This is a genomic window from Pedobacter ginsengisoli (assembly GCF_030244015.1).
GTDB classification, from domain to species: Bacteria; Bacteroidota; Bacteroidia; order Sphingobacteriales; family Sphingobacteriaceae; genus Pedobacter; species Pedobacter ginsengisoli.
In genome coordinates, this window is sequence record NZ_JASSYX010000003.1 from 230,686 (window position 1) to 346,028 (window position 115,343).

Here is a 115,343-nt window from a genome sequence, read left to right on the forward strand (position 1 = left end):
AGAAAGGTCAAACCTGGACAAGCTGTTGTTCAGACTTTTGGTCACTGCCGTCTCCAGATTCTCGTTTTCCAGGTTGTCATTGACAAACTCACGACCGATTAATGTACTGAATCGGTTTACTGTTTTCTGAATCGAATAACCAGCGACAAAATTCAGACGGTGAGCCTCACCGAATTCTTTGGTCGCTGTCAGGTAGTTTTCATTGAGCAGTTCTGTATAGGTACTGTTGTTTATGGAACCATAACCCTTGTTTTCAAAACCACGGAAGGTTACATCACGGGGATCGTACTGGTCCTGTATGGAATTGCCGTATTTGGAGCTAAGCTGTGTACGGAACTGCAGCCATGAAGTCAGCTGGGCATTGACAAATACAGTTCCCAATATGTCCATGGTCTTATTTTTGTTGAGTACCCTGTCGGCGATAGAAAGCGGGTTGCCGTAGTCTGTACTGCTGGTCCTGAAATAATTACCGTTTTCATCATAGGCTGGGAAGATTCTTGATCTGCCCACACCCAGACCACCACCCGTATTGTTGGTATAAGCCAGGACTACATTTGTTCCTGCGGTCACAAACCGGGAAAGTTTCTGGTCGACGTTGAGTCTGCCGGTATATTTATCGTAATCGTTTTTGATGGCGATTCCCTGCTCCTTATAATAGTTGCCCGAAAGCGCATATTTTGTACTTTCATTGCCGCCGTCGGCGCTCAGTGTATAGCTCTGGGAGACCGGATTTCTATAAACCAGATCCACCCAGTCGGTATTGTAGGGCCATGGCCCCTTGTTTGGGTCCAGACCTCTTAGTTCGGCGATCGAAGGATAATAAATGGTCTTATCACCCTCACCGAACGGGCGGGTAATGCCGATGTAAGGTATATCAGTGGCGATAGCCCCGCCGTTGGCAGCCGCCTCATTGGCATAAATCGCTTCATCTACCGGATCTCTCCACAGGTCAGGCTTGTTGGCTCTCGTAGAAAGGGTATTCAGTGAACTGAAACTGATTCTCGGCTGACCTGATTTTCCTTTCTTAGTGGTTATAATGATCACGCCGTTGGCACCTCTTGAACCGTAAATCGCTGCTGATGAAGCATCCTTTAATACTTCTATAGATTCTATATCCTCCGGATTGATCTGTTTTAAGTTACCGGCATCACCCCAGGGAAAGCCGTCAACTACCATCAGCGGATCTTTAGATCCGTTGAGTGAACTGGCCCCCCGGATCCTGATCGTGGCACCCGAACCTGGCTGTCCGCCAGAGGTAATTACCTGCACACCCGGCAGTTTACCCTGCAAAAGCTGGTCTACCGAGGAAGCGGGGGTACGGTTCAGATCGCTGCCTTTAAGTGTAGCTACAGCGCCTGTCAGATCGCTCTTTTTTACGGTACCATAGCCGACTACAACTACCTCATCCAGGCTTTTCTGATCGCCAAGCAGGCTTACATTTACCGAAGTCTGATCCTGCGCTACGGTGATTTCCCTGGTTTGCATACCGATATAGGTGAATACCAGCGTTTTTTGTCCTGCAGATAAAGACAATGAAAAGTTTCCTTTAGGATCTGTGGTAGTTCCGGTCTGCTCGCCCTTTACTGAAACACCAACTCCCGGAATGGGCTGGCCTGCTTCGTCTGTAACTGCTCCTTTTAATATCCGTTGCTGGGCATACAAATTACCCGCAGCAAATAGACCAAGGAACATCAATAAACATGCCTTATAGAATGTTCGTTTCATAAGATTGGTTAAATAATTATTTGGTTAGAATTCAAAATTGATTCAACCAAAGATAGAGGGGCGTTCAATTCATTATTAATACTATCTTAACAATTGCTGATATTTAACCGAATTCCAGTTAACAAATGGTAACAATTATGGCTCAAAATAAATCTGTGATATTTTAACTGATTTCTTTTACTCGCTAAGAACAACTGACAAAAAGCAATAAAAAAAACCAAACTACATCAAATTATTGTATAAACAGGTCATTATATGAGACTCTCCGGAAGGAAAGAATTTGTACTATTCTAACATAACCTAATATTATTTTTTCAAAAACAACACAAAATTGGCCCATTTGTTAATCAATATTATTTTAACTAATTTGGCAGAATAAAATCCAGCAACCCGGGAAATGCATAAAAATATCATCAGAGAGATCACCCCTTTAACAGTACATGACTGCTTCACTATTTTCTCCAGGGAGAAGAGTGAATTTGATTTTCCCCTGCACAATCATGAGGAAATGGAGTTGAACCTGATCATCAATGCACCAGGTGCAAAACGCATTGTAGGTGACCATATAGAAGAAATAAATGACCTGGAGCTTGTTTTTGTAGGCTCGAATCTGGAGCATGGCTGGTTTACCCACAATTGCAAAAGCAAGGAAATAAAGGAATTTACCATTCAATTCCACAAAGACCTGATCGATGACAAGTTCCTGAGAAGAAATCAGCTCAGCCAGATCAGAAAAATGTTCGAGCAGTCCAAAAAAGGTGTACTATTTAGTCGTGAAACTACGGAGGAGATCATGCCGCGTGTTATGGGCCTGGTCAGCAAGCGGGGTTTCGCTTCTATACTGGAACTACTTTCTATTCTTCATGATCTCTCCACTTGCAAAAACTACAAGACTTTGTCTGACGCAAGTTTTACCAATGAGAATTTCAACTACAACAGCCGCAGGATAGAGAAGGTCTTCGAATACATGAACGCCAGTTTCAGCAATCCGGTTACGCTCGCTGAAGTTGCAAAAATCGCAAATATGCCGGAAGCCTCTTTCAGCCGCTTCATTAAAAAAAGGACAGGCTACACCTTCATCGACAGCCTGAACGAGATCAGGCTGGGCCATGTATCGAGAATGCTGATCGACACGACCCACTCGGTCGCTGAAATCGCCTACAAGTGCGGTTTCAACAATATGGCCAATTTCAACCGCACTTTTAAAAGTAAAAAGGGCTGTACCCCTAAAGAATTCAGGGAAAACTACCTGGGCAAACGGGTGTTTATTTAAACGCAAACAATAACCCCGATTCATTGTTCTATAGCAAACACCACACGATCATGCAGGAAAAAGACCTCAATCCATATGAATTTACACTTGAAATAGACGGTGAGCCCCAGGCTATAAGGGTAGAATTGCCAAGATCCGGCGACTATATTATTTATATCAACGGAGAACGCACCGGTCATATATACCCGATCCGCAGTAAATCAACAGTGGAATGGAAATCCAATGATGATATTGACCAGCAGCTGATCGCTGAGATCGGCAAGAATATTGAAGCACTGGAAGGAAATCCTCCCGGCTGATTGCCCTCTATATTAAAACAAACGCTGCATAAAATCGCGGAGCTGCTCACGCCAAAAACGCCATTCATGTCCGCCCTCTGTTTCATGACTTTCAAACCGGATCTGTTTTTCTTTTAAGGCGTAAACCATTGCCAGGTGGCCTGAATACCTCGGATCATCTTTGCCGCAAGCGACCCAAAGTAACTTCAACTGGTTATTGACTTTTTCCGGCTTATCAAAGATCCCAGGTACCCGCGCATTGATATCAAACTTGGCATCGCTAAGTAAGCCAGAACTAAACTCGCCTATGTAATTGAACTTATCCAGGTTTTTAAGCCCGATTATATAGGCTTGCCCACCTCCCATTGACAGGCCTGCAATGGCACGTCCAGCCTTCTCCGTCTTCACCCGATAATACCTTTCCACATATGGAATTATATCTTTCAGCAATTCCTGCTCCAGCGACTCTACTCCTTCTTTTGAGCTTCCTCCTGCCCATGTTCCGTCTATCAGCCCATTGGTCATTACAATAATCATAGGTCTCGCTTTTCCTGCTGCGATAAGGTTCTCCAAAATCACATCTGCCCTGCCGGCAGCTTGGGTCCAGCTCGTCTCATTGTCCCCGCCGCCATGCCGCAGGTACAAGACCGGATATTTTTGTGCAGTCTGCCGACTGTATTCGGCAGGCAGGAACACCACCATTCCTCTCAGCCGCTTTAGGGCAGAAGAGTGGTATTTTATATGATGAAGTACGCCCTGAGGCACATTCTGAACCTCATCAAAGCGAGGTCCATCTATTCCGGGAACTTCAACTATGCTGCCGTACACCTCTGTTCCGCTTTTCACGACCGGATTAGCCGGGTCTATCACATTTACACCATCTACAGCAAACTGGTAAGAATAGATGCCGGGTGCAGCCGGCGCGATTCGTATTTCCCAGGTCCCGGCAGTGTCTTTTTTCATCAGCAGGGGTTTGATGTCCCATTCCCCGAATACCAGTTTTACTTCTTTGGCGTTTTTCGCTTTGAACCGGAACGTGATACTCCTATCCTGATTAACTATAGGGGAAAACGGATCGGCCGATGCTCCCCACCAGCCTTGAACGGTGTAGTTGTTCTGAGGCTTTTGCGCCGTAGCCGCTAAACCTGACAGCAGCAGGAGAGAAAAGATAAATGTGTTGTGGTTCATATCTGAAGAGGTTGTTATATGCCAAAGGATTTATTCTTATCTACCAAGGTACAAATCTTATCTACAGATGCAGAAGAGTTGAAACCATCCTCTGGTGTGTTGATCACATAATCAAGCAAGCGATCGACAGAGGAAACTGCCACATGCATACGTGTGTCTGAAGAGGCGTAGTAAATAAACACTGTTCCGTCCTCATCCGCTATCCAGCCGTTGCAGAATACTACGTTTGATACATCGCCTATGCGCTCTTCACCCTCGGGGGCAAGGAAATAGCCTGATGGTTTATGCAACACTTTTGTAAGGTCCTGCAGGTCGGTAAGAAACATATAAAGCGTATAGCGAAGGCCGGCAGCGGTATTTCGAACACCGTGGGCCATATGCAGCCATCCTTTTTCCGTTTTTATAGGCGCCGGCCCCAAGCCGTTTTTTGCCTCATAAATGGTATGATATACCCTTCTGTCTAGTACTGCTTCGATAGCTACTTCAGCATTTTCTATACTTTCTGATAGTCCAAACGCAATTCCTCCACCCTTTCCTGCTTCAATAAAGCCGTCTTGCGGGCGCGTGTAAAATGCATATTTTCCATTTACAAATTCTGGATGCAATACTACATTGCGCTGTTGCGGCGAATTGGTTTTGAAGTCGCCCAATCGTTCCCATTCCAGCATGTCTTTACTGCGAATGATACCGCATTGGGCAATGGCCGACGATTGATCGGCTTCAGGCATGGAGAAATCCCGGCTTTCGGTACAGAAAACACCATAAATCCAGCCATCTTCGTGCTGCACTAACCGCATATCGTACAAGTTGGTCTCGTTGCCGCGATGTGGGACGATGGAGGGCTTATCCCAGAACCGAAACCGGTCTACTCCATTCGGACTTTCGGCAATTGCGAAAAAAGACTTTCGGTCACTGCCTTCTATCCTTGCCATCATCAGGTACTTGCCATTAAATTTTATCGCACCAGCGTTGAACGCCGCATTGATGCCTATTCTTTCTAGAAGAAGCGGATTGGATGCGGGATCCAGATCGTATTTCCAAAAGTATGGAACATGCTCATTGGTAAGGACAGGGTATTTATAGCGTTCAAATATACCATTCCCGAACTCTTCGGGCCTGTTAGCCTGGCTAATTAAACGTTCGTATCGCTCTTTGATTGTTGTTTTTCGAGTATTGAAATCCATTGTATTGTTGGTTCAGTTCTTTTTAATTTTCTAATTTATTCCACCAGGTACGTTTGAGGATAAAGGCTATGGTAGCAATGACGCCGAGGGTAATTACCAGCGGAAGTTTCATCCAGAGGATCAGGAACATCGGCAATACCGTAAGGCAGGACTGTGCGATGATGCCTAGTACCACATTGAACATATCCAACTTAAACCGCTTGTTTTCGACGAAGCCAGTATCCTCAAGTTTTACTAAACGGTCGATCGGCTTCCAAAAACCCCATGGCCTAACGGTACGGTAAAAGTTCTTCAGCACTTCTGTTTCTGTAGGCGGTGCTGTGAATGTACCTATGATACAGCCTGTTGCAGAGATAAGGAACAGCAGCGGGAAATAGTAGAGGAACTGGATTCCGCTAAAGAAATGCGAGAATACCAATGCTCCGGCAATGCCGGTAACCATTCCCCAAAAGAAACCATTGGCATTGAAGCGCCACCAATACCACTTCAGCATATTGGCCGCGATATAGCCACCATATAATCCTGAAACGATCCACTGCAGGATACTATTGACGTCTTTAGCAAAGAAACCAAGGATGACTCCTACCGCTACTACCACCATACCACTCAGGTAGTTCATGGAAATAATCTGGCGTGTAGAGGCTTTTGGATTGACGTACTTCAAGTAAATATCGTTTACAATGTAGGCCTGTGCAGCGTTTAACGTACCGGAAAAGGTACCCATAAATGCCCCCATCAGACCCGTAAGCACGACACCCAATATGCCAACGGGCAAAAACGCGTTTACCGCACCAGGCAGGATCTTTTCAAAATCAGTTCCACTGGCAGAGCTGAGATCGAGCTGATGATAATAGAGGAGGGCTAAGACGGCGAGTCCGATAACCATCGTATAGCGGATCGGCAGGAGGATGATTGACACAAAACCGGTCATTTTGGAGGCTTCTTTTGGCGATCGGGTAGACAGCACCTTTTGCATATCGTAGTTGGGTGCCGGGCCCGCGAGACTGGCAAATACGCCTTTAAACAACATCATCATAAAAAATATTCCAAACAGCCCATAGCCATCATCAGCAATCTTCTTGCTGGCATCCGGTATGAGCTTCGACCAGTCGAGTTCGAGGTTCCATCCGAAAAACGGATTTGCCCAACCCTCAGGCACCTGCAATGTTTGCGTTCGTAAATGTGTGAACGCGATAACACCTATGGCTATACAGCCTATAGTCATGATGGCGTACTTAATGGCATCGCCAAGCACAATGCTGTGCATACCTCCCAAAACGGAGTAGAAGGTGGCAAACAAGGTGAACACGATGCCGTAGAAATGCGGCACGTACTGCGGGGCCACCTCAAAAGGCACATAGTCCTTCACCATATGCCATGGCACGAAGATCTCCACAAACTTGCCAAGTCCCACAAATCCATAGGCCAGGAAACCAAGGCAACCAATAAGGGCAAATACGACTGTAATGTTGTGCGAAGCTTTCACACTTCTACCCACCAGGCCAAAGCGTGTTGCCAGCCACTCAGCACCGGTATCGGCATTTGATCTTCTGAGCCATTTGGCAAGGAACATCATATTGAACACCTGGTTAAAAACCGGCCATAGCCATGGGATCCAAATGCTTTTCAATCCGTAGACAAAGCATAGCGCTACCATCCACATGGTACCACTTATGTCAAACATATCCGAAGCGTCGCTAAGACCAAGCATGTACCAGGGTAGTTTCTTACCACCCATTAGATAGCTCTCCTTATTTTCTTTGGCTTTATTGCGGTAGTACCATCCAATGAATACCATCATTACGAGGTAGAACACCAGAATCATCACATCTATCAGTTGCAGTTTCATGTAGGTTATATATTTGGTTTATCTGTAATAAGCGGTTTTAAAAAATAAAGACCTTATCTGAATTAGGCGAAAGCTCCATGTTCTTGATTTGTAGTCCGTTGGATGACGATGTAAGCTTTACATCAGTGTATTTGCCTGATTCGCAATCATATACTTTGATCGCTTTTACGGTGTTTGTTCCATCCACATTAATTACGGGATTCACAGCAGTATTGGCCGGATTATAAACATAAACGAATGTTTTAGCGCCACACTTTACCGCATACACCTCCACCCGGGGCGTTTCACTGGAAGCACTCAGTGTTTTAAACGAGCCATTGCCGGCTGCGAGCATTTGGTCCTGAATGGCACGTACGCGTTTGATGTAGGTATCGGTTCTTCGGTCTTCGAAAAATTCCCACCACCATGACAAAGGTAATATTGGTGTAGGTGAAAAAAGTCCGTACCATAAACCTCTTTTAAAATCACTGTCCATTTCATCGCCAAAGAGGTTGAAGTTCTTCGACCAATCATATTCATAGCCATATTCGCCTATCACATATGGCTTCTTAAACTCTTCTGAGTACTTGACGATCGTAGTCGGTAGCGCTCTGTTGTTTTTATAGATATGTTTCTGATTAAAGTCGATGTTCTTCAAGGAATTCAATCCTTCCAGATCCCTGTGGGATATACTGGTAGTTACGAGGTGCTGGTAAGGATCTATTTGCTTTAGGTAGGTACTCATTTCGTCGTGCCACTGCACTATATGCTGTGCAGGAATCGGGTTGCCGGCATTCCTGAACTGTACATTGTCGATCTCGTTAAAAAACTCCCAGGCACCGATCGCCGGACTATATCCCCATCTGGCAACAATGAAACGCAGACGATTCTTGTATTGCGCTTTTGCTTGTTCATTAACAAAAAATTCCGGGGTAGAAACAGCGTAACGTCCATGTTTGGCATCGTGCGTACCTTGTCCGAGCGTTAGCATCATAAATAGGCCGAGTGAATCTGACAAATTCACCAACCGATCCATTTTCCTGACCGCACTTGGGTTGAAATATTCTTCTGAATTCTGGTATCTATGGTTATTTATGCCATTCTTCCAGTCGAGGGGCAAGTTCCAGGAACAAATCCAGGTACGGAAATAGTTACCTCCGTTCTTTACTAACCTGGGCAGCAGGTACTCGTAATTGTATTTTTCCTTTTCATGGAGCTCTTTGAAGAATTTGGAGTCGTCTTCTGCGCGCGACTCCCAACAAATATTCTCGCCTATACCGCGGAAAGGCGCCCCGTTATCAAACTTAAATGTCCAGTTGTCACGTAAATGCAGGATGCCTTTGCCGTTGGATTTAAGTGCCACGAATGTAGCCTGCCTGGACTCAATCTCTTTTCCATCTTTACGCAGTTGGAAATAGTAGTTGTACTTTCCCTTTTCCTGAGGGAGGAAACGGGATTTCCACATAGCCCCCTGAACCCGCCCGCTGCTTTCAAAATAACACGGCAAGACCAGCTTTTTGCCCGAAGGTGAAGTAAGCATCATGTCAACCGCGATGTCCTCTTGCAGGAAAGGATTGCTAAAAGAGGCTTCCACTTCTATATTCCACTCTGCCTTTTCAAACTGCTTTACAGTCTTACTGGTCATGCGGAAGCTTTTGATATTGGTTTGGGCCAATGCAGGGCTAGCCGAAAGCAGAAGCAGGCCAAGCACTAGATTTTTGGTAATAGTTTTCATGTGGTTCGTTCGTAAGCTAAGGTGGTAATCAACCCAAGGTTAAAAATATTTGATCATATGCGAAGATACAGGAAGCCAATACTACCTATTAGTAGGATTTTAACATTTACTTATATAATACCAATGGTTTTAATAAAAGACCACGAGACGGCTACCGCTCAAAACTGACGGTATTTAGTTTTATAAGCCTGTCGTCGGGCAGTTTGCTTCTGGTAATTACAAAATACAGATGATGTTTTCCATTGATCTTTTTTAACAGTTTTGCCTCCAGATCCTTAAACTTGTCGAATGATCCCGTTGGAGTAAACGTCACACGGCCGATGATTGGGCCTACCTGCGAATCCATGCGAACGAGGATCTCGCCGTCCCTGCTTTCCGAAGAATAATTAAATACAAATCTGTTGATGTTACTTAGATCAATGTCTTTGAACAAAAGAAAAGCTTTGTTACCAGCCTCAGAAAGGCTGTTGCGAAAACGCGGGAAGCCTGGGTGGGCATCTGCGAATACCGCCTGCTGGGTTGCACTGCGCAAAATGATTTTATCTGTACTGCTCAATGGCCCCATATTTTTGTAACCTTTATCTGTGTAGGTTGCTTTAAACTCATACATCCCCTGTGGTTCGTCCTCATAAGATTCGAGTTGCAGTGAACCTGTCTTTCCAAGCTTGATTGGAGTGGTAGGTTTCTTCTTATCTGTCAGCGAAAAGATGTACTTGACAATTTCTTTTGCATCCGTATCTGAAATCTGCGGGTGGGCGCTCATCACATGCATCTTATCCCAATTACCGCCTCCTCCCTTTATAATCTTTTCGGCAAGCTTATCTAAAGAGCCTTGCTGCTGCTTATACCGGTTGGCGATGGCGGTAAAACTAGGACCTACGGCAGGAGCCTTTACCTGGTGACAGGCCTTACAATCGCTTGCAGCCATCAATGCCTTGCCGGAATAAGCCTGCTGCGCAGCCTGACCATTTACAACCGATGAAACCATTAGCGGTTCACTCCGGTAAATATAAGTTGCAGCCATCCGCTTCGGATCCAGGACCTTATCTTCTGCATCTGCCACTTCTATATTGAAATGGAATGGCTCATTCTTCCAGAAAAAGCAAGTGTTTACCTTGCTCAGAATTTTGACCTTTGGCGGGGTGTTCCCAGCTTTTACAGTAAGGGTATCATATGCTGATGCACCCTGATTATCGCTGATCTTCAGTACCACTTTGTAAGTACCCGGTTTTGTGAATACATATCGGGTCTCAGATTTATTAACCCCCTTACTGACGCCGTTTATCAACCATTCGTAAGTCAGCCGGTCATCATCATCCGGATCAAGACTGCCCTGACTACTGAATTTTAAAGTTAGCGGTACCTGTCCGGCAGCTGCCTTATGTACCTCAAACTCCTTTTTCTCGGAAGTGAGAAATACCCTTTTATCTATTGCAGCCATCTCCGCTGTATCCACCACACTTGCTTTGGCTATTGGAGCTCGGTTGCCCCTGTTGTACTCTATCTTTACGAGCCTTGCGTCAGAATTGTCTACTCCATATACCGAACCGTATTCTAGCATATACAGGACGCCATCCTTACCAAATTCCATATCTATTGGCCGTCTGAAGTCGCCATTTAAACTCATAAACGCTTCGCTTCTCCGGTAGTTTTCCTGCTGATCAAACCGCAAGGCAAATACCCAGTTGCGCATCCAATCTGCAATAAACAATGTCCCATCGTAATACTCTGGAAATCTGACAGGTGACTTAGATGCAGAATCATAGCTGTAAAAGGCACCGCCAATGGCGCACCTTCCACCGGTCCCCAACTCAGGGAATTCCTTTGAGGCAGCATAAGGGTACCAAATCATTGCTGGCTGTGCTGGTGGCAATTCTTTTAGTCCGGTATTATTAGGAGAAGTGTTTAGAGGCTTAAGGGGATCAAATAGCCTTCTCGGTTTTTTGTTCTCAAAGTCCCAATGAGTATACGCAAAATTATTACCAATGAAATATGGCCAACCATAATTGCCCGCTTTCTTTGCCTGATTGATCTCATCATAGCCCCTTGGTCCGCGTACACCGTCTACTCCGGCATCTGGGCCGATATCACCCCAATACAAGGCAGAAGTTTTGGGGTTTACTGCAATGCGGTATGGATTACGAGCGCCCATTACATAGATCTCTGGTCTAGTCTTTTCCGTCCCTGCAGGAAAAAGGTTGCCTTTAGGGATTGTGTATGTACCGTTTGCTTCAGGATGGATCCGCAATATCTTGCCTTTTAAATCATTGGTATTACCGGCACCACGCTGTGCGTCCTGACTGTAATATTGCGGATCGGAACGTTCATCAAGTGGTGAATAACCCTCAGATGGGAAGGGCGTAGTGCTGTCGCCGGTAGATAAATAAAGATTGCCGTTCTTATCAAACGCTATTGATCCTCCATGATGCGAGCCACTGTTCTTTTGAACGGGTACTTTCAACAATATTTTCTCTGTAGCCAGTTCCAGTTGGCTTGCCTTATTTAGCACAAAGCGGCTCAACTGAAAGTCTATCGGCTCTTCTGTCTGCCCGGCAGGTGCGTAATACAAATAAATAAACTGATTGGTATCAAAATCCGGATCGAGTGCCAGGCCTATCAGTCCAGTGCCGCCCAGATTGCTCACAGGTAGTTTGCCCGCAAGCGTAAGTTTATTAGTCTTGCTGTTGTAAACATGCAGATTCCCTAAAAGCTCGGTATACATAATACGTCCATCTCCGGCTACTGCAAGCTCCATTGGTGATGCAAGGCGTGCTGTTAATGTGGTTTTTATGAAGCGGTTCTGCTCGGGCATTACTTTTGAATAAGCTTTAGCATAGTTTAGCGGCTTTGCATCTCCAATAGCATACTTGATGCCGCCGATTAATTGCTTTAGGAAAGTGGGGTCAGAACAACTCTCATCAGTATGCCCAGCACCGGTATAAAAAGCCCTTCCACCGTCATACTCATGAGACCACGTAATCGGATGTTTTGAGCCATGAGTACCTCCGTCGTAGGAGTTTTCGTCCAGGTTTGCAAGCACTTTTATCCCAGGATAAAATGAAGTATAGTTGTACCACTCGTCTGCCCGCTCCCATCTGTCGGGCAGGTTCTCGGTAGCCGGATGTTGCTTGTCGACAATGTCAATAACTCCCCTGCGTACATTCGGATTGTTGGGGTGGTGAGCGAAGAAAGCACCCATCAACTGTCCGTACCATGGCCAGTCATATTCAGTAATTGCCGCACCATGGATGCCCACAAAACCACCGCCTGCCTGGATGTATCTTTCAAAAGCCGTCTGCTGGATGTTGTTTAGTACATTGCCGGAAGTGCTGTTGAATATGACGGCGTTGTATTTTTTTAGCTGTTCGTCTGTAAACATAGCTGCATTGGTAGTAGTATCCACATCAAATCCATTTTCAGCCCCAATCTTCTGAATTGCCGCAATAGCATAAGGAATGCAGCTATGCCTCCAGCCAAGCGTTTTTGAGAACACCAGGACACGGGATTTCTGTATTTTTTGACGCATCGTACCTGCAAGCAGCAGTATGCCTGTTATAAAAAGCAGTAAATACTTCATCACTTAAGGTTTTTCAGTTCATCCAGGCTCAGCACGTTTGGTGCTTTAATGAGATTGCTGATCTCCTCATTGGTATTGTATTTAAATACCAATTCCGACCAGCCCATGAAGAAGGTCCATTTATTTTGCCGGGCCAGCAATTCTGCCGTCGGGTACTTCTGGCATTCGCCAATGGCTATGGGTTTACCTTTTGCCGCGGCGACCATAATATTATACTTCTCACGGCTAAAGCCACTTTTATCATCATATATATCGAGGGCGAGGACATCCCAGTATTCTTCACCGGGATTGTAAACCACAGCATCGTTTTCAAGTGTCCCAAAATCCTGTATGTCCCATACCCAGATGAGGTTGGTCAGTCCTTTGGTTTTGGTAAAGTAGTCATGTGTCAGTTTGTATAATTTCCTTGTCCCGTTCTCTCCGGGCCGTCCTCCCCACCAGAATACGCCCTGGTTCATCTCATGTAAAGGCCTGAACATCACCTCTACACCTTTATCTTCCAGCTGCTGCAGGTAACCCGCGACTTCGTCCATCATCTTTTTCCATTTTGCATTGACCCTGGTTCCATCTGTCAGTAATTCCTTCCACTGTTCATCTGTCATTTTACTCAATACGCCTTTCTTATCCCAGCCACAGGGCTCCTCAAGTGCAGGGCTGCAGGCATGCCACATCATATTGATCAGCGCTCCTTTTTTCCATTGGGCCATTGCTTCGTTGATCATGATCTGCCTGTTGTTGATATTGTCTGCCTGGAAAAGAAAATCTCCGCTCCACAGTGCAGGATACTTGCCAGTCACTTTAAACACTTCGTCAGTCCAGGCTGCAGGTTTCTGATTGGGCTCCCGGTTATGGATCCCTGAAATGGTCTGTTTACCTGAAATTTTATACAGCAGGTCCAGTGTTTTGAATTTAGTATGCTTCACCTCAGCAGGTCTTTTCTTCAAGTTAAACTGGGCGCTGGCAGCAAAGGTTAATCCTAAAAATAACAGCAACAGGTTTAGTGTTTTCATTTGGTCGGTAATTTGGTCAGTAGTCTTATCAAAGCTACAAGACTTAATCTTATGATATTAATGATTTTTTAACAAAAACCAGTAGTTAAAAGATTTTTGAACAGATACCGTTGCGATGGGAAAACAAGTTTATAATGGAAGATAGCAATAAAGCGCTGCCCCCCCGGTCATTTCAGGAATCTAAACGCAGGGCGGTAAAACACACTTTTCCCATTATAACTCCTGATGCTGTTGACCACAATAAATATAATGTTAACCAGGTAGAAAACCGGAAACATTAATATTAGTAATTCCATACCACCCAAATTCATTATTGAAATGTCAGGAAGTGGGATTCTTATGTGTAAAATCATGCTAAAAAAGAAAATCGCATAACTTAAAAATAGGATCAGGCACCAGGAAATTTGAAAGTTCAGCAGACGCCTTCCTATTTCATTTGTATTGGTAATCTTATCTTTCTTTAAAATCCAGATCGCAAGCGGGACAATAACCCCCAACAGCGGAAATGCAATAAAACTCAGTGCTGAAAGGTTTAGAAAGACTAAAAGTCCCTTATCTTCCTGTTCCGTCCAGTCTATCAGTTCATCAGGAGTAACATTTAGGGCATTCGCTATCCGCTTCAATGTATCACCCCTTGGCTCAGTTTCACCGCCCTCAATTCTCTGAATTGTTCTCAGGTTAATTTGAGCAGTCTCAGCCAGTTTTTCCTGGCTCAATCCCTTACGGGTACGCAGCTCCTTAATTTTTTGCGCTAATTCTGTATTTTTCATCTTTCTATATTTTGTTGCCGTAAAGGTATGTCAGGGTGCTATTTTTTCCTTACGGCTTGTTTGCGGCATATTTACGACATATCTGTCCAGATCACCTATACTTAAAATTCCTCAGCCGTTGACCTTGTGTTCAAGTCCAGGAAAGTCAAAATAATAAGTCCAGCCCCATGATCAATCACAAAGTCGATCTTATCATTCTTTTCGTAATCCCTATCACTGTAAGTACAGGCGTAGTGCCAGGCCAAATGGTATTTAAACCCAATCTTTCCTGTCTTTTTTTCCGGATCATATTTTACCCAATCCAGCTTTACCCTGGTTACAGTGACCGCACCGCCATCATCAGAATGATAGGATAACAACAGATTAACAAGCTCATTTTCCGGGTTAAGTACCTCTTTTTCTCCTAAAGGCAGCACCTTATTCAAAAAGTCAGGAATTTCGTTTTCAAATGATGGATAATCCTCCTTAGAATATTCAATTTTTAACTGGGCCATACCCAAAAATAATACATTATATTTGAATAGGACAGTCATTCAAAACACAAACTATGGCTTATGATCAACAACTGGCTGATCGCGTACGGGAATTGCTCTCAGTCCGTGAAGATGTAACTGAAAAGGAAATGTTCAGCGGAATATGTTTTATGGTGGATGATAAAATGTGTATCTGCGTTTCAGGGACAGAGCTGTTGTGTCGCATCGGCGCTGAGAAAGTAGAGACAGCACTGGAAAAAGGAAATTGCAGGAACATGATGAACAACGGCCGTCTGATGAAAGACTATGTTTATGTAGAAGATGTAGCCTTTGATTACCAAAATAAACTAAAGCATTGGGTAGACCTGTGCCTGGAGTTTAATCCTAAAGCCAAATCGTCAAAGAAAAAAAGCTAATAAGCTATAAATGTCCGCAAGAGGTTAAAATCTATAAATACGGCGTAATGGTAACAGGGCCTGTCAAACCCGAAGACATTATTGACCATTTCGAAGCATCGAAAGCCTTATAATTGATATCAACAAAATTGATTTCATGATAATTTTTCCAAATGATTTTGTTTTTGTCCATATACCGGATTCTGTTGGCCATCAGATTTACAACTTCAACCTTAATGGTATTGTTCCCCGTTTTCAGGTATTGGCCTATACGGGCCCGGAAGGGAATACTCCATAAAATCCCAATCTCTTTTCCGTTTATCCAAACCCGCGCACTTTCATCTACACGGTTTAAGCTGAGTACATACTCCTTTGCAATTTTAGTATCGAGCGTAAAATTGCTGGTGTACACGCCGGTTCCCGAAAAGTTCCGGAGTTTAGGATCTCCTAAACTTGTCCAGGAGATAAGTTTATTCAATTTTCGCATGGCCGGCAACTCAGGGCCGCCCGCCGTAAAGTTCAGCGACCAGGCATTATCCAACTCCATTTGTTTAGCCGGTTTATTTAAGTAAATCCAGGATGAAGCACCAGTATTTGGTTCGTCTGTGATCTTTAAAATCATAGCTTCACCGGACTGCATTTGCAGTCTTACCCTCATCTGCCCGTTTTCTACATGAGTTGCAGCAAGTCCGGATGCTCCGCTTTGCGGGTCCATCATCAGTGTGCTTCCATTGACATTAACCGGTAATTCTGCATCAATGTTTGCAGCGGTATGGTTAACGATATAATAATATTTACCACCGGCAAAACTGCGGCGAATAAATTGCAGGCCGGCATCAGTCATTGCCTCGCGTTTTACAGCCCGTTTTTCCAATGCTTTTTTAACATCAGATGCGAGTAATATTATACCTTTTCCAATTTTAAATTGCTTGATACCGTTCCCCTGATCAGCAAATTTTAATTTTGCCAGTCCTGTTTTTAGCTTTTCCCTGCGCTCTTCCAGTTTGTGCAGACCCGGAACATCTTTTGGCAATTGCTGAAAGATGACCGTTGCGCCATCGTTCGCCAGTTGGATTGCCTTATTTAGTGTTTCCAGACTAATTACTGCACATTCGGGAATGATCAAAACTTTATAAGGGGAAGCACTCGCAGAAGTACTGATCAGGCCATTTTGAGCAGCAGATTGCATTAACAACCGATCTGAGGCAAAATCAAAAGCGTAACCGGATTTAGCCAGTTCTTTTGACAACTTATAAAAAGTTGTTGGGTGCAGCCACTCATCGATATTATGAACCTTAATGGCCATATCCATTCCTTTTGCATGATTCCAGACATCGTATACCGGCCAATAGATGAGCAGTTCGTTGTCTGACTGACCTGCCTGAAGTATAGACTGGCATCTGGTCAGATAATCATTCATTCCGTTAATCTGAGGCCACAAACTGTTATTCGGATTAAACTCCGCGGAAGCATAGAACAACCAGCCCGGCCATCCCGCATCTTCCGGCGAGTTAGTTGTGCCGTGAAAAAAGATGTGGTTTACTCCGGCAATAAATAGTTGTTCTGCTTCCGGCTTACATTGCGAATACGAAGTTTTAAAATGTTCGGTCAGCCAGGTAAAAGTTTCTGAAGAGACCAGGCGTTTACCGCTCGTATGTGCTGCCGATGAAGCAAATTTCGACATCATTGGATCCGGATCTACATTGCGGACATCAGTACTGTCTCTGCGAAGGCCCGGAATGGAGAATCGACTGGAACCAAAGGTTTCCGTTTCCGGAATATCGACAGCTCCATAAAGATCCAGCAGATTTCCCGGTGAGCCATGCGACTGGTTTCTGGTGACAGACCCATATTGACGTGTCCATGCAGTCCAGTTGCTGGTAAAATTATCCAGCAACAGGTCACTCATTGTTTCTCTGTAATCTGATTTTAGCCGGGCTACATGTTCGCTCAGAGTATCTCCCCCAGCGAGTTCCTGCAGGTGTTTCTTTAAGTCATAGCCTCTGCGTTTCGAAAATTCTTTAAAAAAAGTGGGCGTCCAGTTCGCACCATAGACCTCATAGCTATCGTTAAAAAAGGCCCTTACTCCCTGCGGTTTGTGGCTAAAAGCATTATCAAACCGGCCCAGATAATCCGTTACTGCACTTTTATCCAGATGATCCAGTGTAAAACCTTGCCCGCCAGGGGCCGCCCGTTTTACCGTTTGGCGGGTCTTGCCGGCAAAAGCAGCGTAGATCTGCCAGTTTCCATGATCCGCTGTCCAGTTTAATATTCCTTTCGCATCAATTTTATTCAATAAATCCAATATCTTGCCATTATTGCTATAGGCTGTAACCGCCTGTAGTGTCGCAGCGTCCTGCTTGGATTCTTTCACTTTAATGGCTTCACCTGGCTTTTGGTCATATTTAACTTCATACCGCTGTACAATCAGCTTCGTTGCAGCATGTTCGGGCTTTACCAATGGGCCGCCAAAAGGCCAGCCTGTGCCAGTATTCATGTCTACTCCCATTCCAAGTGCATTGGATTTTTGAACGGTATAACGCAACATGTCCATCCATTTGGGTGACAGGAACTCAATATATCTTTTCTCGAAACCCACCGCTCCATATATTGGAGTAATTTCAACACCTCCAATACCGGCTTGTTGATATTGAGTGAGTACTTTACTGATATTAGCTTCATCTACCGCGTTACCCATCCACCACCAACGGGTCCAGGGTTTCATCTGTTTCTCCACTACGGGCCATGGCCCGGCTGGTTCAGTTTTATCTTGTGCAATTGCGGAGTTTAGTAAAAATGCAAAGACGCCAAGTGCAATTAAAGCTGATCTAATCTTCATTATTTAAAATACAATTTAGTCATATCTAATTTAATTGTCGTTCTCGTTCAAAACTTTTGCCGGAACTCTATTTCTTTGGCGGCCATTCTACTGAGTTCTTCACTGAGACCGGATATACCCATCCTACCTTGAAACAACTGGCGGATGCCCAGGGAACTTCAATGGCTGGCATATTAGTAAACTAACTCAATATAGGGGCAAGTATGCGACAAGTATAAGACAAAGTCAGAATAAAATCGGTCATAGCTCATATAAAATTCAGGTAAATAACAAGATTAGAATACCCTTGAATTACCCTTGACTTACTGTTGCATTACCCTATATGGTATATCAATGGTAACTCAAGGGTAGGCAAAGGGTAATTTAACAGTAATTTAATTCAGGTATTTATATGAACTTTATTAATAAATATATTGTTGTTATTAACAACTGTATCTATACTGATATTTGATGATTTAAGCTAACGATTACTGGATTCTGCTTGTTTACTTGTCCGATGCTGAATGGATGGAGCTATTTCCTCATAGGAAACAGCGGCTGTCCTTGATGCTATATTTTCTTGGATGCCCCGGACATAAATACTTATTTGTTGAAAAAAATAGCATTATAATAGCCTGGCACAGTCCAAAACCGTATATAATTCATTTATTTTGATGATATCCGTAAAATTTACGGATTTAATTATCTTCATTGCTATTATAAACTGAAATATTGATTTTTACCTTATTAAATTCCATCAATTGGTTATAGAAAATGAAAAATAAATTCTTGTGTACTCTCGTTCTTTCGGGATTGTGCCTGGCTGTGAATGCCCAACAGGTAAAGTTTACCGAATATGACCTGGACAATGGCTTGCATGTAATTCTTCACCAGGACAAAACAGCTCCGGTGGTGGCCGTCTCGGTAATGTACCATGTCGGCTCTAAGGATGAAGATCCTGAAAGAACAGGCTTTGCCCACTTTTTTGAACATCTTTTATTTGAAGGCAGTGAAAACATGAAGCGCGGAGATTTTATGAAGATCGTAAGCAGCAACGGTGGGCAGAACAATGCCAACACTTCACAGGACAGGACTTTTTACTATGAGGTTTTCCCTTCAAATCAGCTCGAGCTTGGGCTATGGCTGGAAAGCGAACGTATGCTTCACCCGAAAATTGACAATGCCGGTGTTAAAACTCAAAATGAGGTGGTTAAAGAAGAAAAACGCATGCGTATCGACAACAAACCCTATGGTAAGTTTGCAGAAAACATCTTCGCTCATTTATTTGATGGGCACCCGTACAGCTGGCAGCCGATAGGCTCAATGGCCCATCTCGATGCTGCGAAACTGGATGAATTTATTGCTTTTTTTAAAAAATATTATGCGCCTAACAACGCTGTACTGACAATTGCCGGGGATCTGGATATAGAAAAAACAAAGGCTCTGGTCGCTAAATATTTTAACGAAGTGCCAAAAGGTATCCCGGTGGTTAAGGGAACTTTCGGGTTAAAACCGGTTACCAGACAAATTGTGGACACGGTATATGATGCAAATATCCAAATTCCGGCAATATTTGCAGCCTATCGTGTTCCGGGAATGAAAAGCCGTGAAAATAAAGTACTGGAAATGGTCAGCACCATTTTGTCCGGCGGTGGAAGTTCAAGACTGAGCACAAAAATGGTCGATGAGAAAAAGACCGCTTTACAGGTTGCTGCTTTCAATTATACCCTGGAAGACTACGGTGCATACATTACACTGGCACTTCCCAACAACAACACCCCTTTAAATGATCTATTGACTGATATCGATGCCGAAGTTGTGCGCCTGCAGACTGATCTGATCAGCGAATCTGAATTTAAAAAGCTGCAGAACCAGTTTGAGAACGGGTATGTAAGTGCCAATACGAAAATGATCGGCGTAGCCGAAAATCTTTCCAATGGCTATACATTTCATAACAAGAATACGAATGATCTCAACGAACAGCTCGCACAAATTAAATCGATCACCCGCGAAGAGATCAGAGATGTAGCCAAAAAATACCTCAACAAAGATCAGCGCGTAGTACTTTATTACCTGCCAAAGAAATAAACATGAAGAAGATATTTACATTTGCTATAGCTGCCCTGTTTGTTCAGGCAGTATCAGCACAGAAATTAGACAGGAGCCAGAAACCAAAACCAGGACCTGCACCGACCATCACATTTGCCGATCCTGTGATCTATAAATTACCCAACGGCATTACTGTTCTGGTTGTAGAAAACCATAAATTACCGAAGATTTCCGCAAGTTACAGTATTGATGCAGGCCCGATCACTGAGGGTTCAAAAGCCGGTGTTACCGGATTACTGAGCGGCATGCTCAATGAGGGTACGACTACAAAAACCAAGGCCCAGTTCGATGAGGCTGTCGATCAAATCGGTGCAGAAGTAGGTGTATCGGCAGGCGGAGGACAGGCTTCTGCCCTGACCCGCTATTTTAGCGACGCTTTTTTATTAATGGCTGAAGCCTTGAGAAATCCTTCTTTTCCGCAGGAATCATTTGACAAGTTAAAATCACAAAGCCTTACCAATTTAAAATCCAGCGAGCGCAGTGCAACCGCCATTTCCGGACGCGTGGTCAATGCCCTTTCATTTGGACTGAACCATCCTTATGGAGAGTTTGAAACCGAGCAAAGCATCAATTCCATTGCCCTGGACGATGTGAAAGCCGCTTATAAAAAATATGTGACACCTTCAAGAGGCTATCTAACCTTTGTCGGTGATATTAAACCGGAAGTGGCAAAGGCGCTGGCGATCAAAGCATTTGGTGACTGGAAGGGCACTGTTCTTACTTTCCCTGTTTTGGCCAAAGTGAGTAACCCGGCCAAAACCGAGGTGGATGTTGTGGATTTACCGAGTGCAGTTCAGTCGGAGATAACAGTGACCAATCTTATAGAATTGCCATTGAGCAGCCCCGATTATCATGCGGTACTGCTTGCAAATCAAATTCTGGGAGGCGGGGCGGATGCAAAACTTTTTAGAAACCTGCGCGAAAAACATGGCTTTACTTATGGTGCTTATTCCAATACGGGCTCAGGAAGACTGCAATCGACTTTCAGCGCTTCCGCTTCCGTGCGGAATGAAAAAGTGGATAGTGCCGTGGTTGAATTTCTAAAAGAAATCAATGTGATGCGTACGGAAAAAGTTAGCCCCGAGGTGCTTCAGGATGCAAAAAACTTATACAATGGTTCTTTCGCGCTGGGTCTGGAAAACCCAGCCCGCGGTGCGGGGTTTGCGAGCAGCATACTTATCAATAACCTTCCAAAGGATTTTTACCGTACATATTTGCAAAAACTAAATGCGGTTACTGCAGATGATATTCTTCGCGTCAGCAAAAAGTACTTTTTGCATGACAACGCCAGGGTAGTTATTGTAGGAAGAACTGATCAGTTTTTGCCGGGACTTAAAAAATCAGGATTTGATATCAAACAATTTGACAACTATGCCACACCATTAGCGGCAGGCAAAGAATAAAAAGAAAATTCCCGGATCTTTTTATCGTAATTTAGGTTATCACAGCAGAACAGCCAGGATTGGGGTTCTGCTGTTTGGCAGAATACCATCATTATTGGTGAAAATAGAGTCATATTGGATAAGTAACTAGTTGTAAATTGCATATCCAACCAGTTTTATATAAGTTTGTCATAATAAACAACCCCAATTAATGAAACATACAATTAATGAATTAGAAGATATCGCTGCTCAGGTAAGAAGGGATATTGTTAGAATGGTACATGCCTGCCAGTCAGGCCATCCGGGAGGATCCCTGGGCTGTGCTGACTTCTTTACCGCGCTTTATTTTGAAGTGATGAACCACAACACTGACTTCAAAATGGACGGAAAAGGCGAGGATCTTTTCTTCCTTTCAAACGGACATATTTCGCCTGTTTTTTATAGTGTATTAGCCAGATCAGGCTATTTTGATGTAAGCGAACTCGCTACTTTCAGGAAATTAAATTCAAGATTGCAAGGCCATCCAACCACTCATGAAGGACTTCCTGGCATCAGGATCGCTTCGGGTTCTCTGGGACAGGGCATGTCTGTGGCAATTGGCGCTGCACAAGCAAAGAAATTAAATAATGATCATTCTATTGTGTACTCTTTACATGGTGATGGTGAACTGCAGGAAGGACAAAACTGGGAAGCCATTATGTACGCGCCTTTCAATAAAGTGGATAACCTAATCTCTACTGTCGATTATAACGGACAGCAAATTGACGGACCAACGGAAAAGGTCCTTTCACTCGAAAATCTGCAGGCTAAATTTGAAGCTTTCGGATGGCAGGTAATCAACTCTGACGGTAATGATATGGATAGTACCGTGAAAGCACTTCACTACGCAAAATCATTGACGGGTAAAGGCAAGCCAATCCTTAATTTAATGAGCACCCAGATGGGTTATGGTGTTGATTTCATGATGGGATCGCACAAATGGCACGGCGTTGCACCAAATAACGAGCAACTTGCAACAGCTTTAGCTCAATTAACCTCTACCCACAAAGATTATTAAGATAGAAGAAACTAATGAAAAAGTATACATACACTGAAAAAAAAGATACCCGCTCTGGTTTCGGAGCCGGACTATTGGAAGCCGGGCAGAAAAATCCTGAGGTAGTGGCGCTTTGTGCTGACCTGGTGGGCTCTTTGAAAATGGATGCGTTCATCAAGGAATTTCCTGAGCGATTTTTCCAGATCGGTATCGCCGAGGCAAATATGATCGGTATTGCAGCCGGGCTGACCATTGGCGGGAAAATCCCTTTCACTGGGACATTTGCCAACTTCTCTACAGGAAGGGTTTATGACCAGATCCGCCAATCCGTTGCTTATTCTGATAAAAATGTGAAGATCTGTGCTTCTCATGCTGGATTGACTTTAGGAGAAGATGGCGCTACCCACCAGATTCTTGAAGATATAGGTTTGATGAAAATGCTTCCGGGTATGACCGTGATCAATACTTGTGATTACAACCAGACCAAGGCAGCGACTATTGCCATTGCTGAGCATCATGGCCCCGTTTACCTGCGCTTTGGCCGTCCGGTGATCCCTGTGTTTACAGATCCTGATCAGAAATTTGAGATCGGTAAAGCCTGGATGGTCAATGAAGGTACAGATGTAACCATCATTGCTACCGGACACATGGTTTGGAAAGCAATTGAAGCAGGTGAAAAACTTGCTGAATTGGGTATCGATGCCGAGATCATCAACATCCACACCATAAAACCTCTGGATGAAGAGGCCATTTTAAAATCAGTAAAGAAAACCGGCTGTGTAGTGACTTGCGAAGAGCACAACAAATATGGCGGACTGGGTGAAAGCGTAGCTAGATTGCTTTCAACTGAGCTGCCTGCTCCACAGGAATTTGTTGCCGTAAATGACAGCTTTGGCGAAAGCGGAACTCCTGATCAGCTAATGACCAAATACGGACTGGATAGCGTAAATATTGTGGAAGCCGCACAAAAAGTAATAAAAAGGGCTAAAAAATAGTATTAAAACGCCCCGATTACATCGCTTATGAAGCAGGTTGAAGATTCAGAGATTTTAGAGAAATTCTCAAATATAAAAACTCGGGATGAAGCCTTCAACCTGCTTTTAAACAAATACCAGCAAAAGATCTACTGGCACATACGCCGGCTGGTCATTGATCACGACGATACAGATGATCTGGTTCAGGATGTATTCATTAAGGTTTGGAAGAACCTCGAAAACTTCCGCAGCGACTCCCAGCTTTATACCTGGATCTATCGCATTGCGACAAATGAATCCATCACTTTTCTGAATAAACAGAAACAGCGAAACAATACACCACTCGACGAGGTCTCCGGAGAACTGGAAGAAACACTTGTCGCCTCCTCCTATTTTGACGGCGACAAGATCCAGATGAAATTGCAAAAGGCTCTTCTGAAGCTCCCTGAAAAACAACGCCTTATTTTCAACATGAAATACTTTGATGACCTTAAATATGAGGAAATTGCAGCCATCACAGGCACTAGTGTGGGTGCGCTGAAAGCCTCTTTCCACATTGCGGTGAAGAAAATTGAAACTTTTATGCTAAATGAGGACATCACTTTTTAAACCTTTTGCCAATTAATATATCAATATATTTGAAATGGAAGAAAATTTAGAAAATAGTGAATGGATGAAGGGGATTAAAGAGGCTGGATTTACTACTCCTTCCAATTATTTTGAGGAATTGAACGATAGTATCCGGGCGAGAATGATTACTGAAAGGCTCAGAGCGTCAGTGCCTGTGGACGGCCATACGGTACCTCCAAATTACTTTGAGCAATTGCAGTTGAATATTCTTGCTAAAACAGCTAAACAGATTACAGCGTCAAGGCAAACAAAGATCGTTCGTTTATGGCGTTCAAATGTACTGAAATATGCGTCGGCAGCATGTTTCGTAATCATTGCGGGTATGGGTGTTTATTTCAACATCAATGAGCAGAAGGCAACTCAAAATAACAATTATACGGAGACGGCTACCGAGCAAATGCTATTTGATATTGATGAAGAAGTGATCATTGAACACATTGAGGCCAATTATAAGGATCAACAAAAACCCACAGCTAAAGAGACGGCACTGGAAAACTATATCCTCAACAACTACTCTCAAAACGATCTGACCGGGAATTTATAATTTAATCGAAAATGAAGAATCTAATTATTGTAACGCTACTTTTTTTACCTTTTTTTGTTTCGGCGCAAGGTCATAGTGACAGACATAATGAGATTGAAACTTATAAAATTGCTTACCTTACAGAAAAACTTGGTCTTTCTTCGGAGGAAGCAAAAATATTCTGGCCGATTTACAACGACTGGGAGAAAGAGCAGGGTGCGCTGCGTAAGGAACGTTTTCAGAAAATGATCAGCTTCAAAAAGATCACTGAGATCGAAACGTTGTCAGACAGTCAGATCCAGACGCTCATTGCCAATGATTTTAACATGAAACAAAAGGAGCTGAACCTTGAAAGGAAATATTACAATAAACTGAAGGCCAGTCTGCCCATTAAAATTGTAGGGAAATACTACCGCGCGCAGGAAGCTTTTAAACGTGAGATCTTATCGAGATACAGAAACGGAAGGCCGGGAAGGAATTAATTTGTAATTTTGCGTTCATGCTTACACAACGCCAGTTATTTCTTCAGCATAACGCGCAGACTACTTTAGAGCCACTCCTTTTAGAATTCGTTAAAGCCAGCGGGATGTATCTTTATGATCCCGACGGCAGAAAATACATGGACCTCATCGCGGGAATTGGTGTCAGCAATGTAGGTCATTGTCACCCTGCAGTAGTGAAGGCCGTGAAGGATCAGGCGGAAAGCTATATGCACATCATGGTGTACGGAGAATTTGTACAGAGTCCCCAGGTGAACTTTGCAAAGGCCCTGGCAGATGTGTTGCCTGCAGGACTGGACTGCACTTACTTTGTAAACTCAGGTACTGAAGCAGTTGAAGGGGCGATGAAGCTGGCCAAAAGGCATACTCACCGGACCGAGATCATATCCTGTCACAACTCCTATCACGGGAGTACACAAGGTGCTTTGAGCCTGATGGGCAGTGAAGAATTCAAGCAGGCCTACCGGCCGTTGCTGCCAGATATCAAATTCATTAATTATAATGCGGTTGGTGATCTTGATCTTATCACCGCAAAAACTGCAGCAGTATTCATTGAGACTATACAGGGCGAAGCAGGGATCAGGGTTGCGGATAAAGCATACTTTAAGGCTTTAAGACACCGGTGTTCGGAAACAGGTACTTTACTGGTGCTTGATGAGATCCAGTGTGGATTCGGGCGTACGGGCAGATTGTTCGGTTTTGAAGATCTTGACATTATTCCGGATATACTTTTATTGGCTAAGGGAATTGGTGGTGGAATGCCGATAGGTGCATTTATAAGCTCCATGGAGATTATGTCTGCTTTTACAACAAATCCTATTTTGGGGCACATCACCACCTTTGGTGGCCACCCCGTAAGCTGTGCCGCCGGACTGGCTACACTGCAAACCATTCAGTCAGAAAACATAATAGCAGAAGTGGCAGCCAAAGGCCAGCTTTTCAAAATGCTATTGAAACATCCTGCAATCAAAGAAGTTAGGGGAAAAGGACTGATGATTGCTGTAGAGTTTGACACCTTTGAGACCAATAAAAAGGTCATTGATGCTTGCATAAAGGATGGGCTGATCAGCGACTGGTTCCTGCACTGCAGCAATTCCATGCGGATTGCCCCGCCATTGATCATTAGCAAAGAAGAGATCGGGTGGGCTTGTGGGGTTATCCTGAAAAATGTGAGTGAAGTTACTAACTCATTTTCTGCCTCTTGATCAGGTACCCCTGCAGCACGGAGTAAAAACCTGCGGCAATATCTGCATCGATCATATCTACCTTATACTGAATACATTTCAGTCTTATGGCTTCCCTGTAGCCGCTCATTCTGGAAAGATATTCCTGTTTTACTTTTGAAGTATGCGCCTTTAATGTTACTCCGGTTTCCATATCCACAAACTCATATGGACGGCTGTCAAAATCGAAATTTACTTCTCTTGATTTATCTGTAACATTGAAGATCACCACCTCGTGCTTGTTAAATTTTAGATGCTGAAGTGCGGAAAACAATGCCTCTGTATGGCTCTCATTGTCGAAGGTGCTTAACATATCACTAAAGATAACCACCAGCGAACGTTTGTGGATCAGCTCTGCGATCTGGTGTAAAGCCTGCTCTAAATTGGTCTTAACATCCATTTTCTTTGAGTTCAGTACCTGCTCCAGATGACTGAACAAGAGTTTCTGATGGGTGGCCGTAGATTTTGCAGGAGTATTCAATACCAGATGATCAGTAAAAAGGCTCAAACCAAATGCATCCCGCTGCCTTTTCAAAAGATAGATCAGCGCCGCTACCGCCTGGACGGAAAAGTTGAGTTTGCTGTACTCACCCACAGGAAAATACATAGAAGATGAGACATCAATGATAAACTGGCAGCGCAGATTAGTTTCCTCTTCGTACCTTTTACTGAACAGTTTATCTGTTCTCGCAAACAATTTCCAGTCCACATTTTTTACACTATCGCCTTTATTATAGAGCCTGTGCTCTGCAAACTCTACAGAAAAACCATGGAAAGGGCTTTTATGAAGGCCCGTAATGAAGCCCTCTACTACCTGTCTGGCCAGAAGTTCCAGATTACTACTAAAGTGTAAAGCTTGTTCATCAATGGGCGACTGCATCCTGTAAATATAAAAAAAGCGTTCATAACTTATGAACGCTTTTTTACCTGTATATATCGGGTTATTATAACTGCTTATCTAATTTACCTGCCAATACTGATTTTGGTACAGCACCAACCTGTTTGTCAACTACCTGACCATCTTTAAAATACAATAAAGCGGGGATGTTGCGGATTCCGAACTGAGTAGAGATCTGTGGGTTATTGTCTACATTCACTTTACCTACAATTGCTTTTCCTTCATATTCTCTTGATATCTCGTCTACTGACGGGCCTACCATTCGACAAGGACCACACCACTCTGCCCAAAAATCAACCAAAACGGGTTTATCTGATTTTAACACAACTTCCTCGAAGTTTGCATCTGTAATTTCCAATGCCATAATTTCTATTTTTTATTTACAAATATATAATCAATTGTAATGCCATCAAGCGGAGCCGTGCCAAAATGACATTAGTTCAACTTAGGATTAACGTTCAGTGCGATCAACTGTTCGAGGAAGTGGTTATTAGGGTTGATTTTCACAGACTTAGAGGGCATTTTTATATTGACATTCTGTTCCCTGTCATAAATATCAAAGAGCAGCTGGCAGTTTTGCTGATCTGTAGTTGCCTTATTGTCTTCTAATATGGCATGGATCTGGCGCATAAAATCATCGTTGATCCTTTCTATAGGAACCTGGATAGTTACACATTTGGCCAGCTTATCCCTGAGCTCAGAAAGCAGGTTTATAGAAGTGATCTTAAACTCCCAGTCACCCTCTTTTCTAAACCTTTCCGCTACCCTGCCCCTGATCTGCAGAAAATATCCGTCGGTCAGGAACTGTTTGAATTTGATAAAGTCATCACCAAACAAAGCCAGTTCACAAGTATCGTCATAATCCTCAAAAACTATGGTTCCAAAAGGTTTTCCAGTCTTGGTCATACGCTGTGCAGCTACGACCACCAATCCGCCTACAACCAGCTCCCGGTTCTTTATGCTTTCAAATTCAGCGAGCACCTCTTCATTGGTGTCTCCCGTCCTTATTTTATTGACAATAGTCAAATGCCTCACCTTCTGCTGACAGAACTCTCTCAGCTCCAGCCGATAATTGTCCAGCGGATGCCCGCTCAAAAAGATTCCTATGGCATCTTTCTCATATTTCAGGCGATCTATAAGACTCCATTCAGGAGCCACCGGAAGCGCCGGTTCGAGTATGAGGTCTGCTACCGATCCGCCAAACAGTGAAGACTGCGATGATGATTCATTGTTCTGAAAATCGTTCGCATATTTGATCAGTTTCTCGGTACCATTCATTTTATCATTAGGCCCAACGAAGAAATACTGCGCCCTGTGATGCCCAAAACCATCAAATGCACCACTGTAAACAAAGCTTTCATAAGCCTTTTTATTTACAGTACGTGTGTTAGACCGTCGGGCAAAATCGTATACATCCTTATACAATCCATTCGTCACCCTGTCCTCGATGATACTTTCTACCGCCTTTTCTCCCACACCTTTGATACCGGACAATCCAAAACGAACCTCACCCTGTGCATTTACAGAAAACTTGATGTCCGATTCATTGACATCCGGGCCGAGGACCTGTACACCCATCTGCTTACATTCTTCCATAAAGAAGGCCACCTGTTTGATGTCGCTCATGTTATTGGACAGGACCGCAGCCATATATTCAGCAGGGTAATGGGCCTTTAAATAGGCAGTCTGGTAAGCAATCCAGGCGTAGCAGGTAGAGTGTGATTTATTGAACGCATAAGAAGCAAAAGCTTCCCAGTCTTTCCAGATTTTTTCCAGGGTCACCGGATCATGACCCTTTTCCGCAGCCTGGGCGACAAATTTAGGTTTCATTTTATCCAGCACATCCTTTTGTTTTTTACCCATGGCCTTACGCAGTACATCAGCCTCGCCCTTTGTAAATCCAGCCAGTTTCTGCGATAAAAGCATCACCTGCTCCTGATATACAGTGATCCCATAGGTCTCCTTAAGGTATTCCTCGCAGGCATCCAGGTCATACTTGATCTCTTCCTCACCGTTCTTTCTGCGGACAAAGCTCGGAATATACTCCAGCGGACCCGGTCTGTACAATGCATTCATGGCAATCAGGTCACCAAATACAGTCGGTTTCAGTTCCTTCATGTATTTCTGCATCCCGTTACTCTCATACTGAAATATCCCGATTGTTTCACCGCGCTGGAACAACTCATAGGTTTTCACATCATCAATAGGAAAATTATCAGGATCAAGATCTATATGATGGCCCAGTTTCACCAGTTTTACGGTATCCTTAATCAGGGTCAGGGTCTTTAGCCCCAAAAAGTCCATCTTTAACAATCCGGCACTCTCTACCACAGAGTTGTCAAACTGGGTGACGTACAGATCAGAATCCTTAGCGGTAGCCACAGGAACAAAGTTGGTGATATCGCTTGGGGTAATGATCACCCCACAGGCATGGATCCCAGTGTTCCGCAGGGACCCTTCCAGGATCTGCGCCTGCAATATGGTTTCGGCACTCAGGTTTTTAATACCTGCCATAGCCTTCAATTCCACGACCTTTTCGTATTCATCCGCACGCAGGGCCTCTTTCAAAACCTTTTCCTCCAGGTTGAAGATCTTGGCCAGTTTCATATTGGGGATCAGCTTGGCAATCTTATCAGCCTCAAATAAGGGAAGATCCAATACCCGGGCAGTATCGCGGATAGATGATTTGGCTGCCATGGTACCATAAGTAATAATCTGCGCAACCTGGTTTGAGCCATACTTGCTGATCACATAATCCATTACACGCCCGCGGCCCTCATCATCAAAGTCAATGTCAATATCGGGCATCGATACCCTGTCCGGATTCAGGAAACGCTCAAAAAGCAGGTCGTATCTGATAGGATCAATATTAGTGATCCATAAGCAATAAGCCACTACGGAGCCCGCCGCCGAACCACGGCCCGGGCCAACGGAAACATCAAGCTGCCTGGCCATTGCTATAAAATCCTGAACAATCAGGAAATACCCCGGGTAACCGGTCTTTTCAATGGTCTGCAGTTCAAAATCCAGCCGTTCAATAATTTCAGGGGTCAGTTCCCCGTATCTCTTCTTAGCTCCCTCATAAGTCAGATGGCGAAGATATTTGTTCTCTCCTCTTTTGCCCCCATCTTTGTCATCCTCCGGGACGATGAATTCCTCCGGAATATCAAATTTAGGCAGCAATACCTCGCGGGCCAGTTTATAGCTCTCCGTTTTGTCAATGATCTCCCGGATATTCACAATCGCCTCCGGAAGATCAGCAAACAGCGCCTTCATCTCCTCAGCCGATTTATAATAATATTCCTGATTGGGAAGACCGTACCTGTATCCGCGTCCACGGCCAATCTGGGTAGCCTGCTTCTCACCATCCTTTACACACAATAAAATATCATGCGCATTGGCATCCTTCTTATTGATATAATACGTATTATTGGTAGCGACCAGTTTCACCTCATGCCTGCGGGCAAGAGAGATCAGGGAAGCATTAACAATATTTTCATCATCCTGGTTGTGACGCATGATCTCTATGTAGAAATCTGCCCCAAACTTGTCTTTCCACCACAACAATGCCTCTTCAGCCTGACGCTCGCCAATGTTCAGCAATTTGCTGGACACCTCGCCGTACAGGTTCCCGGACAGCACAATAATGTCATCCTTGTACTGCTCAACAACATCTTTATCAATACGGGGCACATAATAAAAGCCCTTGGTATAAGCAATCGACGACAGCTTTGCCAGGTTATGGTAGCCGTTCTTATTTTTGGCCAAAAATACCATCTGATACCCGTCATCCTTTCTCTTTTTATCCGTATGATTTTCACAAACAAAGAACTCACAACCTACAATGGGCTTAATGACCGTCTCCGTTGGTTCTTCACCTCTTTCAATCGCAGCAGCGTTTTTGGCCTCTGCCCCTTTGTTGTGATTGAGTACCTGTGTCACGAAATGAAAAGCCCCCATCATATTTGCGTGATCCGTCATGGCTACAGCGGGCATTTTCATTGCCGCTGTGGCTTTGATCAGGTCAGGAATATTGATGGTAGACTGCAGTACTGAAAATTGTGTATGGTTATGCAAATGCGCAAAGACCGCATTTTTAAGTTCTTCCTTGTTGCCCTGAAGTGTTTGTTTGGAAATTCCATCACCCTTGTTCAGACGTTTTCTGATGTCATCAGATGCCGCTTTCAGGTTGATATGTGTCAAACCAGCCCGGCCAATTATACCGGGGTTCTTTTCCCTGAAAAGCTTCAGGTAGTTTTGATCGGCAAGCAACTGCTCAGGCCTGAAAACATCAGTTTTTAAAAGCTGTAAAAAGCAACGTGTAGTAGCCTCCACATCTGCAGTAGCATTGTGTGCCTCAGCAAAGGGCTCTCCAAAAAGATATTGATGCAATTCAGTAAGATTGGGCAATTTAAACCTTCCCCCTCTTCCTCCCGGAAGCTTCAACAGTTCCGCCGTAACCTCAGTGCAGGTATCCAGCACAGGCATTTGCGACATCGGGCTTTCGATGCCCATCCTGTGAAACTCACAACCCATAATGTTTACATCAAAGCCTATGTTCTGGCCCACAATAAACTTCGCCCTGGACAAGACCGTATTGAATTTTTCAAGAACCTCGGCAAGCCCTATTCCCTGCTCATCCGCCAGCTCAGTACAAATACCGTGGATCCGTTCGGCATCATAAGGGATATTGAAACCATCAGGCTTTACCAGATAATCCTGGTTCTCTATCAGATTTCCGAATTCATCATGAAGCTGCCAGGCAATCTGTATGCACCTTGGCCAATTGTCTGTATCGGTAACGGGAGCATTATAGTTGCGGGGCAAGCCTGTCGTCTCGGTATCAAAAATCAAATACATGCTCAAAAATACGTATTTTTAAAGCGATCACGGGAGAGGTTGAAAACTAATTTTTATGATGACCCTGAGAAACCAGGCGCTCTGTATCATAACCTTTTTTTGCACAGCGTGCTATGATCTTTTCCAGCAGGTCCTTGTCCAGTTCCGGCTTTCGTGCCATGATACAAAGGTGCTTTTGTTTAGGATGTCCAATCACAACGTAGGAGTAATCATCGGCCAGTTCGATGACCCAGTAGTCGACCCTAAACGGCCATATATACTGTGCCTTAAACTCTGCATTTCCAGTACCGCGAATTACAAACAGTTTTGACCTGACGAACTTTTGCTGATCCTGGCCCTGTATTTTATAATTAGTAAAAACAGCATAAAAACCATCGGGATGGATTACATAGGTCTCTGTAGTCTGACGCCAGTGTTTATCCATGAAAGTCGGTATAGAATATAATGAATACCATTTACCAGCGTAAGACATAATATCAACTTTTTTTACCGGTTTGTTATCCATGACAGTCTTCAGCTTTTTGCGTTAAGCAAATGTAAATTCTTTATTATAAAAACCCCCAACATACAATAAAGTTTTCAAAAGCATTTTTTAAAACGCAAAAATCTCTAACTTAGGCAGGCAGAGATTCAATTTAATTACCTAGCCAAAAATAGCCCGTTCGATAAAAAATCGCCAGGTTTATTGCAGATTTTAGTAACCCTTAAAAGAATTAACACTATGAAGATTACGGTTGTAGGTGCAGGTGCTGTTGGCGCTACATGTGCAGATAATATCGCCAGAAAAGAGCTGGCACAAGAGCTAATTTTGCTGGACATCAAAGAAGGTTTTGCTGAAGGCAAATCTATAGACATGATGCAAACCGCAGCCTTACTGGGCTTTGATACTAAAATAAAAGGAGTAACCAACGACTACGCCAGTACAGCAGGATCCGAAGTAGTGGTCATCACTTCAGGCCTTCCGCGCAAGCCGGGCATGACCCGCGAAGAACTCATCGGCACAAATGCCAATATCGTAAAAGGAGTTACAGAAAATATCCTGAAGTACTCACCAGATACAATCATTATAGTGGTTTCAAACCCTATGGACACCATGAACTACCTGACCCTGAAAACATCAGGTCTTCCAAAAAACCGCATCATCGGTATGGGCGGTGCGCTGGATTCAGCAAGGTTCAAATATTACCTGAGTCAGGAACTGGACTGCTCACCCGGCGATCTGAATGCAGTTGTTATCGGCGGACACGGCGACACTACTATGATCCCACTGATCAACCACGCCACCTGGAACAGTATTCCCGTTACCCAGTTTCTCAGCAAAGAGCAGCAGGATAAAATCGTGAAAGCTACTATGGTAGGCGGAGCCACATTGACCGGACTGATCGGCACTTCAGCATGGTACGCTCCCGGAGCCGGCACCGCTGCGATGGTCGAAAGCATTGTTCGTGACGAAAAGAAACTGATCTCCTCAGGAGTATACCTGGACGGTGAATACGGACAAAGCGACATCTCCCTGGTTGTGCCAATTATCATTGGCAAGAACGGAGTAGAAAAGATCCTTGACTTCAAACTAAGTGATGAAGAACAGACCACATTCAATAAAAGTGCAGACGCAGTGCGCAGTATGAATAACGTACTTACAGAAATGAAGCTAATTTAATGTGGCCGATCACAGTTCCAATAATCTTAGTGAACTTACAAGACGACGGTTTCCACCTGCTGGTGGAAATCGTTGCTTTTGGACAAAAGTCATTTGCCGTGGTTGACACAGGCGCATCAAGGTCCGTATTTGATGAAACCTGGCTCAGAGATCGCCTGCCTGAACTCATTCCTAGTGACGAGGTTCTTGCCACCACATTGTTTACTACCTCCAGCAGCCTGCAGGCAGTTATCCCGAAACTAGAAATCGGGCGGCTGGTCCTTAACGATTATGAAACAGTCTCCCTTGACCTGGAAGGCGTAAACGAGGCTTATGAAAGTTTCGGCCACCCGCCTGTCATCGGCATCATCGGCAGCGACCTGCTGCTAAAATACAACGCAGTCATCAATTATAAAAAACTTAAACTCTACTTGTACAGAAGGTAAAACATTTCGAAAAGTTAATGGTTGTGCTAATATGGAAGCAATAATCTCATCTCTGCTTGAATTGCTTGACGAACTTTATATTGGTTCAGCAGGCAAGCATGCCTGGGTGATCGACATGAAACCAGGACATGGTTTTACCAAAACGATCGAACAGATCGATGCCCTTCAGGCCTCCGCGCCAACCGTTGAAGGCGGATCAACAATCGCGGCACACACCGAACACCTTAGATGGAGTATACGTGTGGCGCTGGAATTCTTCGATGGAAAAATGCCTTCGCCCGACTGGTCCGAAAGCTGGAAAATCCATAAAGTAAACGATGACGAGTGGCGGAAATTGCAACAAGACCTGCTTAGCGCCTATAAAGACCTCAGAGCAGCAATTGCCGAAAGAAAAGACTGGTCAAATGAACAGTTCAGACAAGGTACCCTGGCGTTAATCCCACATGCGGCATACCATTTAGGCGCTATTAAACAATTGATCATAGCAACGCGTTAAACCATTATTCATTATCCCCCCTCTTTAAGCCTCCGCTCCACCATTTCACTAAATTGCCGGGCCAGGCCGGGATCAAACATCGCCAGCTCTTTCCAGGAACTGCTCCCGTACACTCCCGCCTTAGTATAATCAAAGGGTTCAAAGCCAACACTCCTTATTGCCTTTTTGTTCCTGATCGTAAAGTCGGCGGCAGGGAGATCGGCAAACATAGGGTCTGCCACCAATGAATTTTTCTCCTTATCCATCTTCATATCCGGATTCCGGCTGTCCCAATAAATATTGCTATCTAAAACTGCATTTACCTTAGCCCAGTTATTCTCCCCGAGTTTTCCACTGTTGAAATAAACAATGTTATTCATAAATGAAAAAGAGCGGTGCTCCTCCACCCGTGTAGCCTGCAGCTGCGCTTTGATCTGCGTGGCGAAAATATTATTGCGAATCATATTGTCCTTGCCATAATGCTGATGAAAACCGGAACTTTTGCAGTTATAGACCAGATTGTTTTCTTCCAGTATGCCCGTAGAGCCCTCATCAGTATACAGGCCCCAGCCCCCATATCCGTAAGAATAAATATCATGGATCGTATTGTTGCTCACTACCGTACCCTCGGAGGGTCCCAATGTATACACTCCGCCCATATCACTCAGCTCGCCCCAGCCCAAATGATGGATATGGTTGAAAATAATCTTATTGCGTTTAGCCGGACTATTACCATATCCCCATACCCAGCCTACCGAGATACCCGTATACCGGAAATCTGCAATTTCATTATGAGAAACGGTATTGTCGCCCGACTGAAAGATAAGCACCCCTACCCCCGTAGGGATCACATGCCCGCCCGAGCGGATGATGTTGTTGTCAATCGTGATGCCACCAGTGGCACTTTTTTCGTCGGCCGGGGCCTTCATCTCCCCGATCTTGATGCCACCTATACCCAAGTCATAAATATAGCACCTTTCCATCTTAATATCCCTGCATCCCGCCCTGAACCACACTGCGTTATTAGACACATGAGCAATCCGGCAATCTTTGAATGAAATGCTGGCGGCATAGTCCAGCATCAAAGCCGCTTCTGTAGATGCAGCAGCCTGGCTGGGCTCTTCTCCTGATGCCGGCATAATATGATTGGTATACACAAAAGAAAGATCCTGGAACCGGATATGTTCCACTTTCTTCTGGTCGGTACCACTAATGACTAAAATCTGCTGAATGACCGGCACCAGGGCAATACTGTTCTCTATATTCTCACCGTCTCTTGGTACATAAAACAGAATCCCCTCCCGGTCTTTAAAAAATTCACCACCCTCATCCAAAAAATCCCTTTCTCCTTCAAAAAAGAACTGTGCGCTGTTGTCCAGCTTATTCCATGGCTGCATCGGCCTGCCGCCAATGTAAACAGCAGATTCGAAAAAAGAGACCCTGCGAACATGCTTTTTAGTCCTGTCCCATGCATGGTTTACAGAAATGACCAGATCCTCCAAAGGCTTGTTTACCGGCAATACACTCAACTGTTCGGCGGTCAGTGTTATCTTTTGAACCGCAGACCTCTTACTGGCATCCACATCAATTTCAGAAACGCTTTTTACCTTAAAATTAGTACCTTCATTGGGCGTCCTGGCCCTTACCGCTCTTTTACCATTCACGAAAAGCTGCTGAATATCACCACCATACTTACTTATATCACCCAATTCAACTTTCCATAAATGATCTGATACTTTTTGGAATATGGGAAGGCGGACAGCACCGGTAAAAACACATTTCGAGCCCTTTTTGCCACGGACGATTAATGGTGCAGCAGCCGTACCGGAATCCTCGGCGGTAAATTCAAGAGGGGCTGTCAGGTAATAAATTCCGGGTGCAACAATGATTTCGGCAGGTTCGGCAAGCGGCTGCTTTTTACGCAGCTGGCTGATATAGGCCTTCGCAGCATTTAAACTGGCAAAAGGAGCTTTTGAGGTCCCTGGGTTATTGTCCTTGCCGTCAGGCGAGACATACACAGTAAGTGAAAAAGCACTGACGCTATGCATCAATGAGATCAGCACAATTAGCGTCGACCTCATCGAGCTCAGACAGAGAGACCTATATTTGTTCATTACCTGCGTTTTAGAACTTTAGTTAAATTTATAAATCTTATACCCAAGTCTAAGTAACAACACTATTACCAAACACAGTATTGATTTATTTTCCGGCCACAATCTTATACAGTGCACCCTTGCCGCTCTCCATCAGCACAGAAAGGATGTACAGTTCGCCAGCCTGATCTTCGCCAAAACTATAAATCTGCCAGCTTCCCGGATCACGGGAAATGGAAAGCTTTTCTTTACTCCAGAGTTCCTTTTTGACATCAGTCAAAGCCCAGACCGGCCCCATCAGATCCCCGAATATATATTTCCCGTACAACGAAGGAATCTGTTTTCCCCTGTATACGTAACCCCCGGTCACGCTGATGCCTTCCTGCCTGCCGTAATCAATGATTGGGTTGATCCAGTTCTTTGGATCCGGATCACCAGGTGTTTTAACATGAGTGCCCTCCCTCAGCCTCCAGCCATAATTGCCACCTTTAGTTACCAGGTCTATTTCTTCCCAGTTTTTCTGCCCGACATCCCCGGCAAATAGCCTCCCGTCAACCTTGTCAAAACTGATGCGCCATGGATTTCTGAAACCATAAGCAAAGATCTCAGGCCGTGTGTTTTCCTTCCCGACAAAAGGATTATCAGCAGGAATTCCGTAAGGCGGCTTATCAATATCGATCCGCAAAATTTTACCAAATACGACATTAAGATTCTGTCCGTTCCCAAACTCTCCATGAAGATCATTATAGGCCCCGCCATCACCAATACCGATATATAAAAAGCCGTCAGGCCCAAACTTGATGTCACCGCCATTGTGGTTAGATTCCGGCTCATCATAAGACATTACCTCCCGCGCAGTTGTCTTGTCGGCCAGATTGGGGTCCGTTTTGGACACACTATACTCACGGATCACACTTCGGTGGTCCAATCCTGGTTTCCTGGCCACACGTTTACTGAAAAAAACATAAAATTTGCCGTTTTTCGCAAACAGCGGATGAAACGCAAAACCGAGCAGGCCCATTTCATCGCCACTGTTCATCATCAGCACATCCTCCGTAATGTCCAGAAAGGGCCGTTCAAGGAGCACACCTTTACTGATGATCCTGATCTTGCCTTTTTGCTCAGAAACAAACAGCCTTCCTGACCTGTCCTTTGGTTCGGCAAAAGCAGTAGGGTAAGCGAGCTGATCAGAAATCAACCTGACGTCAATTTTAATAGCCGGAGCGCTGTTCTGACCGTAAGACAGGGCAAAAGAAAAAATAACCAGCAAAGCAGAAAAAACAACTTTCTTATTCATGTCATCAATTTACTATTTAATTGACAACATGAATAAAAAATCTACAATCATTTCAACCCCGCATCCTGCCCGCTTTTGTCCGGGATCGGCCATAGCTGTTCAGAACCGTACACCAGGTGATTCAAAAAATCGCTCTGATCATCTAAAAACAGACATTTCCGAGTGGCATGCCGCTTGTATAATTCCAGCAGTTTTAGTTTAGTTTAGTTAGAGTAAGGAAAGCCAGGCACATCGGATGATGTGCCTGTTTTTTATAATGACGCATCCTTTCTCTTTATTTGTTTTAAAGCGATCGTTTATATAACCAAAGAACCGTTCCACGGTCAGGGATTGGGAAGTCCATCTTACAGGAATTTAAGAAGGTCCCATACGCTATAGGGTGCCGGCCGCCAGGTGCAACATAAACAACCAGAGATCCAAAGCTACGTTGCTTAAAGCAGGCCTTAACATTTGCGGGTACAGACTGAAAGGAAAGGTAAAAAACGCTATATTTAAGCGCTTAATCTATGGACCATGAAAAAATTAACAGCCATTGTCTGCCTGCTCCTCTTTTTATTTACAGGATGTAATACCGATTGCATTGAAGATTCCGGACACCATATAGAAAAGAATACCGTCGTCAAACCTTTTGATAAGATCAGTGTGACAGGTTCGGTCATATTGATCCTTAGACAGGACAGCAGCTATGCAGTCAGGATAGCGACAGATTCTAACTTAATGAAATATGTGAAGGTTGATGTGAGCGGCTCCGAGCTCAATATTAAAGCAAAAGAAGAAGCGTATTGCGGCAAAGATTCCATTGTTGTGGAAGCCGGAATAGGTGCACTGAAAGAATTAAAAGGAGACGGGACCGTAAAGGTATCGGGTAGAGAGCGCATTTATGCAGGTGATCTGAAACTGAGCATGGCCGGTTCATCCGAAGTAACCATGGACCTGTCAGCCGGAAACCTGAGCACTAACTTAGATGGAACCGGAACGCTTAAACTGACCGGACAGACGGGCTCGCATACACTTATGGTCACAGGCATCGCAGAAGTAGAAGCTTTCGACTTCATTTCAGGTCTTTATAAAATTGACATCACCGGAACTGCAAAGGCCAACATCAATGTCCTTAATGAACTGAATATCAACACCGAAGGATCAAGCGAGATCAGTTATAAGGGCAATCCGGCGAAGGTGAATGAAAAGAAATCCGGCGCGGCCGTACTGAAAAAAGTAAACTAGATATTTGTCTCATTCACCCCCTGAAATTGTCGTTCTTAAGGCGGACTGTGGTCTGATTTACCTGGTAACTTTACCATTGTAAAGAACGCAAAAAAATACAGCTATGAGAAAAATAATATTACTGATGCACGTTTCCCTCGATGGATTTGTTGCAGGCCCTAACGGAGAAATGGACTGGATCCGCATCAACGACGAAATGTTTGAGGCTGTAGGCGGATTGACTGCTGATGCCGATGCCGCACTTTACGGCAGGGTAACTTACCAGATGATGGATGCTTATTGGCCAACGGCTGCCGATAAGCCAAATGCGTCAAAGCACGATATTGAACACGGGCAATGGTACAATAAAGTGGAAAAAATTGTCGTGTCGAACTCGATGAAGGATACAAGCCGGGCAAACACACGTTTCATTGGCGGAGATATTGTGGCAGAAATTGAAGAGATCAAACAACAGCCCGGCGGGACTATTCTAATGATTGGCAGCCCATCTGCCTATCACGGGCTGGCAGCAGGCAATCTGGTGGATGAATACTGGCTGTTTGTAAATCCTGTACTGCTCGGCACCGGAATTCTTTTGTTCAAAAACATCCAGAGTAAAGTCGGGCTGAAACTTAGTGAGACAAAAGCATTTTCTCCCGGAGTAATCGGTCTTCATTATGAAAAGGAATGACCCCCACAGGACATGAAAACAGCTAAACCAGGGAACATTGACGCATGCTTAAATGGCTGAGCAAATCTCGGTAAAGAGACTCAAAGCCATCTTAGGCGGTTCGATAGGCAATCTCGTCGAATGGTACGACTGGTACGCCTATTCTGCGTTTGCGATCTACTTTTCGGCATCTTTTTTTCCAAAGGGCAACCCTACTGTGCAACTGCTCAATACCGCGGGCATATTCGCTTTAGGGTTTTTAATGCGTCCTTTAGGCGGTTATATTTTTGGCCGGGTCGCTGACCGTTCCGGACGTAAACAATCGATGACCCTTTCTGTGCTGCTAATGTCTTTAGGTTCCCTGGTCATCGCCCTGACTCCAACTTACCATGCCATCGGTATCGTTGCTCCTATTCTGCTGCTTAGTGCCAGACTACTGCAAGGATTGAGCGTTGGCGGCGAATACGGTGTTTCAGCAACTTATCTAAGCGAAATGGCCACCAAAAACCGCCGCGGTTTTTATTCCAGCTTTCAGTATGTAACCTTAATAGGCGGCCAGCTGCTGGCACTTGGCATTCAACTGATCCTGCAAAGGCTGCTGCTTTCCGAAGCCCAGTTACTGGAATGGGGATGGCGTATTCCCTTTGTTTTTGGTGCAATACTTTCTATAGTGGCGCTATACCTGAGAAATAACCTGGAAGAAACACAGGCGTTTAAAAGTCAAAAAGAACATCAGTCTGTCAGAAAAGGAACAATAAAAGAATTGCTAAAGCATCCTAAAGCTGTAATTAAGGTAATAGGGCTTACCTTAGGCGGCACACTTGCATTTTATACCTATACCACTTACATGCAAAAGTTTCTGGTCAACACGGTCCATCTTACTAAAGAACAGTCTACTTTGATGTCGTTTGTTACCCTGCTGATCTTTGCGGCGCTCCAGCCCTTATTTGGTGCCTTGTCCGATAAGATCGGCCGCAAGCCTTTACTGATCGGCTTCGGCATACTGGGCACAGTGTGTACCGTGCCCTTGCTGACAACTTTAAGCCATACCACCTCACAATGGCAGGCATTCTTTCTCTTATTGGCTGCGCTGATCATTGTCAGCGGTTATACCAGTATCAACGCGATAGTAAAAGCTGAGTTGTTTCCGGCACAGATAAGGGCACTGGGTGTCGGCCTGCCATACGCCCTGACCGTAGCTATTTTTGGAGGTACTGCTGAATATATCGCGTTATGGATGAAAGACTGGCATCACGAATCTTACTATTATTGGTACATCACCATTTGCATCTTCATTTCCTTAACGGTTTATGTAACGATGAAAGATACAAAAGACAATTCCAGCCTCAATCAGGATAGCGATCATAAGTACAACTGATGCGGGTACCTGTCTTCAAAGGCTTTAAATCCTGGCTGACGGTCTCTGATTTTAGCGCTTTCTTTTCTAAATATACCGCCAAATGCGCTCAGGTCAAACACGATCATGATCCAGGCAAACAGTTGAAGCCCCATTACCGCACCGATAAATACGTGCATCAGCACGATCCCCACAAGTATAACCATCCGGATTTTGCCCCATTTGACCCAGATCAGTAGAGGAAACAGGGTTTCCGCAAACAGTGTTCCCCAGGTCAGTGCGGCACATACTACCGGATTACTGGCTACAGATTTTATCATCGGCGTAAACCAGGTATAAAACTGCGGTTGATTGATGGCACTCCATATCGCAGTCCCGTTCATCCATTCCTGGCCACCCAGTTTTGAATAACCTGCCACAAAATATACAATGCACAAATGAACCTGCAATATCCTTACGTAAAAGCGATAAGTTTCTGGTAAGATCTCCTCGTCTTCCTGTTTGCTGATATAGCGGTCTACTGAAAATACTTTCTGTACAGGGAAGATCAAAGTATAGAACAATAGGGAAAATAAAAAGCCGTCAAAACCAAATGTCAGCAGGTTATACCCGTTAAAGACAATCATATGTATGAAAAGACATATCCCTGCATTTATCTTTGTTTTAAAACCAATGAGCAGCATCACTGCAGAAATCCCAAACAATGTATATAGTACATTCAGGAAAAGGTGTTCGTTCTGGATACCCAGGAAAACGACTACGTCCGGCAACGAAACTGAATAGGTAACTTTCAGGGGTTCAGACAAAAAAGCCTGAATAATACCTTTCTGACTGTACAACAGATCAGTATAGCTGAACTCTACAGCTATTTTTGAGAGTATGGTAATGGCCACTCCAACACGAAGGATGGCAAACTCTAAGTGTTTGTTTAACGCTAAAGTCTTCATTTTTTTCTTATTTAAGCGTATACGTACCATTGTATATTTCCCGGAACTGGCTTTCTTTTTTGAGTGTCCTGTATTCTGCCATACTTTGAGGAACATATTCGCCTACCGATATAAACGCGGGCCCCGAACCGGGGTACTTGGCAAACAGGTAAGATGCGACTATTCTTGACATGAGCTCGTACGCTTTTTGGTTTCTGAAAGTGTGGATTACTGCTGAAAAACGACAGTCAAAAAGGTTGTCGCCAGTTCCGAAAGCATCTTGTTTCAGTACATTTCCGTTTGTCATGGTATAAGTCTTTATTACTGTCTGATTGCCTACATTGGGAGAAAAGAAACTATAACCAAAGCCTCCGCCTGTCCAGGAAGAATACCTGAACAGGACACCTTCGAGTGTTTTATTGCTGATCCTGACCAGCCCGGAGCCTAGTACAACGACCAGCAGATGCCAGATCAGAAAACCCTTTATCAGCTTGGTTTTTACCTGATTTTTTATATTTGAGCTCATGGTTCCTTTTTATGGGTTAAAAAAATGCGGACGGAAATTTCCCGCCCGCACCATAGGCAGATGATTAGATTTAAAGTGCCCGTCCGCGAAGCGCGCTTGCTTTTACCGACTTGAATGATTGCTTAGTCAGGCTGCTGTTGAGCTTTGAGATGATGGAGTTTTGGAGATCTTTACCAGTGGTAATGACTTTCACAGCAAGGATCACATCAGAAGCTGCAACTCCTCCGGCACCAACGGCCACAGAAGAACCGCCAGTCTTGCCGATCGCTGACAATGGTGCTGCACCATAGTTAACAGTCAGGCGATAAGTCGCAGGGTCAGCTCCCTTGAGGGATTCTACAATTTTGTCTACCTCAGCCTGTGAACTGGTATTGATGATCAGACCTTTTGCAGTGTTCTGCGCTTTTGAGGCAGTGGTACCAAACAGTAAAAACAGAGCGGCACACATAGGGATAAATAGATTTTTCATTTTTTTGTTTTTTAGGTAAATGATTTAAAGTTTATTAGTGGTCTAGACTTATTACATTAGTCGTGACATTCCCGGAGAGGGAAACAACATTTATAAACTTTTTTATTTTTTTATTTTTACCAGAAAAAACAAGGTTGAAATGATGATCAGCAAAGCTATTGCGATCCATATGTTCAGATTTATAGCAGGATACTCATTTATGGTGCCTGTATTGCCAATGAGGATGGTGGCCGCCCAGAAGTAGGGCATGCTGTGAAGCTTGTCCCCGTCCATAAGGAGACCGAGCTTCGCTTTGTTCAGGGCTTCGTCTTTTGGCAGGCCCTGCTGCAGGTATTTGTAAAATGACTCGGTGAGCTGGTAAGTGACCTTATCGTCTACCTGCCAGAGATTGGTCAGGCTCGCAGGCACACCGGCTGTCATGAACGCACGGGACATGCTGAAGACACCTTCTCCGCCCGCATAGCGGCCTATGCCTGTATTGCAGGCAGCCAATACGACCAGGTCGGTATTTGGAAAATTCAGTTGCTGGACCTCCGACAAATAAACTGCGGAATCGGCCAGGTAAAGACGTGGCTCCATATTGGCGCTGTCTGCATTTGCATGTGCATAGATCTGCAGCAGCTGGTATTTTGTCAAATTATTTAAAAACCCGGATCTGGAGGCTTCTGCTCCGGTAAGCAGTTTTGACCGCTTAAAGCCCGCTGCAATGTTCATGAGCGACTTGTCGGAGGCTGGCAGGGACGACAGACCGGAGCCGGGCTTATAATTGACAGGTGCTACTCCCAGGAATGTATTCGCATTTCTGCCGGAACTGCTTTTTTTCATCAGTACCCGCATAGAATGGGCATAACTAAAAATGTACCGTTTGGCCAGAAAGCTGGTTTTTGAACCCGCATCTGAAAGCAGCGCATCAAATGGGATAAAATGATTATCCGGTGAAATGACGATCCGTCCGGGACTAATGTCCAAAGGTCTGAACAGCTTCATGTATACTTTATGGGCAAGGAAACAATACCGGTCATAATTTTGATTGAGCAGGGACTGGTTTGCAGATAGCGCAAGCAGTGAACCCACATCTTTGGGATAATCCGGGTACTTTATCCGCATCAGTTTTTGCCCCGAAGGGGAAAGCACAAGTGCATAAATCACCGTGTCTCCTGTAAAATACTCAACCAGCGATTGTTTGTTCGCTTCCAGTTTTTTGAGGACAGCTTTATATGGATATACAGAACGGTCATATTTATACTCATAATAAGCGGGGTATCTCTGTTCCAGGTTCCTGATAAAGCCTTCCCATTTATCCTGGGCCTCACGCCATTGAGCTTTCAACCGTGCGTACTGGCCTGCATTTTGGATCGAAGCCGTTAATTTCTGGCTTAGGGCATAGCTTTTTACCCGCAGCAGCTTTTCCTTGTTCCGGTCTTTTTCTGAAATGTGTTTTTCGGCCGCCGCCCCGCTCAACTGGTCATTGAGCAATACCGCCCTGCTTTTTTCAAAAAAATAGTAGGCTTTTTCCATGTCCTTCAGATAGAAGCAAACAGCGATGCATTGTTCGTACATCTCTTTAGTCTTCTGCCGCCAGACCAGCTTGGATTGCTCTCCGTATTGCTTCCAGCGCATCACGTCTACAGCATGGTCAGCCACTTCAAAAGCTGCCAGCGCCAGTTTCAGATCCTCCTGATGTCCCGATTGCTTATAACGTTCGAGCAGGGCGCTGCCCTTGTTCGCTACGATAGTCGTTACGAAATAATCATTAGAGACCAGGTTTAGCATATTTACACTCAGATTTGCTTTCAAAGAAGAATCGGTGAAATTCAAAGGCAGTACGTTCAGCGCTTTCTGGTAGTAGCTGAGCGCCCGGCTATATTTTCTTTCCTGCCCATAAACTACCCCTATATTGGAGTATAGGGCGGCCAGCTGGTACAGATCGTTGGTTTTCCTGGCAAGTTTAACACCTTCATAATAACAACGTACCGCCATTGCACCCTGCCCAAGGTCATCTGCATACACACTGCCCAGGTCAAGGAGATCCCGGGCACATTGCTCCAGGTTTCCATTGGCCCTGTTTAGCTCATAAGCTTTTCTGTAATAAATTAACGAAGCTTTTATATCGCCTTTTTTACCGAGCAGATCAGCATAGACTGAATAGCTCGTGGCAAGATGTGATGCGTTAGACTCTGCTTTTTCCAATAAGGCGATCGCCTCTTTCACATTTGCCTCTCCTTCCCGAATGTGTCCCAGTTCGACGGCAGATTGTGCCCTTTGGGCAAGCAAAGGTGCCCTTGCACTCTCATCCCCGGCCTGCTGCGCAAATAACAAACCCTCATCAGCTACTTCTACACTTTTTTGATAATCACCGGCCTGATAATATGCGTAGGCATTTTGTTCAAAAGCCATAAATACAATAAAATACTTGGTCTGAAACTTACTGCCTGCAGCGATGCAGCGGTCAAAATAATAGTGTGATTCCCTGAGCAGGTTCAGCCGTTTGTAAAATATACCGAGATTAAAATAGCTGTTTGCCAAAAAAGAGGGGTCTGCCGCCGCATTGCCTGAGGAATTTACAGCAACTGCTTCCTTGGTGTAAAAGATAGCGCGCTCCTGGTCGTCAGTTTTGCTGTAGTAATCACCGAGCCGGTGTGCCAGCTGGGCATAGGCACTATTTCTGGACCTGCCGCATTTCAAAAATCCGGTCTGCAGCACCTTGAGCAGCTGGACTTTTTTTACGTTAGAAATATCTGTATTGCTGTGTATTGTATTTACCTTCTCTACGAGTTCCGCGTCTGAAATACATTGGGCATGAGCAATTCCTACAGGCATGAAAGTTACCAGTACGAAAACGGTCAAACACAACAACAAACGCTCCATTGATAGATCTATTTCACACAGGAACCATTCTTAATGTGCTTTTTTGCAAGTATAATTTTATTCACGAGTACATTTCCTGTTCCATCATCATTGGGCTGTGCCTGAAGGGCAGACAGGAAATCAGCTTTTTTAATATTGGGTACATAAAGATTCTTTTTACAATAAGCACCTATAATACCACTGGCAATGGCGGTCGCGAATGATGACCCGCTGATAAATTCGGGTGCTCCGCCCGTTTCAAAAGGCAGCTTAAACTTCATCCCGGTACGTGATACCTGGTCAGCCAGTACGCCCAGATCAATAAATTTCCTGGAGTAATTTTGAGTCGGAGTCACCATATTTCCATCCGTGGTGGTCACGGCGATCACACTGTTGGTAGCTGTACTCAGATGTGCAGGGTAAAAATTGTGAATAGCGATATCCCGTAACTGGTCGTCTGTCAGGGTTACACCATATTCCATCTGGTAGATCTTTCTTGCTATGGCATCATCTGCATCGATCTTGTTGCCCGCGGCGGTTACAAACAGGATTCCTTTTTTACGCAGGACACCAGTAATCAGTGTTTTTAAATAAGGAACAGGTATTTCGAAATAATAATAAAACCCCCAGCTGGCATTGATGATCTGCGCACCTTTGGCGATGGCAAAGTTAATGGCACAAATGGTTCCGAAGAGATCGCCTACCCCGTCTTTGTCATGCGTTTTAAGCGGCATGATCTTTACCCCGTTTTCCTTAACATTCTTAAACTGGTTGATGATGTACTGGCTGACGATGCTGCCATGTTTATTGGGATTGTCATCATGATAGACTCCATTGTTTCCGGCAAAATTCCAGCCTTCATGTATATGTTTATAACATTCGGCAGCAACTGTTTTATCGTTTTCTTTCCATAAGTACTGCGGATCTACCAGGTTAGCATCCACACCGGTATCCAGAACGGCTATTACGATCTCCTGCTTTTTCCTCTGCTGGATATTTCCTTTGTCCGGCTTTGCCTCAAATCTCTTTTGGGGGTCTGCAGGAAGGAAATTAAAAAAATTGAGCGAATAGGACTCGCCAACGGTAGTGGAGGCAGGCCCTGAACCTGCTTTAAGCGAATCACCGCTGATCAGGCCGTGGATTCCTTTGGCTGACCAGAGCTGTACTGGTATATCGCAATTTCCGCAGGAACTGATCCTGATCGCATCTGTCTTAAACCCTTGTTTTTTAAAAGATTCCTTGATCAACTGAATGTTTTTTTCTGTGGGCTTTTTCTTAAAAAAGACGAGGATCTGGTCTTTACGGTACGACCTGCTTAGTAAACGCCCGGCTTTCTCACTGCGCTTACTGATCCAAACCGGACCATAATTTCGACTGGGTTGCTGTTGTTTGCTGTTCATGCGAATAGGGTTTTATAATTTTTCTAACCAAACTTTAGCTTCTTTGCTTCCCGCCAGGTCCCGGTCTGCTACCTGCTTAAGATATTTTTTTGCCATCACCCTGTCCCCGTCCTGTCCTCTTTTCATCAATACGACTGCCTTGTAAAACAGTCCCGGATTGACATACAGGTCCATTTTTGCCAGCACATCAAACTGCCTGATTGCATTGCTGTGATCACCGGTCACCAGGTAAGTGATGCCAAGATTTTTGACTGCTTCGGGCCTGGCCGCCGAATCAGTACTCAGTGTCTGAAAGACCTGCAAAGCTTTTTTATATTGCTTTTCATTAAAGGCAGCGATGCCTTGCTGCATGTCTTTTTTGCTTCCTGTCACCCCGCCCATTGTGGTACTCAGTGTGCTAAAGTTTGTCGCCACATATTCCTGTGCCAGATCTTCCGGTTCAGGGCTTCTGAAAAAGATGAGCCAGGTGGCAATCAAACCTATGCAGGCTGCTGCCGCATACCATACAAAATTCTTAAACAGATAGTAAGATTTGCGTCCTTCCGCATTTTTCACCTGTTCACCACCCTTAATTTCTTCATAAAGTCCGGCAAATTCATTTCTTTTTTGCCCGGCCAGTGCTTGCTTCAGGGAATCTCTCATTACTATGTAAGCCGCGACCTCCCTGGCAAATTCAGGATCAGATACACACCTTTCTTCAAACAACGCCCGTTCTCCAGCGGTCAGGGAACCTTCAAAATAGGAAGCGATATAAGACATCAGGTCACTCATTTCACAATATCATTAGTACCCATCATTTTTCTTAGCTTATCCAGACACCTCAGGCGGCTTGTTTTCACTACCTCTGCTGAATTGTATTCCATAAAACCCGCGATCTCTTTATCACTGTATCCATCTTCAAAAAAAAGCAGAACCTGTTTACATTTTTCTCCAAGCTCCTGCAGCTTCTGCATCATATTTCTCCACTCGTCTTTTGCTATGATCTGCTGAATTGCAGTTCTCGCCTTATCGGGAAGCTCAAACACCAGGCTGTCCAGGGCTGTTCCATGATCAGCTTTCCTCTTATTAGTCGTGTCTTTTCTAAAAAGGTCAACACATTTGTTCGAAAAAATCTGGTAGGCATAAGATTTTAAGGCAGAACGCCCTTCAAACCGGTTTGCAATGATCTGATCGATAATGCTGATTATAGTATCGGAGTATGCGCTGGCGGCATCTTCAGCTGTGATGTTATATTTTTTTATGCCATGGCTGATCAGGTAAAAATATCCCTGATACAAATCTCTTTCAAAAATTCGTCTTTGTGACCCACCTCTCTTCAGCCCCTCAATAATTTCAGTATCTGAATGTAAAGCCATTATGTAAACTAATGTACTAGCTAAGTTACAATAATAGTTATATTTTCATAACCAATCTGCATACTTCACCATACCCTCTTAGGCCCTGCCCTTCTAATGACCACATTACCTCTCTGTTTCCGTCCTGATGGTTCTGTTTTACGAAGATTGCTACCTCGTCAAAACCCAAAACTGATCGTGATAAACATCTTTAAAATCCTCTGTATGTCCGCCCTCCAATGCATTCATAAGTTCGGCAAGTGAAGCAGACAACGAATCCTCCAGGTATGGAAATACGACACGTTCTTCATAACGGATATGATCGTTAAGTCTGTCGATCAGCACTTGATATGCATTACGATCGTCTTGTTTCGTAGAATTGAGCTGTTCAATCTGGTTAGCTATCATCTGATGATCCAATTTAGCCTGTTTACATACATCTGCATCAATTTTGTTAAACAACAAGACCTCTTCACTAAAGAAATGGCCCTTCAAATGGCCTTCCCAAAAGTAGTTGAGATAATCCAGCAGCCGGGATGTCTCCACATTTAATTTTAATCCCTGTTTTATTTTCCATGTAAAAAGAAGTCCGAAGTGGTGCTCACGGGATAGTCTTTTTAACGCGTCACTACGCTTAATGGGTCTGCTTTTCATAAATTTTCGTGTTTAAACTATAATTTGACTTCTATAAATCCCGCTCATTAAATCTCTTCAGGGACAATAACAATGGAAACAGGATCCAGAGAAACAGTCCAACAAAAGAAAGTGCAACGCCAATCTCATTTCCAAAAAATTCTCTGAACACAGCCCCTGTGTAGCCCATTAGTGCCGAGATGTCCATTTGCAGTAAGATCTGGATCCGGGCCAAATCAATAGGGTTAAGAAAACTGAAACATACCATTGCCTTTTCCAGCGGATAGTCCTGGAACTGAAACAGGAAAAACAACACAAGAGCATCAAAGATGAGCGAAAAATAAAGCCACAGCAATATAGAAAGCCCTATTCCCTTGGCCTTGTCCCTTGTCATACCAGCCGCCAGCATAGCAATGCTGACAAAAACCACGGTCAGAAACAGGCCCACTGCAATCATCATGAATCCAGTTGAATCGGCATGATACAACAAAATCGGAATCCCGCCGCCAATAAAAAAAGCGAGCGACAATGAGGAAGCTAATCCTCCAAATAAACTGATCCATATAGATTTTCTTTTCAGTGGCTGGCTGACAAGTAATTCTATAAACTCCGAACTATTATAGATATAAATAGTAGAAAAAATAATACAGATAAGGGGCACCAGGATCAATATAATATTCAGCAGGCTCAACAGGCCCTTAGCTGAATTGCTTTCCAGGTTAAACACGCTTAATGATATAAGCAACAATAAAAAAGTATATATCAGCACAATCTTATTCTGTACGATATCTACCACTACATATTTTAGTATTTTCTTCATATCAGAATGGATTGGAACATTAAGACTTGAGGAATAGCCTTTGAAAGTTTATCTTCACCGGTCTCTGCCTTGAGATCATCCAGCTTTTTGTGAAAAGCAAGTTGTCCTTCCTGCATATAGCACACCTCCGTGATCAGGTCATCGAGCTCACTCAGCACATGTGAGGTAATTAATACCAGTTTGCCCTTCTCTTTCTCACTTGCTATCTTTTCTTTAAGTCTTTCTGAAGCCAGCGGATCAAGTCCTGCCGTAGGCTCGTCCAGTATGAGCACGTCCGGGTTAAACAGGAAAGCCAAAGCCGCACTGACCTTCTGGCGTGTGCCACCTGATAATGTATGCATTTTCTTATGCATTAAATCATTCAGGTTAAAACTGCTGATCAGGTCTTCATCCAATATTCTCCGGCTGTCCCTCCTGATGTCCTTCATCATCTCGAAAACATTGGCGATCGTCATATTTTCCGGATACCGGCCTATTTGAGGCATATAGCCAATAAGATTACGGTATTGCCACTGGCCAAGTATGGATTGCCCTTTAAATTCGATGCTTCCGGTGTTGGGCACTACCATTCCCAGGATGGCTTTGATCAAAGTGGTTTTCCCGCAGCCATTTGGCCCTAGTAAAGCAATACACTCACCGCTTTGAAAAGAAAGCGAGATGTCATTTAAAGCTTTTAATTTAACGAAGGTTTTTGTAAGGTCTCTTACAGTGATCATAGCTTGATTTGTTTCATTACAGGTTTATTATCCCTTAAATTTTCAGGGGTTACCCCGGGTAATATCTTTTCTGTCTTATCCAGTAGTCCTACAATCAGGCTCCTGAAGAGCATCAGGGCTGCCGGATTGCTGTCGATGATCATAGAATACATGCTTACCGGATGGTAAGGGATATCGCCCACATTATCTTTATGCAGGTCATAACCTTCGTATTTGTCCCAATAATTGCCTGTAAAAGTATTGAGCACTAAGGAACCGTTAGTGCCTATATCGAATGTGTTTCCCAGGAAATTATTCCGGGTAAAATCATTATTGTCACAGCTTGCCTGAATTTTTACAGCCCAGCCATTACTATTAAAAATGTTTTTATAGAGTTCAATTCTGCTACAACCTTCCATATGCAGTCCAACCGTATTTTTCCTGAAATAATTGCCTGAGATGTCACTGTCGGTAATGTCTTTCAGCAGAATCCCGTAAGCTGCGTCCCCCCAGTTATTTAAAAAATGGTTATTGTACATATGAATATTTTTGCTGTACATGACCGCAACCCCTGCTTCATTTCGCTCGAAAATATTGGAAACATAGGTATTGCGGTTAGAAAACATAAAGTGAATCCCATAACGCACATTTCTGGTGCTTACGTTTCTCCAGATCAGGGAATTTTTGACAAACTCAAAATAAAGCCCGTCACGGTGTCCCTTTATTTTATTCCCTATGATCACCAGGCTGTCCGATCGCCAGCAATGAATACCATTTCCGCTTTGGACCTCATCTTTCCCGTAAGCGGTTATCGAATTGTCCTTTATCGTGCACCTTTTACTGTTCTGAACATACACGCCAAAATTGGTATCCTCTAAAATGTTATTTAACACACACACCTTGTAGCTGTCATAGATCATAATAGCCCCAAGATCCCTGATCTCCGAGCGACCGGTATGCTGCAACCTAAAGCCCTCTATTGTTGCATTACTGGTCTTTACTGAAATGATGGCAAACTCGTTTTCACCATCAAGCACCGGGTAATTAATGCCCTTCAAAGTAATTGATTTTTGAATGATGATGTTTTTCTCCATATAAGTACCGGGATCAACCAGGACAGTATCTCCATTTTGGGAAAGATCAACCGCTTGCTGGATTGACCTTATGCTTTTTGTATACCCGACCCTGATGACTTTAGACTGGGCCGTCATTGCAACAGCACAAATGATTGTCATTACGCTCAGTACCCTTTTCATTTTTCTACAGGCATTAATGTTTCCCACAAGACCCGCTCTCCTTTTAAAGACCGCATAGTTAATTTCAGCTGTTTTTCTGCAGAAAAAGTGGCAACATTACTCCCCATCGGAGACCTTAAATCTTCACTTTTCAGCAAAAAGGCTTTATGTAAATCTATCAATGCATGTGGTGCTTCATAATCCACAGTATATGTACACTGAATATCATCTTTTTTAATCACCTTTTGTTTCAGAAATTCCATCAGGCAGTGAAGATCATCAAACTTATAGATTTTGCCTTTTTTTGTAATCAATTCTGCGCCAAAATGCTTGTCCGCAACCACCATTTTGCAAAAGCTACAGGCATCAGCGCCAACTTTCAATGGTTGTGGTTCAACATTACATGAAGCAACTAGTAAGATTAAGGTTAAAAACAAGAGAATCGGGGTTTTTCCATTTCCATAGCTGAGCTTTTTTTGATGCTTATAGTTTAGAAACATTGCTGCTAGCAGAGCCAATCCTACTCCAATAAAAAGCCACCCTCCTACATCGGGAAAAGAATAAGCGCCAAAATTCAGCAATTGTTTATAGCCAATAAGCGGAGGCTGATAACTCATCCCCGGAACATTTATGGCCGCATTTGGATCCAGGTCATGTCCATATTGGTATTCCCACCTCCAAAAATCGGTCATCGCAACAATACCAAAGATTACAAAAACAGAAAATAAACCCAGAAGCCATTTAAACGTACGCAAGAATATGGCAACAGCGAACGAAAACACCGCAAAAAAAGTAATAAAGTAAGGCAATATGGTGAATTCCACGAAATCCTCTGTGTGGAGTGTCTTCATGCCGATATAATGATTCAGTCCATTGATGATGTCAACATTACCCGCCAGCTTATGAGGATACATTTTTAATACAAGTCCTTCTGGGTATTGCGGTGCCGCCAGTTCTATTTGCCATAAAGGAACAAACAGAACAACAAGTAAAGCAAGCCCGCAAACCAACACGATGATTCTATTTGTGGTGGTTAAATCTGTAGATTTCATAAGTGTAGCATGAGATAAAACAGCCCGGACTATGCCAAAAAGCACGGCCCGAGCTATTGGGTATTATTTTTTCAGTATTTCGTCAGCAGCTTCAGAATTTTTACCAAGACTGAAAGAAATCGGAACCTTTGAGCCTTTTACCGAAACCCGGACATAGCCCTGCATCTCCTGGTGCAAAGCACTACAGAAATCTGTACAATAAATCGGGAATATTCCAGCCTTCTCGGGCACCCATTTAAGCGTTGTGGTTTCGCCCGGCATAACCAGCAGTTCTGCATTTCTATTACCTTTTACCCCAAAACCATGCGGTACATCCCAATCCTGCTCCAGGTTAGTAACATGAAAGTAGACTTCATCCCCGACTTTTACACCCTCAATATTATCAGGAGAAAAGTGTGAGCGCATTGCGGTCATGTAAACATGTACTTTGCTGCCCACTCTTACTACTTTCGAATTTTTCTCGCCCATAGTCACGTAAGGATGCTTGTTTTCGTCCAATCTGAAAATCTTTTGTGAGTTTTTAGAAATCAATTCTGCAGGAACCATTTGGGCGTAATGCGGTTCACCAATAGTCGGGTAATCCAGCAGCAATTTCATCTTATCACCACTAATGTCAAAAAGCTGCGCACTCTGAGAAAGTTCAGGTCCGGTAGGTAAAAAACGGTCTTTAGTGATCTTGTTATAAGCGATAAGGTATTTACCATATGGCTTTCTGGTATCGCCACCAGGAATGGTCAGGTGTCCTGGAGAATAGTAGGTAGACTGCCTATCTAAAACCTTGAGATCTTTAACATTCCATTTTACAATCTCCGAAGAGATAAAGAAAGTGGTGTATGCATTTCCCTTGCCATCAAACTCCGTATGCAAAGGTCCAAGTCCTGGTTTTTTAACCTCACCGTACAAGGCAGCTTCGTATTTTAATACCGGTATGCCACCATAGCTGCCATCATATGTCTTGTTTGCAATGGCATTCTGAATTTTACTGAAAGAAAAGACCGGGATAAGCGCCGCTAATTTTCCGCTGCCCACTATGTATTCACCGGTTGGGTCCACATCACATCCATGCGGAGATTTTGGACATGGTATCATATATACCAGATCCGGAAAGTCTCTGACGTCTATAAGCGTCACTTCTGACTCCATTTTCGAGGTAGCGGTATGTGTAGACTCACTATAAGTATTGTGTACAAAATTGGCTTTAACCTTTTTACCTTCACCCTGTTTCACGTATTCCGCCGCTTTTTTCCAGTTCACTGCAAGGATATAATCCTTATCTCTTTTGGAAGCGTTCACTTCCAATAAAGTGTGGGCTTGTTCGGAATTGTAACAACTAAAGAAAAACCATCCGCTGCTTGGTCCTTTTCCGCTGTGGCTCAGGTCGAAATTCATACCCGGTAACAGCATCTGGAAAGCTATTTTCATTTCGCCGTTTGCAGGGGCAACACTTACAAAACTTAAAGTACCTTTAAAATTCTTTTTATAGGAACTGATCGGCACATCCCCATTTTCATTGTCCATTGGGACACTGAAACGTGTTCCCGCTACTACATATTCCGTATTCTCGGTAATAAAAGGAGAAGAGTGGTTTCCTGCACTGTTCGGGATCTCAATGATTTCAGCAGTCCGAAAGGTCTTTAAATCAATCCTCGCGATACGTGGGGTATTATTCTCATTGGCAAATAGCCAACGTCCATCCAGCTCTCCATTGGTTTGCGAAAGATCAAGATGGTGCTGGTCACCCCATGGAATTTCTCCGTGAGAAGTATTTAACATTGGTTTTGTTTCCTCGCTGTATCCCCAACCTTTTTCCGCGTCTGTTGAAAAAACCGGGATCACCCGCAATAAACGTCCGGAAGGAATACCATAGACGCTTACCTGGCCGCTAAAACCCCCGGAAACAAAATTGTACAGCTCATCGTATTTTCCAGGCGCCACGTAGACCTTACCAGCAGCATCACTACCAATGGCGTCACCTGCGTTTTTTGGCTTGCAGCCAGAAAGGTTCATGAGTAACAGTACTGCTGTGTATGAACATAATATGTATAGAGTCTTTTTCATAAAAATCACATTTAATTTGTTATTTCACACCATCATTTTTCCTGAGGAATTCCAGGATATCTCTCGCATCAGCGTCACTTAAATTTTGATTAGGCATACGTACCATACAGATTTCAAGCATAGCCTGAACCTTTGGATCTTTGTCGATCATCGCATCCGTATTGGTCATAAAATTCATGATCCACTCAGGCTTATGGCGCTTGGTCACACCCGACCAGCCCGGTCCTACCAGCTTTTCGTCAGTAAGCTTATGACAGGAAATGCATTTCAGGTCTGCAATTTTCTCGCCTCTGCCAGCCATAACCCCGTCCAGCCGGTCGCCAACTTTTACATCGGTAAATTTACCCTCACCCCGATTTGGATCGTAAGTGTCGGTACCTGGTGCCTTTGTTTCGCCCGTGGCAGGCTGACCGGAGGTGCCGCTCGCATCAGAATTGCCTTCACTTGCGCATCCGGAAACAAATAAGGCCATTGAAAGTATAAAAAACAGCTTTTTCATAACATGTTGTTGATTTTATTTATGATGTAATGATACGGCTGTAATTCTTTTATTAATATGATTTAAATCATATTAATAAGCGAAAAAACGTGATTCTTATCAAATTACATATAATCCAAATTACCTTAATTCACAATGATTAAAACAGTGAAACATCCATCTCCGCTATTTATGCAAACCATTCAGTTCAACAGTATTAAGTGGATCAGAATTGCCCTGATCAATTTTTTTATCGTCGCCCTGGCAGGCGTCGTTTTACGGTACAAGATAAATTTCCCGTTACCACTGATTAACCAAAAATATTTATTGCACGGTCATTCACATTTCGCATTTGCAGGCTGGGTATCCCTGGCACTAATGGCCTTGATGGTAAATTACCTCATCAAATCCGGACAGACAACCAATTGCAAAAAATACCATTGGATACTCATGGCCAATACAGTTACTGCATATGGTATGCTAATTACGTTCATTTTCCAGGGATACGCAGCGCTTTCCATTGCATTTTCCACGCTATCGATTTTCGTTTCCTATTTCTTCATCTTCTATTGCTGGAAAGATCTGAGATGCATAAAGGAAGGTCAGCATATAACAATCTGGTTTAAATCCGCGCTGATACTTTTAGGGGTTTCTTCAATCGGGCCCTTTGCATTGGCTTATTTAATGGCCAGCCATATCGTTGTTCAGGATCTTTATTTTTCAGCCATTTATTTTTTTCTCCACTTTCAGTACAATGGCTGGTTTATATTTGCATGTCTGGGACTGCTATTCTCCTTACTCAAAGGAGAAAGTCAGCTAAATTTATCAAAGATCAGTAAGAACCTTTTCTATATCCTGGCATTGACCGTTGTTCCCACCTATTTGCTGTCTATCCTGGGACTAAAAGTACCATCCTATTTATTTTGGATTGCAGCGATCTCAGCAGTACTTCAATTGGGTGTACTTTTTTATAATTACAGACTTTTACAAGTAATTCACAACAGCCCTGACATCCGATTGAACAAAATGACAAATTATTTATGGGCACTGGCATATGCTTCATTTTGCCTGAAAATCATTTTACAGAGCTTATCCATTATCCCATATCTTAGTGACTTCGCTTTTAGCCTCAGACCTGTAATTATAGGTTACCTGCATCTGTGCTTTCTGGGTGTTATTTCCTTCTTCATTCTTGGCGTTTTTGTCGAGATCCTGGCAAAAGGAGGCATGGAGTTGAGCAAATCAGGGCTTTTTATTTTTATTCTCGGGGTATTATTGCAGGAAGGTATGTTAATGTTACAGGCTTTCGATGCCATTATATTCCAAACACCATTTAACACAAATATAATTTTATTCCTGAGTGCCATTGTAATGGCAACCGGGCTTGCGAGAATATTCCTGAAAAATAACTTTTAGAAAGCAACAAAAAACCACTGTAATTCGATTACAGTGGTTTCATTCTAACCTGATGATTCTGAGCGTTAATTTGTAGGCATTTGCAATTCCTTCTCAGCCAATAGTGCTTTAGGGAATAAGATATTATTTTCCAAATGTACATGCTTATGCAGATCATTCTCGTACTCATCAAGCTTTTTATACAGAATTGTGTAGGAATTACAAGCGTCCGCCGGTAATGTAAAATCGTTTGTAATTTCCCGTATCGCATGCAATATCTCACCAGCTTGCTCATGCTCCGATTCCATCATATGAATTGGATTGGAAACATTCCCAAAGGCAGTTTCAGGAAGCAATCCTCCATTGCGCTGAACAATGGCCAATTCCTTGATAAAGGGAAAAAGCACCTTTTCCTCCTTACTCAGGTGCAAGATCAGATCCGCACCAACCTCATTAAACAATCTGGCAACCTCAATGGCTTCAGGGTGCTGCTCACCATGTACTCTTGCCACCTTATTTGCCAGTTCCGCAATAAATGAAGTATTGTCCTTTACATATTGGTGATGAGTGTTGATGATATAATCAGTTAAAAATCCGATATCCCATTTCAAATAATCGTTTTCACCAGCCGGTGTGTCACTGTTGATCTGCTCCAGCGCGCTTGTTACCTCCGTCAAATCAATTCCCTTCTTGTCGCAAACCTCTTTGATGGTCTTTTTTCCTCCGCAGCAAAAATCAATACCGAAGCGTTTAAAGACCTGAGCTTTACGGAAGTCCCGGGTTACGATTTCCCCGATTGTCTCTTCCTGTCTGCTGCTTTCATTTTTAGAAATCTTAACTTTCCATAATTCCGGACCATTCTCCAGATATTCCCATGAAAAACCTGTTCCGCGTTCTGCGAGCAGCTGGTAATACAGTGGTTTAGGGTCATGATCATTATAAATTATAAAGGATCCTCCGGGATTTAATCCATCATATATTTCAAAAATCCTGGGATGTTTTAGGCGTGGCTCCAAAGCAGTCACATCTAGTGTGTTTATAGTTTCCATTTTTTTTTATTTTAATTGACCGTATATATTAAGACAAATTTACCCGCAGGGATGTCCGGTCTTTATGATCTCAATCACATTGAAAATAATATTTCTGCTCAATACTAGTACCCTTCCAGTGCCCTTATTCCTTCAGCGGATATGAATTCGTAGTTCCATTCCGGCTCCCAAACAAGGGCGACCTCTGTTATAAAATCAGGAAAATTCCGCTCCATACAATTTTTAACAGCCGATAAAATACTTTCTCCCATAGGACAGAATTTTGAGGACAAGGTCATTTCCAGTACAATGCACATTTTAGCCGCATCGAGTTTTATCCTATAGATCAAACCCAGGTCAACAATGTTGACGTCCAATTCCGGATCAATAACGGTTTTTAAGGCATTTATAAAATCGCCTCTCTTACTGGATAAATGTGACGGAACATCAAATGTGATCATAATCTTCAGTCTTAGTTTTATGCAAAAGCAGGCAAATGATCTGCGTACAGTAACTCAAAGCTGTTATGATGAGGCTACATACACCTATAAATTTCAGCGTAGAGGAAACGAGAATAAAACCTACAGTAAATGCCAGTAAAAACGAAATAAATGCAGCAAACTGGATATATAGCAGTAAGCTATTTATGAGTTCCGCGGGAACTGGGGTTTTAACCTTCCCTGTTAAATGTCCATAATGCTTCAGCCAAACAACAAAGGGCAATGTTTTGAAAGTCTGCCCCAACACCAAAGTACTGATCCATCCCATAAAGACTAGAATTCCATAAAGCATGGACATATTTACTGTAAAGGGATCATTTCTTAAATGGTAATACAATATAAAAGGCAGGATCAATATACCAGCGGTGAGAAAGACAAATGAAAACAAAGTCTTCATCATCGGAAGGTCGACTTCCTTCCGGATACGTGATTTAAAACAACGGAAAATATAAAACAGATAAAAAGACACGCCTGCAGCACCCAGCAGGACAATAAAATAAGTCATAAAACCAATCCCCTGAAAATATCCGTCTATGAGAAACGATAAAAGCGCTGCATTTATAAAATAATAACTTAGAGAAAGGGGATATTTCCTTTGATATTTAGAGACCAGGAACATAGGGACCAACTTTGCGCTGACCCCAACAATGAGCATCAGAAACCATCCCGCAATCCCCATGTGCGCGTGTAATCTGAGAAAGTGCAGGTGATCCTTTTGAAAAAAGGAAAACCGGAAATTAAATACCATTAAAGTACCTAGCAGAGCCGTTAAAGTTAGCCATAGACAAGATGTAATGATAAATTCCTGAAAAATAGACTCCTGCTTTTTATGCTTAACCGTAAAGAAAACATTGACATTAAATAATATAATCCCTGTAAGGACCAGCACACTGCCTGTCTGCATATATAATCCCGGATCAAAAATCCAAAAGCAATAAATAAGGAGAATTATCCCGGGGACAAAGAAAGCCAGGCTGAACCAGGAAAGTCTGAGGCTGTATAATTCCGTTTCCAGTATAACAGGAAGCAATTGATACAATGCACCAAATATGATCATTGTTCCCCATCCTAATGCCGCTGTATGGGTCAGTGCCAGGACCTTTGGCTGAAAATAATGTCCGGATAAAGCTCCAACAGAAAACAAGAGCATTATGGTCAGTGTCAGAAAAAATAAGCCTGCGAGCAAATAATGGGTTACAACAATTTTATAAAGCGGGTTATGATGACTGACAGCGCTCATAGTCCATAAATTAACATATCCACCTCTGTGGCCGATTTATGGTTCAGCAAGAATATTAAATCTTTCTTTTTCAATTCAGGAAGTAGATATACAGGCACTTTCTTATGATAAACGTACAACAACTCACCATCATTCAATGCATTAGCACTTTCTAAGATTTGCATCATTGGCAGAGGCATTTCAAGATGGCGAACGTCTATGTATTTAATTTTTTCATGAGGGAATTGTTGCAATACCATATCAAATGCATGTTGTTCATTAGCCCCATAATCTTCAGATGGCAATTCTGCCAAGACAGTGTCACCATTTGTTTTTTCAAACCAGGTCACTACCAAATCTTTTTCAACGACCTCTGTGTGATGCAGGAAACCTTTATCCGCCAGTAAGCTGATCAAAGGTACTGGCTCAAACGAATTGATGACCTTCAACCGCTCTCCAATACCAGCCCGATTCGCCATCTGAAGAATCTCCCTGAGCGGATCCTTTTTTTGGTTAAGAAAGGTGCGGGCGTCCAGTTCAAGCACTGTTGTCTGATGGTTAAAATCAATGGGGTTTTCTTTTGGTATTATTGGCTCACTGATAGCCTCATCAATAACGAAGCCGATTTGTTGCATACTGGACAGGAAATCTTCAATCTCACATTTACCCATTTTGCAGGCATCGGCGATAGTCACTCGACGCGCCAGCAGATTCTGCAGTATTGGATTCCGCAGTTTGGAAAAATTGCTCTTTAATTTTATAAGACTGTCAATTACCCGGACCTGGTCTTGATCCAACAACACTTTTATCCGCGTATGTGCATTGATTTTCATAAAACAACCTGTTTATTTAGTTTGAGAATTAACCTTTTTATTTTTTCTTCTAAATGCAATTTCGAAAACAAAATAACACAGTGCCAAAATGCCCAATCCAAAAATAGCGTCACCTATGGCCCTAAGCCATTTTAAAGTAACCATTGCCGGTTCCTGCATAAGCTCACTGGAACGCGCATACCACATGCCGTGTTCTATACTGGCTATGGCCTGCCAAATACCGACCGGCAAAAGGCTTAACAGCGCCATCGCCAGCAAACCAATATTTGTGGCCCAAAAGATAAACTTCATCAGTTTTTCATTCCAGACCTCATGCCTGTAAAGACTTCTCAAAACAAACAGCATCAAACCGATACCCAGCATTCCGTAAACCCCGAACAAAGCGGTGTGTCCATGTAGTGGAGTGGTATTCAATCCCTGTACATAATACAACGCGATCGGCGGATTAATGATAAATCCAAATATACCGGCACCCAGAAAATTCCAGAAAGCAACAGCGATCATAAAGTAAATAGGCCATTTGTAATCCCTGATCCAAACTGTGGATTTGGACAGCCTGTAATTGTGATACGCCTCATAGCCGATAAGCACCAGGGGGACAATCTCCAGTGCACTAAAGGTCGCGCCAAATGCCATTACTCCAACCGGGGTTCCCGAAAAGTATAAATGGTGGCAAGTCCCCAGTATCCCGCCTGACATGAAAATAATGGTCGAAAATATTACATTTATAGTGGCGGTTTTAGTTTTCAGCAGACCCAGACGCACAAAGAGAAATGCAATAACGACAGTAGCGAACACTTCAAAAAAGCCCTCCACCCAAAGATGTACCACCCACCACCGCCAGTATTCAGCAATGGCAAGATTGGTTTGCCGTCCCCACATCAGCCCCGCAGCATAAAACATTGCAATTGCCGTACAGGAGATCAGGAACATTACAATCAGATTCTTTTCAGCCGTTTTCTTCCTGAGTACCGGAAGCAAAGGTCTGATCATCAGTGATAACCACAAAAACAACCCGATAAGCAAAAAGACCTGCCAGAATCTGCCCAGATCTACATACTCGTAACCTTGATGGCCAAACCAAAAGTTCTGTATTAAATTGAGCTTTTGCATAACACCCATCCACTGTCCAGCCATTGACCCCAATACGATGATCAGCAGGGCAAAGAATAGAAAATCCACTCCAAACACCTGAAATTTAGGGTCTTTTCCTGATACCGCAGGAGCAATGTATAACCCGGTAGCAAGCCACGCTGTTGCGATCCAGAAGATAGCGAGCTGCGTGTGCCAGGTCCTGGTGACCGCATATGGCAGGAACTGATCCAATGGAATCCCATAAAAACCGTTTCCTTCCACCCCGTAATGTGCCGTGATCACACCCATGATTACCTGCAGTACAATCAGTAAACTGACGACCAGAAAATACTTTTTAATCCGGAACATCGAAGGAGTCATGCCTTGTTTCAAAAGCGGATCTTCAGCCGGTACCTCAAGCGTTTCCTCTTCACCTGATTTCACATGGTAAAAAATCAGCACCCCGATACAGAATATCAACAGAATGATACTTATGCCTGACCAGATCAACAAATTTGATGTCGGCACATTTCCAACCAGTTCCTCAGACGGCCAGTTGTGCGTATAGGATATTTTGGACCCCGGTCTCTCGGTTACCGTCGCCCATGTTGCCCAAAAGAAAAAAGCATTCATTTTATGCATTCTCTGCTGATCCGTTATGGACATTTTAGGAATGGCATAATCTTGGCGTAACTGATCAAATTTCGGATCATCCATAAACAGCCCTTTGTAATAATTGCTCAAATAAACAATAGCTGCGATGCGTTCTTTTGAAATCGTTATGGTATTGGTTTTCTTATCAAAAGTATTTTTTCTGATGTCATTTTGAAGCCTGATCTTCAGACCTGCTTTTTGTTCCTCAGACAGCGCACTGAAACTAGTATTGAAGTCCTTTTTTGCATAATTATCTAAAATAAAGACCGCTTCCCTGTGCAGCCAGTCCGCCGTCCAGTCCGGAGCCACGTAAGCACCGTGTCCCCAGATAGATCCTACCTCCTGCCCACCCATACTTTGCCAGATGTTCTGGCCATCTTTTATTTCTGTCCCGGTAAAAATAGTCTGATGGTCGGCCGAAATGATCCTGGCAGGTACAGGCGGGGCCTGCTGGTAAATTTCATAACCGAAATAGCCCAGTATGGCAAAAGAAATGCTCATTACCAATGCAAATCCTATCCAAAGTTTTCTTTCCCTATTCATTTAAATGCACTTTAATTTATTGTATAATTAATTTATCGTCAAAGTTATCGCTATATCAGCCGGGCTTTTATGAGTGAAATCATAAAGGCAGAAAGCAATTTCAGTCCCCTTTATCTGAAAACTTTGCGGTTACTGATCTGCAGTTCACCTTTTTTTTCAAGAGATTTTATAGATCGAATGACGGTTTCAACTCTCAATCCGGTCAGGTCCGCAATCTGCTGCCTGGTAACTTCAACCTTATACCTGCTGTCTGCAGGTGTTTTACTGAGTTTGGTTTTGAAATAATCTATTAATTTTAAAACCCGGTGTTCCGGTTCCTGGGTAGAAATTTCTGAAGCGATAATAGATTTATAATAAAGTCTCCGGGCAAGGTTGGTCGTCATGCTGAGGTGGGCCGCCGGATTGCTTACCAGCAGCTCCATAAATCTTTCTTTCGGCAAGAGGATAATCTCTGAATCAGTAACGGCGACAGCATTTGCCGGGTAGCTGTCTTTAAGAAACAACGGAGGTTCTCCAAAACTATCACCGGCTGTAAAAAGTCCCTGTACAAACTCCTTACCCTCATCATTGAAATTGTTCATCTTAACTGTCCCATCAAGGATCTGAAAATAATACCTTGGCATATCCCCTTGATTAAATAAAACTTCACCTTTATCAAATCTGGAGATTTTGGATCCGAACTCAATTAACAGGTCTTTCTCAATCATGTCATCAGATAATTATATTGTAGCTTTGATTATTGGCCGAAGTTAGTACCTGCGGCCTTTATCACCCGTGACGTTAATCACACATACACCTGATTTTTATCATCCATTGAGCCTATCTTTTTTTGAATAGTTAAATAAAGGCTTAGCTAATTTCCGGATCAGGACATGTACGCGACTTATTTGTGGAAAATATCTTTTTGACTCCCCCGTCATCTGATATAATATGATCGGAATCACTTTTTTAGCTTCTTAATATCAGGCCAATTGATGATAGCTATCATCGGCCGGAATCAGATTAATCAGGAAATTTAGGGTGTCAAAATAAAGTTATGAAACCAATTTTAGTACCTACTGATTTTTCCGACTCTGCTGAAAATGCAGCCTGGTATGCATTGCATATTGCCAGATATATGAAAACTAATATTGAGCTCTGCCATGCCTTCCTGGTGCCAGCGGAATATTCAATGGCGGGGCAGGCGGCCTTTCCCGCTTATGATTACTCAACACTTAAGGCCGAAACTTCGGCACAGCTGGTCGATTTAGCCAGGAAACTGGATGAAAAAAATCATACTGCTGCGAGTAAGTATTCTTTTCATCCCGGCATTAAATGCGTCAGTGAGGCCGGCGTGGTACCAGAAATCGTGGGTAAACTGGTTGAAGAAAATCCGAAACAGCTGGTGGTACTTGGAATGTCGGACATAGGTGCCACTGCTAAGTTTATACTGGGCAGCAGCAGCCGCAACCTGATTGAAAAGGGTGGTTTCCCTTTACTGCTGATCCCTTCGGGCTTTGCGTTTAATGAGGTCAGAAAGATTGCTTTCGCTACTGATCTGAGAGCAGAGGACATTAAGGTACTGCATTCGCTTGCTGGATTTGCGCGGTACTTTGACGCGGAAATTGTTGTAACACATGTCAGCGATGAAAAACGGCAATCTAATAAGCACCTTAAAAGAGAAGACGAGTTTTTGAGTAACATTACTTCTAAGGTCGATTACGATAAGATCTTTTTCAGGCGTATCAACAATTCCCGGGTGAGCGAAGGTCTTGATTGGTTAAGTTCGCATGGACATATTGATATACTGGTCATGATACACCGTCCGCTTGGATTTCTGGACCGCTTGTTTAAAGGCAGTTACACGAAGAATCAGGCTGACCATATCAATATTCCTTTACTGGTCTTCCCTGAGGGCCTGCATCCTCTCTTTTAATATTTACAAATAAAAACATGAATGTTATGATTCCTAAAACAATGAAGGCCGCTGTGCTGCATGAGTTTGGCAAGCCCTTAAAAATAGAACAGGTGCCGGTGAAAAGTCCCGGTGAAAACCAGGTATTGGTAAAAGTAGTTTCAAGCGGGGTCTGTCATACAGATCTTCATGCCTGTATGGGCGACTGGCCGGTAAAACCGAAACTGCCACTGATTCCCGGACATGAAGCAGTCGGTCATGTAGTGGCATTGGGCCGGGGTGTTACCAATCTTAAAGAGGGAGATATTGTAGGCGCTCCCTGGCTGTTTAGTGCCTGCGGTTGCTGTGAATACTGCATTACAGGCTGGGAGACTTTATGTGAGTCCCAGCAAAATGGCGGGTATAGCGTGGATGGCGGCTATGCGGAATACGTAGTGGCCGATGCGCGTTATGTGGCCCGTTTTCCTGAAGGCATTAATTTTCAGGAAATGGCACCTATTACCTGTGCGGGAGTGACCGTGTATAAGGGGCTCAAGGAAACGGAAGCTAAGCCCGGTGAATGGGTTGCCATTTCGGGAATCGGTGGATTGGGCCATCTTGCTGTGCAGTATGCGAAGGCAATGGGCATGCATGTTGCAGCTATTGATGTCTCTGACGAAAAGCTTGCATTGGCCAAAAGGCTGGGTGCCGACCTGACAGTGAATGCCAGAGAACAGGCACCTGGTGCCTTTCTCAAAGAAGAGACTGGCGGCATGCACGGCGCACTGGTTACTGCGGTTTCACCGATCGCCTTTGAGCAGGCCCTCTCTACTTTGAGGAGGAAGGGTACTATTGCGCTGAACGGGCTTCCGGCAGGAAGTTTTGGCCTGCCTATTTTTGATACTGTACTTAACCGCTTTACGGTTCGGGGCTCAATAGTAGGAACACGCAAGGACATGCAGGAGGCGATTGGCTTTGCAGTGGAAGGCAAAGTAAAAGCGACCATTCATATCGCAAAGCTGGAAGACATCAACGATGTGCTTGAACAAATGAAAAAGGGAGAAGTCGAGGGAAGAATAGTTTTGGATATTGCAGGATAAAAGAATTTAAGGATGAATAATACGAAAATAATGAATGCCAATGAGGCAGTGAGACTAATCAGATCGGACAGCAGGGTCTTTATCCATGGCAGCGCGGCAACACCAGTCTGCCTGGTAAAGGCCATGCAAAAAAGGCATGCGGAGCTGACGAATGTAGAGCTGGTGAGCATCACCACGCTTGGAGATGTGAATTTTGACCTGCCGGAACACCGCAGGTCTTTTTTTGTCAACTCGTTGTTCGTTTCTGCTGCTACGCGCGCAGTTGTGAATAGTGAGCGGGGCGACTATGTGCCGATCTTTTTAAGCCAGATCCCGCAATTGTTCCTTAAAAAAATCCTGCCGATTGATGTGGCACTGGTGCAGGTGTCTGCACCTGACCTGCATGGTTACTGTTCGCTGGGTACCTCGGTGGATATCGCACGGGCTGCCGTGGATACGGCCAGGATCATCATTGCCCAGGTAAACCGGCGAATGCCCAGAACCCATGGAGAGAGTTTCATCCACATCAGTAAAATTACCGCAATGGTCTATCAGGAAGCGGAATTGCCAGTAATAGACTATGCTGCCGAAACTAACGATATTGTGAGCAAGATCGGCCATCATGTTGCTTCTCTTGTCGAGGATGGAGCGACCTTACAGCTGGGTATTGGCAGTATTCCGGATCAGGTGCTGAAAAATCTGGAGGGCCATAAAAATCTCGGCCTCCATACGGAGATGTTTTCTGATGGGGTGATCGAGCTGATCAACAGAGGCGTGATCGACAATAGCCTGAAGAAACTAAACAGGGGCAGGTCTGTGACTGCTTTTATGGCAGGCACCAGAAAACTTTATGATTTTGTGGATGATAACCCAGCTGTCCGGGTAATGGATATCAGTTACGTAAATGATACCAGCATCATCAGACAAAATCCAAAGGTAGTAGCTATAAATAGTGCAATTGAGCTGGATCTGACAGGTCAGGTCTGTGCAGATTCCATAGGAACCTATCAGTTTTCGGGAATAGGCGGGCAGATGGATTTTATGCGTGGCGCGTCTTTATCGGAAGGCGGAAAACCTATTATTGCTCTTCCGTCTCAGACCAATAAAGGCATTAGCAGGATTGTTCCTTTTCTTAAAGAGGGCGCAGGTGTTGTAACTACCCGCGGACACGTTCATTGGGTAGTGACTGAATATGGCATTGTGAATCTGTTTGGCAAGAACCTGAGGCAAAGAGCCGAGGCACTGACAGCTATTGCACATCCTGATCACAGGGAGATGCTAGAAAAGGCTTGTTTCAATAGGTTTGGATAGGGATCAACGAGTTGACTTTATTAAATAAAACAGGGGGAGCTTTTCAGCTCCCCCTGTTTTATTTATGTACTATCGAACGGCTTCGTTTTAAAATCCAACGACCGCTTCTATTACGTAACCATTGAATTTACCACCGGCACGATAATCCTGGGTTGGGAAGTCCTTATATTTTTGCACTACATACTCCCCTTTTAACAGAATATTCTTAGTAAGAAACCATCCGGCTGCCCCCGCAACGCGATCAACTTTGACATCGTCAGTATAAGTTATTGCCGCGGTATTTGCTAAATGCGCGGTAACTGCATTGTATTTTGCGCCGACAAAAAAGTTCTCTGTTTTACCGAATCTGTAAACTGCATCACCTGCGAACTGTTGCATTTTCCTGGTATCTGTTTCTTTCGCTGTTCTCCCTGAGGCGGTTTCGTAAGTACCGAAAAGCTCCAGCCCTTTTACTTTTAGAAAGCCGTTCAGCATAATGGTATTTACTTTTTTACTGAATCCCGGATTGAAACGGCCGGAGAACGCCAGCGGAGTACCGGCTCCTGTTGTGCTGCTTGGATTGGCGGAGTTCAATTCCATGATATACTGATAATTGGACCCTGAACGGTCACCCCCAAAAATGGTATTGCTGCCTGAACTTTGGTTGCCATAATATGACCCGCTGACTCTAAGGCGGACATCTTTCATAACCTGTTTGTCAAACCCGCCTTTTAATAGTATCGAAGGGGATTTATGGTACTTTCCGTCAGGGTTTGAAGCGGCATACAAAGAATCTACATTACCTTTGATCATTCCATTGGTTGCACCTAACAGCCCAAAGAAACCGTTTCTCCTTAACATAACCTGTCCACCGATTTCAGTGGCAAATTCATCAACGATATTACCTTCCATAAACGGGTTATAAATAGCGTTACCGCCGTCACTTCTCCTGAAGTGCTGATCACCGTAATCAACTTCAAAGTGACCTATTTTAATGGTTGCGATCTCCATGATATCGTCCCAGATCTTGCCATTAAACGGGAGTTTGTCAAACTGGATGTATCCGCCTTTGACCCAGGTCTCGTTGTGGTGTTTTGTAGAAAGGTAACTGGTGATATTTAATCTGATCCCATCGGCCAGCTGGACATCCATGTACAGGTTGGCCTGTGCAGTCTGGAAGCCAGGGGTAATGACTTTTAGCCTGTTCCCTGCTACTGCCGGATTAAATGAACCGATGGTATTGTTTAATGCGTCCGGATTTTTGTGTTTCAGGTTTTGGAACTGCTGCGTAAAGCCTGCACCGAATTTTAATTTTAAACCGTCAAATGCAGAGGCCGAGTCTTTCGGATCTTCAAAAACATTGATGCCTGTTTTATCATAAGGCCTGAGGTTATCTACTTTCTGAAATTGGGCGGCACTTGTTAAAGGACTAATCATACAGGCCATAAGAAGTACGCCTGTGAAACCGGCAAATGGTATATTTGTTTTCATGATTATTGGTTATTGTTGTGAATATTTATTTTGAATTTTGTGTTGCTTTTTTAAAGGTAAGGCCGTACTGAATTGTCAGGTCGTCGCCTACTTTCATAGCGCCCATCAAAAAACTCGGGGGCTGGATATTAAAGTCTGTGAGTTTTATTTTTTGCTGTCCTGAACAAGTGATTGAATTGTCGTCATTCATGCTTCCGTTTACCTGCATTACAATGGTTTTGGAAGTACCTGCGATGCTTAAAGTGCCTGTAGACTTGATGAGAAAGGTATTTTTCTTCACCGGAGTTATGACTGAGCTGATCAGCTTAAAGGTTATTGTCGGATAAGTTTCTGCTTTGATGGTTTTGTAAGCTCTGTTGTCCATTGATGTATGTTCACTTTTCAAACCTTTGGCACTTACACTGAAACTCAATGTATATAGGTTTTTTGGCACTCCCTCATCACCAGCCGGGGCACTAAACGATGCTTCGGCAATAGGGTTTTGGGCGTACATGATCCAGTCATGTACGTTGGAAGTACCAAGGACTTTAATGCTGTTTTCTTTTGAACCGCTCAGTTTATAAAAATCCTGCGCGCGGAGTCCGGTGACAGAGACTGCGGTAATTAGCGTGGTACAATATAAAAATTGTAAAAGGTAATGTGTTTTCATAACCATGTAATTAAGTAAATACTAGATCGGCCGTTAATTCGAACCGTTAGTCAAAAGTACCTGGTATTGGAAGCACGACGCATGATGGCACACATGCTTAAAAATGATGCTGATCATCTATTGATGAGAATTTACGGGTTGATTTTAGCAAATATGATCCCAGCGACAATCGCCTGCATTAAGCCATAAGAAAACCAACTTAAAACCATTAAAACAGTGATATCCAATGCGCTGAACGTAATCCACATCACAGGTAGTAAAGCCACAATAGCATATACAAAACCAAATTCCAGACCCCTCAAAAGAAAGGAACCGTGAAACAGGCTTTTGAATCTTTCCCAGAACCAGGAAAGCGCCAGGCTAATGATAAATGCGTGGAGGTAGAACAGCAGGTCCCTGTTGCCATCAGAATTGAAAAGGGGGTTATTGTATTCGATAAATAAACCAGGAAATAACCTGACCGCCATATACAGCCCGCCGTAACATATTATAAATAATATTGTCCCTGCTATGAGTCCGGGAAAGATGACTTTTTTCATTTTACTAATTTAAAATATTCACTTTAAGTACAAATTCTGCGCTCAGCATATCGTTGGTTTTAATCATGCCCCCTAATCTTCTTGGTGGAACGATATCAAAATCTGAGAAGTTTATGGTTTGACTTCCGATCAACGTGAGCTTTGCCTTCCCGCTTGGAATAGTCCTGTAATTTATACTGTACCTTTTTTTAATCCCTGCAAGCTCTATGTTAACTGTTCCTTTAATAAGTTCGGCTTCTCCACCCTTGTCAGGGTATTTGCTAAGGTTTATAAAACTGATCCGGATTTTTGGAAATTCCTTTTGCTTCAATGTTCTCCTTAAATCTTTAGTCATCATTAGATTGTGGCAATCAAAGCTTTGTACATCAAGTACCATGGAGCCTGTGATTTGTACGGGTTCATTCTGATCCGGTCCATAGATGGTTAAAGTGTCGGGTTTAGGATAATCAGGAATTATACAGCTAAACTTATTGATGTTGGTGCTTCCGTTAACTTTTAGTGTGCAGTCTTTACCCAGTACCCACTTAACTGCAGGAGATTTAACTGCGGGTCTCCAGAACGCTGTGTAAAGGCTGACGAATAAAAGAAGTGATTTGAGTAAAGCACTCATGATCATATAAGGGCGGGCCGGACTGAACTCACAAGTTTATTGCTGATCATTTCGAACCGGTGTAACTGATCATGATCCCAGATCTGCTTTGCCAGATCTGATTGAATAATAAGATCTTTATAATACTTGACACCGGCGGTTAGCTGATCATAGAATTTGCTGAAATATTTTGCCTTTTTAGCGCTAATCTCTAGTGTACCCTCAATTTCTTTCCTGAGATAGTCTACATATAATCCAAATTCCTTAACAAACAGGTTTGGCCTGTTTACTCCACCAAGCACGTTCTCTCTGCCATAAATATGTCCAACCATTTCTTTCAGACTGTATTCACCAGAGAAATAAGCAAGATTGGGCCCGGGGCAGATACTGACTGCCTGGTTTTCCCTGGGCTTCAGTATATTGTACTTTAGATAGGCTGAATTACATAAACCTACACATAAACACAATTTTTCTGTAATTTTACTTATTTCACGGGTCAGCTGTTCCTGAGGAATGGCTGATGATTTCAGCTGCCTGATCTTCAGATGCTGATACTCCCTTGAGGCAGTGCAAATTGGTTCATCGGTAAATTCTGTATTGCTGCACAGGTATTTCTTAGTGCAGGGACTCCCGGGGCGCCCGCGTTCTATCCTTTCCAGCCGTTGCCGCTCGGATGTGCTCTTGCGAAAATTGTTGAAGGGGATACCCAAAGGAGAAGCATTACTCAGATAAAAGTCATTTTCATCTGCTTGTTTAAGATCACTGAGTGTGTTCACATCTACGCTGGTTGCTTCTGGAACGAGTAAGAACGGGCTTCCCCAGCCAGTGGCGTCGAGTTGGTAGTAATTGATCAGGAATTCGTGTTCTTCTGATGTACCTATCCCCCCCTGTACAGTGATCAGCTGTACGGGGTTTAAACTAGGAACAGGCATGTTTTTTATCTCCAGCGTTTGCTGATAAAGGTCGAGCAGTTCCTGGTATAGTGTTTTTCTGTTGTCTTTAAATTCCTGAAGTATTGGACCAAGCAGCAGGCCCTCAGTCGCAAATGCATGTCCTCCGCAGTTAAGCCCCGACTCAATTCTGAATTCGGAAACCCATAATCCTTTTTTGGCCAGTACTTTTGCCTGTATTATTGCCGATCGGTAATCACTCACTTTTAGGATGATCTTTTTCAGGAAGTGGCCGTCTGCCGAGGGTAGAAAACACTCCAGTTCTTCCATATAGCTGAAAAGCCTTGGGTTTAAACCAGCTGAAATAACTACTGATGTGTTAAGATTGCTCGCGGCGAATCCCCGGATCGCGGCCAGTGCGTCGGTATTTTTGTCGCCGGTATAAATTCCATTCTGATAGTTTGCCTTATCAACTTTGGACATGATATTTACATTGATGTCACCCGCTTTAATTCCTTCCTTTAGTTCTTTAATTAGCCTGTCTTTACCGATACCTTCAGGCATTTGGAGCATGATATTATATTTGGACCTCAATCCCGAGCTTGACGGGAGCAGGTCAAAATACTTGCAAAGATCATTGGGTTCATCGAAGCTTAGTGCTTTTAATGCAGTAATTTGACCGGATACCAGTTTTTGCAAAAGATTCAGGTAAGCTGTAATTCTCAGGGCTCTTCCATCATGGTCGGTTTTGCTGATCGGATGGTAAGGTTCATGATTCAATGCTGCGTGATATTTTCTCATTCTTTCAGTCAGTTCATCGTCTACAATGGAGACTACGGAAGAGATACCGTATCTGGCTACTTTTAAAGGAGTATCTATGGAATAGCCTAAGCCAAGTACAGGGATATGAAAAGTATGTTGCATTATCTTTTTTTAATCGCAAAGTAGCTCAGATTACTGCTGAAAATTTGTGATCTTTATCACTATTGGCGATGATCCTTATTATCTAATTTTAAAACCGGGGTCATTACATTTGTACTCATCAGTAAAAAGACCATATGGAACCTGCTAAACTGCTTAAAGCTATTATTGAAACTGCGATCGACGGTATACTCACTATTGACAACCGGGGCATAGTCGAAAGTTTAAATCCGGCTGCGCTGAAGCTCTTTGGATATACTGAAGAGGAAGTAATCGGAAACAACGTTTCTATGCTGATGCCGGAACCAGATAAAAGCAGTCATGATGATTATCTTCACAGGTACCAGAGTACCGGCGAAAAACGCATCATTGGAAAAGGCAGGGAAGTCAGGGGATTGCGCAAAGATGGAACAACTTTTCCGTTCCGCCTTGCAGTGAGTGAGGTACAATATGATGACCGTACCATTTACACGGGGTTCATTCATGACCTGTCAAGGGAAAAGGAAGCTGAACAGCGTCTGAAGGAATATGCATCGGAATTGGAGGAACTGGTTGAGGAGCGCACAAAATCTTTAAAAAAGATGGTAAATGCCTTGAGTGAGGCTAAAGAAGAGGTAAGCTTGTCTCTGGAAAAGGAAAAAGAGCTGAACCAGATGAAGAGCCGGTTTGTTTCCATGGCTTCCCATGAATTCAGGACTCCGCTAAGTTCGGTACAGCTTTCTTCGGTGCTGATTGAGAAGTATGCGGAACCTTATGACAATGTTCACATTAAAAAACATGTAAGCAAGATCAAGAATGCTGTAGGAAACCTCACTACAATCCTAAATGATTTTCTTTCACTGGAGCGCCTGGAAGCTGGCAAGGTAGAGCCTGCCTTTACTCCTTTTGATCTGGTAAAACTTTCTGAAGAAGTAACGGAGGAAATGCAGATGATTGCGAAGGAAGACCAGAATATTATCTATCAGCATACTGGTTTGGAAAGCATGGTAAATCTGGACCAGAATTTATTGAGGAACTGCATGATCAACCTGATCTCCAATTCGATCAAGTATTCTGGTGAACATACTTTTATTGAATTTAACACAGAAATCAGTGATTCGAAATGCACAGTGATGATCAGGGACAATGGCATTGGTATTCCGCAGTCAGAACACAAGAATATGTTTCAGCCCTTTTTCAGGGCCAATAATACGGGCAACATTCCGGGAACAGGTCTCGGACTCAACATTGTATTGCGCTATGCCAGGCTGATGCACGGTGAGCTGCATTTTGAAAGTGAAATTAATAAGGGAGCTAAGTTTATCCTTTCATTTACTAAATAAAACCAAACGACAGAAATTATGAAAAAACACAGTATTCTAATCATTGAAGACAATGAGGACATCCGTGAAAGTACAGCGGAGATACTTGAGTTGGGAAATTATGCTGTGATCAAAGCATCTAATGGCAAACAAGGTGTTGAGCTGGCTTTAAAGCATATTCCCGACCTTATACTTTGTGACATCATGATGCCTGAACTGGATGGTTTTGGTGTGCTTCATCTTCTGGCCAAAAATCCGGAGACCTCTGTGATTCCCTTTATTTTTCTGACGGCTAAGACTGAAAGGATCGACATGCGCAAGGGCATGGAGATGGGCGCAGATGATTACCTTACGAAGCCGTTCGATGAAGTGGAGTTGTTCAATGCTATTGAATGCAGGCTCAATAAAAAAGATATACAAAAAAAGATCTACAGTCAGTCACTGGAAAAGCTGGGTACGCTTTTGCAAGGGAATAAAGGAAATGACGAACTAAAAAAACTGGTATCTGAACGCAAAGTAAGACATATCAAAAAAAAACAGATCATTTATTATGAGGGAGATTCAGTCAATGGCATCTATCTGGTAGTTTCAGGAAATGTTAAAACGCTGAAAATTGCTGCTGACGGCCGGGAACTGCTGACAGGCATGTATGGTGCTGAGGAGTATTTTGGCGTTCCGGCCTTGCTCGCCGGTGAAAATTACAGGGACACGGCAGAGGCTATGGAAGATACCGCATTGTGCTTGCTGCCTAAAGAACCTGTTGAAGAATTATTGAGTAAATACCCCGACGTTGCCGGTCAGTTTATAAAGATGCTGGCCAATAACGTGCTGATCAGGGAAGAACAATTGCTGCAACTGGCTTATAATTCAGTAAGGAAGAGAATGGCTGAGGTATTACTGCGTTTATTTAAGCAGAATCTTGTCGGTGACACTCAAAGTCTGAGTGTTTCCCGTGATAACCTTGCGGGTATGGCGGGTATGGCGACAGAAACCGTAAGCCGGATCTTAAGCGATTTTAAAGATGAAGGCCTCATCGAAAGGAAGGCCAGCCAGATTACTATACTCGACCGGATAAAACTGCAAAACATGAAAAACTGATGAACGTCACGAATCTTGTGTGACGAACCTCATTCTTTACCTGTCTGGCTACAGCTAACTTTGATGTAAAATCAATAGAATGAGAGTTGTTGCGTATAGTATAAAATCGGCCGAGAAAGAGCCACTGGCCATAGCAAATCATAAAAAACACGAGATCACCCTGATTTCCAATTCACTGTCAGCTGAAACCGCTTTTTATGCGAAGGGGAAAGAGGCTGTTGTGGTCTTTACAGATGACCTTGTTTGTGCATCAGTTATTGAAAAGCTTGCGGATCTGGGTGTAAAATATATTGCGACAAGGTCTACTGACACTTCACATATAGATCACCTGGCCGCCCGTAAGCATAACATAAAGATCGGCAACGTCCCGCACTCAGTTTTAATGCCCCTGAACCTGGAAGATCTTCCAATGGCTCTGGCTATTGAAACCATTAGGAATCTGGACAAATGGCAGATGAACAAGTGCCTTGGCGATGCCTGTGTCTGTTCAAATTCCTGTGATCAGCTCCCGGACAAAAAGATTAAAAAATAAGAACTACCTGGTTATGTACATTAAACCGCTTTCAGAAAAATATCGCGTTGCGGCGCCGAGATACACAAGTTATCCGACAGTTCCATATTGGGATGAACAAAGTTTTGATCAACAAAAATGGCTGGAGGCATTGGTTTCCTCTTTTGAAAATGAACAAGGGGAACTGAGTTTGTACGTTCACCTGCCTTTCTGTGAAAGCCTATGTACCTATTGCGGATGTAACACCCGAATTACCAAAAATCATGGCGTAGAAAAACCTTATATAGAAGCAGTGCTTAAGGAATGGAAACAGTATGTCGTCCTGATGGGCAGAAAACCGGTCATTAGAGAGATCCACCTGGGTGGTGGCACCCCTACTTTTTTTAGTCCGGAAAACCTGGCCTTGTTAATCAACGGCCTTACCAGTATTGCTGATGTCCATCAGGATGCTGAGTTTAGTATAGAGGGTCACCCCAACAATACTACTGAGAAGCATTTGTTCACACTATATGGATTGGGTTTTCGAAGGATCAGCCTGGGTATACAGGATTTTGATGTTAAGGTACAGCAGATCATTAACCGGATGCAGTCGTACGAATCCGTGAAGACAGTTACGGATCAGGCAAGAGCGCTGGGTTACGTGTCCGTCAATTATGACCTGATCTACGGCCTGCCATTGCAAACACTGGAAGGCCTCGGGAATACCATAGATAAGGTACTACGGTTGCGTCCGGACAGGATCGCTTTTTACAGCTATGCTCACGTGCCCTGGATAAAACCGGGACAACGGAGATACACGGAAGCACATTTGCCTTCATCAGAATTAAAAAATAAGCTATATGAACTCGGGAGAGAAAGATTTATTGCGGCTGGCTATGTTGAGATTGGAATGGATCACTTTACCTTGAAGACGGACAGTCTTTATCAATCGGAACTTAATAGGACCCTCCACCGGAATTTTATGGGATATACAGAGCATGCAGGCAATGTTCTGATTGGTCTTGGTGTATCTGCCATAAGTGACTGCTGGACCGCATTCTCACAAAATGTCAAGACAGTCGAGGGTTATCTGAAACTAGTTAACGAGAGTAAATTTCCTGTTTTCAGGGGCCATATTCTTAGCGAAACAGACCTGGTCATAAGACGACATATTTTGAACATTATGTGCCGGGCTTACACCTCCTGGGATCTTGCAGAGGGACAGCAGCCGGAAATGAAAGACACCATGGAAAGACTGAAGACTCTCACCGATGACGGGCTGGTTGAACTCGGTGAGTATGAACTTAAAGTCACGCCTTTGGGTAAGCGTTTTCTAAGGAATATCTGTATGGCTTTTGATGCCAGGTTGTGGGCAAGGCAACCAGAAACACAAAAATTTAGTGTAACTGATTGAATTATTTGCATACCTGAGTTTGTGAATCAGGTGCTTGCGGGCTTAAATAAGGAATGTTCAGTTCGAGTCCGCGTAAGATAAACCATATACCCAACACCAGCATCAGGTAAGGGGTGGCTTTATTTAACTTATTCCTGAAAGATAGACCTGAGAATCCGACAATGATGGTTGCAGCAAACATTAACGGTGTAGTGCCTGCTCCAAACCAGAACATGTAAGAGACCGAGCCTTGAATGCTGCCGGTATTTATTGCTCCTGCCAAAGCCAGGTAGACAAAGCCACAAGGCAGCAAACCATTTATCACCCCGATGAACAGATGATTTGCCTTGTGCCGAAGCGCAAAGTCAAATAAGTAGTTAAAGGGCTTCAGGACTATAGCAGGGTTTTTGAAACGGGAGTGCCATTTGAATAACCTTGAAGATGCAGCAAGCAGAATGAACAGGCCGGTAAGTACGCTGGTCCCCTGCTGGACGCCCGATGACCAGAACTGCCTGCCAAGAATGCCCACCAGGACGCCGAAGGCACAGTAAGAAACAATTCGACCAAGCTGATAGATCAATTTGTTCCACAACAGATAAAACCAGCCTGGCTGATTTACCGGCACTGCGAAAGCCAGCGGACCGCACATTCCAATACAGTGGAGTGAACCCAGCAAACCTATAAAAAAAGCCAGTCTGTCATTGCTCATGGAATAATTACCTCCTGTTCATTTAAATAAAACTTTCCACCGCTCCTCCAGTTTAAGATCAGTTTCCATTGTCCACCTGGTAATGAATTTAAAGGTATTTCTACCTTATTTTCTTCACTGGTTTTGAACGGCAGAATCCTGTCCTGGCGTTGATCAGCAGTACGTACAAGCTTAATTGTTCCCTCTGAAATTGTTTGAAAAGTAATGATAACTGATTCTTTTCCAACAAATATATCCGGGATGACACTGTCCAGCAGAACCTGCTCTTTCAACCGGTACGTTTCATCATATTTTAATCCTTTTTCATAATAGTCCTTGTCCACCAATGCGTCGGTATCGCTGCGAAACATCAGGATCGACAGGATCAGGATGAAGGACATAAACGTAAGCATTCCGATAATTATCTTTGTTCCCCAGTTCATAATTTAATCATTTGGCGGTGCAATAAAAGTGGTTTCAAATCTACCTGCAATTTTTTTCTGAGAAATCAGTGAAAAGCTGATCCTGGTCTTATACTGTTTTACAGCATCTTGTGGCATGACTACAAAAAAGGTAATCTTTGTGCTTGCCCCATATCTGATCACCGCTGATTTTTGGACATACTGGATTTTTAACCTGCGGTCATCTGCGGTCAGTTCAAACCTGATATCTTTTCCGCTCTTATTTATAAGTTCGGCAGTATAGAGGTTACTTACCGTATGGTCCTTGTCCCGAAACTGATACAGAGTGCCGCTTGCGCGCAAGACAGTAGTTTCTATTGGTGTTCGACGAATCAACAAAAATGACATCAGGCTCAACAGTATCAGCAATACGGCAGAATAACCGTACATTTTCCTGCTGATCCTAAATGGAGCATTGTTTTTAATCTGACTTTCTGATTTGAAACCAATGAGTCGCAATGGTCTGTTGACCCTGGTCATCACCATGTCGCAGGCATCGATGCACGCGGTACAATTTACACATTCCAATTGTGTCCCATTTCTGATGTCTATTCCCGTGGGACATACGTGTACACAGAGTTTACAGTCTATACAATCTCCATGCTGGTTTTCCAGTTCTCTGCTGATCTTATTGCGCGGTTCACCACGCTTGTAGTCATAAGCAACGATAATACTTTCATCGTCCAGCAATACACCTTGCAAACGTCCGTAAGGGCATATGACCGTGCAGACGAGTTCCCGGACCCTGGAAAACACGATATAAAACGCGAATGAAAACACCCAGATAGATATGAAGCCAGACACATGCTGTCTTACTGGTTCCGTAATGATCTGCACCAGTGTCCCGGAACCAATAATGTAAGCCAGGAAGATGTTGGCGATCAAAAAAGAAATCAGGAAAAACAAGCTGTGCTTTAAAGTTTTTTTGAAGAATTTTGAAGTAGTCAGCGGTCCTTCATCTAGTTTCTTCTGGTGAAGATGATCGCCCTCAATCCAATTCTCAATCTTGCGGAATACCATTTCCAAAAATATGGTCTGCGGACAGATCCATCCGCAAAACACCCTGCCAAAAATCACGGTGAAAAGCACAATGAATACCAAAAAAATAAGCAGGGCCAATGCAAAAAGGTAAAAGTCCTGCGGCCAGAAGATCAAGCCAAAAAAAACAAATTTTCTTTCCAGTACATTGAACAGGACGAGCTGTTCGCCCTTTAATTTTATAAAAGGAGCTGAAAACAGCAATAAAAGCAGAAAATAGCTTAAGATAGAACGGTATTTGTAAAGTTTGCCTTTTATGATCCTGGGATAGATCCATTTGCGCTTGCCGCCGTCGTCAGTAAGTGTTGAAAGCTGGTCCCTGAAATGTGCTGGTGTCTGTGACATTTTTATAATTTGTTACCCTGCGGCGCTTTTGCGCCGGCAGGTTTAGTTCCCTGCAGTGACAAAATGTAGTTTGACAGTTCAGAAATCTGTTTTGGTCTCAATGTTTTTTCCCATGCTATCATTCCTTTTTCAGGAACTCCATATTTAATGGTCTTGAAGATGTCACTTATAGTACCTCCATGAAGCCAGTACTCGTCTGTGAGATTGGGGCCAACCAAACCTTCTGCATGTTCACCATGACAAGGTGTGCAGGCACCTTTAAATATTGCCGCGCCAGACTGCAGCACTGCCGGTTCTTTCGATAGTGTTACATTGTTTTCGTTAACCTTTGCTGATGCATTGCCGGGTTTCAGGAGCATGGCAGTTTTGGCTTCATCAGCTTGTTTAAGCTCTACTGCATATTCTTCATCCTGCAGCATTCCAATACCAAATACATGATAGCTTAACAGGTATACCATCGCAAAGATGACTGTTCCGTAAAACAGGACCATAAACCAGGCCGGTGTGGGGTTATCCAGTTCTGCTATCCCATCGAAAGTGTGTTCCATGACCAGGTCTTTCTCCTCGGAGATCGGCTTCAAACCCATCAATTTGGTCCAGAGAGCAGGTTTTTTGGGTTTTTCAGCTTCGGCTCTTTCTGCTGCCAGCCGGGCTGCTTCCTTTTCTTCTGCGGTTGCAAAAGGGCGCGGATACATTGACTCCTGCACATAAATCCTGATCACTTTCAAAATCAGCAGGGAAACTGCTAATACCACAATAACTGCGATCAGCAAAACGCCTATAAATATGTCTGTCATAGCCGGTCTTCTGTTAGGGGTAATTCACTCATGTATTTGATCTGATCCTTCTTCATCATGAACAGCAACACGGTTACTATCACGAAAAAGATCATAAAAATGGCAAGGGAGGTGATCAGGTATACCTGGCTGCCATTTACCTCATTTAAAAATTGCTTAAACATCTTTTATATTTTTAAGTATTACTTTGCTTTAATGTCGGTTCCTAATCTTTGCAGATAGGCGATGATGGCGATGATCTCTTTGTCGCTTTTTACCTTAACCCTGTTAGCCTCCAGGTCGGCTGCTATCGTCCTGGCCTGCTTTTGGAGATCAGCATTTGCCTGCTTTTCATACCCCGCTTCATACGGCACTCCCAAGCTGCGCATGGCATTAATCTTAGATGCTGTGGTTGTGGTGTCGAGCTTTTGGCTGATCAGCCATTCGTAAGGAGGCATGATGCTTCCAGGCGACATGGTCTCTGGGTCCATTAAGTGATTGAAATGCCAGGCATTAGAGTATTTGGCTCCTTCTCTGGCCAGATCTGGGCCAGTCCGTTTGGAGCCCCATAAATGCGGATGGTCATAAACAAACTCACCGGCCTTGCTGTATTCCCCGTAACGTTCAGTTTCAGAGCGGAATGGACGTACCATCTGAGAATGGCAGTTGACACATCCTTCCCTGATGTACAGATCACGCCCCTGTAGTTCCAAAGCAGAATACGGTTTCACACTACTGATTGTAGGGATATTTGATTTGATGGTAAAAGTGGGCATCATTTCCACCATGCCACCTATAAGGATTACGACGAGTGATAGCACCATAAATATGAACGGCTTGCGTTCGAGCATCCGGTGAACCTTTTTATCCGACCCGACAGGCTGATAGCCCGGTTCCAGGGCCAGTGCTTCAGCGGGTTCGTTGGCCAGAAGCTTGCCCCGGTTCACTGTTTTGATCAGGTTGTAGGTCATGACCAATACTCCTGCGAGATACAACACGCCACCAGCTGAGCGAAGCATGTACATCGGGATGATCTGGATCACCGTTTCCAGAAAGTTAGGATAGCGGAGCATCCCTTCTTCTGTGAAATCTTTCCACATCATTCCCTGAGTGAAACCGGCAAAGTACATCGGCACTGCGTAAAATATAATGCCCAGTGTTCCGATCCAAAAATGGAAGCCGGCCAATTTTTTTGAATACAGTTCTGTCCTGTAAATTCTGGGAATAAGCCAGTAAAGAATGGCAAAGGTCAGGAAGCCGTTCCAGCCGAGTGCTCCTACGTGAACATGCGCAACGATCCAGTCTGTATAGTGTGCTATGGCATTAATTTGTTTTAAGGCCAGCATCGGGCCCTCAAAAGTTGCCATACCATAGGCGGTCAGTCCGACGACCATAAATTTCAAAGTAGGGTCCTCTCTGACTTTGTCCCATGCGCCACGAAGTGTAAGCAGCCCATTGATCATACCGCCCCAGCTTGGCGCGATAAGCATGACTGAAAAAGCAACCCCGAGCGATTGAGCCCATGAGGGCAGCGAAGTATACAAAAGATGGTGCGGACCGGCCCAGATATAAATAAAAATAAGGGACCAGAAATGAAGGATACTTAATTTATAGGAATAGACCGGCCTGTTTGCCATTTTGGGAAGAAAATAATACATCATTCCCAGATAAGGCGTGGTTAGAAAAAAAGCTACAGCATTATGACCATACCACCATTGCACTAACGCATCCTGGACGCCGGCATATAAATAATAACTTTTAAATGCTGAAATCGGCAGTTCAAATGAGTTGACGATATGCAGAACAGCGACCGTGACGAAAGTGGCGATATAAAACCAAATGGCCACATACATGTGCTGTTCACGGCGTTTAATGATCGTTCCAAACATATTGACTCCGAACACCACCCAAATCAGGGTAATGGCAATGTCAATCGGCCATTCCAGTTCTGCATATTCATGTGAGGTAGTAAGCCCAAGTGGCAAGGTGATCACCGCCGAAACAATAATCGCCTGCCAGCCCCAGAAATGAATCTTGCTAAGGATGTCGCTATACATTCTTGCCTTAAGCAGCCGCTGCAGGGAGTAGTAAACCCCCATGAAAATGGCATTTCCGACAAAAGCAAAGATGACAGCATTGGTGTGCAAGGGGCGGATCCGTCCAAATGTCGTATACTGGGATCCCATGTTCATTGCAGGTTTAAAAAGCTGCAATGCAACGAGCAGACCCACTGTCATGCCTATTATCCCCCAAACAATGGTTGCTATGGCAAAGTTTCTGACGATCTTATTGTCGTAGTAAAATTTTTCAGTCATAAAAATATCGGTATGGTTTACAGGGATAAAAGTACTGAGCTCACGAAGCTTGATGAGTGACGAGTGTTCCTGCTAAAAGTGATCCTGGTCACCTTTTTCAGGTTCCGGATCGAGCAGCTCATCATCAAAGAGAATTCTTACCGAAGGTGTATAGGTATCGTCATGCTGTCCGGATCTTACGGCCCAAAAGAAAGCTGCCAGAAAGACCATAGCCAGCACAACGCTGCATCCGATCAAAATGAAGATCATATTCATAATAATTTGTTTTTACGTGCATAGCACCTTACCGCAGTTGTTGTAAATACGATTATTGTCACTGTGCTCAGGGGCATGAGAACTGCCGCAATAAGTGGCGATAAAACTCCCTGAACGGCAAAGAACAAACCTGCTGTGTTGTAAGCTAAAGAAACGGCAAATGACATATGGATCACTTTGACCGCATCCTTTGCCTGCCGTATGAATTGAGGTATCTTCTCAAAGGATCTTCCGTCGAGAACGGCATCACAGCCAGGAGTAAAATTATTGATATTGTCAGTTACGGCGATACCCAGATTACTTTGTTTCAATGCACCGGAATCGTTTAATCCATCTCCAAACATCACAGTCTTCCGGCCTGAGTTTTGCAAATTTTTCACGTAATCCAGTTTTTGCTGTGGCGACTGTTCAAAAAGCATTTTATCTCCGCTGTTAAAAAACGTAATCAGATCGTACTTGTCATGCGGCTGGTCGCCTGACAACAGGTGCAGGACATATTTTTTGCCTAATTTCTGAAAAACAGTGCCCAGGCCTTTTCTCCAATGCTGTCTGATAATGAAATGCCCTAAATATTGACCGTTGATCATCACATGGGTCGCTGTTTTTTCAGGAGAGTTGTTCAGTGGCAGATCAAGGAATGTAGAACTTCCCAATTTTACATCATTTCCATTGATCTTGCCACTGATCCCTCTTCCAATTTTTTCAGCATAATTATCGGTCGGCCAGAGTGCTGGTCTCTTCAGGTATTTTGTTAATTCCCTGCTAAGCGGATGGCTGGAATTTCTCGTCAGATCGCTGACCAGCTGTCTTTGCTCATCTGTTATATACCCTATAAAGGTCATCCCTGCAGCATCAGGATTGGTAATAGTCCCTGTTTTATCAAACACGAATGTATCCGTACGGGCCATCTCTTCAATGACTGCATTGTTCTTCAGGTAAAAACCGTTCTTATCAAATATGCTGATCACAGCCGCCAGCGTAAAGGGAGAACTCAGAGCAAGCGCGCATGGACATGCAATGATCAACACCGCTGTAAACGATGCTAAAGCTTTGGGTGGATCTGAAAACATCCAGAATACAGCAGCACCAAATGCAAGGATGAGCAAGGCAATGCTAAAATATTTGCTGGCAGTATCGCTGAAAGTTTTGATGCCAGTTTTTGGTTTAACAAAAGCTTCATTGTTCCAAAGCTGGGTAAGATAACTTTGAGAGACCGGCTTTATGACTTCCAGCTCCAGCACTCCTGAAAGTTGCCTTCCGCCCGCATAGATTACTTCTCCCAGAACCTTTTTTAAAGGCCGGGATTCTCCCGTTACGAAACTAAAGTCTATCAATGCCTCACCTTTTAACAGTATCGCATCAGCAGGAATAATTTCCATACTGCGAACTATGATGCGGTCACCGGTTGTCAGCTCCGAAAGCGGAACCGATATTTCTGATCCATTTTTTAAAGTAGTTACGGCCACAGGAAAATACGAGCGGTAATCCCTTTCGAAGGAGATGTGCTGGAATGTTCTTTGCTGCATCCATTTGCCGATCAGCAGAAAAAATACGAGTCCGCAGAGAGTATCTGCAAATCCTGCTCCTGTACGCAGGACGATCTCATAGGCCGTTCGTATAAACATGACCGCTATGCCCAGCGCCAGCGGGAAGTCAAGGTTCAGTCTTTTCGCCTTGAGGTTATTCCAGGCCGAAGAAAAATAGCCGGCTCCGCTGTAGAGTATTATTGGAATAGAAAATGCCAAATTCAGCCAGCCAAAGAAGTCCTTGAATTCTTTGTCAAAATAGCCCAGTCCAAAATATTCCGGGAAACTTAGCAGCATTACATTTCCAAAACAGAATCCGGCTACGGCGATTTTTGTAATCAATTTTCTTTCCGTGTTGTTCTTTTGTTTTTCTTTAACCACATCCTGCTGGCTGATCAATGGCTCATAACCAATGGAGACGAGCACCTCAGCAACTTCTTTTAACGAAGCTTCCTGATTGTTGAAAGTTATCGTTACCTGCTTTTTTAAAAAGTCAATCCTGGATTTTACGATAGCCGGCTGTAGCTGGTAAAGGTGCTCCAGCAGCCAAATACAGGAGCTACAGTGGATCGCAGGAATATATAGCGTAATTATGGAAATATTCCCATCCTGATAATCTACCAGTTTTGCAGCAATCTCTTTTACATTCAGGTAATCCAGGTTGGTTTTTGAATTTTGCTGTGTTCGGCCCGGTACTTTGTTGTAGGTATAATAATTCTGCAGATTGTGTTTGGATAATATACCATAAACGGTTTTACAACCCAAACAGCAAAACTTCATGTCATTTAATTTATAGTCATCGGCTTTGATATCCTCACCGCAATGGAAACAGTGGTCGGTTATAATAAATGTTTTTTCAGCTGGCATACTTGATTAATATTTTTCAAAATTGGTCAACTGCGACCGATAGAGAAATGATACCGCTCCCGGAAAAAAGTGATTAAGATCAAGATTGATCTGTTACCGGGTGTACTGAGCTTACCCCGGAGATTACATCTTACATGAGCCTGATTCTGTTTAACTGTATATTTAGAATGTTTACTTATGTATGGTCATTTGAAATTTGAACGCAGCACCAGTTTTTCAATATTCTGCACCCATATCTTACGGCCCTCGGTTCCAATGATACCCTCCTGCTTAAGTTCCTTCAATAATCGGATTACATTTTCTTTAGCCAGCCCGGCCATATTTGCCAGGTCACTCCTGGAAATGTCAATGATCACCCTTTCACCATCTTTAGACCCTGATTTAAATTTTTCCCGGATGACGATCAGTGCAATCGCTAAGCGCTCCACTGCTGAGCGGTTCGCAAATACAGAAATATTATTGGCCAACACCGTGTACTCATGGCTAAGAGCTTTCAATAAACGCTGTGTAAACAATGGTGATTTATGCAAAATGGTTAAAAAATCCTCTTTTGGGATAAAAGTAATTGAACTCGTCTCCAGTGCGGCGGCTGAGTCAGGATAACGTTCTTCAGATAAGATGGCATGATACCCGATCAGCTCCCCCTTGTCAGCTATATAGATAATCTGTTCTTTGCCAGACCTGTCTACTTTGTATTTTTTTACCTTTCCCTGATGGATATAAAATATGCCTGTTGGGACCACACCCTCTCTGAAAATAATATCTCCTTTCGCATACTTCTGCTCACCCTGTCTTGAAATCAGGAAATCAAAATCATCTTCAGAAAGCACATTGAGAATGGACTGGGTAGTAAAATTCCATTTATCAATCGGGAAAATTCCTGACAAGCTCATCTTGCAAATATAAGATTAATTCATCCTGATATATATCATCCCCGAATAGTTGATATATATCAGTTTTAACACTGATCTCATACCTGAAAAACACAGGACCTCAGTACATATATTTACAGCGAACGAAAGGATATGTTTATAAAAGAGTTATTTCACAAACTGCGAGCTGGTAAACCAATTTACCGCATTTCCAGTGATGCTTCAAAATCACTGTTCTTCTATAATGATCCTGATTTTAACCATTCTTATAATTCCTTTGAAAATATTCACACGACAAGCTCAATAGATTATACACTGAAGACTCTCCTGTTTCATATGCCGGACAAAAGACCTGCAGGAACCCTCCCGGTAACTTGTCAGACTCCCTGCAAGCAATTCCGGTCAGTTACAGGTTAGTGGATAATTATTACCGTTGGGAATCTTAACTGAAAAAATACAGCTATGTTCAGGCCTAAAATCTTAGACACCTTAAAAAATTACCATAAGGACCAGTTTTTTAAAGACGTAACTGCCGGGGTGATTGTAGGAATAGTTGCGTTACCCCTGGCCATTGCGTTTGCCATTGCCTCCGGTGTGTCTCCCGAAAAGGGGATTCTTACGGCAATAATCGCGGGATTTGTGATATCAGCTTTGGGAGGCAGCCGCGTGCAAATAGGAGGGCCCACAGGAGCTTTTATAGTGGTGGTCTACGGCATTGTTCAACAGTATGGCATACATGGCCTGATCATCACCACATTTATTGCAGGGATATTACTTGTTGTGATGGGGCTTACAAAATTGGGCAATACCATCAAGTACATCCCTTATCCGCTGATCATCGGTTTCACAACGGGAATCGCTGTGATCATATTTTCATCCGAAGTGAAGGATTTTTTTGGTCTGGAAATGGGAAATATTCCATCCGGATTTATCAGTAAGTGGCTCGTCTATATACAATACAGATCTTCTGTAAATATTTACGCAGCAGGAATCGGAGTTTTTACTTTGATGATCGTTTTGCTGTGGCCTAAGGTCGTCCGTAAAGTACCGGGATCGCTGGTAGCCATCATTGTGACAACACTTGTTGTTCATTTTTTTAAGATTCCCGTAGAAACTATAGGGAGCCGCTTTGGGGCTATCCCCTCGACATTGCCCCATCCGATAATCCCCGGAGTTAGCCTGGAAACACTCCAGCAATTGATCAGGCCGGCAATAACGATTGCACTGCTGGGTAGTATAGAATCACTTTTATCCGCAGTGGTGGCTGATGGAATGATCGGCGGAAATCACCGTTCCAATACAGAATTGATAGCCCAGGGTCTTGCCAATATCTGTTCTTCCGTTTTTGGAGGAATTCCCGCAACAGGAGCTATCGCAAGAACAGCTACTAATGTCAAAAGCGGCGGACGGACGCCAATTGCCGGGATCGTCCATACTGCTACCCTATTGATTATCATGTTTTTTGCAGGCAAGTGGGCCGCACTGATTCCTATGGCGACGCTGGCCGGGATATTAGTAATCGTCGCCTGGAATATGAGTGAAATCGGTCATTTTATGAACGTGGTGAAAGGATCAAAAAGTGATGCCGCTGTTTTAGTCACTACTTTTATCCTGACAGTACTGGTAGATCTGACAGTTGCGATCGAAATAGGGATGATACTGGCGGCCTTTATGTTTACACGCAACATGATGCAGACCAGTTCCATAAAACAAGCGGTATTTTCCCCTGATCAGTTGTCTGATGAAATCCGGGACCTGAAAGCTCTTCCAGATGGTGTTGAAGTTTTTGAAATTAACGGGCCTTTATTCTTCGGCGTGGCCTATAAGTTTAAGGATGCGATGAAAGTAATAGAGGGTCCCGCCCGGATATTGATCGTCAGGATGAGAAATGTACCCATTATTGATGCCACAGGTATCCGGGTACTTAGAGAGGTAAATGAGGAAATAAAGCGCAAAGGTGCCAGGCTGATTCTTGCGGAGGCAAACAGCTTACAGGTAATAACTGAACTAAAGAAGGCCCGGTTACTTTTTCAGATCGGGAAAAGAAATGTTACCCCCACTTATGAAAAGGCACTGGCACGAACCCAAGAGATTTTGGAACAACCAACTGATATTAATGACATACAAAACCCTGGTTCACCAAAAGTTATAAAAAAATGAAAAACACTGCCTTTAACTCTGATAATAATTTCGATGCTTTGTATCCGGAACATATCCGGCAGCTGTCCATGAAACATTGGACACCTTTGAATGTTGCAATTAAAGCAGCTGATTTTTTGGCCGCGCCCCAAGTCAGGATTTTAGATATTGGAAGCGGGGCTGGCAAATTTTGTCTTGCGGCAGCTTATCACCATTCTGATATTCTCTTCTGCGGTGTGGAACAAAGGCAGGAGCTAGTTCATCAGGCAGAAAAAATACAGCAAAAAACACAGATCAGCAATGCCCGGTTTACCCATGCCAATATTACCGAAGTTAATTTTAAGGAGTTTGACCACTTTTATTACTACAATTCTTTTTTTGAAAATATTGATGTACAGAACGCTATTGACGACACTATTGAAATTTCGATGGATCTTTACCGATACTACATTCAATATCTTTTTGTGGCCCTTCAGCAGAAATGCGCAGGAACCAAACTGGTTACCTTTCAAAGTTTGGAACAGGAAATCCCACCAAATTATAAGCTTGTTGGTACTGCCTATGGTAAATTGTTGAAGATGTGGATTAAAGAATCCTGAAGGTTATGAAGGAACAGTTTACAGATTTATTCCGTTTTGAGGAGGATTTGGTTTTTGACGATTTGTATCCCAGGAATATCAAGAATTTGTCCCAGTTGCACTGGACACCTTTAAATATTGCGCAGATGGCTGCTGATTTCCTGTCTGAACCGAATACTAAAATTCTTGATATTGGAAGTGGCGTTGGAAAGTTCTGCATTACGGCCGGCTTTTATAATCCCCAAAGCTGTTTCCACGGGATAGAGCAGCGCCAGGATTTATTTTTGTTTGCCAAGCTGGCAAAAAACAAGATTGGCTTGTCGAATGTAGAATTTATTCACGGAAATTTAACGGATCTGGACTTCGACAACTATGATCATTTCTATTTCTTCAATTCATTCTATGAAAATCTACATCCGGAAAACAGCATTGACAAGAACATAGAAATCACCGCCGATCTCTATGACTATTACACTACATTTTTATTTGATAAACTTGACCGGAAACCATCGGGAACGAAACTCGTCACTTATCATGGAGCCAAAGAACAGGTTCCTTCAAGCTACACCCTCATAGACGGTTCCAAGCACTGGGCTTTAAAAATGTGGATGAAGAGGTGATATGCTTATAAGGAGTCAATCACAATCGTAGAAATGGAACGTGCAGGGAGGGAAATGAGCTGCGTATATTCCTTTAGCATTTCCGGTTTCATATTCATGTCATCTGCAGCCGTAGTCAGGTATCTGGTTGCCAGGCCGTACCTCTTCTTTGCGTTGCCGATATCGAGCCTGACCTTCACATCCCTGGTTCCGTAGTTTGTACCCACTACTACCATTTTATTATCCTTGTCCATGTAAGCAGAGACCATTAAATTCTTTTCTTCAGCTTTGCTGCTGCTCATGGTGTTTCCGGTCAGTAGCCGGGTCATTCCCGGTCTGATGAACCGGCTGTAATGCCCCAATGCCCACAAATTTTTAGTAACGCTGAATGTCCCGTTCTTAAAATCCGCATCAGGCTGAAGTGCAATCAGATAATACCTGGTATTAAACGCATCAGATCCGGGTTCATAGGCATTCCAAAATTGCCAGGCCGCAGCATTTCCAATGGTGAGGTCGGTATGGATCACTTTAGATAGAAACAGGGCACAATCCATACTGCTCCTGCGGTCCTTTGACCCTTCTCTAAAGCCATCCCCAAGCATAGAATATTCAGATTGCCAATAGTTCAGCCCATAAGATTTTACGGCATCGGCAAGCTGTTTTCTGGTATCCAGCAACACCCTATCATTAGCTTCTGTAAAATAACTATGCCCGGCTATCAGCTTTGGCACATGCTTCAGATCGCCGATATACATTGGACTTTTCGGATCAAAGAAGGTCTGGATCTGTTTGGATGCTGCACCCTGGTCGCCATAGAGGTAAGTCAGCTTGCCCGCTTCTGTCACCAGTATCTTGCTTTTCAGCCGGCCTTCTGCCAAAGCGGTATTTAAGGCTTTTGTGACTTTGTAGATCTCTTCATTTGTCCAGGGACTTCCTTCCTGATCTGCTTCTTTATACTTGCGCGACCAGTCCCACTGCGGTTCATTTACGGGACTTATATAAGCAAAACACAGACCCTCCTGATCAAAATGTTTGATCACAGCAGCCAAAAAACCGGCATATGCCTCATAAGAATCTTCACGAAGATTTGACCTGTAATCTTTTTCAGTCTTAAAACCAAGACCATTTTTGGTGAATTGTACCGGTGGTGAATTTGAAAAAGCGATCAGTGTTTCGACACCATGGTCTTTTGCTTTTTGTAAAAAGAAACGGTGACCTGTCTGTTTGGTCCAGTCATACGTCCCGTCAGGGTTCAGAAAAGAATCGGACCTTTTTCTAAAATCCTTAATACCACTGCTATCGCCCTGCTCCAATGTACCGGCGCCAATGTTAAATCTCCAGGCAGAAAGACCAATCCCTTCAGGCTGCCCTTTGCTGTCAAATTTTCTGCTGAAAAGCAGACTGGCGATCTTTTCCTTTTTTTCAGCGGGCCAGTATTTACCGATACCTTCAGAGAACCAGCAGCCTGAAGAACCAAAATTGTCTATAGTCTGTGCTTTTCTATCCGGATAGATGTGGATTGTAATAATGGTATCTTTCAATGATGCGCCGTTTGTCAGCAGGACATTGCCCATGCACAGGACAAACAAGCAAATCACGCTTATATTTTTGCGCATCAGATCTTACTGTTTTTTATATTTTTCCAGGGGCCGGTAATCGCAAGGGTCAGCCCGGGAGACTGGATATTTATAAAAAGTGTATTTCCTGAAGGAGAAAATACAGGACCCGCAAATTCTGAGTTGCGGTATCCGATATTTTTCGCAATGACATAAGTTTTTCCCTGCGGCGTGATTCCTATAATCCTCGGATCTTTCTTATCCTCACAGATGATCACGTCACCCCATGGTGAAATGGTAAGGTTGTCACAATTCTGGAAAGTTTCAATATCATTAGGTTCCAAAAACAATTCCAGCAGGCCGGGTTCATCGTTCTCGCCGGGCTGTCCTTCAAACTTGCTTGGTATATATTTAAAAATTTGTCCCTTCCTGTTTTTACCGCCATCTGTACAGGCAAAAAACAATTCGTTCTTACCATACCAGATTCCTTCACCTCTGGAAAATCTGGCAGCACCCAATTTAAACCCCCTTAATCTCAAGTCGCTGTCAGGCGCTTCAACGTCATCCAGGTCTATCCATTTAACTTCAAAGGATTTCTTGTCGGGGAAGCGCTCAGTGGTTAGCGTTTCATAGTTGCGGGTATCTGCGCTTTCCCATTCCTTGATGGCAAGGCATTGCAGTTTCCCCCCATTTTGCAGTTTACCATAAGCATTTGGAAGGTACCTGTAAAAAAGGCTGTCTCCTTCGTCTTCAGTTTGATAGACGATCCCTGTTTTGGGCTGAACAGTAACCGCTTCATGCGTAAACCTGCCCATTGCCTTTATTGGATGGGGATCAGCGATACCGATCTTGTCTGTTGCTGGTACTTCGAAGTTAAAACCATGATCTTTCTCCAGACTGCTTCCTTCCTTACCGGTCTTCAGACTGCTTTCCTCGCAGGTGATCCATGACTTCCAGGGCGTAATGCCTCCGGCACAGTTTCTGACCGTTCCGATTAGGCTCAGATATTGTGACTCTACTTTTTGTGTTTTTTCGTTATAGACCAAAGTGGTTGTACCGCCTACGCAGGTATCCTCACCTTTACCAAAATCATAGATCTTGTCTTTATTGATCTTATGGAGCAACTCATTGTCTTTTCCAAAAGGACCAAGCAGGTCTGCGCCGGGACTATTTTCATGGTTCCTGATCAATATGGTTTTTCCGGCATGCGAAAAAGAGCCCATTCCATCATACATGCCGGGCATTAACAAGCCATCATTCATCAGATCTCCTTTATTAGAAATGATCCTGGCCGTAAACCCTTTAGGAAGACTAAGCGCATCGCCCTCCTTATAAAAAAGCGGGCCGAAACCAACTCCTGGCTCCATGCCAGCAAACAGGTCCATTGCTGCATTTGCCGCATAATTATTCAACCCGATAAAGCCTAAGCTTACAAGGCTGGTATTTCTGATAAAATTTCTTCTTGAATTGTCCATATGGATATAAAACTAGCTATCTGATATTAAGTTAGTATTAATTTCGATAAAAGGTCAATAAAAAAGCACCTCAGAGGAGGTGCTTTCAATTATAATGGACGGCGCTACCGGCTATTAGGCATCTATCTTCGCATATTTTGCGTTTCTTTCTATAAAGTCCCTGCGCGGGGCAACATCATCACCCATCAGCATAGAGAAGGTATGGTCACACTCTGCCGCATTTTCAATAGTTGCCTGCATCAGTGTGCGGGTGGCCGGGTTTAATGTGGTATCCCAAAGCTGCTCCGCGTTCATCTCTCCAAGACCCTTATACCTTTGGATGTGTACGCTTTCTTCTTTACCGGCACCTTTCAGGCGCTGTACCGCAGCATCACGCTGTGCATCATTCCAGCAATATTCAAATTCTTTACCTTTCTTTACCTGATACAGCGGCGGTGCTGCGATATAAACATAACCGGCCTCGATCAATGCTTTCATATACCTGAAGAAAAACGTAAGGATCAGCGTGGTGATGTGAGAGCCGTCGATATCAGCATCCGTCATGATCACGATCTTATGGTACCTGAGCTTACCCAGGTTTAATGCCTTGTCGTCCTCTGGCGTGCCAATACTTACCCCCAGTGCGGTAAACATGTTCTTGATCTCATCATTTTCATAGATCTTATGTTCCATCGCTTTCTCTACGTTCAGGATCTTACCTTTTAACGGAAGAATAGCCTGAAAATTACGGTCACGGCCTTGTTTAGCCGTACCACCGGCGGAGTCTCCCTCCACCAGATACAGCTCACATTTTTCCGGATCGCTGTCTGAACAATCGGCTAGTTTGCCCGGAAGACCTGAGCCACCCATTACACTCTTGCGCTGCACCATTTCCCGTGCTTTACGCGCAGCGGAACGGGCAGTCGCAGCCAGGATTACTTTATTGACAATGGTCCTTGCCTCTCTTGGATTTTCTTCCAGATAGTTGTTCAAAGCTTCCCCAACAGCAACATCGACTGCGCCCATCACTTCGGTATTCCCCAACTTGGTCTTGGTCTGGCCTTCAAACTGTGGTTCCTGGACTTTCACAGAGATTACAGCGGTAAGCCCTTCTCTGAAGTCATCACCTGTAATCTCGAATTTCACGTTTTTCAGCAGACCCGATTTGTCGGCATATGCTTTAAGTGTTCTGGTCAGACCTCTTCTGAAACCTGCAATGTGTGTTCCGCCTTCGTGCGTATTGATGTTGTTTACATAGGAATGCACATTTTCCGCATAACTGTCATTGTATTGCAGGGCAAGTTCAACAGGAATTCCATTTTTTATCCCCTCCACATAAATCGGTTCTGCGATCAAAGATGGACGATTACCGTCAAGGAACTGAACAAATTCTTTTAATCCGCCCTGCGAATGGAATACCTCAGTCAGATATGAGCCGTCTTCAACGACTTCACGTTCATCTGTTAGCGTCAATTTAATACCCTTATTCAGGAAGGAAAGCTCCCTGAGCCTTGAGGCCAAAGTATCGTAACGATACTCAGTGGTTTGCGTGAAGATGGTAGGATCTGGTGTGAACGTCACAATAGTTCCCCTTTTATCGGTTTCACCGATCTTTTTAACGTCATACAAGGGTTTACCAATATTGTATTCCTGTGCCCAGATCTCACCATCACGGTGAACCTCTGCTTTTAAATGTGTGGACAGCGCGTTCACGCAACTTACCCCGACACCGTGCAGACCACCGGAAACTTTATAGGTATCCTTGTCAAACTTACCGCCTGCGTGCAGCACAGTCATTACAATTTCTAATGCTGATTTCTGTTCCTTTGTGTTGATTCCGGTCGGAATACCCCTTCCGTTATCTTCAACCCTGATCGAGTTGTCTTTAAGAATATTGACATATATAGTGTCGGCATGCCCTGCCAGCGCCTCATCAATAGAGTTGTCCACCACCTCGTATACGAGATGGTGCAAACCTTTGATTCCGGTATCACCTATATACATCGAAGGGCGCTTGCGCACCGCTTCCAAACCTTCTAATACCTGTATATTATCTGCCGAATAATTTGACTTTGGATCCTTTTCTTCGCTCATATTTTTAGTTAAAACAATAAGATTCAAAAATAACCAATTGCGCCCAATTAAAGGCAAATGTGGATAACTATTTGACCTAAAACAGGCTAAAAGTATCCGAAAAAATACAGTTGTTTAGGATACTAAATTTGAAATTTTATATTTGTGGCAAAGAGTGCTGATTTATACCTCTTTTCTGCATTATAAAAAGCAAAAATAAAAACAGGATCAATATCAATAGACGATGAAAACAACAACAAAATTAGGCAGTTTAGCTGCTGCGGTAGCGATAGTTTCTGTAATGGCATCTTGCCAGGACAAAGAGAAAACTACTACGGCTCCAAAAACAGGCACTGCGACGGTGAGCAATGAAGAGAAGATCGTTTATGTAAATTCGGATTCATTATTGAATAAGTACCAGTACTTCAAGGACCTGAAGACAAAAATGGAAACAAAAGCAAATGCCGCGCAAAAAGACATGGCTTCAAAAGGTCAGGCATTTCAGCGTGAAGTAGCCCAGTACCAGGCACAGCAGAACACACTTCCTGCAGACCAGAGAGCTGCCACTGAAGAAAGACTGGCCCGTAAACAGCAGGAACTGCAGGCTTATCAGCAAAATGCCAGTGCAGCGCTTCAAAATGAGCAAAATTCGGAAAACGTAAAGCTTTACGATAAAATCGCAGATTACCTGAAAGAATATTCTAAAAAGAAAGGCTATAAAATGGTCCTTACTTATTCTAAAGGAAACAGCGCGATCTTATTTGCTGATGAAAGCCTGGATGTGACAAGCGAAGTTATTGTTGGCCTGAATGAGGCGATTAAAAAATGATTCTTTTTAATTTTAAGTGTAGGCCGGAATTGATTTCCGGCCTTTTTTATTTAACGTATTTATTCTGCATTTGCAAATCCCTTGCAGGAATGACCGGCTGCACGGTAACATGTCCGGCACTGGTAACGTCTAATGCACTGGTAACGTTTAAAACATAAACACATACAAGCATGGGCTACACGGAAAAAGTAATGATTGAACTCGAATTCTGGAAAAGGGACATTCTGGAAAAACCTTCCATGGTAGACAAGCTGACCAGCAAGGTCCAGAAGAAGATCAACAGCTATATTCCTGACAAGGTGCACAGCGCCATTACCGCTGCCATCAAGACAATGGTACAGACCGTGCTGTACGGCTCCACTTATACCACTTCTGCTATACCACCTCCGGAAATGAGCCTGATCCACCGCGAAGCACTGGTAAAGGAAAAGATAGAAAGCTATGGTAAGACCGGGGCTGCTGAAGGTGGCATAACCGGGGCCGGTGGCTTTTTAATGAGCCTGGCTGATTTCCCCCTCCTGATCGGCATTAAAATGAAACTGCTCTTTGAGATTGCTTCGCTCTACGGATTTGATGTTAAAGATTTTCGTGAACGTTTGTATATCCTGCATATCTTTCAGCTTGCTTTTTCCAGTCAGGAAGGTGGTGCCAAAGTATTTCATAAGCTGGAAAACTGGAAAAACCAATCGCTTTTGCTGCCCGATGACGCTGAACATTTCGACTGGCTTAGTTTTCAGCAGGAATACCGTGACTATATAGACATTGCCAAACTCGCTCAGATGCTTCCCGTTGTCGGCGCAGCAGTCGGCGCCGTGGCCAATTATCAGCTGATCAAAAAATTGGGGAAAACTGCCATGCAGGCGTACAGGATGCGTATACTGGAAAAAAACTAATCCTCTTTCTCAAACATCCCGCCGATCAGGTCATCGGTCTCCCGCCTGTCTTTTTTGGTTGGCCGTCCTGTACCACGGTCCCTTTTTAGGGATGGGGCATGAAACATGGATTTAAAGGCATGCGTTTCTTCTACAGGAGTGATGTCTTTGTATTTGGTGACCGCTATTTTAGATTCCACCCTGTTGTAAAGCAGCTCTACTACCTCTATCACTTTTTTTTCTATCCCTTTTGAAACCTGATAAACATCACCGGGCTTAACGATAGCCGATGCCTTGATGTTCTGACCCTTCAGTTTGACGCGACCTGCCTTGCAGGCCTCTGTAGCCAGGCTCCTGGTTTTAAATAACCTGATGGCCCATAAGTATTTATCGATCCGTAGCTTTTCCTGTTCATTCATAAAAAAACAAAAATACGGAAGAACCCGCATTAATTTTCAATTCGGGTTGTCTTCAGGCAAAAAAAGAATAATTATCTGCCGAAAACACCGCCCGGTAACATAAAATTGATTTATTTTGTCAAAAATTATTTGATAACATGATAGCAGAATTAAAAAAGTTAGTAGAAGCCGCTTGGGACGACAGAACTTTATTAGACTATAATGAACATTGTGAAGCCATCGAGACCGTAATCATGCAGCTCGACAAAGGCGAAATACGTGTAGCTGAGCCTATACTCAATTCATGGGGTGTAAATGAATGGATTAAAAAAGCTGTGATCCTTTATTTTCCGATCAGAGATATGAAAGTTACGGAGGTTGGCCCTTTTGTGTTTCATGACAAAATGAAACTGAAAACCAATTATAAGGAACTGGGTGTCCGGGTTGTTCCGGGAGCAAGTGCCCGCTATGGTGCCTATTTATCAAAAGGGGTGATTATGATGCCTTCTTATGTAAACATAGGCGCTTATGTGGACGAGGGCACTATGGTTGATACATGGGCCACGGTTGGTTCCTGCGCCCAAATCGGTAAGCATGTACACTTGAGCGGTGGTGTAGGTATTGGCGGCGTGCTGGAGCCTATTCAGGCCGCTCCAGTCATTATTGAAGACAATTGTTTTCTGGGATCAAGAGCCATTGTGGTTGAGGGTGTCCGTGTAGAAAAAGAAGCGGTGTTGGGTGCAAATGTAGTATTGACAGCCTCTACAAAGATCATTGACGTAACCGGTCCAACTCCCGTTGAATACAAAGGGCTGGTTCCGGCACGTTCAGTTGTAATTCCAGGAAGCTATGCTAAAAAGTTCCCTGCTGGTGAATATCATGTTCCATGTGCTTTGATTATCGGGAAACGTAAAGAATCTACAGACAAAAAGACTTCTCTTAATGATGCACTAAGAGAAAACAATGTAGCAGTATAAATATAATGAAGATTGGTTTTGATGGAAAAAGAGCCGCAAATAATTTAACCGGACTGGGAAATTATAGTCGCTCGCTGATCGCCGGCCTGGCACGTCTTTTCCCTCAAAACCAATATTTCGTTTATACCCAACGCATTAAAAACAGACCGCAGATCAGCAACTTTTTTTCCGGGCGCAACATTACAGTCAGAATGCCCGACCGCAACAGCCTGTTCTGGCGGACGATAGGGATCAGAAAACAACTGATTAATGACCGGATTGAACTGTACCATGGCCTAAGTCATGAAATCCCCCTCAATTTAAGGTTATCCGGCATCCCTGCCGTGGTGACCATTCATGACCTCATCTTTTTGAAGTTCCCCCAATATTATGGGATCATCGACCGGTTTATCTATAAGCAAAAATGCAGACACGCCTGTAAACAGGCAGACAGGATCGTTGCAATCAGCGAATGCACCAAAAAGGACATCATCACTTTTTTTGACATTGACCCGAAAAAAATTGATGTGGTCTATCAAAGTTGTGATGATATTTTCAGGGCTTCTGCTTCTGATGAAAAAAAGGCAATGGTACGTCAGAAGTTTCAGTTGCCGGAAAAATATCTGCTCAATGTGGGTACGATTGAGCCCCGGAAAAATCTCCTGACCCTTATCAGGGCATTGCCTTATATCAGTGAAACCCATAAACTGGTCGTAGTCGGTAAAGCTACCTCTTATGCCGGTCTTGTTAAAAAGGAAATAGACCGGCTTGGCCTGAACTCCCGCGTGGCATTTCTTCGTGACGTTGCTTTTGATGAGCTTCCTTCAATTTACCAGATGGCAGATATTTTCATCTATCCATCTGAATATGAGGGATTCGGAATTCCTGTAATAGAAGCGCTGTATTCAGGCGTACCCGCAATCGCCGCCAAGGGTTCCTGTCTGGAAGAAGCAGGCGGGCCTGATAGCATTTATGTTGATCCAATGGATCATATTGGTTTTGCAAATGCAGTAGACCGTGTCCTGCATGATCCTGGCCTTGCAAAGCAAATGAAAAGCAGTGGACTTTCCTATATCGGGATTTTTGAACAGGAATTGCTGAGCCGAAAAATGATGGATGTGTATGCAAAGGCAGTTGCTCCGTATACTAAATCGTAAACTGATCACATTAAAGAATCAATATGTTAAGAACTGAAATTGAAAAAGCACTTGAGGTTTTAAAAAATGGAGGGGTCATCCTTTATCCTACAGATACGGTTTGGGGACTTGGCTGCGATGCCACAAATGAAGCGGCTGTATCAAAGATCAATGAGATTAAGGGGCGTAGCAATGACAAAAGCTTCATCGTCCTGCTGGATTCGGACGCTAAACTCCAAAGTTATGTTACTGAGATTCCTGACGTTGCCTATGATCTGATTGAATACGCAGAGCACCCTTTAACTATTGTTTTTCCCGGAGCTAGAAACCTGGCAAAGAACGTGATCAATGAAGATGGCAGTGTTGGCGTAAGGATTGTAAAACATGATTTCTGCCAGCAGCTTATTCAGAGGTTCCGCAAGCCGTTAACTTCCACTTCCGCCAATATATCCGGTGAGCCTGCTCCGCGTTTTTTTGATGAAATCAGCGCAGAGATAAAAGAAGCTGCAGACTATGTAGTAGACCTGGAACAAGACTTACGCATTGAAAGAAAACCCTCTACCATTATGAAATTAGCGCCCGGAGGGCAATTTTCCTTTATTAGAAGGTAAGTTTTACTACTTTTGCAATTCAGCAAATGGAAAAACATCTACAACACCCTGTTTTCAAAGCCCTTGCGAATATTGCAAAAAAGCACAACATCGAAGCATACGTGATTGGCGGCTATGTACGTGATATTTTCCTGCAAAGACCTTCCAAGGATATTGATATTGTGGTGCTGGGCAATGGCATTGAATTCGCTGAACTGGCCGGCGCACAGCTGAAGGCCAAAGTGGCTGTTTTTAAAAACTTTGGTACTGCCATGTTGAAGCTGCAGGACCTGGAGATTGAATTTGTAGGTGCCAGAAAAGAGTCTTACCGTTCAGACTCACGGAAACCGATAGTTGAAAACGGCACCATCAGTGATGATCAGCTTAGAAGGGATTTTACAATTAATGCCCTCGCCATTTCTTTAAATGAAGCCAACTATGGCGCCCTGATAGATCCATTTAACGGAGTAGAAGATCTTTACAACCAGCTGATCAAAACTCCGCTGGACCCTGAACTGACTTTTTCTGATGATCCACTTCGCATGATGCGGGCCATCCGTTTTGCGTCCCAGCTCAATTTCAAAATAGATGAACCGGCCCTTAAAGCCATCAGCAAGCAAAAAAACAGGATCGCTATTGTATCGAAGGAGCGCATCACTGATGAACTCAATAAGATCATCCTTTCTCCAAAACCTTCACTGGGATTTAATTACCTGTTTGATACTGGTCTTTTGAAACTTATTTTCCCTCAGATGGCCAACCTGTATGGTGTTGAGGTCATCAAGGGAAAAGGACATAAAGACAATTTTTATCACACACTACAGGTGCTGGACAATATATGTGAAACCACAAACGACCTTTGGCTTCGCTGGGCGGCAATTCTGCACGACATTGCCAAGCCTGCTACAAAACGTTTTGAAGAAGGGCATGGGTGGACATTTCATGGTCACGAAGATAAAGGTGCCCGGATGGTTCCTCAAATCTTTGCCCAGCTCAAACTTCCGCTCAATGAGAAAATGAAGTATGTTCAGAAACTTGTTCAGCTCCATCTTCGTCCTATTGTACTGGCACAGGAAGTTGTAACGGATTCAGCCGTAAGAAGGCTTCTTTTTGATGCTGGTGAAGATATTGAGAGCCTGATGCTGCTTTGCAATGCCGACGTAACCACAAAGAATGAATACAAAGTAAAGAAGTACCGCAACAATTTTGAACTCGTCAAACAAAAGCTGAAAGATGTTGAGGAAAGGGATAAGATCAGAAACTGGCAGCCCCCTATTACCGGGAATGACATCATGAAAATATTCGGACTGGGGGCGGGCAAAGAGGTTGGGATCATCAAAAATGCGATCCGTGAGGCGATTTTGGAAGGTGATATAACAAATACATACGATGATGCGTTACAATTTATGCTTCTAAAAGCCAAAGAATTAGGCCTTTCGCCGGTAACGCATTAATACAATTATATAAAGTATATTTTATTTTTTAATTTTATAGCTAGAAAATAAGCTCAGATGGCAATTTACAGATTTAGAATAAGTTTCGAAGATTTCGATGAAGTAGTAAGGGAAATTGATATCAAATCAAACCAGACTTTTGAAGACCTCCATAAAGCAATTCACCGTTCTACCGGATATTCAGCAGAGAAATCATCCTCATTCTATGTGAGCACTGACAATTGGATCAAGGGAGATGAGATCGCCTACTTGCCCAGCCAGCGTAAAACAGATCGTGGTGTCGCCCTGATGGAGAACTCCAAACTGAGCAATTTCATTGAGGATCCACATCAAAAGTTTTATTATATCTATAATTTCGACCGTCCTTTTGATTTCCATGTAGAGCTCATCAAGATCATTCTGGAAACCGATCCGAACATAGAATATCCATTCCTTGTTAAAAGTACTGGAGAGGCACCTAAGATCATCGATAAAAATAACATGGGCGCATTTGCAGCTGTGTCTTCAAACCCGGTATCTTCTGATTTCGATTTCCTGAATGAAATGGATTTTGTACCTGAAGACACTGAAGAGCTTGAGGCCATGGGAGGCAGGGGAATCAATACCGATGTAAAAGATAATGACCACGATGAACAGGAACAGGAATCAGACGAGTCATCAGATGAGTTTGCAGATAATGAAAATTTCGAAGACGAACAGTTTAAGGAAGATGATTATTAATGCCTGGTCATGGCAGTTGATAAAACGCTTATTGTAATAGTTGGCCCCACTGCCATCGGAAAAACTGCTTTGGCAATAACACTGGCAAAACAATTTTCAACAGAGATCATCTCCGCAGACTCCAGGCAGTTTTTTCGTGAAATGGAAATAGGCACCGCAAAACCTTCTGCGGAAGAGCTCGCCGCAGTGCCGCATCACTTCATCAATTCCCATAGCATTCAAACTTTATTTAGTACCGGTGATTTTGAAGTTCAGGCACTCAGACTGATCGGAGAACTGTTCATAAAAAAAGATGTACTGATCATGGTTGGTGGATCGGGTCTCTACATCGATGCCATATGCAAAGGTCTTGATGAAATGCCGGGGACCGACCTGAACATCAGGATGCAGCTCAATCAGTTAATGGCAGCTGAAGGTCTGGACCTCATCAGAAAGCAGCTCAGTGAACTTGACCCCGAATACTATCAGCAGGTAGATCAGTCAAACCCCCAGCGCATGATCAGGGGATTAGAATTCTTCTTATCTACAGGCCGGAAATTGTCGTCATTTTTTACCAACAGCAAAAAACAACGCCCATTTAAGATCTTAAAGATAGGATTGAATACGGACCGCACCCTGCTTTACGAGCGCATCAACCGCAGGGTAGATCAAATGATGGAAAATGGATTGCTGGGTGAAGTGGAAGGTCTGCAGCAATACTGCCACTACAATGCCCTGAATACTGTAGGCTATTCTGAACTATTTGATCATCTTGACGGAAAGATCACCTTAGCCGAAGCAGTTGATAAGATCAAGCAAAATACCCGCAGATTTGCCAAACGCCAGCTGACCTGGTTTAGAAAAGATGACGGCACCACATGGTTTGAACCCAATCAAACAGATGCCATCATCAGTTACATTAAAGGGAATTTGAATTAAGCCTGTGCCGGCGGGCCGCCAAAGTTCATTGGAAAGCCCGGAGGTTCTTCATGCGTCTTTATTCTTCCGTTTATTGCTTCGTATTTTTCAATATTGTCCTGCATAGCACCAAGTAATCTTTTGGCATGCTCAGGGGTCAGGATGATCCTGGATTTTACCCTTGCTTTTGGCACACCGGGCATCACCCTGATAAAGTCCAGTACAAACTCAGTATTGGAATGGGTAATGATCGCAAGGTTAGAAAATATACCCTCCGCTATTTCTTCGGAAAGTTCTATGTTGAGTTGGTTGTCGTTATTTTGTTCTTCCATAAGACAAAACTAATGGTTAATGCGGGTAATCAGAAAAAACCAGGTTAAAAAATAACCACAAAAAAAGTCCCCCAGCTTAAAAGAAGGGGGACTTTGAAATTATTTAAAGAAATTAAGCTTCTACTTCTTCTTGTTTTGAAGCGAGTAACTTATCGTATTCTTCCTGAGAACCAACAATGATACGCTCATATCCGCGAACACCGGTTCCTGAAGGAATTAAGTGTCCAACAATTACGTTCTCTTTCAATCCAAGCATACTGTCACGTTTACCAGCAATAGCTGCCTCGTTCAATACTTTTGTTGTTTCCTGGAATGAAGCTGCAGAAATGAATGATTTAGTACCCAATGAAGCACGTGTAATACCCTGCAGCACTGAACTCGCGGTTGCAGGTCTTGCATCACGAACCTCAATTTGTTTCAGATCTTTACGTTTCAGCTGAGAATTTTCATCTCTTAATTTACGTAAAGAAAGAATCTGACCAGGTTTAACAGTGTTTGAATCACCGGCTTCTACCACAACTTTTTTGTCATAGATCTCATCATTTTCAATCATGAAGTCCCAACGGTCTACAGAGTTGTTCTCTAAGAAACTGGTATCACCCGGATCTTCGATGTGTACTTTCTGCATCATCTGGTGTACGATCACTTCAAAGTGCTTATCGTTGATCTTCACACCCTGCAGACGATAGACCTCCTGAATACCGTTAACCAGGTATTCCTGTACAGCCGCAGGTCCTTTAATTGCAAGGATGTCCGCAGGAGAGATAGAACCATCTGAAAGCGGCATACCAGCTTTCACGAAGTCATTGTCCTGAACTAAAATGTGTTTAGACAACGGCACCAGGTATTTTTTAACCTCTCCGTCTTTCGACTCGATGGTCATTTCCCTGTTACCACGTTTCACACCACCCAAAGTTACTACACCATCAATTTCCGTTACTACTGCAGGGTTAGACGGGTTACGTGCTTCGAAAAGCTCAGTAACACGCGGCAAACCACCCGTAATATCCCTCGTCTTACCAGTCGCACGAGGAATTTTAACCAGGATCTGACCAGTCTGAACTGCTTCACCTTCGTCGATTGCAATGTGTGCTCCAACAGGAATGTTATAACCTCTGATCAGCTCGCCTTTTTTGTCAACGATCCTTACAGAAGGGTTTTTAGTTTTGTCACGCGTATCGATAATTACTTTTTCACGGTGACCGGTCTGCTCATCTGATTCTTCACGGTAGGTTACACCTTCAATGATGGCGTCAAATTCAATCTTACCGGCAAATTCTGAAATGATTACCGCATTATATGGATCCCATGAACAAATTCTGTCCCCTTTTGAAATTTTAGTCCCGTCCTCAACATACAGGAATGAACCATAAGGAATGTTATTGGTCATGATTACCTTACCGGTAACAGGCTCAACGATCTTGAACTCACCCGAACGGCCAAGTACAATTTGTGTATCACCGTCCTCGGTTTTAGTAGAAACCGTACGAACATTTTCAAATTCTATGATACCATCAAACTTAGCGATGATCTGAGATTCAGCAGCAATGTTTGATGCGGTACCACCCACGTGGAACGTACGAAGTGTCAGCTGCGTACCCGGCTCACCAATGGACTGAGCGGCAATTACACCCACAGCCTCACCTTTCTGAACACGTTTACCAGTTGCAAGGTTACGTCCGTAACAAAGTGCACAAACACCTCTTTGATTTTCGCAAGTCAGTACCGAACGGATTTCAACGCCTTCCAGCGGAGATTCTTCTATCGCTTTAGCAATATCTTCGTCAATATCCTGTCCGGCAGACACTAACAACTTACCATCCAAAGGATTAAATACATCATGAAGCGAAATACGGCCTAAAAGTCTGTCGTACAATGGCTCAACGATGTCCTCGTTGTCTTTCAACGCAGTAGTATACATGCCTCTCAAAGTGCCGCAATCTTCAGAATTTACGATCATATCCTGTGCAACGTCGTGCAGACGACGGGTCAGATAACCAGCATCAGCTGTTTTTAACGCCGTATCCGCCAAACCTTTACGGGCACCGTGAGTAGAAATAAAATATTCCAGTACTGACAGTCCTTCCTTAAAGTTAGACAAGATCGGGTTTTCAATAATCTCACCACCAGAACCTGATTTCTGAGGTTTGGCCATCAATCCCCTCATTCCGCAGAGCTGACGAATCTGCTCTTTAGAACCACGGGCTCCGGAGTCAAGCATCATATACACAGAGTTGAATCCCTGGTTATCGCTTGACAACTGGTTCATTACGAACGAAGTCAAACGGTTATTGATACGTGTCCATATATCGATGATCTGATTGTAACGCTCGTTGTTGGTAATGAATCCCATATTATAGTTATTCCTCACCTCCTCAACCTCGGCAGAAGCCTGCTGCAATAATGTATGTTTCTCAACAGGAATGTTTACGTCTTGTAAATTAAACGACAAACCTCCTCTGAATGCCATCTGGAATCCTAGTTCTTTGATATCATCAAGGAATTTAGAAGCACGCGCCATACCAGTGATCTTCACAACATCACCAATAATATCTCTTAAAGATTTTTTGGTAAGCAGTTCATTGATATATCCTACCTCTTCAGGAACCATCTGGTTGAACAATACACGTCCTACAGTAGTTTCAGTCAGTCTGTTTACAATATTTCCGTTCTCATCCTTTACATTTACTTTTACTTTGATAAAGGCATGAAGATCAATTTGTTTCTCATTGTAAGCAATGATTACTTCTTCAGGAGAATAGAATACCGAATCCTGTCCTTTAACAACACGGCCTTCGTCAGTTCTCCGGCCTTTGGTAATATAATAAAGACCCAAAACCATATCCTGTGATGGTACAGTAATAGGTGTACCGTTTGCAGGGTTCAGGATGTTATGGGCAGCAAGCATCAATACCTGTGCCTCCAAAATCGCAGCATGACCCAGCGGTAAGTGAACCGCCATCTGGTCACCGTCAAAATCCGCGTTGAAAGCGGTACAAACTAACGGGTGCAACTGAATCGCTTTTCCTTCAACCAGTTTAGGCTGGAAAGACTGGATACCCAACCTGTGCAATGTTGGCGCACGGTTTAGCAATACAGGATGACCTTTCAAAACATTCTCCAGGATATCCCAAACCAGCGGGTCTTTCCTGTCTACAATTTTCTTTGCAGATTTAACAGTTTTAACGATCCCTCTTTCTATCATCTTACGGATGATAAACGGTTTGAACAGCTCAGCTGCCATATCCTTAGGTAAACCGCACTCGTGTAATTTCAGGTTTGGCCCTACAACAATTACAGAACGTGCTGAATAATCCACACGTTTACCCAATAAATTCTGACGGAAACGACCTTGTTTACCTTTCAGAATATCTGAAAGAGATTTCAAAGCACGGTTACCTTCAGTTTTTACGGCATTAACCTTGCGTGAATTATCAAATAAAGAGTCAACTGCTTCCTGCAACATACGTTTTTCATTACGTAAGATTACTTCAGGAGCTTTAATCTCTATCAATCGCTTCAAACGGTTGTTACGGATAATTACACGACGATACAGGTCATTCAAATCGGAAGTCGCAAAACGACCACCTTCCAAAGGAACCAGCGGACGCAATTCCGGTGGTATAACCGGAACGATCTTAATGATCATCCACTCCGGATTGTTCTCAATACGAGACCTTGAACCACGGAAAGCCTCTACAACCTGAAGACGTTTTAATGCCTCATTTTTACGTTGTTGTGAAGTCTCATTTGCAGCCTGGTGACGCAGGTTATATGATAATGTGTCCAGATCAATACGTTTCAACAAATCCTCTAATGCTTCAGCACCCATTTTGGCGATGAATTTATTAGGATCCTTGTCATCCAGGTATTGGTTCTCTTTTGGCAACTTATCAAGAATATCTAAATATTCTTCTTCAGTTAAGAAATCCATGTACTGGATACCTTCTTCAGACATTAATCCCGCCTGTATCACTACATAGCGTTCATAATAGATGATCAGGTCAAGCCTTTTAGTAGGCAGACCCAGCAGGTAACCGATTTTATTCGGCAATGAGCGGAAATACCAGATGTGCGCAACAGGAACCACCAAATTGATGTGTCCCATACGCTCTCTCCGTACTTTCTTCTCAGTTACCTCAACACCGCAGCGGTCGCAAACAATACCCTTATAACGGATGCGCTTGTATTTACCGCAGTGACATTCGTAATCTTTTACCGGACCAAAAATACGCTCGCAGAACAAACCGTCACGTTCAGGTTTGTAAGTACGGTAATTAATGGTTTCAGGTTTCAACACCTCACCACTTGAGCGCTCCAAAATAGCCTCAGGCGACGCCAAACTAATGGTGATCGAGGTGAAATTGCTTTTTAATTTATTATCCTTTTTGTAAGACATAGCTCTTTTGTGTTTTATACGTTAGTCTAACGTAATATCCAAACCTAATCCGCGCAGCTCATGTACCAGTACATTGAATGATTCCGGTACACCAGGTGTAGGAAGGTTTTCGCCTTTTACAATCGCTTCGTAAGTTTTAGCCCTGCCGATCACATCATCTGACTTAACAGTTAAGATCTCCTGCAGGATATTGGCAGCACCAAATGCTTCAAGTGCCCAAACCTCCATCTCACCAAAACGCTGACCACCAAACTGGGCTTTACCACCCAATGGCTGTTGTGTGATCAATGAATATGGTCCGATTGAACGTGCGTGCATCTTATCATCAACCATGTGTCCAAGTTTCAGCATATAGATGATACCTACAGTCGTTGGCTGGTCAAATTTCTCGCCCGTTAAACCATTGTTCAGATAAGTTCTTCCCGAAGCCGGCAAACCTGCCTTAGCGATCCATTCCTCGACTTCATCATGTTTAGCACCATCAAAGATCGGGGTTGCAAATTTAACACCCAATTCTTTACCGGCCCATGCCAGGACAGTTTCATAGATCTGACCAAGGTTCATACGTGAAGGCACACCCAACGGGTTCAGCACGATATCAACCGGAGTCCCGTCTTCTAAGAACGGCATATCCTCATCACGTACGATACGGGCTACAATACCCTTATTCCCATGACGGCCAGCCATCTTATCACCTACTTTTAGTTTACGTTTCTTAGCAACATACACTTTAGCCATTTGAACAATACCCGATGGCAGCTCATCACCCACGCTGATGGCAAACTTATCGCGTTTGTATGCACCAAGTTCTTCGTTTACACGAATACCATAGTTGTGAAGCAACAATTTGATCTGGTCATTCTTGTCATCATCAGTAGTCCATTTGTATGGATTAATGTGTGCATATTCCAGGTCAGCCAGACTTTTCTGAGTGAATTTCGCTCCTTTAGGGAATAACAGTTCTTTATAAACGTTGTATACGCCCTGAGAAGTTTTACCATTTACAATCTGGAACAACTTGTCAACAAGTTCATTCTTCAGATTCATTACGGTAATCTCATACTTTTTATCCAGCTTCTCTATCGCTGATTTTTCCTCAGCTTTAGTCGTTTTTTTAGCTCTTGAGAACAGTTTGGTATCAATGACCACACCCTTGATAGAAGGAGGTGTTTTCAATGACGCATCTTTCACGTCACCGGCTTTGTCACCAAATATCGCACGCAATAACTTCTCTTCCGGTGAAGGATCAGATTCTCCTTTAGGAGTAATCTTACCGATCAGGATATCACCTTCTTTAACCTCAGCACCGATACGGATAATACCGTTTTCGTCAAGGTCCTTAGTCGCTTCCTCAGAAACGTTAGGGATATCCGGTGTCAGTTCTTCCTCGCCACGTTTAGTATCACGTACCTCAAGCTCAAACTCCTCAATATGAAGTGAAGTAAAGATATCTTCCCTGACAATACGCTCGTTGATCACGATCGCATCCTCAAAGTTGTATCCCTGCCAAGGCATGAAAGCAACTTTTAAGTTTCTTCCTAAAGCCAGTTCACCATTTTCAGTTGCGTAACCTTCACAAAGTACCTGTCCTTTTACAACTTTCTGACCTTTCTTAACGATCGGTTTCAGGTTGATACAAGTATTTTGGTTGGTTTTCTTGAACTTGATCAGCTTATAAGTCTTACTATCACCTTCGAAAGAAACCAAACGATCGCCGTCGTTCCTGACATATTTGATAGTGATCTCATTTGCATCAACATATTCTACCACACCATCACCTTCAGCATTGATCAGAGTTCTGGAGTCGCGGGCTACGCGGCCTTCCAGACCAGTACCTACAATTGGCGCTTCAGGGCGCAGCAAAGGCACCGCCTGACGCTGCATATTCGATCCCATCAAAGCCCTGTTCGCATCATCATGCTCCAGGAAAGGAATCAATGAAGCAGCGATCGAAGTGATCTGATTAGGAGCAATATCCATCAAATCGAGTTTCTCAGGTTCAATGATCGGGAAGTCACCTTCATAACGCGCTTTCACACGCGGAGTAGTAAAATTACCTTTCTCATCATATTCCGCATTGGCCTGGGCAATGGTCTTGCCATCTTCATCCTCAGCAGATAGATAGATCACCGGCTCATCTACAGAAACGATACCGTTCTCTACCTTTTTATATGGAGTTTCAATGAAACCTAAGTTGTTGATCTTCGCATGTACACAAAGAGATGAGATCAGACCAATGTTTGGTCCCTCCGGTGTCTCAATAGTACATAGTCGGCCGTAGTGGGTATAGTGTACGTCACGTACCTCAAAACCTGCACGCTCACGTGAAAGACCACCGGGGCCTAAAGCTGAAAGACGACGCTTGTGCGTGATCTCCGCCAAAGGATTTGTCTGATCCATGAACTGGGACAACTGGTTGGTTCCAAAGAACGAATTGATCACGGACGATAAAGTACGCGCATTGATCAGATCGGTTGGAGTAAACACCTCGTTATCACGGATGTTCATACGCTCACGGATTGTACGGGCCATACGGGCCAGACCAACGCCGAACTGAGCATACAACTGCTCTCCCACTGTACGAACACGACGGTTTGACAAGTGGTCGATATCATCCACCTCTTCTTTAGAGTTGATCAGTTTGATCAGATATTTAACAATCGCAATAATATCTGCTTTTGTCAAAACCTTAACATGATCAGGAGTATCCATTTTCAACTTGCGGTTGATCCTGTAACGGCCTACATCACCAAGGTCATAACGTTTATCCGAGAAGAACAAACGCTCAATGATACCCCTTGCAGTTTCTTCATCAGGTGGTTCTGCATTACGCAAAGCACGATAGATGTTTTCAACCGCTTCTTTTTCAGAGTTTGAAGTATCTTTTTGTAAAGTATTATAGATAATCGTGTAATCAGCCTGGCTTGCACCGTCATCTTTAGACAAGATGATGGTTTTCACACCAGCGTCAATGATCAAATCGATATGGTCGTCTTCTAAAACAGTATCCCTGTCCAAGATCACTTCGTTACGATCTATAGAAACTACCTCACCGGTATCTTCATCTACAAAATCTTCAACCCATTTTCTCAGAACCCTTGCAGCAAGTTTACGGCCGATGTATTTTTTCAAACCCGATTTGCTCACCTTTACCTCGTCGGCAAGGTCAAACAGCTCAAGAATGTCTTTATCAGAATCGTAACCAATAGCACGTAACAAGGTGGTAACCGGGAATTTTTTCTTACGATCGATGTAGGCATACATGACATTGTTCACGTCAGTAGCAAATTCGATCCAAGATCCTTTAAATGGAATTACACGGGCAGAATAAAGCTTGGTACCGTTGGTGTGACGGCTCTGGCCGAAAAACACACCCGGAGACCTGTGCAATTGAGAAACAATTACACGCTCTGCGCCGTTAATAACAAATGTACCCTTAGGAGTCATATAAGGTATGGTTCCTAAATACACATCTTGAATGATGGTTTCAAAATCCTCATGTTCAGCATCATTACAGGAAAGCTTGAGCTTCGCCTTTAATGGAACACTATAGGTCAATCCACGGTCGATACACTCAGGTATATCATAACGCGGTGGATCAATAAAATAATCAAGGAACTCCAGAACAAAAATGTTCCTGGAATCAGTGATTGGGAAATTTTCAGCAAACACCTTAAATAAACCCTCTGTATGACGGTTATCAGAAGTTGTTTCGATCTGAAAAAATTCTCTGAATGATTGCAACTGTACATCTAGAAAATCTGGATAATCTATGATGTGCTTACTACGTGCAAAATTTACTCTTTGGTCGACTTTATTTGCCAATGGACTAAAGTTAATTTACTTTAAGAATAAACTATTTGTTTGGTTAGCCGTTAAAACTTCTCATCAACCAAACAAGGTGAAAAGTTTATAAACAGGTATAGACTCCGACTATGCAGTCGGAGTCTACGGTTAAAGTTATATTAAAATTAAGTGACTACTTAATTTCAACTACAGCTCCAGCTTCTTCTAATTGTTTTTTCAAAGCTTCAGCTTCGTCTTTAGCAACACCAGCTTTTAATTCTTTAGGTGCACCGTCAACTAGATCTTTAGCTTCTTTCAAACCTAAACCAGTCAGGTCTTTTACCAATTTAACAACTGCTAATTTAGAACCACCAGCTTCTTTCAATATTACATCAAAAGTTGATTTTTCTTCAGCTACAGGAGCATCACCACCAGCAGCAGGGCCTGCAACAGCAACTGCAGCAGCAGCTGGTTCAATACCGTACTCGTCTTTTAAGATTTGAGCTAATTCGTTAACTTCTTTAACTGTTAAGTTTACCAATTGCTCAGCAAACGCTTTTAAATCTGCCATTTTTATAGATTTTTAAAAATTTACGTATAAAATAATTATTTAATATGAACTTTTAAGGAGTTCTTAACCTTCTCTTTCCTGAAGAGTTTTAACTAATCCTGCAATCGTACTGCCACCTGATTTCAATGCAGAAATCACGTTTTTAGCAGGCGACTGTAATAAACCAATGATATCTCCGATCAGCTCTTCTCTTGATTTCAAGCTCACCAGTGAATCCAAATGGTTATCACCCACATATATTGACGAATCAATATAAGCCGCCTTAAGTACTGGTTTGTCCGATCCTTTTCTCAACGCCTTGATCAGTTTCGCCGGAGCGTTACCAGTTGTTGAGAATAATAATGCAGACTGACCTTTAAGGGCCGCAAAGATCTCTGATGCATCGCCTTCTAAACCTTCGATCGCTTTTCTGATCAAAGTATTTTTAGCTACCTGCATTTCAATCCCGCTTTCAAAACATTTGCGACGGATACTGTTTACTTTCTCAACAGATAAGCTTGATGTGTCGGTAATGTAAAAATTACCGAATTCCTGCATCTTCACTTGAAGAGCCGAAACGACTTCGTGTTTTTCTTCTCTGTTCATAATTAGATCCCCGCTACTGATTTAGTTTCGATTGCAATTCCTGGACTCATTGTAGAAGACACGTGAATGCTTTTAAAATAAGTTCCTTTTGCAGCAGATGGTTTTAGCTTAGAAATTACCTGAAGTACTTCTAATGCATTTTCATATATTTTCTCTGCCGGGAATGATACTTTTCCTACCGAAGCATGAATGATACCTGTTTTGTCAACTTTAAAATCAATTTTTCCTCCTTTTACATCAGTAACTGCTTTACCAACTTCGTTGGTCACAGTTCCCGACTTAGGGTTTGGCATCAGGTTCCGTGGACCCAAAACGCGGCCCAGTTTACCTACTTTTGCCATACAAGCAGGAGTAGTGATTATAATGTCAACATCAGTCCATCCACCTTCAATCTTAGCTACATATTCGTCTAAACCTACAAAATCTGCTCCTGCAGCTTTAGCCTCTTCTTCCTTATCAGGAGTACAAAGAACTAAAACACGTACAGTTTTACCTGTACCATGTGGTAAAGTTGCGATACCACGAACCATTTGGTTCGCTTTACGCGGATCTACACCCAAGCTCACATCGATATCAACCGATGCATCGAATTTAGTAGTAGTAATCTCTTTAACCAAAGCAGCCGCATCCTTTAAAGAATACGTTTTACCAGATTCTAGTTTAGCATGTGCCTTTTTTTGATTTTTTGTTAATTTAGCCACTGTTGTAAACTGTTTTTTGTTAATTAATTAGTCCAGGGTGCGTCACCGCTAACGGTGATTCCCATACTGCGTGCTGTACCGGCAACCATACTCATCGCCGATTCGATAGTGAAAGCATTTAAATCAGTCATCTTATCTTCAGCAATTGACTTAACCTGATCCCAAGTCACCGAACCAACTTTCTTACGGTTGGGCTCAGCAGAACCACTCTGTAATTTAGTAGCATCCTTTAACTGGATGGCAACCGGAGGGGTTTTGATGATAAATTCGAAAGACTTGTCAGCATAAACAGTAATTACAACTGGTAATACTTTACCTGGCTTATCTTGGGTACGAGCATTAAATTGCTTGCAAAACTCCATAATATTCACCCCTTTAGCACCTAACGCAGGTCCTACCGGTGGCGATGGATTTGCAGCTCCACCCTTGATCTGTAACTTAACAAGTGCACTGACTTCTTTTGCCATTTTCTGTTTTTGTTAATTTGTAATACTCAATGTTAAATGTTGGAAGCAATGTAACAATTAAGGTTTTTATATTAAATAATCTCTGGCAGACTACTCTTTTTCAACTTGCATATAGTTAAGCTCCAATGGAGTCTTTCTTCCGAAAATCTTAACCATAACTTTTAATTTCTTTTTCTCTTCGTTAACTTCTTCAATAACGCCTGTAAAGCCATTAAATGGCCCGTCCATTACCTTAACGTTTTCACCTACATAATAAGCAACGTTCATGGTTTCACTTTGCTGGCTCATTTCGTCGACCTTACCCAAAATGCGATTAACCTCTGCCTGACGCATAGGTACCGGATTTCCACCTTTATCGCCTAAAAAACCGATCACACTATTAACATTCTTAATAATGTGTTCCAGCTCGCCGTCTAAAATGGCTTCAATCAATACATAACCAGGATAGAAATTGCGCTCTTTTGCAATTTTCTTTCCGTCTTTCATCTGGTAGTACTTCTCCATAGGGATCAATACCTGCGGAACCAGGTGTGTTACTCCTAAACGGCTAATCTCAGAATCGATATACTGCTTTACTTTCTTCTCTTTTCCGCTTACAGCCCTAACTACATACCATTTCAACTGATCGTTCATTTAGCTATATTAATTAGAAAGTGATTTATAAAAAGTATCTAAAACAAAAGTAGATCCCTTATCCATTGCAAATATGACACATGCAATAATAAACGAAGCCACCAAAACCAGCACCGCAGAATTTTGTAATTCTCCCCATGTAGGCCAGGTAACCTTCTGGGTCATTTCTTCATACGATTCCTTAAAAAACTGAACTACTTTAGCCATAATTATTTTTTTGCACGGGAACAAGGATTCGAACCCTGATCAAAGGTTTTGGAGACCTCTATTCTACCATTGAACTATTCCCGTGTATAATTTCTTCTTTTCAGAGTTACTTTTTCCCTTCCAGAGAATCAGAATTTTCTATTAGAACAAAGTACTTAAGCTATCAAAGCCTAAGTACTTTGTTTCTTATTTTAATCCGGTAGGCCTAAGCTACCAGGGAACTATTTTAAAATTTCAGTTACCTGACCAGCTCCTACAGTTCTACCACCCTCACGGATCGCGAAACGAAGACCTTTTTCCATTGCGATTGCGTTGATCAATTTAACAGTGATCGTAACGTTATCACCTGGCATTACCATTTCAGTTCCTTCAGCCAATGAAATTTCACCAGTTACGTCTGTGGTACGGAAATAGAATTGCGGACGGTATTTGTTGAAGAATGGAGTGTGACGACCACCTTCAGCTTTTGACAATACATAGATCTCAGCTTTGAAATCAGTGTGAGGAGTTACTGAACCTGGTTTGCAGATAACCATACCGCGACGGATATCAGTTTTCTCAATACCACGCAACAACAAACCTACGTTATCACCAGCTTCACCATAATCAAGGATCTTACGGAACATCTCAACACCTGTTACAGTAGATTTCAAGTTCTCAGCACCCATACCCAGGATCTCAACAGGATCACCAGAGTTGATTACACCACGCTCAATACGACCAGTTGCAACAGTACCACGACCAGTGATCGAGAACACGTCCTCAACAGGCATCAGGAATGGAAGATCAGTCAAACGCGGAGGAATTGGAATGTAGCTGTCAACAGCATCCATAAGCTCCATGATTTTTCCAACCCATTTAGCATCTCCGTTCAAGCCACCAAGAGCTGAACCTTGAATAACAGGGATATCATCACCAGGGAATTCATAGAATGATAACAATTCACGAACTTCCATTTCAACAAGCTCTAACAATTCAGGATCATCAACCATATCCACTTTATTCATGAATACAACCAATGAAGGTACACCTACTTGACGAGCCAATAGAATGTGCTCGCGAGTTTGTGGCATCGGACCGTCCGTAGCAGCTACAACAATGATAGCTCCATCCATTTGCGCAGCACCTGTAACCATGTTTTTCACGTAATCCGCGTGACCTGGACAGTCAACGTGTGCATAGTGACGGTTAGCAGTTGAATACTCAACGTGTGCAGTATTGATGGTGATACCTCTTTCTTTTTCCTCTGGAGCAGAGTCAATTGAATCAAATGAACGCGCCTCAGATAAACCAGCATCAGATAACACTTTAGTGATAGCTGCTGTTAAGGTTGTTTTACCGTGGTCAACGTGACCGATTGTGCCGATGTTTAAGTGC

At 43.3% G+C, this 115,343-nt stretch carries 101 protein-coding genes and 1 tRNA gene (2 of these 102 only partly in view); 37 read left to right on the forward strand and 65 right to left on the reverse strand.

Annotated features, from left to right (window positions below):
* Window positions 1-1,725: the 5' portion of a SusC/RagA family TonB-linked outer membrane protein gene (locus QEP08_RS13080; RefSeq protein WP_285058630.1), read on the reverse strand. It extends 1,356 nt beyond the left edge of the window; 1,725 of the gene's 3,081 nt are visible here — the first part of the coding sequence; it begins with the start codon at window positions 1,723-1,725; its stop codon lies off the left edge, out of view.
* Window positions 1,726-2,122: 397 nt separating this feature from the next.
* Between QEP08_RS13080 and QEP08_RS13085 the strand changes: the two genes are divergently transcribed.
* Together QEP08_RS13085 and QEP08_RS13090 are read left to right on the forward strand one after the other, a co-directional pair.
* Window positions 2,123-2,998 (forward strand): AraC family transcriptional regulator, encoded by an 876-nt coding sequence (locus QEP08_RS13085; protein ID WP_285058631.1) that lies wholly within the window; start codon window positions 2,123-2,125, stop codon window positions 2,996-2,998.
* Window positions 2,999-3,021: 23 nt separating this feature from the next.
* Window positions 3,022-3,297: a hypothetical protein gene (locus QEP08_RS13090; protein WP_285058632.1), complete on the forward strand. Its 276-nt coding sequence runs from the start codon at window positions 3,022-3,024 to the stop codon at window positions 3,295-3,297.
* Window positions 3,298-3,309: 12 nt separating this feature from the next.
* On the opposite strand, the gene QEP08_RS13095 is transcribed toward QEP08_RS13090, so the two are convergent.
* From QEP08_RS13095 to QEP08_RS13130, 8 genes are all read right to left on the reverse strand, one after another.
* Window positions 3,310-4,464 (reverse strand): esterase, encoded by a 1,155-nt coding sequence (locus QEP08_RS13095; RefSeq protein WP_285058633.1) that lies wholly within the window; start codon window positions 4,462-4,464, stop codon window positions 3,310-3,312.
* Window positions 4,465-4,478: 14 nt separating this feature from the next.
* Window positions 4,479-5,648: a glycoside hydrolase family 130 protein gene (locus tag QEP08_RS13100; RefSeq protein ID WP_285058634.1), complete on the reverse strand. Its 1,170-nt coding sequence runs from the start codon at window positions 5,646-5,648 to the stop codon at window positions 4,479-4,481.
* Window positions 5,649-5,670: 22 nt separating this feature from the next.
* Complete coding sequence (locus tag QEP08_RS13105; RefSeq protein ID WP_285058636.1) at window positions 5,671-7,497, reverse strand: sodium:solute symporter family protein; 1,827 nt, start codon at window positions 7,495-7,497, stop codon at window positions 5,671-5,673.
* A 37-nt stretch (window positions 7,498-7,534) separates the two neighbouring features.
* Entirely contained in the window at window positions 7,535-9,211 is a 1,677-nt protein-coding gene (locus QEP08_RS13110) for a DUF5060 domain-containing protein (protein ID WP_285058638.1), read from the reverse strand.
* Between the two features lie 151 nt (window positions 9,212-9,362).
* On the reverse strand, window positions 9,363-12,788 hold the full coding sequence (locus tag QEP08_RS13115; RefSeq protein WP_285058640.1) for a ThuA domain-containing protein: 3,426 nt from the start codon (window positions 12,786-12,788) through the stop codon (window positions 9,363-9,365).
* Window positions 12,788-13,798, reverse strand: a complete 1,011-nt coding sequence (locus QEP08_RS13120) for a glycoside hydrolase family 26 protein (protein WP_285058641.1) — start codon at window positions 13,796-13,798, stop codon at window positions 12,788-12,790. Before QEP08_RS13120 ends, QEP08_RS13115 begins: the two co-directional genes overlap by 1 nt.
* Window positions 13,799-13,965: 167 nt before the next feature.
* A complete protein-coding gene (locus QEP08_RS13125; protein WP_285058643.1) occupies window positions 13,966-14,568 on the reverse strand; it encodes a helix-turn-helix domain-containing protein in 603 nt (200 codons plus the stop codon).
* 101 nt (window positions 14,569-14,669) lie between these two features.
* Window positions 14,670-15,062: a hypothetical protein gene (locus QEP08_RS13130; RefSeq protein ID WP_285058644.1), complete on the reverse strand. Its 393-nt coding sequence runs from the start codon at window positions 15,060-15,062 to the stop codon at window positions 14,670-14,672.
* 53 nt (window positions 15,063-15,115) lie between these two features.
* Between QEP08_RS13130 and QEP08_RS13135 the strand changes: the two genes are divergently transcribed.
* Window positions 15,116-15,457, forward strand: coding sequence for a TfoX/Sxy family protein (locus QEP08_RS13135; protein ID WP_285058645.1), 342 nt, complete (start codon window positions 15,116-15,118; stop codon window positions 15,455-15,457).
* Between the two features lie 31 nt (window positions 15,458-15,488).
* Here the strand turns inward: QEP08_RS13135 and QEP08_RS13140 are convergent, their stop codons facing one another.
* The gene (locus tag QEP08_RS13140) at window positions 15,489-18,275 is read right to left on the reverse strand and encodes a glycosyl hydrolase (protein WP_285058646.1); all 2,787 of its coding nucleotides are present in this window, start codon (window positions 18,273-18,275) and stop codon (window positions 15,489-15,491) included.
* Between the two features lie 56 nt (window positions 18,276-18,331).
* Between QEP08_RS13140 and QEP08_RS13145 the strand changes: the two genes are divergently transcribed.
* The 9 genes from QEP08_RS13145 to QEP08_RS13185 all read left to right on the forward strand — a co-directional run bounded on the left by QEP08_RS13145 (window position 18,332) and on the right by QEP08_RS13185 (window position 26,613).
* Window positions 18,332-18,460: a hypothetical protein gene (locus tag QEP08_RS13145; RefSeq protein ID WP_285058648.1), complete on the forward strand. Its 129-nt coding sequence runs from the start codon at window positions 18,332-18,334 to the stop codon at window positions 18,458-18,460.
* A gap of 568 nt (window positions 18,461-19,028) precedes the next feature.
* Complete coding sequence (locus tag QEP08_RS13150) at window positions 19,029-20,342, forward strand: M16 family metallopeptidase (protein ID WP_285058650.1); 1,314 nt, start codon at window positions 19,029-19,031, stop codon at window positions 20,340-20,342.
* Between the two features lie 2 nt (window positions 20,343-20,344).
* Window positions 20,345-21,766, forward strand: a complete 1,422-nt coding sequence (locus QEP08_RS13155; protein ID WP_285058651.1) for a M16 family metallopeptidase — start codon at window positions 20,345-20,347, stop codon at window positions 21,764-21,766.
* A gap of 190 nt (window positions 21,767-21,956) precedes the next feature.
* Window positions 21,957-22,802 carry a transketolase gene (locus QEP08_RS13160; protein WP_285058653.1) on the forward strand — a complete coding sequence of 282 codons (846 nt, stop codon included), beginning with the start codon at window positions 21,957-21,959 and terminating at the stop codon, window positions 22,800-22,802.
* Window positions 22,803-22,816: 14 nt separating this feature from the next.
* A complete protein-coding gene (locus tag QEP08_RS13165; protein ID WP_285058654.1) occupies window positions 22,817-23,776 on the forward strand; it encodes a transketolase family protein in 960 nt (319 codons plus the stop codon).
* 27 nt (window positions 23,777-23,803) lie between these two features.
* Window positions 23,804-24,364, forward strand: a complete 561-nt coding sequence (locus QEP08_RS13170) for an RNA polymerase sigma factor (protein WP_285058655.1) — start codon at window positions 23,804-23,806, stop codon at window positions 24,362-24,364.
* Window positions 24,365-24,398: 34 nt separating this feature from the next.
* Entirely contained in the window at window positions 24,399-24,929 is a 531-nt protein-coding gene (locus QEP08_RS13175; RefSeq protein ID WP_285058656.1) for a hypothetical protein, read from the forward strand.
* A gap of 11 nt (window positions 24,930-24,940) precedes the next feature.
* A complete protein-coding gene (locus QEP08_RS13180) occupies window positions 24,941-25,390 on the forward strand; it encodes a hypothetical protein (protein ID WP_285058658.1) in 450 nt (149 codons plus the stop codon).
* Between the two features lie 17 nt (window positions 25,391-25,407).
* Window positions 25,408-26,613 carry an aspartate aminotransferase family protein gene (locus QEP08_RS13185; RefSeq protein WP_285058659.1) on the forward strand — a complete coding sequence of 402 codons (1,206 nt, stop codon included), beginning with the start codon at window positions 25,408-25,410 and terminating at the stop codon, window positions 26,611-26,613.
* Here the strand turns inward: QEP08_RS13185 and QEP08_RS13190 are convergent.
* The 4 genes from QEP08_RS13190 to QEP08_RS13205 form a co-directional block, all read right to left on the reverse strand.
* Window positions 26,591-27,511, reverse strand: coding sequence for a DUF58 domain-containing protein (locus tag QEP08_RS13190; RefSeq protein WP_285058660.1), 921 nt, complete (start codon window positions 27,509-27,511; stop codon window positions 26,591-26,593). The genes QEP08_RS13185 and QEP08_RS13190 overlap by 23 nt on opposite strands.
* Window positions 27,512-27,575: 64 nt before the next feature.
* On the reverse strand, window positions 27,576-27,893 hold the full coding sequence (gene trxA, locus QEP08_RS13195) for a thioredoxin (RefSeq protein ID WP_285058662.1): 318 nt from the start codon (window positions 27,891-27,893) through the stop codon (window positions 27,576-27,578).
* Window positions 27,894-27,964: 71 nt separating this feature from the next.
* A complete protein-coding gene (gene dnaE / locus QEP08_RS13200) occupies window positions 27,965-32,389 on the reverse strand; it encodes a DNA polymerase III subunit alpha (protein ID WP_285058664.1) in 4,425 nt (1,474 codons plus the stop codon).
* 46 nt (window positions 32,390-32,435) lie between these two features.
* Window positions 32,436-32,894 (reverse strand): lipocalin family protein, encoded by a 459-nt coding sequence (locus tag QEP08_RS13205; protein ID WP_285058666.1) that lies wholly within the window; start codon window positions 32,892-32,894, stop codon window positions 32,436-32,438.
* Between the two features lie 216 nt (window positions 32,895-33,110).
* Here QEP08_RS13205 and mdh point away from each other — a divergent pair, with 216 nt between their 5' ends.
* From mdh to QEP08_RS13220, 3 genes are read left to right on the forward strand one after another with little or no spacing between them, the layout of a single operon-like run.
* Complete coding sequence (gene mdh, locus QEP08_RS13210) at window positions 33,111-34,049, forward strand: malate dehydrogenase (protein WP_285058667.1); 939 nt, start codon at window positions 33,111-33,113, stop codon at window positions 34,047-34,049.
* A gap of 29 nt (window positions 34,050-34,078) precedes the next feature.
* Window positions 34,079-34,474 carry an aspartyl protease family protein gene (locus QEP08_RS13215; RefSeq protein ID WP_285058669.1) on the forward strand — a complete coding sequence of 132 codons (396 nt, stop codon included), beginning with the start codon at window positions 34,079-34,081 and terminating at the stop codon, window positions 34,472-34,474.
* A 31-nt stretch (window positions 34,475-34,505) separates the two neighbouring features.
* A complete protein-coding gene (locus QEP08_RS13220) occupies window positions 34,506-34,970 on the forward strand; it encodes a DinB family protein (RefSeq protein WP_285058671.1) in 465 nt (154 codons plus the stop codon).
* An 11-nt stretch (window positions 34,971-34,981) separates the two neighbouring features.
* On the opposite strand, the gene QEP08_RS13225 is transcribed toward QEP08_RS13220, so the two are convergent.
* Together QEP08_RS13225 and QEP08_RS13230 are read right to left on the reverse strand one after the other, a co-directional pair.
* Window positions 34,982-37,063, reverse strand: coding sequence for a right-handed parallel beta-helix repeat-containing protein (locus tag QEP08_RS13225; RefSeq protein WP_285058672.1), 2,082 nt, complete (start codon window positions 37,061-37,063; stop codon window positions 34,982-34,984).
* 85 nt (window positions 37,064-37,148) lie between these two features.
* The gene (locus QEP08_RS13230) at window positions 37,149-38,339 is read right to left on the reverse strand and encodes a PQQ-dependent sugar dehydrogenase (RefSeq protein ID WP_285058673.1); all 1,191 of its coding nucleotides are present in this window, start codon (window positions 38,337-38,339) and stop codon (window positions 37,149-37,151) included.
* 513 nt (window positions 38,340-38,852) lie between these two features.
* Here QEP08_RS13230 and QEP08_RS13235 point away from each other — a divergent pair.
* From QEP08_RS13235 to QEP08_RS13245, 3 genes are all read left to right on the forward strand, one after another.
* A complete protein-coding gene (locus QEP08_RS13235) occupies window positions 38,853-39,563 on the forward strand; it encodes a head GIN domain-containing protein (RefSeq protein ID WP_285058675.1) in 711 nt (236 codons plus the stop codon).
* 103 nt (window positions 39,564-39,666) lie between these two features.
* Window positions 39,667-40,233 carry a dihydrofolate reductase family protein gene (locus tag QEP08_RS13240; RefSeq protein ID WP_285058677.1) on the forward strand — a complete coding sequence of 189 codons (567 nt, stop codon included), beginning with the start codon at window positions 39,667-39,669 and terminating at the stop codon, window positions 40,231-40,233.
* A gap of 52 nt (window positions 40,234-40,285) precedes the next feature.
* Window positions 40,286-41,590 carry an MFS transporter gene (locus QEP08_RS13245; protein ID WP_285058678.1) on the forward strand — a complete coding sequence of 435 codons (1,305 nt, stop codon included), beginning with the start codon at window positions 40,286-40,288 and terminating at the stop codon, window positions 41,588-41,590.
* On the opposite strand, the gene QEP08_RS13250 is transcribed toward QEP08_RS13245, so the two are convergent.
* The 14 genes from QEP08_RS13250 to QEP08_RS13315 form a co-directional block, all read right to left on the reverse strand.
* A complete protein-coding gene (locus QEP08_RS13250; protein WP_285058679.1) occupies window positions 41,575-42,516 on the reverse strand; it encodes an HTTM domain-containing protein in 942 nt (313 codons plus the stop codon). The genes QEP08_RS13245 and QEP08_RS13250 overlap by 16 nt on opposite strands.
* Before the next feature lie 7 nt (window positions 42,517-42,523).
* On the reverse strand, window positions 42,524-43,021 hold the full coding sequence (locus QEP08_RS13255) for a hypothetical protein (RefSeq protein ID WP_285058681.1): 498 nt from the start codon (window positions 43,019-43,021) through the stop codon (window positions 42,524-42,526).
* A 70-nt stretch (window positions 43,022-43,091) separates the two neighbouring features.
* Complete coding sequence (locus tag QEP08_RS13260) at window positions 43,092-43,490, reverse strand: hypothetical protein (RefSeq protein ID WP_285058682.1); 399 nt, start codon at window positions 43,488-43,490, stop codon at window positions 43,092-43,094.
* Between the two features lie 102 nt (window positions 43,491-43,592).
* Window positions 43,593-46,358, reverse strand: coding sequence for a CHAT domain-containing protein (locus QEP08_RS13265; protein WP_285058683.1), 2,766 nt, complete (start codon window positions 46,356-46,358; stop codon window positions 43,593-43,595).
* Between the two features lie 8 nt (window positions 46,359-46,366).
* The gene (locus tag QEP08_RS13270) at window positions 46,367-47,737 is read right to left on the reverse strand and encodes a S8 family serine peptidase (protein WP_285058684.1); all 1,371 of its coding nucleotides are present in this window, start codon (window positions 47,735-47,737) and stop codon (window positions 46,367-46,369) included.
* Between the two features lie 12 nt (window positions 47,738-47,749).
* Window positions 47,750-48,508, reverse strand: coding sequence for a hypothetical protein (locus QEP08_RS13275; RefSeq protein ID WP_285058685.1), 759 nt, complete (start codon window positions 48,506-48,508; stop codon window positions 47,750-47,752).
* On the reverse strand, window positions 48,505-49,092 hold the full coding sequence (locus tag QEP08_RS13280; protein WP_285058686.1) for an RNA polymerase sigma factor: 588 nt from the start codon (window positions 49,090-49,092) through the stop codon (window positions 48,505-48,507). Before QEP08_RS13280 ends, QEP08_RS13275 begins: the two co-directional genes overlap by 4 nt.
* Before the next feature lie 150 nt (window positions 49,093-49,242).
* Window positions 49,243-49,725: a hemerythrin domain-containing protein gene (locus QEP08_RS13285; RefSeq protein WP_285058687.1), complete on the reverse strand. Its 483-nt coding sequence runs from the start codon at window positions 49,723-49,725 to the stop codon at window positions 49,243-49,245.
* A 31-nt stretch (window positions 49,726-49,756) separates the two neighbouring features.
* Window positions 49,757-50,524 carry an ABC transporter permease subunit gene (locus QEP08_RS13290; protein WP_285058688.1) on the reverse strand — a complete coding sequence of 256 codons (768 nt, stop codon included), beginning with the start codon at window positions 50,522-50,524 and terminating at the stop codon, window positions 49,757-49,759.
* The gene (locus QEP08_RS13295) at window positions 50,521-51,240 is read right to left on the reverse strand and encodes an ABC transporter ATP-binding protein (RefSeq protein ID WP_285058689.1); all 720 of its coding nucleotides are present in this window, start codon (window positions 51,238-51,240) and stop codon (window positions 50,521-50,523) included. Before QEP08_RS13295 ends, QEP08_RS13290 begins: the two co-directional genes overlap by 4 nt.
* Window positions 51,237-52,475 (reverse strand): nitrous oxide reductase family maturation protein NosD, encoded by a 1,239-nt coding sequence (nosD, locus tag QEP08_RS13300; protein WP_285058691.1) that lies wholly within the window; start codon window positions 52,473-52,475, stop codon window positions 51,237-51,239. The genes QEP08_RS13295 and nosD overlap by 4 nt, the downstream gene beginning before the upstream one ends.
* Window positions 52,472-53,506: a nitrous oxide reductase accessory protein NosL gene (locus tag QEP08_RS13305; protein ID WP_285058693.1), complete on the reverse strand. Its 1,035-nt coding sequence runs from the start codon at window positions 53,504-53,506 to the stop codon at window positions 52,472-52,474. The genes nosD and QEP08_RS13305 overlap by 4 nt, the downstream gene beginning before the upstream one ends.
* 63 nt (window positions 53,507-53,569) lie before the next feature.
* Window positions 53,570-55,564: a Sec-dependent nitrous-oxide reductase gene (gene nosZ, locus QEP08_RS13310; RefSeq protein ID WP_285058694.1), complete on the reverse strand. Its 1,995-nt coding sequence runs from the start codon at window positions 55,562-55,564 to the stop codon at window positions 53,570-53,572.
* Between the two features lie 19 nt (window positions 55,565-55,583).
* Window positions 55,584-56,063, reverse strand: a complete 480-nt coding sequence (locus QEP08_RS13315; RefSeq protein WP_285058696.1) for a c-type cytochrome — start codon at window positions 56,061-56,063, stop codon at window positions 55,584-55,586.
* 135 nt (window positions 56,064-56,198) lie between these two features.
* Here QEP08_RS13315 and QEP08_RS13320 point away from each other — a divergent pair, with 135 nt between their 5' ends.
* Window positions 56,199-57,458, forward strand: coding sequence for a hypothetical protein (locus QEP08_RS13320; RefSeq protein WP_285058697.1), 1,260 nt, complete (start codon window positions 56,199-56,201; stop codon window positions 57,456-57,458).
* A gap of 65 nt (window positions 57,459-57,523) precedes the next feature.
* Here the strand turns inward: QEP08_RS13320 and ric are convergent, their stop codons facing one another.
* The 6 genes from ric to QEP08_RS13350 form a co-directional block, all read right to left on the reverse strand.
* A complete protein-coding gene (gene ric / locus QEP08_RS13325; RefSeq protein ID WP_285058698.1) occupies window positions 57,524-58,486 on the reverse strand; it encodes an iron-sulfur cluster repair di-iron protein in 963 nt (320 codons plus the stop codon).
* Between the two features lie 104 nt (window positions 58,487-58,590).
* Window positions 58,591-58,926 carry a metal-sulfur cluster assembly factor gene (locus tag QEP08_RS13330; RefSeq protein ID WP_285058699.1) on the reverse strand — a complete coding sequence of 112 codons (336 nt, stop codon included), beginning with the start codon at window positions 58,924-58,926 and terminating at the stop codon, window positions 58,591-58,593.
* Entirely contained in the window at window positions 58,913-60,205 is a 1,293-nt protein-coding gene (locus tag QEP08_RS13335; RefSeq protein WP_285058701.1) for a hypothetical protein, read from the reverse strand. Before QEP08_RS13335 ends, QEP08_RS13330 begins: the two co-directional genes overlap by 14 nt.
* Window positions 60,202-61,017, reverse strand: a complete 816-nt coding sequence (locus QEP08_RS13340) for a DUF2249 domain-containing protein (protein WP_285058703.1) — start codon at window positions 61,015-61,017, stop codon at window positions 60,202-60,204. Before QEP08_RS13340 ends, QEP08_RS13335 begins: the two co-directional genes overlap by 4 nt.
* A gap of 12 nt (window positions 61,018-61,029) precedes the next feature.
* Window positions 61,030-63,288 (reverse strand): nitric-oxide reductase large subunit, encoded by a 2,259-nt coding sequence (locus QEP08_RS13345; protein WP_285058704.1) that lies wholly within the window; start codon window positions 63,286-63,288, stop codon window positions 61,030-61,032.
* A 110-nt stretch (window positions 63,289-63,398) separates the two neighbouring features.
* Entirely contained in the window at window positions 63,399-63,995 is a 597-nt protein-coding gene (locus QEP08_RS13350; RefSeq protein ID WP_285058705.1) for a Crp/Fnr family transcriptional regulator, read from the reverse strand.
* Window positions 63,996-64,324: 329 nt separating this feature from the next.
* On the opposite strand from QEP08_RS13350, the gene QEP08_RS13355 reads away from it, so the two are divergent.
* Genes QEP08_RS13355 through QEP08_RS13365 form a run of 3 tightly spaced genes read left to right on the forward strand, consistent with a single transcriptional unit; the run spans window position 64,325 to window position 67,551 of the window.
* A complete protein-coding gene (locus QEP08_RS13355; RefSeq protein ID WP_285058706.1) occupies window positions 64,325-65,203 on the forward strand; it encodes a universal stress protein in 879 nt (292 codons plus the stop codon).
* Between the two features lie 26 nt (window positions 65,204-65,229).
* On the forward strand, window positions 65,230-66,261 hold the full coding sequence (gene adhP / locus QEP08_RS13360; RefSeq protein WP_285058707.1) for an alcohol dehydrogenase AdhP: 1,032 nt from the start codon (window positions 65,230-65,232) through the stop codon (window positions 66,259-66,261).
* Between the two features lie 12 nt (window positions 66,262-66,273).
* Window positions 66,274-67,551 carry an acetyl-CoA hydrolase/transferase family protein gene (locus tag QEP08_RS13365; protein ID WP_285058708.1) on the forward strand — a complete coding sequence of 426 codons (1,278 nt, stop codon included), beginning with the start codon at window positions 66,274-66,276 and terminating at the stop codon, window positions 67,549-67,551.
* A gap of 87 nt (window positions 67,552-67,638) precedes the next feature.
* Here QEP08_RS13365 and QEP08_RS13370 read toward each other — a convergent pair whose 3' ends face one another.
* The 5 genes from QEP08_RS13370 to QEP08_RS13390 all read right to left on the reverse strand — a co-directional run bounded on the left by QEP08_RS13370 (window position 67,639) and on the right by QEP08_RS13390 (window position 72,612).
* The gene (locus QEP08_RS13370) at window positions 67,639-69,021 is read right to left on the reverse strand and encodes a hypothetical protein (RefSeq protein WP_285058709.1); all 1,383 of its coding nucleotides are present in this window, start codon (window positions 69,019-69,021) and stop codon (window positions 67,639-67,641) included.
* 25 nt (window positions 69,022-69,046) lie between these two features.
* Complete coding sequence (locus QEP08_RS13375) at window positions 69,047-69,670, reverse strand: YceI family protein (RefSeq protein ID WP_285058711.1); 624 nt, start codon at window positions 69,668-69,670, stop codon at window positions 69,047-69,049.
* Between the two features lie 131 nt (window positions 69,671-69,801).
* Window positions 69,802-70,209, reverse strand: coding sequence for a hypothetical protein (locus tag QEP08_RS13380; protein ID WP_285058712.1), 408 nt, complete (start codon window positions 70,207-70,209; stop codon window positions 69,802-69,804).
* Between the two features lie 4 nt (window positions 70,210-70,213).
* Window positions 70,214-70,819: a YceI family protein gene (locus QEP08_RS13385; RefSeq protein ID WP_285058714.1), complete on the reverse strand. Its 606-nt coding sequence runs from the start codon at window positions 70,817-70,819 to the stop codon at window positions 70,214-70,216.
* Between the two features lie 2 nt (window positions 70,820-70,821).
* Complete coding sequence (locus tag QEP08_RS13390; RefSeq protein ID WP_285058715.1) at window positions 70,822-72,612, reverse strand: hypothetical protein; 1,791 nt, start codon at window positions 72,610-72,612, stop codon at window positions 70,822-70,824.
* A 134-nt stretch (window positions 72,613-72,746) separates the two neighbouring features.
* Here QEP08_RS13390 and QEP08_RS13395 point away from each other — a divergent pair, with 134 nt between their 5' ends.
* The 4 genes from QEP08_RS13395 (at window position 72,747) to hemN (ending at window position 76,912) form a co-directional block, all read left to right on the forward strand.
* A complete protein-coding gene (locus QEP08_RS13395; protein ID WP_285058716.1) occupies window positions 72,747-73,931 on the forward strand; it encodes a PAS domain-containing sensor histidine kinase in 1,185 nt (394 codons plus the stop codon).
* Between the two features lie 18 nt (window positions 73,932-73,949).
* Window positions 73,950-75,008 (forward strand): response regulator, encoded by a 1,059-nt coding sequence (locus tag QEP08_RS13400; RefSeq protein ID WP_285058718.1) that lies wholly within the window; start codon window positions 73,950-73,952, stop codon window positions 75,006-75,008.
* A 79-nt stretch (window positions 75,009-75,087) separates the two neighbouring features.
* Entirely contained in the window at window positions 75,088-75,540 is a 453-nt protein-coding gene (locus QEP08_RS13405; RefSeq protein ID WP_285058719.1) for a Rossmann-fold NAD(P)-binding domain-containing protein, read from the forward strand.
* Window positions 75,541-75,553: 13 nt separating this feature from the next.
* The gene (gene hemN, locus QEP08_RS13410; RefSeq protein ID WP_285058720.1) at window positions 75,554-76,912 is read left to right on the forward strand and encodes an oxygen-independent coproporphyrinogen III oxidase; all 1,359 of its coding nucleotides are present in this window, start codon (window positions 75,554-75,556) and stop codon (window positions 76,910-76,912) included.
* A 1-nt stretch (window position 76,913) separates the two neighbouring features.
* Here hemN and QEP08_RS13415 read toward each other — a convergent pair whose 3' ends face one another.
* The 9 genes from QEP08_RS13415 to QEP08_RS13455 form a co-directional block, all read right to left on the reverse strand.
* Entirely contained in the window at window positions 76,914-77,600 is a 687-nt protein-coding gene (locus tag QEP08_RS13415; RefSeq protein ID WP_285058722.1) for a sulfite exporter TauE/SafE family protein, read from the reverse strand.
* The gene (locus tag QEP08_RS13420) at window positions 77,597-78,022 is read right to left on the reverse strand and encodes a FixH family protein (RefSeq protein ID WP_285058724.1); all 426 of its coding nucleotides are present in this window, start codon (window positions 78,020-78,022) and stop codon (window positions 77,597-77,599) included. The genes QEP08_RS13415 and QEP08_RS13420 overlap by 4 nt, the downstream gene beginning before the upstream one ends.
* A gap of 3 nt (window positions 78,023-78,025) precedes the next feature.
* A complete protein-coding gene (gene ccoG / locus QEP08_RS13425; protein ID WP_285058725.1) occupies window positions 78,026-79,423 on the reverse strand; it encodes a cytochrome c oxidase accessory protein CcoG in 1,398 nt (465 codons plus the stop codon).
* 2 nt (window positions 79,424-79,425) lie between these two features.
* Complete coding sequence (locus tag QEP08_RS13430) at window positions 79,426-80,220, reverse strand: cbb3-type cytochrome c oxidase N-terminal domain-containing protein (protein WP_285058728.1); 795 nt, start codon at window positions 80,218-80,220, stop codon at window positions 79,426-79,428.
* Entirely contained in the window at window positions 80,217-80,384 is a 168-nt protein-coding gene (locus tag QEP08_RS13435; protein ID WP_285058730.1) for a hypothetical protein, read from the reverse strand. The genes QEP08_RS13430 and QEP08_RS13435 overlap by 4 nt, the downstream gene beginning before the upstream one ends.
* Window positions 80,385-80,402: 18 nt before the next feature.
* The gene (gene ccoN / locus QEP08_RS13440; protein ID WP_285058732.1) at window positions 80,403-82,514 is read right to left on the reverse strand and encodes a cytochrome-c oxidase, cbb3-type subunit I; all 2,112 of its coding nucleotides are present in this window, start codon (window positions 82,512-82,514) and stop codon (window positions 80,403-80,405) included.
* A gap of 72 nt (window positions 82,515-82,586) precedes the next feature.
* Window positions 82,587-82,769, reverse strand: coding sequence for a cbb3-type cytochrome oxidase assembly protein CcoS (gene ccoS / locus QEP08_RS13445; RefSeq protein ID WP_285058734.1), 183 nt, complete (start codon window positions 82,767-82,769; stop codon window positions 82,587-82,589).
* Window positions 82,766-85,162, reverse strand: a complete 2,397-nt coding sequence (locus QEP08_RS13450) for a heavy metal translocating P-type ATPase (RefSeq protein ID WP_285058736.1) — start codon at window positions 85,160-85,162, stop codon at window positions 82,766-82,768. The genes ccoS and QEP08_RS13450 overlap by 4 nt, the downstream gene beginning before the upstream one ends.
* Window positions 85,163-85,347: 185 nt before the next feature.
* Complete coding sequence (locus QEP08_RS13455) at window positions 85,348-86,055, reverse strand: Crp/Fnr family transcriptional regulator (RefSeq protein ID WP_285058737.1); 708 nt, start codon at window positions 86,053-86,055, stop codon at window positions 85,348-85,350.
* Between the two features lie 441 nt (window positions 86,056-86,496).
* On the opposite strand from QEP08_RS13455, the gene QEP08_RS13460 reads away from it, so the two are divergent.
* The 3 genes from QEP08_RS13460 to QEP08_RS13470 are packed head-to-tail and all read left to right on the forward strand — an operon-like array spanning window position 86,497 to window position 89,371.
* Window positions 86,497-88,194: a SulP family inorganic anion transporter gene (locus tag QEP08_RS13460; protein WP_285058739.1), complete on the forward strand. Its 1,698-nt coding sequence runs from the start codon at window positions 86,497-86,499 to the stop codon at window positions 88,192-88,194.
* Window positions 88,191-88,772: a methyltransferase domain-containing protein gene (locus QEP08_RS13465; protein WP_285058741.1), complete on the forward strand. Its 582-nt coding sequence runs from the start codon at window positions 88,191-88,193 to the stop codon at window positions 88,770-88,772. The genes QEP08_RS13460 and QEP08_RS13465 overlap by 4 nt, the downstream gene beginning before the upstream one ends.
* A 5-nt stretch (window positions 88,773-88,777) precedes the next feature.
* On the forward strand, window positions 88,778-89,371 hold the full coding sequence (locus tag QEP08_RS13470; protein WP_285058742.1) for a class I SAM-dependent methyltransferase: 594 nt from the start codon (window positions 88,778-88,780) through the stop codon (window positions 89,369-89,371).
* A 5-nt stretch (window positions 89,372-89,376) separates the two neighbouring features.
* Here the strand turns inward: QEP08_RS13470 and QEP08_RS13475 are convergent, their stop codons facing one another.
* From QEP08_RS13475 to gyrB, 3 genes are all read right to left on the reverse strand, one after another.
* The gene (locus QEP08_RS13475; protein ID WP_285058744.1) at window positions 89,377-90,966 is read right to left on the reverse strand and encodes a glycoside hydrolase; all 1,590 of its coding nucleotides are present in this window, start codon (window positions 90,964-90,966) and stop codon (window positions 89,377-89,379) included.
* The gene (locus QEP08_RS13480; protein WP_285058745.1) at window positions 90,966-92,381 is read right to left on the reverse strand and encodes an alkaline phosphatase PhoX; all 1,416 of its coding nucleotides are present in this window, start codon (window positions 92,379-92,381) and stop codon (window positions 90,966-90,968) included. Before QEP08_RS13480 ends, QEP08_RS13475 begins: the two co-directional genes overlap by 1 nt.
* A 114-nt stretch (window positions 92,382-92,495) precedes the next feature.
* Window positions 92,496-94,454: a DNA topoisomerase (ATP-hydrolyzing) subunit B gene (gene gyrB, locus QEP08_RS13485; RefSeq protein ID WP_285058746.1), complete on the reverse strand. Its 1,959-nt coding sequence runs from the start codon at window positions 94,452-94,454 to the stop codon at window positions 92,496-92,498.
* 223 nt (window positions 94,455-94,677) lie between these two features.
* Between gyrB and QEP08_RS13490 the strand changes: the two genes are divergently transcribed.
* Window positions 94,678-95,262 (forward strand): OmpH/Skp family outer membrane protein, encoded by a 585-nt coding sequence (locus tag QEP08_RS13490; protein ID WP_285058747.1) that lies wholly within the window; start codon window positions 94,678-94,680, stop codon window positions 95,260-95,262.
* A 170-nt stretch (window positions 95,263-95,432) separates the two neighbouring features.
* Complete coding sequence (locus tag QEP08_RS13495) at window positions 95,433-96,155, forward strand: EcsC family protein (RefSeq protein WP_285058748.1); 723 nt, start codon at window positions 95,433-95,435, stop codon at window positions 96,153-96,155.
* Here QEP08_RS13495 and QEP08_RS13500 read toward each other — a convergent pair.
* The gene (locus tag QEP08_RS13500) at window positions 96,152-96,553 is read right to left on the reverse strand and encodes an RNA-binding S4 domain-containing protein (protein ID WP_285058749.1); all 402 of its coding nucleotides are present in this window, start codon (window positions 96,551-96,553) and stop codon (window positions 96,152-96,154) included. The genes QEP08_RS13495 and QEP08_RS13500 overlap by 4 nt on opposite strands.
* Window positions 96,554-96,690: 137 nt before the next feature.
* Between QEP08_RS13500 and QEP08_RS13505 the strand changes: the two genes are divergently transcribed.
* The 6 genes from QEP08_RS13505 to miaA are packed head-to-tail and all read left to right on the forward strand — an operon-like array spanning window position 96,691 to window position 102,306.
* Entirely contained in the window at window positions 96,691-97,509 is an 819-nt protein-coding gene (locus QEP08_RS13505; protein WP_285058750.1) for a 2,3,4,5-tetrahydropyridine-2,6-dicarboxylate N-succinyltransferase, read from the forward strand.
* 5 nt (window positions 97,510-97,514) lie between these two features.
* Complete coding sequence (locus tag QEP08_RS13510; protein WP_285058752.1) at window positions 97,515-98,645, forward strand: glycosyltransferase family 4 protein; 1,131 nt, start codon at window positions 97,515-97,517, stop codon at window positions 98,643-98,645.
* Between the two features lie 23 nt (window positions 98,646-98,668).
* The gene (locus QEP08_RS13515; protein ID WP_285058753.1) at window positions 98,669-99,235 is read left to right on the forward strand and encodes an L-threonylcarbamoyladenylate synthase; all 567 of its coding nucleotides are present in this window, start codon (window positions 98,669-98,671) and stop codon (window positions 99,233-99,235) included.
* 26 nt (window positions 99,236-99,261) lie between these two features.
* On the forward strand, window positions 99,262-100,668 hold the full coding sequence (locus tag QEP08_RS13520) for a CCA tRNA nucleotidyltransferase (protein ID WP_285058755.1): 1,407 nt from the start codon (window positions 99,262-99,264) through the stop codon (window positions 100,666-100,668).
* Between the two features lie 57 nt (window positions 100,669-100,725).
* Window positions 100,726-101,388 carry an IS1096 element passenger TnpR family protein gene (locus QEP08_RS13525; RefSeq protein ID WP_285058757.1) on the forward strand — a complete coding sequence of 221 codons (663 nt, stop codon included), beginning with the start codon at window positions 100,726-100,728 and terminating at the stop codon, window positions 101,386-101,388.
* A gap of 9 nt (window positions 101,389-101,397) precedes the next feature.
* The gene (gene miaA, locus QEP08_RS13530) at window positions 101,398-102,306 is read left to right on the forward strand and encodes a tRNA (adenosine(37)-N6)-dimethylallyltransferase MiaA (RefSeq protein WP_285058760.1); all 909 of its coding nucleotides are present in this window, start codon (window positions 101,398-101,400) and stop codon (window positions 102,304-102,306) included.
* Here the strand turns inward: miaA and QEP08_RS13535 are convergent.
* From QEP08_RS13535 to tuf, 11 genes are all read right to left on the reverse strand, one after another.
* On the reverse strand, window positions 102,303-102,617 hold the full coding sequence (locus QEP08_RS13535; RefSeq protein ID WP_285058762.1) for a DUF3467 domain-containing protein: 315 nt from the start codon (window positions 102,615-102,617) through the stop codon (window positions 102,303-102,305). The genes miaA and QEP08_RS13535 overlap by 4 nt on opposite strands.
* 112 nt (window positions 102,618-102,729) lie before the next feature.
* Window positions 102,730-107,016: a DNA-directed RNA polymerase subunit beta' gene (gene rpoC, locus QEP08_RS13540; protein WP_285058764.1), complete on the reverse strand. Its 4,287-nt coding sequence runs from the start codon at window positions 107,014-107,016 to the stop codon at window positions 102,730-102,732.
* 21 nt (window positions 107,017-107,037) lie between these two features.
* Window positions 107,038-110,841 (reverse strand): DNA-directed RNA polymerase subunit beta, encoded by a 3,804-nt coding sequence (gene rpoB / locus QEP08_RS13545; protein WP_285058766.1) that lies wholly within the window; start codon window positions 110,839-110,841, stop codon window positions 107,038-107,040.
* Between the two features lie 154 nt (window positions 110,842-110,995).
* Window positions 110,996-111,373, reverse strand: a complete 378-nt coding sequence (rplL, locus tag QEP08_RS13550) for a 50S ribosomal protein L7/L12 (RefSeq protein WP_285058767.1) — start codon at window positions 111,371-111,373, stop codon at window positions 110,996-110,998.
* 63 nt (window positions 111,374-111,436) lie between these two features.
* Window positions 111,437-111,958, reverse strand: a complete 522-nt coding sequence (gene rplJ / locus QEP08_RS13555; protein ID WP_285058769.1) for a 50S ribosomal protein L10 — start codon at window positions 111,956-111,958, stop codon at window positions 111,437-111,439.
* Window positions 111,959-111,960: 2 nt separating this feature from the next.
* Window positions 111,961-112,659: a 50S ribosomal protein L1 gene (rplA, locus tag QEP08_RS13560; RefSeq protein ID WP_285058771.1), complete on the reverse strand. Its 699-nt coding sequence runs from the start codon at window positions 112,657-112,659 to the stop codon at window positions 111,961-111,963.
* Between the two features lie 23 nt (window positions 112,660-112,682).
* Window positions 112,683-113,126, reverse strand: coding sequence for a 50S ribosomal protein L11 (gene rplK, locus QEP08_RS13565; protein WP_008243137.1), 444 nt, complete (start codon window positions 113,124-113,126; stop codon window positions 112,683-112,685).
* A 90-nt stretch (window positions 113,127-113,216) separates the two neighbouring features.
* Window positions 113,217-113,759, reverse strand: a complete 543-nt coding sequence (nusG, locus tag QEP08_RS13570; protein WP_285058780.1) for a transcription termination/antitermination protein NusG — start codon at window positions 113,757-113,759, stop codon at window positions 113,217-113,219.
* 9 nt (window positions 113,760-113,768) lie between these two features.
* On the reverse strand, window positions 113,769-113,966 hold the full coding sequence (gene secE / locus QEP08_RS13575; RefSeq protein ID WP_285058801.1) for a preprotein translocase subunit SecE: 198 nt from the start codon (window positions 113,964-113,966) through the stop codon (window positions 113,769-113,771).
* Window positions 113,967-113,979: 13 nt separating this feature from the next.
* A tRNA-Trp gene (locus QEP08_RS13580) sits at window positions 113,980-114,050 on the reverse strand.
* 137 nt (window positions 114,051-114,187) lie between these two features.
* Window positions 114,188-115,343: the 3' portion of an elongation factor Tu gene (gene tuf, locus QEP08_RS13585; RefSeq protein ID WP_073232494.1), read on the reverse strand. The gene runs 32 nt beyond the window's last position; 1,156 of the gene's 1,188 nt are visible here — the last part of the coding sequence; its start codon lies off the right edge, out of view; its stop codon occupies window positions 114,188-114,190.

Bases quoted from the DNA above. Each gene is read 5' to 3' on its own strand.
- QEP08_RS13430 (WP_285058728.1), bottom strand. From the start codon at position 80,220: ATGACAGACATATTTATAGGCGTTTTGCTGATCGCAGTTATTGTGGTA.
- QEP08_RS13240 (WP_285058677.1), top strand. From the start codon at position 39,667: ATGAGAAAAATAATATTACTGATGCACGTTTCCCTCGATGGATTTGTT.
- QEP08_RS13375 (WP_285058711.1), bottom strand. From the start codon at position 69,670: ATGAAAACACATTACCTTTTACAATTTTTATATTGTACCACGCTAATT.
- QEP08_RS13490 (WP_285058747.1), top strand. From the start codon at position 94,678: ATGAAAACAACAACAAAATTAGGCAGTTTAGCTGCTGCGGTAGCGATA.
- QEP08_RS13390 (WP_285058715.1), bottom strand. From the start codon at position 72,612: ATGCAACATACTTTTCATATCCCTGTACTTGGCTTAGGCTATTCCATA.
- QEP08_RS13100 (WP_285058634.1), bottom strand. From the start codon at position 5,648: ATGGATTTCAATACTCGAAAAACAACAATCAAAGAGCGATACGAACGT.
- QEP08_RS13085 (WP_285058631.1), top strand. From the start codon at position 2,123: ATGCATAAAAATATCATCAGAGAGATCACCCCTTTAACAGTACATGAC.
- QEP08_RS13270 (WP_285058684.1), bottom strand. From the start codon at position 47,737: ATGAACAGCAAACAACAGCAACCCAGTCGAAATTATGGTCCGGTTTGG.
- QEP08_RS13120 (WP_285058641.1), bottom strand. From the start codon at position 13,798: ATGAAAACACTAAACCTGTTGCTGTTATTTTTAGGATTAACCTTTGCT.
- QEP08_RS13505 (WP_285058750.1), top strand. From the start codon at position 96,691: ATGATAGCAGAATTAAAAAAGTTAGTAGAAGCCGCTTGGGACGACAGA.
- QEP08_RS13510 (WP_285058752.1), top strand. From the start codon at position 97,515: ATGAAGATTGGTTTTGATGGAAAAAGAGCCGCAAATAATTTAACCGGA.
- QEP08_RS13150 (WP_285058650.1), top strand. From the start codon at position 19,029: ATGAAAAATAAATTCTTGTGTACTCTCGTTCTTTCGGGATTGTGCCTG.
- ccoG (WP_285058725.1), bottom strand. From the start codon at position 79,423: ATGTCACAGACACCAGCACATTTCAGGGACCAGCTTTCAACACTTACT.
- QEP08_RS13275 (WP_285058685.1), bottom strand. From the start codon at position 48,508: ATGAGTGACCTGATGTCTTATATCGCTTCCTATTTTGAAGGTTCCCTG.
- ccoN (WP_285058732.1), bottom strand. From the start codon at position 82,514: ATGACTGAAAAATTTTACTACGACAATAAGATCGTCAGAAACTTTGCC.
- QEP08_RS13110 (WP_285058638.1), bottom strand. From the start codon at position 9,211: ATGAAAACTATTACCAAAAATCTAGTGCTTGGCCTGCTTCTGCTTTCG.
- QEP08_RS13285 (WP_285058687.1), bottom strand. From the start codon at position 49,725: ATGAAAAGCAGACCCATTAAGCGTAGTGACGCGTTAAAAAGACTATCC.
- dnaE (WP_285058664.1), bottom strand. From the start codon at position 32,389: ATGTATTTGATTTTTGATACCGAGACGACAGGCTTGCCCCGCAACTAT.
- rplL (WP_285058767.1), bottom strand. From the start codon at position 111,373: ATGGCAGATTTAAAAGCGTTTGCTGAGCAATTGGTAAACTTAACAGTT.
- QEP08_RS13175 (WP_285058656.1), top strand. From the start codon at position 24,399: ATGGAAGAAAATTTAGAAAATAGTGAATGGATGAAGGGGATTAAAGAG.
- QEP08_RS13460 (WP_285058739.1), top strand. From the start codon at position 86,497: ATGTTCAGGCCTAAAATCTTAGACACCTTAAAAAATTACCATAAGGAC.
- QEP08_RS13335 (WP_285058701.1), bottom strand. From the start codon at position 60,205: ATGAGCGCTGTCAGTCATCATAACCCGCTTTATAAAATTGTTGTAACC.
- QEP08_RS13235 (WP_285058675.1), top strand. From the start codon at position 38,853: ATGAAAAAATTAACAGCCATTGTCTGCCTGCTCCTCTTTTTATTTACA.
- nosD (WP_285058691.1), bottom strand. From the start codon at position 52,475: ATGAAAAGGGTACTGAGCGTAATGACAATCATTTGTGCTGTTGCAATG.
- QEP08_RS13105 (WP_285058636.1), bottom strand. From the start codon at position 7,497: ATGAAACTGCAACTGATAGATGTGATGATTCTGGTGTTCTACCTCGTA.
- trxA (WP_285058662.1), bottom strand. From the start codon at position 27,893: ATGGCATTGGAAATTACAGATGCAAACTTCGAGGAAGTTGTGTTAAAA.
- QEP08_RS13350 (WP_285058705.1), bottom strand. From the start codon at position 63,995: ATGATTGAGAAAGACCTGTTAATTGAGTTCGGATCCAAAATCTCCAGA.
- QEP08_RS13160 (WP_285058653.1), top strand. From the start codon at position 21,957: ATGAAACATACAATTAATGAATTAGAAGATATCGCTGCTCAGGTAAGA.
- QEP08_RS13280 (WP_285058686.1), bottom strand. From the start codon at position 49,092: ATGGCTTTACATTCAGATACTGAAATTATTGAGGGGCTGAAGAGAGGT.
- QEP08_RS13340 (WP_285058703.1), bottom strand. From the start codon at position 61,017: ATGAAAATCAATGCACATACGCGGATAAAAGTGTTGTTGGATCAAGAC.
- QEP08_RS13365 (WP_285058708.1), top strand. From the start codon at position 66,274: ATGAATAATACGAAAATAATGAATGCCAATGAGGCAGTGAGACTAATC.
- QEP08_RS13255 (WP_285058681.1), bottom strand. From the start codon at position 43,021: ATGAGCTCAAATATAAAAAATCAGGTAAAAACCAAGCTGATAAAGGGT.
- QEP08_RS13140 (WP_285058646.1), bottom strand. From the start codon at position 18,275: ATGAAGATTAGATCAGCTTTAATTGCACTTGGCGTCTTTGCATTTTTA.
- QEP08_RS13290 (WP_285058688.1), bottom strand. From the start codon at position 50,524: ATGAAGAAAATACTAAAATATGTAGTGGTAGATATCGTACAGAATAAG.
- QEP08_RS13355 (WP_285058706.1), top strand. From the start codon at position 64,325: ATGAAACCAATTTTAGTACCTACTGATTTTTCCGACTCTGCTGAAAAT.
- QEP08_RS13205 (WP_285058666.1), bottom strand. From the start codon at position 32,894: ATGGATAACAAACCGGTAAAAAAAGTTGATATTATGTCTTACGCTGGT.
- QEP08_RS13225 (WP_285058672.1), bottom strand. From the start codon at position 37,063: ATGAACAAATATAGGTCTCTCTGTCTGAGCTCGATGAGGTCGACGCTA.
- QEP08_RS13130 (WP_285058644.1), bottom strand. From the start codon at position 15,062: ATGGCCCAGTTAAAAATTGAATATTCTAAGGAGGATTATCCATCATTT.
- QEP08_RS13190 (WP_285058660.1), bottom strand. From the start codon at position 27,511: ATGCAGTCGCCCATTGATGAACAAGCTTTACACTTTAGTAGTAATCTG.
- QEP08_RS13295 (WP_285058689.1), bottom strand. From the start codon at position 51,240: ATGATCACTGTAAGAGACCTTACAAAAACCTTCGTTAAATTAAAAGCT.
- QEP08_RS13230 (WP_285058673.1), bottom strand. From the start codon at position 38,339: ATGAATAAGAAAGTTGTTTTTTCTGCTTTGCTGGTTATTTTTTCTTTT.
- QEP08_RS13535 (WP_285058762.1), bottom strand. From the start codon at position 102,617: ATGGAAGAACAAAATAACGACAACCAACTCAACATAGAACTTTCCGAA.
- QEP08_RS13245 (WP_285058678.1), top strand. From the start codon at position 40,286: ATGGCTGAGCAAATCTCGGTAAAGAGACTCAAAGCCATCTTAGGCGGT.
- QEP08_RS13095 (WP_285058633.1), bottom strand. From the start codon at position 4,464: ATGAACCACAACACATTTATCTTTTCTCTCCTGCTGCTGTCAGGTTTA.
- QEP08_RS13495 (WP_285058748.1), top strand. From the start codon at position 95,433: ATGGGCTACACGGAAAAAGTAATGATTGAACTCGAATTCTGGAAAAGG.
- nusG (WP_285058780.1), bottom strand. From the start codon at position 113,759: ATGAACGATCAGTTGAAATGGTATGTAGTTAGGGCTGTAAGCGGAAAA.
- QEP08_RS13165 (WP_285058654.1), top strand. From the start codon at position 22,817: ATGAAAAAGTATACATACACTGAAAAAAAAGATACCCGCTCTGGTTTC.
- mdh (WP_285058667.1), top strand. From the start codon at position 33,111: ATGAAGATTACGGTTGTAGGTGCAGGTGCTGTTGGCGCTACATGTGCA.
- nosZ (WP_285058694.1), bottom strand. From the start codon at position 55,564: ATGAAAAAGACTCTATACATATTATGTTCATACACAGCAGTACTGTTA.
- QEP08_RS13185 (WP_285058659.1), top strand. From the start codon at position 25,408: ATGCTTACACAACGCCAGTTATTTCTTCAGCATAACGCGCAGACTACT.
- QEP08_RS13370 (WP_285058709.1), bottom strand. From the start codon at position 69,021: ATGAAAACAAATATACCATTTGCCGGTTTCACAGGCGTACTTCTTATG.
- adhP (WP_285058707.1), top strand. From the start codon at position 65,230: ATGATTCCTAAAACAATGAAGGCCGCTGTGCTGCATGAGTTTGGCAAG.
- secE (WP_285058801.1), bottom strand. From the start codon at position 113,966: ATGGCTAAAGTAGTTCAGTTTTTTAAGGAATCGTATGAAGAAATGACC.
- QEP08_RS13405 (WP_285058719.1), top strand. From the start codon at position 75,088: ATGAGAGTTGTTGCGTATAGTATAAAATCGGCCGAGAAAGAGCCACTG.
- QEP08_RS13155 (WP_285058651.1), top strand. From the start codon at position 20,345: ATGAAGAAGATATTTACATTTGCTATAGCTGCCCTGTTTGTTCAGGCA.
- QEP08_RS13250 (WP_285058679.1), bottom strand. From the start codon at position 42,516: ATGAAGACTTTAGCGTTAAACAAACACTTAGAGTTTGCCATCCTTCGT.
- QEP08_RS13500 (WP_285058749.1), bottom strand. From the start codon at position 96,553: ATGAATGAACAGGAAAAGCTACGGATCGATAAATACTTATGGGCCATC.
- QEP08_RS13180 (WP_285058658.1), top strand. From the start codon at position 24,941: ATGAAGAATCTAATTATTGTAACGCTACTTTTTTTACCTTTTTTTGTT.
- QEP08_RS13470 (WP_285058742.1), top strand. From the start codon at position 88,778: ATGAAGGAACAGTTTACAGATTTATTCCGTTTTGAGGAGGATTTGGTT.
- QEP08_RS13330 (WP_285058699.1), bottom strand. From the start codon at position 58,926: ATGATCACATTTGATGTTCCGTCACATTTATCCAGTAAGAGAGGCGAT.
- QEP08_RS13380 (WP_285058712.1), bottom strand. From the start codon at position 70,209: ATGAAAAAAGTCATCTTTCCCGGACTCATAGCAGGGACAATATTATTT.
- QEP08_RS13520 (WP_285058755.1), top strand. From the start codon at position 99,262: ATGGAAAAACATCTACAACACCCTGTTTTCAAAGCCCTTGCGAATATT.
- rplK (WP_008243137.1), bottom strand. From the start codon at position 113,126: ATGGCAAAAGAAGTCAGTGCACTTGTTAAGTTACAGATCAAGGGTGGA.
- QEP08_RS13345 (WP_285058704.1), bottom strand. From the start codon at position 63,288: ATGAATAGGGAAAGAAAACTTTGGATAGGATTTGCATTGGTAATGAGC.
- QEP08_RS13515 (WP_285058753.1), top strand. From the start codon at position 98,669: ATGTTAAGAACTGAAATTGAAAAAGCACTTGAGGTTTTAAAAAATGGA.
- QEP08_RS13475 (WP_285058744.1), bottom strand. From the start codon at position 90,966: ATGCGCAAAAATATAAGCGTGATTTGCTTGTTTGTCCTGTGCATGGGC.
- QEP08_RS13450 (WP_285058736.1), bottom strand. From the start codon at position 85,162: ATGCCAGCTGAAAAAACATTTATTATAACCGACCACTGTTTCCATTGC.
- gyrB (WP_285058746.1), bottom strand. From the start codon at position 94,454: ATGAGCGAAGAAAAGGATCCAAAGTCAAATTATTCGGCAGATAATATA.
- ric (WP_285058698.1), bottom strand. From the start codon at position 58,486: ATGGAAACTATAAACACACTAGATGTGACTGCTTTGGAGCCACGCCTA.
- QEP08_RS13525 (WP_285058757.1), top strand. From the start codon at position 100,726: ATGGCAATTTACAGATTTAGAATAAGTTTCGAAGATTTCGATGAAGTA.
- QEP08_RS13465 (WP_285058741.1), top strand. From the start codon at position 88,191: ATGAAAAACACTGCCTTTAACTCTGATAATAATTTCGATGCTTTGTAT.
- QEP08_RS13315 (WP_285058696.1), bottom strand. From the start codon at position 56,063: ATGAAAAAGCTGTTTTTTATACTTTCAATGGCCTTATTTGTTTCCGGA.
- QEP08_RS13480 (WP_285058745.1), bottom strand. From the start codon at position 92,381: ATGGACAATTCAAGAAGAAATTTTATCAGAAATACCAGCCTTGTAAGC.
- QEP08_RS13115 (WP_285058640.1), bottom strand. From the start codon at position 12,788: ATGAAGTATTTACTGCTTTTTATAACAGGCATACTGCTGCTTGCAGGT.
- QEP08_RS13305 (WP_285058693.1), bottom strand. From the start codon at position 53,506: ATGAAATCTACAGATTTAACCACCACAAATAGAATCATCGTGTTGGTT.
- ccoS (WP_285058734.1), bottom strand. From the start codon at position 82,769: ATGAATATGATCTTCATTTTGATCGGATGCAGCGTTGTGCTGGCTATG.
- QEP08_RS13220 (WP_285058671.1), top strand. From the start codon at position 34,506: ATGGAAGCAATAATCTCATCTCTGCTTGAATTGCTTGACGAACTTTAT.
- QEP08_RS13170 (WP_285058655.1), top strand. From the start codon at position 23,804: ATGAAGCAGGTTGAAGATTCAGAGATTTTAGAGAAATTCTCAAATATA.
- miaA (WP_285058760.1), top strand. From the start codon at position 101,398: ATGGCAGTTGATAAAACGCTTATTGTAATAGTTGGCCCCACTGCCATC.
- QEP08_RS13395 (WP_285058716.1), top strand. From the start codon at position 72,747: ATGGAACCTGCTAAACTGCTTAAAGCTATTATTGAAACTGCGATCGAC.
- QEP08_RS13435 (WP_285058730.1), bottom strand. From the start codon at position 80,384: ATGTTTAAGCAATTTTTAAATGAGGTAAATGGCAGCCAGGTATACCTG.
- QEP08_RS13135 (WP_285058645.1), top strand. From the start codon at position 15,116: ATGGCTTATGATCAACAACTGGCTGATCGCGTACGGGAATTGCTCTCA.
- QEP08_RS13420 (WP_285058724.1), bottom strand. From the start codon at position 78,022: ATGAACTGGGGAACAAAGATAATTATCGGAATGCTTACGTTTATGTCC.
- QEP08_RS13320 (WP_285058697.1), top strand. From the start codon at position 56,199: ATGATTAAAACAGTGAAACATCCATCTCCGCTATTTATGCAAACCATT.
- QEP08_RS13415 (WP_285058722.1), bottom strand. From the start codon at position 77,600: ATGAGCAATGACAGACTGGCTTTTTTTATAGGTTTGCTGGGTTCACTC.
- QEP08_RS13385 (WP_285058714.1), bottom strand. From the start codon at position 70,819: ATGAGTGCTTTACTCAAATCACTTCTTTTATTCGTCAGCCTTTACACA.
- rplJ (WP_285058769.1), bottom strand. From the start codon at position 111,958: ATGAACAGAGAAGAAAAACACGAAGTCGTTTCGGCTCTTCAAGTGAAG.
- rpoC (WP_285058764.1), bottom strand. From the start codon at position 107,016: ATGTCTTACAAAAAGGATAATAAATTAAAAAGCAATTTCACCTCGATC.
- QEP08_RS13265 (WP_285058683.1), bottom strand. From the start codon at position 46,358: ATGGAGCGTTTGTTGTTGTGTTTGACCGTTTTCGTACTGGTAACTTTC.
- QEP08_RS13260 (WP_285058682.1), bottom strand. From the start codon at position 43,490: ATGAAAAATCTATTTATCCCTATGTGTGCCGCTCTGTTTTTACTGTTT.
- hemN (WP_285058720.1), top strand. From the start codon at position 75,554: ATGTACATTAAACCGCTTTCAGAAAAATATCGCGTTGCGGCGCCGAGA.
- QEP08_RS13125 (WP_285058643.1), bottom strand. From the start codon at position 14,568: ATGAAAAATACAGAATTAGCGCAAAAAATTAAGGAGCTGCGTACCCGT.
- QEP08_RS13455 (WP_285058737.1), bottom strand. From the start codon at position 86,055: ATGAGCTTGTCAGGAATTTTCCCGATTGATAAATGGAATTTTACTACC.
- QEP08_RS13400 (WP_285058718.1), top strand. From the start codon at position 73,950: ATGAAAAAACACAGTATTCTAATCATTGAAGACAATGAGGACATCCGT.